General features: G+C 49.8%; 95 protein-coding genes and 1 other RNA gene (2 of these 96 running past the window's edge). 84 read left to right on the top strand and 12 right to left on the bottom strand.

Annotation, left to right across the window (positions count from 1 at the left end):
- The 18 genes from NE473_RS06435 to arfA (NE473_RS06350) form a co-directional block, all read left to right on the top strand.
- Positions 1-300, top strand: the end of a protein-coding gene (locus tag NE473_RS06435) for a tyrosine-type recombinase/integrase (RefSeq protein ID WP_055649809.1). Its footprint begins 591 nt before the window's first position; the window shows 300 of its 891 coding nt (coding positions 592-891); its start codon lies beyond the left edge, outside the window; its stop codon occupies positions 298-300.
- A 278-nt stretch (positions 301-578) separates the two neighbouring features.
- Positions 579-1370, top strand: a complete 792-nt coding sequence (locus tag NE473_RS06430; protein ID WP_055649808.1) for a transglutaminase-like domain-containing protein — start codon at positions 579-581, stop codon at positions 1368-1370.
- On the top strand, positions 1367-2047 hold the full coding sequence (locus tag NE473_RS06425) for a 3D domain-containing protein (RefSeq protein WP_242866100.1): 681 nt from the start codon (positions 1367-1369) through the stop codon (positions 2045-2047). Before NE473_RS06430 ends, NE473_RS06425 begins: the two co-directional genes overlap by 4 nt.
- 52 nt (positions 2048-2099) lie before the next feature.
- On the top strand, positions 2100-3740 hold the full coding sequence (locus tag NE473_RS06420; protein ID WP_055649807.1) for a PspC-like choline-binding domain-containing protein: 1641 nt from the start codon (positions 2100-2102) through the stop codon (positions 3738-3740).
- A 14-nt stretch (positions 3741-3754) separates the two neighbouring features.
- Positions 3755-10054, top strand: a complete 6300-nt coding sequence (locus NE473_RS06415) for an N-acetylmuramoyl-L-alanine amidase family protein (RefSeq protein ID WP_341465597.1) — start codon at positions 3755-3757, stop codon at positions 10052-10054.
- Positions 10055-10064: 10 nt separating this feature from the next.
- Positions 10065-14489 (top strand): InlB B-repeat-containing protein, encoded by a 4425-nt coding sequence (locus NE473_RS06410; protein WP_256265186.1) that lies wholly within the window; start codon positions 10065-10067, stop codon positions 14487-14489.
- Between the two features lie 152 nt (positions 14490-14641).
- Complete coding sequence (locus NE473_RS06405) at positions 14642-15211, top strand: hypothetical protein (protein ID WP_055649806.1); 570 nt, start codon at positions 14642-14644, stop codon at positions 15209-15211.
- Positions 15208-15375 (top strand): hypothetical protein, encoded by a 168-nt coding sequence (locus tag NE473_RS06400; RefSeq protein WP_006774604.1) that lies wholly within the window; start codon positions 15208-15210, stop codon positions 15373-15375. Before NE473_RS06405 ends, NE473_RS06400 begins: the two co-directional genes overlap by 4 nt.
- A gap of 82 nt (positions 15376-15457) precedes the next feature.
- Entirely contained in the window at positions 15458-16111 is a 654-nt protein-coding gene (locus tag NE473_RS06395; protein WP_055649805.1) for an ATP-binding protein, read from the top strand.
- A 4-nt stretch (positions 16112-16115) separates the two neighbouring features.
- The gene (locus tag NE473_RS06390) at positions 16116-16448 is read left to right on the top strand and encodes a helix-turn-helix domain-containing protein (protein WP_055649804.1); all 333 of its coding nucleotides are present in this window, start codon (positions 16116-16118) and stop codon (positions 16446-16448) included.
- Positions 16449-16695: 247 nt separating this feature from the next.
- Complete coding sequence (locus NE473_RS06385) at positions 16696-18447, top strand: sensor histidine kinase (RefSeq protein WP_055649803.1); 1752 nt, start codon at positions 16696-16698, stop codon at positions 18445-18447.
- A gap of 1 nt (position 18448) precedes the next feature.
- The gene (locus NE473_RS06380) at positions 18449-20152 is read left to right on the top strand and encodes a response regulator transcription factor (RefSeq protein WP_055649802.1); all 1704 of its coding nucleotides are present in this window, start codon (positions 18449-18451) and stop codon (positions 20150-20152) included.
- Positions 20153-20299: 147 nt separating this feature from the next.
- Positions 20300-22027, top strand: coding sequence for an extracellular solute-binding protein (locus NE473_RS06375; protein WP_022031272.1), 1728 nt, complete (start codon positions 20300-20302; stop codon positions 22025-22027).
- A gap of 76 nt (positions 22028-22103) precedes the next feature.
- The gene (locus tag NE473_RS06370) at positions 22104-23003 is read left to right on the top strand and encodes an ABC transporter permease (protein ID WP_022031271.1); all 900 of its coding nucleotides are present in this window, start codon (positions 22104-22106) and stop codon (positions 23001-23003) included.
- A 14-nt stretch (positions 23004-23017) separates the two neighbouring features.
- Positions 23018-23896 (top strand): carbohydrate ABC transporter permease, encoded by an 879-nt coding sequence (locus NE473_RS06365; RefSeq protein ID WP_022031270.1) that lies wholly within the window; start codon positions 23018-23020, stop codon positions 23894-23896.
- Positions 23893-25314, top strand: a complete 1422-nt coding sequence (locus NE473_RS06360) for a family 43 glycosylhydrolase (protein WP_055649801.1) — start codon at positions 23893-23895, stop codon at positions 25312-25314. The genes NE473_RS06365 and NE473_RS06360 overlap by 4 nt, the downstream gene beginning before the upstream one ends.
- Complete coding sequence (locus tag NE473_RS06355; RefSeq protein WP_055649800.1) at positions 25311-26840, top strand: glycoside hydrolase family 43 protein; 1530 nt, start codon at positions 25311-25313, stop codon at positions 26838-26840. Before NE473_RS06360 ends, NE473_RS06355 begins: the two co-directional genes overlap by 4 nt.
- A gap of 11 nt (positions 26841-26851) precedes the next feature.
- Complete coding sequence (gene arfA, locus NE473_RS06350; protein ID WP_055649799.1) at positions 26852-28357, top strand: arabinosylfuranosidase ArfA; 1506 nt, start codon at positions 26852-26854, stop codon at positions 28355-28357.
- 114 nt (positions 28358-28471) lie between these two features.
- Here the strand turns inward: arfA (NE473_RS06350) and NE473_RS06345 are convergent, their stop codons facing one another.
- A complete protein-coding gene (locus NE473_RS06345; RefSeq protein WP_055649798.1) occupies positions 28472-29056 on the bottom strand; it encodes a DUF305 domain-containing protein in 585 nt (194 codons plus the stop codon).
- Between the two features lie 221 nt (positions 29057-29277).
- Here NE473_RS06345 and NE473_RS06340 point away from each other — a divergent pair, with 221 nt between their 5' ends.
- The gene (locus tag NE473_RS06340; protein ID WP_055649797.1) at positions 29278-29589 is read left to right on the top strand and encodes a hypothetical protein; all 312 of its coding nucleotides are present in this window, start codon (positions 29278-29280) and stop codon (positions 29587-29589) included.
- An 88-nt stretch (positions 29590-29677) separates the two neighbouring features.
- On the opposite strand, the gene NE473_RS06335 is transcribed toward NE473_RS06340, so the two are convergent.
- Both NE473_RS06335 and NE473_RS06330 read right to left on the bottom strand, forming a co-directional pair.
- On the bottom strand, positions 29678-30421 hold the full coding sequence (locus NE473_RS06335) for an ABC transporter permease (protein ID WP_055649796.1): 744 nt from the start codon (positions 30419-30421) through the stop codon (positions 29678-29680).
- Positions 30414-31142, bottom strand: coding sequence for an ABC transporter ATP-binding protein (locus NE473_RS06330; protein ID WP_155560761.1), 729 nt, complete (start codon positions 31140-31142; stop codon positions 30414-30416). The genes NE473_RS06335 and NE473_RS06330 overlap by 8 nt, the downstream gene beginning before the upstream one ends.
- A gap of 145 nt (positions 31143-31287) precedes the next feature.
- Between NE473_RS06330 and NE473_RS06325 the strand changes: the two genes are divergently transcribed.
- Positions 31288-31740, top strand: a complete 453-nt coding sequence (locus NE473_RS06325; RefSeq protein WP_055649794.1) for a YaiI/YqxD family protein — start codon at positions 31288-31290, stop codon at positions 31738-31740.
- Positions 31741-31786: 46 nt separating this feature from the next.
- On the opposite strand, the gene NE473_RS06320 is transcribed toward NE473_RS06325, so the two are convergent.
- Positions 31787-32668, bottom strand: coding sequence for a DMT family transporter (locus NE473_RS06320; RefSeq protein WP_055649793.1), 882 nt, complete (start codon positions 32666-32668; stop codon positions 31787-31789).
- 115 nt (positions 32669-32783) lie between these two features.
- On the opposite strand from NE473_RS06320, the gene NE473_RS06315 reads away from it, so the two are divergent.
- Positions 32784-33470, top strand: coding sequence for a Crp/Fnr family transcriptional regulator (locus NE473_RS06315; RefSeq protein ID WP_055649792.1), 687 nt, complete (start codon positions 32784-32786; stop codon positions 33468-33470).
- Positions 33471-33536: 66 nt separating this feature from the next.
- Here the strand turns inward: NE473_RS06315 and NE473_RS06310 are convergent, their stop codons facing one another.
- Positions 33537-35051: a GntR family transcriptional regulator gene (locus NE473_RS06310; RefSeq protein ID WP_055649791.1), complete on the bottom strand. Its 1515-nt coding sequence runs from the start codon at positions 35049-35051 to the stop codon at positions 33537-33539.
- Between the two features lie 118 nt (positions 35052-35169).
- Between NE473_RS06310 and NE473_RS06305 the strand changes: the two genes are divergently transcribed.
- The 14 genes from NE473_RS06305 to NE473_RS06240 all read left to right on the top strand — a co-directional run bounded on the left by NE473_RS06305 (position 35170) and on the right by NE473_RS06240 (position 51274).
- Positions 35170-35325, top strand: a complete 156-nt coding sequence (locus NE473_RS06305; RefSeq protein ID WP_155521579.1) for a hypothetical protein — start codon at positions 35170-35172, stop codon at positions 35323-35325.
- Positions 35294-37720, top strand: coding sequence for a PAS domain-containing hybrid sensor histidine kinase/response regulator (locus NE473_RS06300; protein ID WP_055649790.1), 2427 nt, complete (start codon positions 35294-35296; stop codon positions 37718-37720). The genes NE473_RS06305 and NE473_RS06300 overlap by 32 nt, the downstream gene beginning before the upstream one ends.
- Positions 37721-37845: 125 nt before the next feature.
- The gene (locus NE473_RS06295; protein WP_055649789.1) at positions 37846-39570 is read left to right on the top strand and encodes a two-component system response regulator; all 1725 of its coding nucleotides are present in this window, start codon (positions 37846-37848) and stop codon (positions 39568-39570) included.
- A gap of 44 nt (positions 39571-39614) precedes the next feature.
- Entirely contained in the window at positions 39615-39893 is a 279-nt protein-coding gene (locus tag NE473_RS06290) for a type II toxin-antitoxin system HicB family antitoxin (protein WP_022031391.1), read from the top strand.
- 198 nt (positions 39894-40091) lie between these two features.
- Entirely contained in the window at positions 40092-41300 is a 1209-nt protein-coding gene (locus tag NE473_RS06285) for a COG1470 family protein (protein WP_055649788.1), read from the top strand.
- Positions 41301-41336: 36 nt separating this feature from the next.
- Positions 41337-42374 carry an ABC transporter ATP-binding protein gene (locus tag NE473_RS06280; protein WP_022031389.1) on the top strand — a complete coding sequence of 346 codons (1038 nt, stop codon included), beginning with the start codon at positions 41337-41339 and terminating at the stop codon, positions 42372-42374.
- Positions 42301-43341, top strand: a complete 1041-nt coding sequence (locus NE473_RS06275) for an ABC transporter permease (RefSeq protein ID WP_055649787.1) — start codon at positions 42301-42303, stop codon at positions 43339-43341. Before NE473_RS06280 ends, NE473_RS06275 begins: the two co-directional genes overlap by 74 nt.
- Before the next feature lie 129 nt (positions 43342-43470).
- Complete coding sequence (locus NE473_RS06270) at positions 43471-44157, top strand: response regulator transcription factor (protein WP_256265185.1); 687 nt, start codon at positions 43471-43473, stop codon at positions 44155-44157.
- Positions 44154-45413: a sensor histidine kinase gene (locus tag NE473_RS06265; RefSeq protein ID WP_006774626.1), complete on the top strand. Its 1260-nt coding sequence runs from the start codon at positions 44154-44156 to the stop codon at positions 45411-45413. Before NE473_RS06270 ends, NE473_RS06265 begins: the two co-directional genes overlap by 4 nt.
- Before the next feature lie 201 nt (positions 45414-45614).
- Positions 45615-47261 carry an ABC transporter substrate-binding protein gene (locus NE473_RS06260; RefSeq protein ID WP_242866099.1) on the top strand — a complete coding sequence of 549 codons (1647 nt, stop codon included), beginning with the start codon at positions 45615-45617 and terminating at the stop codon, positions 47259-47261.
- Positions 47262-47268: 7 nt separating this feature from the next.
- Positions 47269-48228: an ABC transporter permease gene (locus NE473_RS06255; protein ID WP_256265184.1), complete on the top strand. Its 960-nt coding sequence runs from the start codon at positions 47269-47271 to the stop codon at positions 48226-48228.
- Positions 48225-49028 (top strand): ABC transporter permease, encoded by an 804-nt coding sequence (locus NE473_RS06250; RefSeq protein ID WP_022031384.1) that lies wholly within the window; start codon positions 48225-48227, stop codon positions 49026-49028. The genes NE473_RS06255 and NE473_RS06250 overlap by 4 nt, the downstream gene beginning before the upstream one ends.
- A gap of 62 nt (positions 49029-49090) precedes the next feature.
- Complete coding sequence (locus NE473_RS06245; RefSeq protein ID WP_055649784.1) at positions 49091-50734, top strand: ABC transporter ATP-binding protein; 1644 nt, start codon at positions 49091-49093, stop codon at positions 50732-50734.
- Positions 50735-51274: an FmdE family protein gene (locus NE473_RS06240; protein WP_055649783.1), complete on the top strand. Its 540-nt coding sequence runs from the start codon at positions 50735-50737 to the stop codon at positions 51272-51274.
- Between the two features lie 68 nt (positions 51275-51342).
- Here the strand turns inward: NE473_RS06240 and NE473_RS06235 are convergent, their stop codons facing one another.
- Entirely contained in the window at positions 51343-52185 is an 843-nt protein-coding gene (locus tag NE473_RS06235; RefSeq protein ID WP_055649782.1) for a DegV family protein, read from the bottom strand.
- A gap of 319 nt (positions 52186-52504) precedes the next feature.
- Between NE473_RS06235 and NE473_RS06230 the strand changes: the two genes are divergently transcribed.
- The gene (locus NE473_RS06230) at positions 52505-53623 is read left to right on the top strand and encodes a zinc ribbon domain-containing protein (protein ID WP_242866098.1); all 1119 of its coding nucleotides are present in this window, start codon (positions 52505-52507) and stop codon (positions 53621-53623) included.
- A 33-nt stretch (positions 53624-53656) separates the two neighbouring features.
- Here the strand turns inward: NE473_RS06230 and NE473_RS06225 are convergent, their stop codons facing one another.
- Positions 53657-54454, bottom strand: a complete 798-nt coding sequence (locus NE473_RS06225) for an AraC family transcriptional regulator (protein WP_055649781.1) — start codon at positions 54452-54454, stop codon at positions 53657-53659.
- A gap of 187 nt (positions 54455-54641) precedes the next feature.
- Between NE473_RS06225 and arfA (NE473_RS06220) the strand changes: the two genes are divergently transcribed.
- The 8 genes from arfA (NE473_RS06220) (at position 54642) to NE473_RS06185 (ending at position 65590) form a co-directional block, all read left to right on the top strand.
- Complete coding sequence (gene arfA, locus NE473_RS06220; RefSeq protein WP_055649780.1) at positions 54642-56150, top strand: arabinosylfuranosidase ArfA; 1509 nt, start codon at positions 54642-54644, stop codon at positions 56148-56150.
- Positions 56151-56389: 239 nt separating this feature from the next.
- Positions 56390-57421, top strand: a complete 1032-nt coding sequence (locus tag NE473_RS06215) for a LacI family DNA-binding transcriptional regulator (protein ID WP_055649779.1) — start codon at positions 56390-56392, stop codon at positions 57419-57421.
- 114 nt (positions 57422-57535) lie between these two features.
- Positions 57536-59050, top strand: coding sequence for a sulfatase (locus tag NE473_RS06210; protein ID WP_055649778.1), 1515 nt, complete (start codon positions 57536-57538; stop codon positions 59048-59050).
- Positions 59047-60528, top strand: a complete 1482-nt coding sequence (locus NE473_RS06205; RefSeq protein ID WP_055649777.1) for a sulfatase family protein — start codon at positions 59047-59049, stop codon at positions 60526-60528. Before NE473_RS06210 ends, NE473_RS06205 begins: the two co-directional genes overlap by 4 nt.
- A gap of 88 nt (positions 60529-60616) precedes the next feature.
- Complete coding sequence (locus NE473_RS06200; protein WP_055649776.1) at positions 60617-61969, top strand: MFS transporter; 1353 nt, start codon at positions 60617-60619, stop codon at positions 61967-61969.
- A 5-nt stretch (positions 61970-61974) separates the two neighbouring features.
- A complete protein-coding gene (locus NE473_RS06195) occupies positions 61975-62778 on the top strand; it encodes a glycoside hydrolase family 3 N-terminal domain-containing protein (protein WP_242866097.1) in 804 nt (267 codons plus the stop codon).
- 54 nt (positions 62779-62832) lie between these two features.
- Positions 62833-64314 carry a glycoside hydrolase family 3 C-terminal domain-containing protein gene (locus NE473_RS06190; protein ID WP_242866104.1) on the top strand — a complete coding sequence of 494 codons (1482 nt, stop codon included), beginning with the start codon at positions 62833-62835 and terminating at the stop codon, positions 64312-64314.
- 151 nt (positions 64315-64465) lie between these two features.
- On the top strand, positions 64466-65590 hold the full coding sequence (locus NE473_RS06185; RefSeq protein WP_055649775.1) for an anaerobic sulfatase maturase: 1125 nt from the start codon (positions 64466-64468) through the stop codon (positions 65588-65590).
- A gap of 20 nt (positions 65591-65610) precedes the next feature.
- Here NE473_RS06185 and NE473_RS06180 read toward each other — a convergent pair whose 3' ends face one another.
- The gene (locus NE473_RS06180; RefSeq protein WP_055649774.1) at positions 65611-66408 is read right to left on the bottom strand and encodes a hypothetical protein; all 798 of its coding nucleotides are present in this window, start codon (positions 66406-66408) and stop codon (positions 65611-65613) included.
- 138 nt (positions 66409-66546) lie between these two features.
- Here NE473_RS06180 and NE473_RS06175 point away from each other — a divergent pair, with 138 nt between their 5' ends.
- The 8 genes from NE473_RS06175 (at position 66547) to NE473_RS06140 (ending at position 76191) form a co-directional block, all read left to right on the top strand.
- Positions 66547-67656, top strand: coding sequence for a hypothetical protein (locus tag NE473_RS06175; protein WP_081034840.1), 1110 nt, complete (start codon positions 66547-66549; stop codon positions 67654-67656).
- On the top strand, positions 67653-68324 hold the full coding sequence (locus NE473_RS06170; protein WP_055649772.1) for a response regulator transcription factor: 672 nt from the start codon (positions 67653-67655) through the stop codon (positions 68322-68324). The genes NE473_RS06175 and NE473_RS06170 overlap by 4 nt, the downstream gene beginning before the upstream one ends.
- The gene (locus NE473_RS06165; protein WP_055649771.1) at positions 68321-69769 is read left to right on the top strand and encodes a sensor histidine kinase; all 1449 of its coding nucleotides are present in this window, start codon (positions 68321-68323) and stop codon (positions 69767-69769) included. The genes NE473_RS06170 and NE473_RS06165 overlap by 4 nt, the downstream gene beginning before the upstream one ends.
- On the top strand, positions 69766-70596 hold the full coding sequence (locus NE473_RS06160) for a hypothetical protein (protein WP_055649770.1): 831 nt from the start codon (positions 69766-69768) through the stop codon (positions 70594-70596). Before NE473_RS06165 ends, NE473_RS06160 begins: the two co-directional genes overlap by 4 nt.
- A 201-nt stretch (positions 70597-70797) precedes the next feature.
- Positions 70798-72234 (top strand): N-acetylmuramoyl-L-alanine amidase, encoded by a 1437-nt coding sequence (locus tag NE473_RS06155; protein ID WP_055649769.1) that lies wholly within the window; start codon positions 70798-70800, stop codon positions 72232-72234.
- A gap of 131 nt (positions 72235-72365) precedes the next feature.
- On the top strand, positions 72366-73745 hold the full coding sequence (locus NE473_RS06150) for an MATE family efflux transporter (protein WP_055649836.1): 1380 nt from the start codon (positions 72366-72368) through the stop codon (positions 73743-73745).
- Positions 73720-74712: a tRNA dihydrouridine synthase gene (locus NE473_RS06145; RefSeq protein WP_055649768.1), complete on the top strand. Its 993-nt coding sequence runs from the start codon at positions 73720-73722 to the stop codon at positions 74710-74712. Before NE473_RS06150 ends, NE473_RS06145 begins: the two co-directional genes overlap by 26 nt.
- 87 nt (positions 74713-74799) lie before the next feature.
- The gene (locus NE473_RS06140; RefSeq protein WP_081034845.1) at positions 74800-76191 is read left to right on the top strand and encodes a lipase family alpha/beta hydrolase; all 1392 of its coding nucleotides are present in this window, start codon (positions 74800-74802) and stop codon (positions 76189-76191) included.
- Positions 76192-76267: 76 nt separating this feature from the next.
- On the opposite strand, the gene ssrA is transcribed toward NE473_RS06140, so the two are convergent.
- Positions 76268-76610, bottom strand: a transfer-messenger RNA (tmRNA) gene (ssrA, locus tag NE473_RS06135).
- Between the two features lie 155 nt (positions 76611-76765).
- Here ssrA and NE473_RS06130 point away from each other — a divergent pair.
- The 4 genes from NE473_RS06130 to NE473_RS06115 are packed head-to-tail and all read left to right on the top strand — an operon-like array spanning position 76766 to position 78452.
- Positions 76766-77146, top strand: coding sequence for a hypothetical protein (locus NE473_RS06130; RefSeq protein ID WP_022031363.1), 381 nt, complete (start codon positions 76766-76768; stop codon positions 77144-77146).
- Between the two features lie 57 nt (positions 77147-77203).
- Positions 77204-77422, top strand: coding sequence for a YdbC family protein (locus NE473_RS06125; protein ID WP_022031362.1), 219 nt, complete (start codon positions 77204-77206; stop codon positions 77420-77422).
- A 56-nt stretch (positions 77423-77478) separates the two neighbouring features.
- Positions 77479-77883 (top strand): ACT domain-containing protein, encoded by a 405-nt coding sequence (locus tag NE473_RS06120; RefSeq protein ID WP_006777456.1) that lies wholly within the window; start codon positions 77479-77481, stop codon positions 77881-77883.
- A gap of 20 nt (positions 77884-77903) precedes the next feature.
- Positions 77904-78452: a GNAT family N-acetyltransferase gene (locus NE473_RS06115; protein WP_055649767.1), complete on the top strand. Its 549-nt coding sequence runs from the start codon at positions 77904-77906 to the stop codon at positions 78450-78452.
- Between the two features lie 17 nt (positions 78453-78469).
- Here the strand turns inward: NE473_RS06115 and NE473_RS06110 are convergent, their stop codons facing one another.
- Positions 78470-78616: a DUF6019 family protein gene (locus NE473_RS06110; RefSeq protein ID WP_006777454.1), complete on the bottom strand. Its 147-nt coding sequence runs from the start codon at positions 78614-78616 to the stop codon at positions 78470-78472.
- Positions 78617-78918: 302 nt separating this feature from the next.
- On the opposite strand from NE473_RS06110, the gene NE473_RS06105 reads away from it, so the two are divergent.
- The 25 genes from NE473_RS06105 (at position 78919) to NE473_RS05985 (ending at position 107499) form a co-directional block, all read left to right on the top strand.
- Positions 78919-79065 carry a hypothetical protein gene (locus NE473_RS06105; RefSeq protein WP_006777452.1) on the top strand — a complete coding sequence of 49 codons (147 nt, stop codon included), beginning with the start codon at positions 78919-78921 and terminating at the stop codon, positions 79063-79065.
- Between the two features lie 203 nt (positions 79066-79268).
- A complete protein-coding gene (locus tag NE473_RS06100; RefSeq protein WP_055649766.1) occupies positions 79269-79772 on the top strand; it encodes a MarR family winged helix-turn-helix transcriptional regulator in 504 nt (167 codons plus the stop codon).
- 1 nt (position 79773) lies between these two features.
- Positions 79774-81513 carry an ABC transporter ATP-binding protein gene (locus tag NE473_RS06095; RefSeq protein WP_055649765.1) on the top strand — a complete coding sequence of 580 codons (1740 nt, stop codon included), beginning with the start codon at positions 79774-79776 and terminating at the stop codon, positions 81511-81513.
- The gene (locus NE473_RS06090) at positions 81513-83387 is read left to right on the top strand and encodes an ABC transporter ATP-binding protein (RefSeq protein WP_055649764.1); all 1875 of its coding nucleotides are present in this window, start codon (positions 81513-81515) and stop codon (positions 83385-83387) included. Before NE473_RS06095 ends, NE473_RS06090 begins: the two co-directional genes overlap by 1 nt.
- A 278-nt stretch (positions 83388-83665) precedes the next feature.
- Entirely contained in the window at positions 83666-83992 is a 327-nt protein-coding gene (locus NE473_RS06085) for a PadR family transcriptional regulator (protein WP_055649763.1), read from the top strand.
- Entirely contained in the window at positions 83979-84569 is a 591-nt protein-coding gene (locus tag NE473_RS06080; protein ID WP_022031356.1) for a DUF1700 domain-containing protein, read from the top strand. The genes NE473_RS06085 and NE473_RS06080 overlap by 14 nt, the downstream gene beginning before the upstream one ends.
- A complete protein-coding gene (locus NE473_RS06075) occupies positions 84566-85639 on the top strand; it encodes a DUF4097 family beta strand repeat-containing protein (RefSeq protein WP_055649762.1) in 1074 nt (357 codons plus the stop codon). The genes NE473_RS06080 and NE473_RS06075 overlap by 4 nt, the downstream gene beginning before the upstream one ends.
- Positions 85640-85833: 194 nt before the next feature.
- Entirely contained in the window at positions 85834-86595 is a 762-nt protein-coding gene (locus NE473_RS06070; protein WP_055649834.1) for a copper homeostasis protein CutC, read from the top strand.
- 426 nt (positions 86596-87021) lie between these two features.
- Positions 87022-88344, top strand: coding sequence for an electron transport complex subunit RsxC (rsxC, locus tag NE473_RS06065; protein ID WP_022031353.1), 1323 nt, complete (start codon positions 87022-87024; stop codon positions 88342-88344).
- An 11-nt stretch (positions 88345-88355) separates the two neighbouring features.
- Complete coding sequence (locus NE473_RS06060; RefSeq protein WP_022031352.1) at positions 88356-89279, top strand: RnfABCDGE type electron transport complex subunit D; 924 nt, start codon at positions 88356-88358, stop codon at positions 89277-89279.
- Between the two features lies 1 nt (position 89280).
- Positions 89281-89901 carry an RnfABCDGE type electron transport complex subunit G gene (locus tag NE473_RS06055; protein ID WP_006775795.1) on the top strand — a complete coding sequence of 207 codons (621 nt, stop codon included), beginning with the start codon at positions 89281-89283 and terminating at the stop codon, positions 89899-89901.
- An 11-nt stretch (positions 89902-89912) separates the two neighbouring features.
- The gene (rsxE, locus tag NE473_RS06050) at positions 89913-90704 is read left to right on the top strand and encodes an electron transport complex subunit RsxE (RefSeq protein WP_006775794.1); all 792 of its coding nucleotides are present in this window, start codon (positions 89913-89915) and stop codon (positions 90702-90704) included.
- 12 nt (positions 90705-90716) lie between these two features.
- Entirely contained in the window at positions 90717-91292 is a 576-nt protein-coding gene (rsxA, locus tag NE473_RS06045; protein ID WP_006775793.1) for an electron transport complex subunit RsxA, read from the top strand.
- 15 nt (positions 91293-91307) lie between these two features.
- Entirely contained in the window at positions 91308-92096 is a 789-nt protein-coding gene (locus tag NE473_RS06040; protein WP_006775792.1) for an RnfABCDGE type electron transport complex subunit B, read from the top strand.
- Between the two features lie 330 nt (positions 92097-92426).
- Positions 92427-93950 (top strand): serine hydrolase, encoded by a 1524-nt coding sequence (locus tag NE473_RS06035; protein WP_055649761.1) that lies wholly within the window; start codon positions 92427-92429, stop codon positions 93948-93950.
- Positions 93951-94368: 418 nt separating this feature from the next.
- Positions 94369-95610: an ABC transporter substrate-binding protein gene (locus tag NE473_RS06030; RefSeq protein ID WP_022031350.1), complete on the top strand. Its 1242-nt coding sequence runs from the start codon at positions 94369-94371 to the stop codon at positions 95608-95610.
- Positions 95611-95670: 60 nt separating this feature from the next.
- Entirely contained in the window at positions 95671-96591 is a 921-nt protein-coding gene (locus NE473_RS06025; RefSeq protein WP_055649760.1) for a carbohydrate ABC transporter permease, read from the top strand.
- Positions 96592-96593: 2 nt separating this feature from the next.
- Positions 96594-97415, top strand: coding sequence for a carbohydrate ABC transporter permease (locus tag NE473_RS06020; protein WP_022031349.1), 822 nt, complete (start codon positions 96594-96596; stop codon positions 97413-97415).
- A 12-nt stretch (positions 97416-97427) separates the two neighbouring features.
- Positions 97428-100427, top strand: a complete 3000-nt coding sequence (locus tag NE473_RS06015; protein WP_055649759.1) for a glycoside hydrolase family 2 TIM barrel-domain containing protein — start codon at positions 97428-97430, stop codon at positions 100425-100427.
- 79 nt (positions 100428-100506) lie between these two features.
- Positions 100507-102795, top strand: coding sequence for a glycoside hydrolase family 65 protein (locus tag NE473_RS06010; RefSeq protein WP_242866103.1), 2289 nt, complete (start codon positions 100507-100509; stop codon positions 102793-102795).
- Entirely contained in the window at positions 102792-103697 is a 906-nt protein-coding gene (locus NE473_RS06005) for a DMT family transporter (RefSeq protein WP_055649757.1), read from the top strand. Before NE473_RS06010 ends, NE473_RS06005 begins: the two co-directional genes overlap by 4 nt.
- On the top strand, positions 103694-104347 hold the full coding sequence (gene pgmB, locus NE473_RS06000) for a beta-phosphoglucomutase (protein WP_055649756.1): 654 nt from the start codon (positions 103694-103696) through the stop codon (positions 104345-104347). Before NE473_RS06005 ends, pgmB begins: the two co-directional genes overlap by 4 nt.
- Positions 104348-104452: 105 nt before the next feature.
- Positions 104453-105448 carry a LacI family DNA-binding transcriptional regulator gene (locus tag NE473_RS05995; RefSeq protein ID WP_022031344.1) on the top strand — a complete coding sequence of 332 codons (996 nt, stop codon included), beginning with the start codon at positions 104453-104455 and terminating at the stop codon, positions 105446-105448.
- Between the two features lie 42 nt (positions 105449-105490).
- The gene (locus tag NE473_RS05990; RefSeq protein WP_022031343.1) at positions 105491-106534 is read left to right on the top strand and encodes a M20/M25/M40 family metallo-hydrolase; all 1044 of its coding nucleotides are present in this window, start codon (positions 105491-105493) and stop codon (positions 106532-106534) included.
- Entirely contained in the window at positions 106522-107499 is a 978-nt protein-coding gene (locus NE473_RS05985; protein WP_055649755.1) for a phosphotransferase family protein, read from the top strand. Before NE473_RS05990 ends, NE473_RS05985 begins: the two co-directional genes overlap by 13 nt.
- A 485-nt stretch (positions 107500-107984) precedes the next feature.
- Here the strand turns inward: NE473_RS05985 and uxaC are convergent, their stop codons facing one another.
- Both uxaC and NE473_RS05975 read right to left on the bottom strand, forming a co-directional pair.
- Complete coding sequence (gene uxaC / locus NE473_RS05980; RefSeq protein ID WP_022031341.1) at positions 107985-109388, bottom strand: glucuronate isomerase; 1404 nt, start codon at positions 109386-109388, stop codon at positions 107985-107987.
- 32 nt (positions 109389-109420) lie between these two features.
- Entirely contained in the window at positions 109421-110422 is a 1002-nt protein-coding gene (locus NE473_RS05975) for a LacI family DNA-binding transcriptional regulator (protein ID WP_055649754.1), read from the bottom strand.
- 187 nt (positions 110423-110609) lie between these two features.
- On the opposite strand from NE473_RS05975, the gene NE473_RS05970 reads away from it, so the two are divergent.
- The 3 genes from NE473_RS05970 to NE473_RS05960 form a co-directional block, all read left to right on the top strand.
- The gene (locus NE473_RS05970; RefSeq protein WP_055649753.1) at positions 110610-112142 is read left to right on the top strand and encodes a response regulator transcription factor; all 1533 of its coding nucleotides are present in this window, start codon (positions 110610-110612) and stop codon (positions 112140-112142) included.
- On the top strand, positions 112139-113905 hold the full coding sequence (locus NE473_RS05965; RefSeq protein WP_256265183.1) for a cache domain-containing sensor histidine kinase: 1767 nt from the start codon (positions 112139-112141) through the stop codon (positions 113903-113905). The genes NE473_RS05970 and NE473_RS05965 overlap by 4 nt, the downstream gene beginning before the upstream one ends.
- Before the next feature lie 132 nt (positions 113906-114037).
- A protein-coding gene (locus tag NE473_RS05960; RefSeq protein ID WP_006776741.1) for an extracellular solute-binding protein crosses the window boundary here: on the top strand, positions 114038-115343 show its 5' portion. The gene runs 32 nt beyond the window's last position; the window shows 1306 of its 1338 coding nt (coding positions 1-1306); the start codon lies at positions 114038-114040; its stop codon lies beyond the right edge, outside the window.

Below are 115343 nucleotides of genomic sequence, written 5' to 3'. Positions count from 1 at the left end.
TTTATCACACGAAGAGGAAATGCATTGGACCGCAGTAATATCTGGAGAGAGATGAAGGCCTTAAGCATGGCGGCGGGAGTGGAGAGTGACAAGATATTTCCTCATAATCTGCGGCATTTATTCGCAAGGACATATTATGAGATTGAAAAGGACTTATCAAAACTTGCGGATATTCTGGGACACAGCGACGTGAATACGACAAGAATTTACACAAAAGAAAGTGGGACGAGACACAGACAGCAGCTGGAAAAACTGGGATTACTGGTCACATCCTACAACCGAATATCTCTTTTGTTGTAAGCAGAAATTGAATTAAATACAGATTAATTTTATTATACTACATAAAAGTTTTTAAATCTACATGTTTTTTCCTTTTTTTCTATTTTTCGACGCGAAAAGCAGACCGAACGGAGGAGTGGTCGGTCTGCTTAATCGTCATGCATTTTTTTTCGTGCATATCTGGCAGTTTCTGCCGTCAATTCACTTTTAAATGCATTATTTTTCTTTCAAACGGCTTATTTTCCCCTGCTTTTACAACAAAAGAGATATTCGGTTGTAAACGAATGTGAGGGTAAATCATGAAAGAAATCTATGAATCGTGTCTGACAGTACTTCTTTCCATATGCCTGGCATTTACGTGGAATTTACCGGCCTTTGGCGCGGGGGCTGACACACAGATCAGAGAGCCCTGCATGGATCGGGATGAAATAGAAAAGTATGCGGAGGAAATGACCGGCAGGATTCCTGAATATGAGATCTGTGGCGAAGAACTGATCAGGCTTCTGGCTGACGATGTAAGGCCGGGTGAAATGAGAAATACAGGTATTATCTTTGATACCGCGGATGAAGCGGTATCCTTTGGCCGCTATTTTTACCGCTATGTTTATCTCGGAAAAGAAAGAATCCAACTGGCAGCGGGAAAGACCGGAGAGCGTTCCTGCGTCTATGTACAATGTGATAATCCAGTTAAAGCCGCTAAGCAGCACAGGCAGGTGGAAGCCAGGCTTTGGGAGACTGCGGCAGCCGCCGCTGAGATGGAAGAGCAGGAGAAGGCCCTGTTCTTTTATGAGTGGGTCTACGACCATGTGGAATATGACACGGAGCTCCGGAACAAAACGGTTTACGATGCCGTGATGGAAGGCAGTTCCGTATGCTGGGGTTACGTCTCTGCTTATCTGACCTTGTGCAGAATGTCAGGCTTAAACTGCGAACCGGTCTACAGCGGAGATCATGCGTGGAACCGGGTATGGATTGAGGGGAGGTGGAACTATTGCGATATTACATGGGACAAAGGCCAGGGGGAGCGCCGGCGGAAGCTGATGTCAGAGGAAGAGATGGAGGCAGATCCGGCGCACAGAAGAACCGGGTGAGAAGGCGGAAAAATGGAAGAAAGGAATCTTTGTCCGGCTGCCATCGGATGACGGAATTCCGGAGGGCCGAAAAAAGAAGACGGATTCGGAGAAAATGGATCCGGTTTTTGACGGCTGCCTGCTTCGTAACGGTTGTGGTGACAGGCGTTTATTCCTTCGTCTCGGAGGGAGCCTCCGGCCAGAATTACATTCAGACGCCGCCGCTTACAGGGATACTGGAGAGCGCAGAGGCACCGGGAGAGAGAAATGAGACGGAGAGAGGACCTGGGGTGTCTGTGAAGGAAGAACCGGAAGAAAGCGCAGCGGGGGGAAACACCGGGCCGGCAGCCGGTCGGGAAGAGAACGGTGAAGAAAAAAATGATGCAGAAGCAGCTGAACCGGAAGAAAGCGAATATCTCGGAGAGTTTGAGGTGACCGGCTATTGCGGATGTGATATTTGCTGTGGAACAAAAGAGGTAAAGCTGACGAAGATGGAGACGGTTCCAAAACCGGATTATACCGTTGCAGCTGATCCGGAAGTGATTCCGCTGGGAAGCAGTATTGTGATTGAGGGTGCCGTCTACCACGTGGAGGATGTCGGACAGGCGATCAAAGGAAAGAGTGTAGATATCTTTTTCGCTTCCCACGAGGAAGCAAAGAACTTTGGACGGCAGAAGCTGTCCGTATACCTAAAATAATCCCTGCAAAGGGTTTCTATAGATAATTAAATGAAATTGGAAGGATAACGGGATGAGAAAAAGGAAATTTACGGTTACAGCCGCCATGTTTGCATTATCGGCCATACTCCTGTCGGAAATCCAGATGCAACCCGCTTATGCAGTTGAGGGCTGGACCAATGACAGCGGAGAATGGATGTATCTGGATAAGAGCGATCAGCCGGTGACTGACGGCTGGAAACAATCAAAGGATTCGTGGTTTTATCTGGATTCAAATGGAAAGATGGTAAGAGACAGTTTCATTGAGTTGGGAAATGGGCTGTACTATGCAGATAAGGATGGCAGACGTGCAGAATCTGCCTGGATCTGGTCGGATGGAAGAGAAGAAGATGGCTATGAAGATGGCTGGTATTACTTTGGAGCGAACGGAAAAGCATATCGGAGAACCGGTGGCTTTAAGAAAGTGATTCATGGAAATACATATGTTTTTGACGAAAAAGGGAAAATGCTGACCGGCTGGATTGATGAAGAAGGCCGGGCGCTGACGGAAGATGATAATCCGCTGGTGGATGGTCTCTATTATGCCGGTGAGAATGGCGCGCTGTTAAGCGGCGTCTGGATGGACTATGGATCCGTAACGCTGGGCGGAGCGGATGATCTCGAGAGCAGTCTTACGGGAAAAAATTACAGTGAATATAAGGAATTGTGGCTTTATTTCGATGATAACTTTAAAAAACTGAAAAGCAGCGGAGACAAGATTAAGGAGAAGACGATCGGTGACAATACCTACGGGTTTGACGAGTATGGAATTATGCTGCCGTGGTGGAGCACGGTGGCCAGTGTCAGTAACGCGGACCGAAGCAATCCTACGAGCTCAGAGTCTGCAAAATATTTTGCGGGCTACAACGGCGGGAAGCTTTTGAAAAACACATGGTTCTGGATGTGTCCGTCTGAAAATCTGGACGAACAGGATTACAATGACGGCGAATACAGCTGGTGGTATTCGGATCAGAATGGAGAGGTATACAGAAACCGGATCAGAAAGGTCCATGATAAGTATTATGCATTCGACGGATTGGGAAGAATGCGTACCGGTTTTGTGTTGTTTGACGGGAAGGACACCTTTGTGGCTCAGTACGATATAGACGACTGGTCATCAGATGACTTTAAGAATGGTGATCTGTACGGCCTGGAAAAAGCGGACTTATATCTGTTTGATCCGGATGAACTCAATGACGGCTCTATGCAGACCGGCGGAGAAATAAAGGTGGAACTGGAAGACGGAGTTCATACCTTTGGTTTCGGAAGCAACGGAATTGCCTACGGCAACCGGAACAAACTCAGGAAAACAAAGAATTCCTTCTATATTAATGGACTTAAACTGGAAGCGGATCAGGAATACGGTTACGGCGTTGTGAAAGAGGATGAGGATACCTACCGTGTGGTTGATACAAGAGGAAAAATCCTGACAGGAGACAGAAAAGTCATAAAGGATAAGGAGGGCGGCTGGCTGATCTTCTTAAACAGCCGGTTTGCGGCAAGAGTAGAGGATGCGGATAAGCCCAGATGGTATAACGGGGAGGAAGGACCAGGATTTTACCACTACGACAGACGCGGCGGAGAAGACAAATACTCCGGCGGATTGATCGTTAATTACGATTCAGAACCGCTTCTGGATTATCTGGCGGATGAGCAGAGATTAAATTTTGAATAGAGAGAGGTTGGAACATGGATGGATCACGAAATGGCGTTTCTTTCATGGAAAGCATGAGAGCGGGCCGGATAATAAAGAAAGGCATCGCGTGCCTGCTGGCCTTCGTACTGGCCTTTTTGCCGCCGGTGCCGGGGCTGACCATGTCTGCCATGGCCGCCGGAACCGAGCTTCAGCCGGCACAGGGAATGAAGGATAATGGAGGCGGACTGACAACCGCCTATAAATGGAATAAAGGTACGACAGGAAAATTTGACATCGAGGGTATCGAGGACGCTTCGCTCATTGGAGCAGAGAACCCCTATACGGGAGATCGTTTAAAAGCAGTTATAACGACATACGCCCATCAGGGATATGAGACGGTAGTGCAGAAGCAGGGCGGTGCCGGAGGAAGAAAGAATGTTGCAATTTCGGTCAACGGCGGTATACAGACATTTGACGATCTTGGAATCGAAGTGCAGATGAAGGTATATCCCAGCCTGGACCAGAAATGGATCCTGGTTGATTATATTGTGTATAACAAAAAAAATGAGGATAACCCGATTCAGATTGCCAGCGGAACTGATGTGCAGGTCGGAGGAAGAAGCGGAGCCGGAGCCGGCGATCCGGCCGATGCGTCGACACTGACGGCAAATGCCCGTGGGTTTCATATGGTGAATGAACAGACGCAGCAAACCTTTGACTGCATCTATAACGATGACAGCCTGGGACTGACGGAACCTACCACAAAATGGGTCGGAAGATATAACGAGAGGCAGAATTACTATTTTACGGATAATCCTCACAGCGTTGCCAATGTGGATTCCGGTCTTACCTATTCCTGGACGATTCCGCTGCGGCCATATGAGACGGCGGTCAGAAGGGTGGCTTTCGGAGCAAAGGGACCCTCCTATTACGTTTCCTCTGCCCATGGAAACGACGGGAATGTCGGCGCCTACGATACGCCTCTCAAGACGCTCGGCGCGGCAATCTCAAAAATTGGAAACAATGTCGGCTATATCTATATACAGGATTACAATGAACTGACGTCGACCATTACCGTTCCATCCGGAGCTAATATTACATTTATGAGCTCGGATTACAGCCGGGAGGGAACTCCGATTGACGATATTATTACAATCCGCAGAAACTCAGGACTGGTATCAGGTCCCATGTTCAGCACCAACGGAGGAACCATGCGTTTCAGCAATCTCGTGCTGGATGGAAACCGGACAGGCGCTGCGGGAAATACGTCCCCCATTCTTTCGGCGGACAGGGGAACGGTCGGTATCATGAGCGGAGCCACTCTGCAGAATAATCAGGTGAATGCGGCCGGTATGGGAAGTGCCATCCAGATTTCGGGAAGCGCGGACCTGGAGATGAACTACGGGACAATTACGGGTAATACGGCAGTTGACAGAGGTGCGGTCAATTTCGACAGCACGGGTAAATTTACGATACAAAACCGTATCTCAATAGAAGGAAATACATTAAGCAGCGGTGAAAAGGCAAATGTATATTTGTCCGAAGGAAAGTATATGACGGTGGTGGGGGACTTAGATACCTCGGCAATCGGCGTCACGACTGCCCGGTTACCGGAGGCATCGGCCGGGGGCGCCTCTACACAGGCCGCACAGGAAGTAAACGTAGCGGTACCGCTTGGCAGGAGTGCAGTCGATATATCGCCAAGCCCATTTGTGGATAATTTCTTTGCTGACCGTGCAGGAAGCGAAGGGACCGGATTATATGTCACTTCGGGTACGGCGGGGCTTTCAGGAGCCGGTGAAAGCCATGACAGGAATACGGTTTTAAAGAAAAATGGATATCAGATCACATTTTTCATCAAGGATGCAGACACCGGAGGAAGCATTACGGGAGCGCCGGCGATTCAGGCGAAAACCTACGGCTCCGGGGAAGCTGTCAGTCTGGCTGCTCCGCCTGAAGTGACAGGCTATGAGGCGGCAGGCGTAACGATTGAACAGGGAACGTCAAACCTGCTTCATGCACAGCTTAATCCGGGAAATGATTATGGAACAGTGACGGGAATCATGCCGAATCAGGATGTAACCATTGATTATGAATACAGAAAAGTAAATTCAAGCATTCGTTTTGAAGCAAACGGCGGAACTCCGCAGCCTCCTTCCCTGACAGGGACGGCTGGCAGCAATGTAAATGCCATGATGCCCAGAGTAAGCCGCTATGGCTATGTATTCCGGGGCTGGAGTTCAGTGAATGACTGGAACAATCCGAGTATCATTGCCGGTCTTCCCAGTGTATTCCCGGAAACACCGGTTACCTACTATGCAGTTTTTGAACCGGATCCCAATGTGAAATTTAACTATACGGTGGAGTATTCCAACCGGAACGGGGACATCGTATTCCAGTCTGATACAGAGGAAAATGCTTACAGCGTGGAAACGCCAATCACAGCCCAGAAGAAAGAGATTCACGGTTATGCCTGGAGTCTGGAGGATTCAGGAACCACGCCGGCAGAATACAATTACAGCGGTACCGCTGTGCCGGTTGGTCAGTTTAACGGTACCACCGGAGCCTTTGCGGGAACCATGCCTGGTCAGGACGCTACGGTACGCTACCGTTACCAGGTGGATTACGGCAATACTGCGGCACAGTCCCAGCTCACAGTCCGCCATGAAACTGCCGGAGGAACCACCGTATCAGAAGCCCAGACGAGCAGCCACTATCCGGAAGAAACGGTTACAGCCCGGCCGGTGACGAGATATGGTTATGAGTGCGTGGATGTGCGCATCGATACGGGGGATACGGCGGACGACAGCGACGGCCATCTGGTAAGCGCCCTTACGGGAAGCTTTGACGCAGACAGGATCTTCCATGGTATGATGCCGAATCAGCCGGTAACCCTGACCTATCTTTATGAACCGACGGAAGAAGGATATCCGTTAACCGTGGAATATGTGGACGGCGTAACGACGGACAGCAGTCTTAAGAATATCAGAGAACCTCTCGTCCATTTTCATCAGGCAGAGGAAGGCGTTGGATTAGCATGTTCACAGAGCGAAGTGGTATACCGGGTACCTTACGGCTACAGTCTGGCTTCAAAATCCATCGCTCCATCCACACCATTGATTACCTGGAGCGGCAATGATTTTACGGGGACGATGCCGAATGACAGCGAGACTGTTACTTACCGCCACGACCGGAACCCGGATCTGTGGTCGTATATCACTTACCGGGCGGGAGCCCATGGAAGCCTGACGGCGGAAGGGGTATCGTCTGATGTAGAGGACCGCGGGGACGGCAGCTACCGTACCAGTGTCCTGATCGATGACGGAAGTGATCAGGGGGCTGAGTTCGGATATACCCTGGGAACGATGACGGAGAAGCGTCTGGTGCCTGGAACCAGGGCGGATCAATACTATCGCTTTGGCGGCTGGTTCACAGATACCAACAACAATGGAATTATGGATGATGGGGAGACGCTTCTGGAAGAGGGAAGCCGGTTTACCGGAGAGAATGTGCTGACGGCATACTTCGAGGAAGACCCGGAGAAATGGGTGGACATCCATTTTGAAGCGGGCGCCCACGGAAGCATCAATGATGGCGAGGCGCAGACCCTTCATACAATGTACGACAGAAAATGGAGTGAAATTACAGCAAGTCTGCCGCAGTACACCGCGGAGGTGAATTACTTAACCGACAGATGGTATGCGGGAGACGTTCCTGTGACCGGTGATATGAATCTCGTAAACGGACAGACGTATACGATTCGATTCCGCCCGGATCCGGGAGTGTTCGGAACGGAGGTGACCCAGCCGGAGACTCTGGCCGGTTTAAACAGCCAGGGAAAGGGCAGAATCACCGTATTTAACACAACGCCGGGATATCAGTATCTCCTGACAGATCCGTCCGGAAAAATCCTGGAGATCATCCGGGGGAATGAACTGACGGGACGAGTGGTGTTTGACAATCTGTATCCGGGAGCGGACTACCAGGTGTATGAAGCGACGGGAGATGTCCATGTGGAAATTGGAAGCCAGACGGATTCACTGGCCGGTCAGATCAGCGATCCGGCTCAGGTGCTGACGCCGGTTCTGGAGACGAACTACCAGATCCTTTACGATGAGGAAGAAACGGGTAAGACGATTCTCGTTATTAAACCGGCGGATCCGGATTCAGAATACGCGGTTCTGGACAGCAGCGGCCATGTGGTGGATATTCCGGCCGCCGGCAACGGAGGATTTAAGAAGCCGTCCGGAAGCCCGGCATCCCTTACCTTTGCGGGACTTGATTATAACCGTGAGTATACGGTGGTGGCCCGGCCGCTGGGTAAGACGGACGTCACGGCGGAAAGCCTGGCTGAAAAGGGAAGCGTGATTACGACTGATCCGGGCGCAGAGCTGGAACTGCCTAACTACATTGTAGAGACACAAAACGGCGAGATCACTATGGTGGGCGAAACGTCCGTAGGGGCGCAGAGATATGAGGAAGCCCATAAGGGAGACCGGGTGAAGATCACGGCAGATGAAGTGAACGGCGCCGGGGAACCATTCTCCCACTGGGAGACGACGATCGGCACGGCCGGAGAACTGGGTGATAAGACGGCGAGAAGAGAAGCCAGCTTTATCATGCCGGATAATAATGTGGTGCTGACGGCTGTCTATGAGAGGCCGAAGGCTTCACCGAGCAATGCGGCGGTCGTGGATGAAGTGAGGGGAGGAAGCCGGAAGGAAACCGCTCTGGACCCGAATGAAATTCCGCGTCTGGAAGCAGAACTGACAACAGAAGCAGACCGGGAGCTGTTAGATGTGAACCACGCCGATGTGACGTATAAAGTGGTGTACCGGAAGAATGCAGTGAAAGCGTCAGAGTCCAACGCCATAAAGGCTTCGGGATACTATGAGACGGAACATGAAGCCGCTTATAAGGGAGCCTGGGGACTGGATGTATTGATTGAAAGATATGTAAACGGAAGAAAAGTAGCAGGAGCAGCAGAACCGGAGGCGGCTTTCCGGACCTATATTCAAATGGGAAAAGACGATGTGGACATGCTGGATTATCAGCTGTATGAGATCACGGAAAATCCCGGAACCGGAGAGATGGAGGCTGCACTGGTAACACTGGAATACGATCCGGAGGAAACGGGAGGCTTATATGCATTTACGGCGCAGGCCGGAAGCCGCTACGTGATGGTATACAACCGTGCGTACCGCGTGTACTTTATCAATCAGGTGGCGCTGCCGGTCGAGTACCGATACCGTTATTACTTTAAGGTACGCCGCGATGAAGCGCCGAATGACGAATATTATGCCGATGAATACGGACAGGTGGAAGAACAGCTCGACTACTTTGTAAACCCGGATGGGGCAGAGTTCAGCTATGAGGGCTGGAGCAGAAGCCAGGACAGCTTTAAGGAGTTTGATCCATCGGAACCGGTCAGAAGAAAGACATACCTATACGCCTTTTATAAAGACAATGTGCGGGAAGTGGATGATGCCCGGCAGAAGCTGGAGGAAGCGATCCGGGAAGCGATCCGTATCAGTGACGACCATTTCCTGAAGCTGGAGGAAAGCGGAATTCTGAAGGAAGCCGTAGAGGAGGCTCTGGAGGTGCTGGACCGTGAGAATCCGAAAGCAACGGCAGGCCAGCTTACAGCCGCACTGGATAAGCTGAAAGAGAAGACGGACCCATATGAGAAGATCCTTGATGACCGCTATAACCATTACGATGATATCCAGGATAATGGAAATAAGGGCGGAAATAAAGGCGGCGGCGGAAGCGGAAGCGGAACGAGACAAAACCCGTACAACACGAAGCTGCCGGAGAGCTACGTGGTAGGAACGAATGGAAACTGGGTTGAAGTAAGCGCCCCGGAAGGACAGGAACGCCAGATGGCTTTTGTGTTAACCGGAGGAATGAGGCTCAGCGGAATGTGGGCCTGGATCAAGTATCCGGCAGACGGCAGCACCAGTATATCAGACCGTACCGGCTGGTACCATTTTAACGATAAAGGAATCATGGAAACAGGATGGATCCGCGATGAAAGCGGAGACTGGTATTACTGCAGAACGGAGAAAGAAGGAAACTTCGGGAAGATGCAGACCGGCTGGCACCATGACGCCGCAGACGGAAACTGGTATTATCTGATTCCGAGCAGCGGAGTGATGGCGACCGGATGGAGAAAAATCGGAGAAAAGTGGTATTACTTCGAGACGGCCGGAGCAGGCGTATACGTCTATGATTTTGCAAAGGAGAGATGGAACTATGGCGGAGGAACTGGAAAACCGCTGGGCTCCATGTATAAAAATGAAATGACACCGGACGGCTGGCTGGTCGGTGACGACGGTGCATGGATACAGTAGGAGGAACTCGATGAGAAAAAAGTTTAACATAAAGTCAAAGCTGGCAGGTGCGCTGGCGGCAGTCATGGTATTTTCCATGACTGCCCCGGGAATCCCGGTGTATGCGGTGAATCACGGAGATCAGTCTGTCATTGAGTTTGATCCGCAGGCCGGGCCTGATTTATCCCATTCCAGCTACAGCACCATGCCGAGACGGGATACCGGGGTGTCTTATGCCACAGGGCAGGCCGGATTTCCTTTGATATCTTCCAACGATTTTTCCGGAATTCCGACAGAGAATTTCGGGTCCGGGGAGAGACCGAAGATTCCGGAATTTCAGGTTGACTGGCCCGGATATACGTTTGACGGATGGTACAACGAGGCAGGCAATAAAATTGAAACGCTGCCCTATGCATTTCCCTATTCAGCGGTGAGTTCGTACAAGGCCGTGTGGAAAGGGAATGCGACGACGCCGTTCCGGTTTACGGTTATGCACTACAGAGATTTAAATACAGACAGAGACGGGAACAACGACGGCACTGATGCGGGGGCCTGGCCGCCGGAAGGCGCATCGGATCTCTGGAAATTTTATGAATCCGGGGACTGGACGAGGGAGGTAATGGCGAATACGCCGATATCTGCGACGTACCGGAGGGACATCCCGGGATACCGGTTAAAATCAGTCCTGATAAAAAATAACAGAGTGCGCCGATATGATGAACCCAGCGGACAGGGAAGGCTGGATGGCGGCGCGGACATCAATACAACGACAAAAGCGGTCCGCGGGAACATGCCAAACGATGATTTAACAGTGGCTTACCGCTACGAGCCGGATCCGACCAAAAAGTTTGCGGTATACGTGGAGTACGTAGATTCCAACGGAGCACAGATCAGGACTCCGGATACGTATACATTTTCAGCAGAGACAGAGATCGATATCGTACCGGCGCAGATCAATGCGTACAGCCTGCAGAGCGGAGCACTGAAGGCAGGGTTCGAGGGAACCGACGATCTGGAGGGGCAGGGGATATATTCTGCTGCTTCAGCCGGATGCAGCTTTGATGAAGCGATGCATTACAGGGGAAAAATGCCGAATCAGCCGGTTACTGTTCAATATAAATATAACATTGATCCGAACTTTCATACCGTACTCCAGGTGAAACGGATCGATAACCACGGCAATCCCATGGAGGATGATGAGATACGGGAAATTACGCCGGCCGATCCGGTCATCATCGATGTGGAGCAGAAGACGGGATATGATTATCCGCCGAATATTCACTGGGATGAACATTTTACCGGAACTCAGAGCAGTTTCAATCCCGATGATGGAACGCTGACCTTAAGCAGCGACATGCAGGGCGGTACCGTGACCATAACATACAATGAGAATCTCTCGGATGAATCTTACTGGTCTAAAATTGAGTATTACAATGGAACCAATGGAACAATTTCCGGAGACACATCACCAAAATTTAAAAAGCACGGAACATATACGATTGATGAACTGACAGCCGGTGTGAATCTGTCTCCGTCCTCCCATTATCTGTTTGACGGCTGGTACAGAGCCAATGCTAACGGAAGCGATAAGACGGGAGATCGGCTGGAGGGAAGCCTTTCCGTTTCACAGAACATAAAACTGTTTGCCAATTTTGAAGAGAATCCCAACGAATGGTTTGACTTAACGTTTGGGGCAGGTGCCCACGGCTCCCTGTCGGGAGTGACTTCCATTCACACGGGAAAAGGAACGCCATGGACGGATTTAAATCTGCCACAGACTGTTCCGGATCCATATTATATCTTTGCCGGCTGGTTTGACGAGAGCGGAAACCGTGTTCAGGAGAGCCAGGTGATTCTGGCCAGTCAGCACTATACGGCCAGGTTTGTGCCCGCCAGCTTAGAGGACGACGGGATTCTGGCAATGCCGGATGCGCGAGGCGCAGTGGCCGGAGACGGAAGCGGGAAAGTCACAGTATCCGGTGCAAATGAGGAACGCCGGTATGCCCTGACAGATGGAGAACACAGAATATTGCAGATTAAAACCGGAGCACAGTTGCAAAACAGTGATTTTACCGGACTGTATCCCTGCACCCTGTACTATGTATATGAACTGTCCATGAGCGTAGAGCCAGCTGTGGGAACAATTCTTCCGGAGCATACGGATGCATCAGATTACGGACCACCTTCCCAGGTGACGGTACCGGCGCTTGGAAGCAATTATCAGGTCGGCCGGGATACGGCGGAGGGCCGGCTGCGGCTTACGATTAATCCTGCGGCTTACGATACTTACTATGCGATTATGGACATTGACGGGAATACGCTTTTCGTACCGGGCTCTGATGCAGATGGCTGGGTTTTAGCCGAAAGCACACGAAACGAAGCGGTACTGGGAGATTTGGAACCCAATCAGTTATACATCGTCGTTGCAAAGCATGCCGGGGAGATGGGAACGCCTGCTGACAGACAGACCATGGGAACCCAGGTATCGGTGATCTATGCCGGACAGGAGGAAAAATATTACACGATATCCCTGACGAACGGCGGATATATTGATGAGATTATCAGAAACGGCAGTGTGATTGAGACGGAAGAACATGCGGTGTCGGCGATCGTAAAGAAAGGCGATACAGTAAAAATCAATGCGGAGATCACCGGTTATAACGGGCAGGCATTCAAGCAGTGGAATCCTCTGATTGGAAATCCTGAGATATTTGTGACAAGGCGTAACCAGACGATTACCATGCCGGGACAAAACGTCGTACTGCAGGCTGTCTACGAGATGCCTTCGACGGCGACACCGGGAAATGCCACCGTGGACTATGCCCCGAGAGACGGAAAAAATGCTCTGGATCTATCAGAAAACTATTTTGAGACTCTGATTCAGACTCTGACCGATAATACGGAGGACCGTGAAGCGATGACAGCCGGAATCGATGTGGAGTATACCGTTAAATTTAACAGGCGTGCGCCGAAGGCGTCGGAGTCCAATGCAGTGAAAGCAGAGATGTGGGAAGATTCTGAGTCTGTTAAGATCCCGTGGGCGTTGAGTTCTGCATTGACCAGAAAGGTGGGCGGAACGAATAAAGGGCTTCCGGAAGATGGAAATCTTGCACCTGGTATCAGAGTGTACAGCGAGATAGATGAGAGCATGCTTGGATATCTGGATTACAGGCTCTGGAAAGTGGAAAGTCCGGAGGGGACTCCGGTCTGCACCGAGATCCCGATGACCCCGGATCCAAACGGTGACGGCGCGGACTTTACCGGAACCATAGCTTTTGACGCCCATGTGGGGGAAACCTATTTACTGACCTATTTGAAAGCCCATGAGATAACAGTAGTTGATACGAAAAGGGCTGCCGTACACCGGCTGAAAGTGAAGTCCCAGACGTCATTGGAAGAGACGGAGGCTTTTGGAAATCTGAATATCTTCGAAGATTATACCGATCCGGTCACCGGAATCGTCTATGAGTACGGAGGCCTTGGAAAGACAGAGTCCGCGTCCTCTGAATACGATATTACCACACCGGTTACGAAGGCGGCGACACTGTATGTACTTTATCGGGCTGCGGATGATTCCGAGTGGCAGGCTGCGCGGCAGAAGCTGATGGAGCAGATTGCCATCGCCCAGACTCTGATGAACAACAGTTCAGTAAGTGAAGAGAACAGGCAGTTACTAAGCAGTGCAGTGGTTTCGGCGCAGGAGGTAGTCAACAGGACTTACCGTCCGGCAATAGAAGAACTTCTGCAGGAGTACGAGACGTTAAAAGCTTTGGTGGATTCCATAAGTTCAGGCGGTCCGGTGGATCCGGACGACCCAAATAATCCCAATAACCCGGACGACCCGAATAATCCCAATAACCCGGACGACCCGGAGAATCCGAACAACCCGGAGAATCCGAATCATCCCGGCGGAGGAAGCGGAGGCGGATCAGGTTCCGGCAGCCGTGGACGGAGTCTGGGTTCCGGCTATACATTTAACCGCTACAGGACGTATTATGTGGGAACAGACGGATACTGGGAGCAAACGGGAATGAATGGCGGTCAGTGGGCCTTTGTTCTTTCCAGCGGCCAGCGATTAAAAAACCAGTGGGCGAATGTAAAATACAATGATTTGCAGCAGCTGTATACGTATCATTTCAATGCGGAAGGCATCATGGATACCGGCTGGTATCAGGATGCGGAAGGCGAGTGGTACTATTTGAATTCCCAACAGGGAAGAGATGAGGGCTGTCTTCGCATTGGCTGGTACTTCGATGAAAAAGACGCGAAATGGTACTATCTCAATCAGTTTACCGGAGGCATGCTGGTTGGCTGGCAGAATGTGGGAGACAACTGGTATTACCTAAGCCCGGTGAAAGCGGCGGGGCATCCTCTGGGCTCGCTCTACACGGGAGAACTCACGCCGGATGGGTATCCGGTAGATGAAAACGGCAGCTGGATCAGAGAAACGCCATAATCATCAGCCTTCTTCATCTGGCAGAACTGCGGGAACACCGACAAGGAGTTAGTGAAACGGGTTCCCGCTTTTCTGTCTCATAAAGAAACCAGCGCTGCATAAAAGGGCAAAAAAGGCGGCTGTACCGGAAAGTATGAAAAAGGCGGAAGGATATGATTGGAGAGAATGAGACAGAAGAGTATTCTGATGAAATCATGACAAAGAAACGGGAAATGGAGCAGCAGATGCAGGCCATGGCCGTGACCGACTGGGCGGGTATTATGATGGTCTGTATCCACGGACAGGTGGAGAACAGAATCTATGGGGCAATCGTAAACCGGTGTCTTGAGGAACCGGTCTCCTTTTGTGGACTGGACCAGCTGGTACTGAAAATGGATGAGATCTGCGAACTTGCAGGATCTCCCATGTTATCAATGGATCCCCGCTTTTTACAGGAAAAACGGAAGGCGGATTATTTGGGGATCGGAAAGAAGCGAAAAAAGGGCAGACAAAAAACAGCGGGCTGGCAGAATATGTTTGATATTTTAAAACAGCAGGCGGCGTTAAGCAGAGAGGTCTTCGAAGTCCAGATTCTGTTTCGCAGCAATGCCACGATGCAGGGACGGCTTCGATGCTCCCTTTCCGGTAAAAAGTATGTCAGCTTTCGAAGCGCGCTGGAATTACTGAGAATGCTGAAGGAAGAGGAACTGGAATTTTGCGGAAAGAGAGGAAAAACCATATGATGATCTGCACCGGCTGTAAGCTGAAAAATAAGCGCGGAGACAGTATCTGTGAGATCTGCGGAGCTTTGAAGAAAGTGCGTGAACTGGAACAGTTTCAGGAAGAATGGAGGATGCGGCTTCAGGCAGAGGATGGCCAAAAAACAGCTGTAAGAGGCCTCGTATGAAATAATCAGATCAAAGAATCCGGAAGACAGACGAGTTGCAGGCATTAACTGGATATCGCGTCGGAAGGAGAAGGGGACAACGATGAATGAGTATGAAACGATTATAGAGGGAATGCGTTTTGGCGTCAGCAAGCATATGATGGACAGGCATTTTACCGTCCTTTGGGCCAATAAATACGCATATGAGCTGACCGGAAATACAAGAGATGGTTTTCGTTCCAGATACCATAACCGGGTAGATGAGTACTACAGCGAAGACAGCGGGACATTCGCCTATGTAACGAAAAGGATAGAAGACGCCTATCGGAATCGGAAAGAGTGTTATTCATTTGAGTGTCCCATGAGACCAAATCGCGGAAAAGTTGCCTGGATCCGCATGAACGGCCGTTTTACCGGCGAGGTATACCAGGGAAGCCCGGTCATGTGGAATGTTTTTTATGATATAACGGATAGTCACAGAGAACAAGAGGAACTAAAAGTGAAATCAGAATTACTTGACAGTGAGATAGAAAAGGCAGAGCAGATGATACAGTGGACGACGGGATTCTTAGCGGAATTAAACAGTGAGATTCGTACTATGGCAAATATCATAGCAGGTATGGCTGACGTGGCGGAAGCCTGTATAGACGATCCAGCGAAATGTGAAGAATGCCTGGAAAAAATTGTTCAGGCCACCCGCAGGCTGCGGACAAAGGTCGGGAACGCCAGGCGTATGTTCAGGCAGGAGGCCGGTTGAATTCATGAAATATAATCGAACAGAAGCAGCCCTTCGAATCAGGAAGCGGAGAAAGGCGCTCGGTCTGACGAGCGCAGAGGTAGCAGAAAAAATTGGGAGGGCAGATCACTATTACGGTGATATCGAGCGGGGGACCTGCGGGATGTCAATAGATACCCTTGTGGAACTGACAAGAACCCTGGAACTCTCCGCCGATTACATTCTTTTTGGAGCAGAAAATGAAAACGGGAATTCCAATGCTGCCAAGGCATACCGCATCTTAAGAAAGTATGATGAGCAGAGGCAGGAACATGCGGTGGAATTGATGAAATACTATCTGAATCTGGAAGAAAGATAGGGTGGATCAGACACATAAGAATCATTCTTGTAACACAAAAACGGCACATGCATTTTATGGTGTGCTGTTTTTGCGTGCATTTTATAAGGAATATTATGTAACTTTAAAGGAGAAAAAGTTGTACTGCAAAAATAATAAAAATTAATGATCCGATTGTTAAAACAAATTGGAGCTGATATGATACAATAAATATAAAATAATAGAACTGTTTTAGGTAAAGCAAATGAAACGTATCACAGGGGGGAATATGCATTCATTCGTTCAAAAGCTGAATATCAGCCTTTTTAAGAAAATAATTACCATCTTTTTAATTGTTCTTGCGCCAATTTTTATACTGGGGATTTACATACGAAACTGGGGTGCCGATACGGTGCGCGATGAGCTCTCAAAGTCGTCAACAGCCCAGATTGAATTCTACTTAAACCAGCTTGAAGAGGAGATTGAGCGGCTTAAGATCCTGCAGTACACCTGCTTAAACGATGAGCATCTGGGACGACTTGCGGTACAGTACAGCATTATGAGTCCTTATGAGATTGTCAGTGACATGAGACAGCTTCAGTCGCGCCTGACCGCGATAGAATACAGCAGCAGCTATGTAAAGAATGTCAGCGCCCATATTTTTTCGATCGATAAAACGGTATCTTCTGAAAACGGCGTCGACGGAGTAGACTCTGAAGTATATGAGCGGATTTCTGCAGCTGCCGGGCTGAAAGGCGCACAGATCATCCGGTATGAAGGCGGACTGTATCTGACTACCGTCTACCCGTTAGACCAATCAGGACAGAACAGCAATTATGTGATAGAAGTAGAACTGAATCAGGACGTATTCCGGGAAGATTTAGAACAGTTTAATATCTATCCTGACAGCGGATCATTTTTAATCGACTTGACGAATTGGAATGAGATTTCGGCAGTGAGTACGGGAAAACTTTTGCAGCCCAATGATATCCTGGACAAGTTCAGTATCGCGGATAAAAGCGGGACGAATCTGGGCAGAATTGGGGATTACCGGTATTGCTCTGTTTATGCCAAATCGGATTACTTAGGCATGCTGCTGCTTCGTTATCTTCCGGAAAACATGGTATTTATGCCGATGCAGATTTTTACCAGCTGGATATGGATCTTTATTATTGTGTCAATCCTGGTGATTCTTATTTTTTCACTGTTCATGCACCGCTACATCAATAAACCCATTAAAAATCTGGTCGAAGTTTTTCGGCAGGTGGAACATGGGAATTTACAGACCAGTTTAAATCCGGATACCGTTAAATCGTCCGAATTTGCTTATCTTTATACCCGGTTTAACAAAATGGTTGACAGCCTGAATCAGCTGATTGATCAGGCATATAAGCAGAAAATTTTAACGCAGCGTGCGGAGTTAAAACAGCTTCAGGCGCAGATCAAACCTCATTTTCTTTATAACAGCTTCTTCATTATCAACACGATGGCACAGCTGGGGGATGAGAATCTGATCGAGTTTACAAATCATTTGGGAGAATATTACCGTTATCTTACCAGAAATACTGCGGATATCATCCCTCTTTGTGAAGAAGTGGAGCATGCCCGTACCTATACCAGAATTCAGACCATGCGTTTTTCAAAAAACCTGGAAGTTGACTTCAGTCCATGCCCGGAAGCGTTTGAACAGTATCCGGTTCCGCGGCTGATCATTCAGCCTTTAATTGAGAATGCCTTTGAGCATGCAGTTGATAAGAGAATGAAGGACAGAAAGATAGCGGTCTCGTTCCTGGTATGTCAGGAAAGGCTGCATATTATGGTTGAGGACAACGGCAAAAATTTAACGGACGAGATGCTCTTAAAACTGCAAAAAGATCTGATGGTACAGTCTGATGACATAGAAGTGACGGCACTGCTTAATATTAACAGACGTTTGAAACTGCAGTATGATGACGCCAGCGGGGTGCTGCTTAAGCGCAGTTCTCTTGGAGGGCTTTGCGCAGAACTGGTGTTGGGAGTTTCCATAACAAGAAGGGGGTAACATGTATCGGCTTTTAATTGCAGATGATGAGGAAATCATAGTCAATGGTTTATACGATATTTTTTCGAATCTTGACAGCGTGGAGCTGGATGTTTATAAAGCGTATTCGGGAGAGGAGGCGATCGGCTGGCTGAGCCGTACAAGGATTGATATCGCTTTGACTGATATTCATATGCCGGAAATCGATGGTCTCCGGCTGCTTGATGAAATTAAGAAGCGCTGGCCATGGTGCCGTGTAATATTTCTTACGGGACACAGTGAATTTAACTATGCATATCAGGCAATTCAATACAGCAATGTGAGATATATTTTAAAGACAGAGGGATATGACAAGATCATAAGGACTGTTGAGAGTGTGGCCCGGGAACTGGACGATGAAAATCAGACAAATGAGATGATACAGAATGCAAAGGACCAGATCGATCTGGCACGGGATCTGTTTTGCCAGAAATATTTTTTTGCACTGCTTAACAATGACAGTTCTTTGAAAATGAATGCGGAAGAATTCGAAAGGCTTTTTATCCATTTGGATGCAGATGAGCCTGTTATGCTGGTTCTGGGGGAAATCCTGACATTGCCGAAATCAGTTGATTTCTGGGAGAAAAATCAGATTATGTATTCCATTAAGCAGCTGCTGGTCAGATATTTTTCCATGCATGTCAACAGTCTGGCAGTTCCACTGGGAGATGACAAAATCGCTGTTTTCGTACAGACACGAAAAGCGGCTGGCTGTACGGACCAGGACGACAGGAGTATGAGCGTATTCTTAAAAGGAACGCTGGAGATGGTCCAGTCTGCCTGCCGGGAAAAACTGAATACCCCGGTTAATTTTGTGTTGGCCGAAAAATCATGTAAGTGGGGAGAGATTGCCGAAAAATACGTAGCTCTCATGGAATTGGCCAGCCGCCATATCAGCCATGATATGGAAGCAATCCTTGACGAGAGAGACTACAGGAAGCAGATACAGGCATTTGTTCCTGCCGTCAAAGTGCAGCCGGACAGTGCTTCCGCCCTTTTACAGGGGCTGCTGTACCGCAAAGATTTGAGTGATCTGTATCACTGTGTCGAGACGGGTGAGGAGGAGGCTTACTTTGATCTCCTGGGAACGTGGCTCGATCCGCTCAGTAAAATACGGGATAAAAACGACGCAATTGCACTGGAGGCGTACCAGACCATCATAACCTTTTTCCTCTCCTGTATGAACCGTTCCCGGCTGGTACCGAGATTTTCCGCGTTTTGCAATTTAAACAGGCTGCATGACAGTGAAAATTATACCACCTGGGAGGAGGCGGCCAGGCATTTGACAGAGCTGTCCCATATGCTTTTTGATATGCAGAAGGAGGAACAGTGCAAAAGAACGAATGAAATTATAGACTTTGTACAGCAGTATATCGAAAGTCACCTGTCAGAGGATTTATCTCTGACCAGCTTATCAGAAAAAACGTATTTGAATCCATCGTATCTTTCCAGGCTTTATCATCAGACAACCGGCCATAAGCTTTCCGGTTTTATCGAAAGTTCCCGCATAAAAAAAGCAAAGGAACTGCTGGAAAATCCTTATGAAAAGATCTATGAAATTGCAAAGAAGGTGGGATACGATACCGCTGCATCTTTTACGCGTCTTTTTAAAAAGGCAGAGGGGATCTCGCCTTTAGAATACCGGGATTCTTTTCAGTCTGCCCAAAGGCAGGAAAGTCAAAAATAGGAAAAGGATGTAAAAATATGTGAACCTTCGGAGAAAACCTTGTAAAAATGTGTAAAAGAAATCAAAAGATGATTGTAGATTATGACTAAAAATACGGTTATAATAATAGTACAAATTGGTAATAAATTATAAAACAAGGAGGGCTATATGAGAAAACGTATTTTTAGTATTGGCATATCTGCTGTTATGATCGGCAGTTTGCTGCTGACCGCCTGCGGTGGGAAAAGTTCAGGGGGATCGTCATCTTCGGCAGGCGAAACAGGTGAAGCCGGTACGGCTGCTGTGGGAGAGAGTACTGCCGCGGAGGCTGGAGATCCGTTTGGAAAATACGATCCGCCAGTTAAAATGACATTTGCACGTACGGTAGATAATGATTTAAATGACAATATCCTGCCGAAAACTCCGGGCGAGACGATTGACAAGAACAGGTGGCTGGATTTGTATTCAGAGGAATTAGGAATTGATATCAGTTACGCATGGACTGTGAGGGGTGGTCTCAACGATGACGCCTATACACAGAAGTTAAATGTTACGATTGCTTCCGGTGATCTGCCGGATGTTCTGATTGTGAACCGTACACAATTGAAACAGCTGGCAGAATCAGACATGATTGCAGATATGACGGATTTTTACGATACCTATGCCAGCGATCTGACAAGGGAGGTATATGATTCAGAAGGACCTGGAATCCTTCAGTCGGCAACCTTTGACGGTCGTTTAATGGCTGTGCCTTACGCAGATGCTTCGGTAGAGAGCACCCATTATTTATGGCTTCGCCAGGACTGGCTGGATAAGCTGAATTTAGAACCGCCAAAGACGATGCAGGATTTACTCAATATTGCAGAGGCCTTTGCCAAACAGGATCCTGACGGGAACGGCGTGGATGATACGTATTCGCTGGCCATTACAAAAAGTCTTTACAGCGGCGCCATGGGTGTAGAAGGATTTTTTGCAGGATACCATTCCTATCCCAATATGTGGGTAAAGACGGATGACGGAAAACTTGCCTGGGGCAGCGTGCTGCCGGAAACAAAGGATGCTTTAAAGGCTCTGGCAGATATGTATGCTGCAGGGGAGATCGATCCGGAGTTTGGAATCAAGGACGGCGCAAAGGTTGCGGAGATGATCGCAGCAGGAAAGCTGGGGATTGATTTTGGTGAACAGTGGAATCCGATGTATCCGTTGATCAGCAACTATCAGAATGATCCGGAGGCAGACTGGGTTGGCTATCCGATTGTATCTGCAGATGACACACTGCCGAAGGTTCCCCAGAAGTTCCGTACCCAGTGGTACTATGCGGTACGGAAGGATTATCCCAATCCGGAAGCTGTCGTCAAATTAGTGAACATGCACCTTGAAAAAAACTGGGGTGAGGATAATGACTTTAATCATTACTATATGCCGGTAGAAAATGGGGCGGTAGGTGTATGGAAGTTTTCACCGGTTGCACCGGCTCCGACGAATAAGAACCTTGAGGCGTTCAATGAGATCGAAAAAGCCCGTAAGCTTGGTGATATGAGTATCTTAGAGGGCGAACCCGCTGTAATTCAGAGTAATCTGGAGGCATGGGAGGCCGGAGATACCACTCAGTGGGGCTGGGATAAGATTTATGGAAAAAATGGAGTTTTCCATGCACTGAACAGTTATATCGAGAATGACCAGATAATGAGAGAAGAATTTGTTGGCGCGCCTACACCGACTATGGTGGAGAAACAGGCATCTTTAAAGACCATGGAGCTGGAGATGTTTGTCAGAATCATTATGGGAGACGCTTCGATCGATGAGTTCGATAAGTTCGTTGAAAACTGGAATGCCCTTGGCGGAGCTGAAATGACAGAAGAGGTTAACGAATGGTATCAGTCCGTTAAAAAATAGGAATGGGGTTGCGAGAGGAAAGGTTTCATAAAAACTTTTCCTCTCATTTTTTAAACAGGAAAGAGAGGAACCTTTTATGAAGCGCAGAAGAATGCGGGAACTGCCATTACACCTGATGATTTTACCAAGTGTGATCATGCTGATTTGCTTCAGCTATTTGCCAATGGGAGGAATTGTGATTGCCTTCCAGAAGTTTATTCCGGCCAAAGGCCTGTTCGGTGATCAGAAATGGATTGGATTTGAGAATTTCAGTTATTTGTTTAAACTGCCGAACTTTACCAGTGTACTCTGGAATACACTGTTTATCGCCGTTATGAAGATCATTTTCGGGCTTGTGATTCCGATCGTAGTTGCCATACTCATCAATGAAGTAAAACACAGTTCATTAAAAAAAGGAATTCAGACGGCCATTTACCTGCCTCATTTTCTGTCCTGGGTGGTTCTGGGAGGTATCTTTATCGATATCCTTGCACCGGGAGACGGACTGGTGAATCAGGTGATCAAAGCCCTGGGAGGCGAGCCGATCTTCTTTCTGGGAGATAATAAATGGTTTCCGTTTACATTAATCGTGACTGAGACTTGGAAATCCTTTGGATATGGGACGATTGTCTACCTGGCGGCCATTACCGGCATCGATTTGAGCTTATATGAGGCAGCCCAGGTTGATGGTGCAAACCGCTGGAAGCAGATTTGGCACATTACTCTTCCCGGCATGCGGATGGTAATTGTATTGTTAATGGTATTAAGCCTGGGAAACGTGCTCAATGCCGGATTTGACCAGGTGTTTAACATGTACAGTCCGCCTGTGTATGCAAGCGGAGACATTATTGATACATTTGTGTACCGGATCGGCATGCTGGAGGCGCAGTTTGGAGTTGCGACGGCAGTGGGCCTGTTTAAATCCGTTATTTCACTGACACTGATTTCAGTTTCTTACTGGTTTGCCTATAAGTTTGCAGACTATCAGTTATTTTAGGAAGGGAGCAGTATATGAAAACTCGTAAAAAATTCAAATGGTTTCCGGTATTGAATACGGTCTTTCTGCTCATGCTGGCGCTGATCTGCGTGATTCCGCTGATTCATGTGGCCGCCGTTTCATTCAGTTCCAGCGCGGCGGCCTCGGCGGGAAGTGTTTCGCTGTGGCCTAAGGAATTTACTTTAAATTCTTACTCCTTTGTGGCAAAGCGTCCCGCTTTCTGGCGTTCCATGAAGGTCTCGGTGGTACGAATTATCATGGGCGGAGGCTTAAGTATATTGCTGACGATTACGGCTGCTTATCCGTTGTCTCAGCCAAAGGGAAGCTTCCGGTTCAGAACGGTTTACGCGTGGTTCTTTTTTATCACAATGATTTTTAATGCAGGGTTGATTCCCTGGTATATGGTGATCCGGCAATTTGGTCTTCTGGACAGCATCTGGGCTTTGATTCTTCCCAGCGCCGTTCCTGTATTCAGCGTAATTCTCCTGCTCAATTTCTTCCGGGAGGTTCCAAGAGAACTTGCGGAAGCGGCCTTTATCGATGGGGCGGGCCATTGGCGGACCCTGTGGACGATTTACGTGCCGCTGTCGAAGCCGGCGCTTGCCACACTCTTACTGTTCTCTCTGGTAGCGAACTGGAACAGCTGGTTTGACGGACTGATTCTGATGAATAATCCGGATAACTATCCATTGCAGACCTACATACAGACCATTGCGGTTCAGCGATCCTTCAGTATGATGACGAGAGAAGAGATTCAGCAGATGGCGACAATATCAGACAGAACCCTGCGGTCGGCACAGATATTTTTAGGTTCCCTGCCGATTGTTATGGTATATCCGTTCCTTCAGAAATATTTCGTGAAAGGTATCGTGTTGGGAGGAGTTAAGGGATGAGAGGAAAACAGGCATTTAACCCGTATCTGCCATCATGGGAATATATCCCGGATGGGGAACCGCATGTGTTTGAAGGCCGCGTATATGTGTACGGCTCACATGACCGTTTCAATGGCTTTGCATACTGTTTAAATGATTATGTTTGTTATTCGGCGCCGGTCGGTGATTTGAGCGACTGGAGGTATGAGGGTGTGATCTATAAAAAGACGGATGACCCTGTCAATCAGGAGGGCAGCATGTGCCTTTATGCACCGGACGTGGTTAAGGGGGCTGACGGCAGATATTATCTGTATTATGTTCTGGATAAGGTTCCTTTTGTATCGGTAGCCGTCAGTGAAAGCCCTGCCGGGAAATACCGGTTTTACGGCTATGTGCATGATTCGGAGGGGAGACGTCTGGGGGAACGGGAGAATGACCAGCCGCAGTTCGATCCGGCCGTGCTGATGGAGGGAGACAACGTCTATCTGTATACGGGATTTTGCGGTCCGGGAGACCGGACCCGGAAAGGAGCCATGGCAACGGTCCTGGGTCCGGATATGGTGACAGTGACAGCGGAGCCTGTGATTGTGGTACCGGGAAATTGCTACGGTGCAGGGACAGGATTTGAAGGGCATGAGTTTTTTGAAGGACCATCCATCAGAAAGTGTAAAGATACGTATTATTTCGTCTACTCATCGAGTCAGATGCATGAATTGTGCTATGCGGTAAGCCGGTACCCGGTAAAAGGCTTTACTTACGGCGGTGTCCTTGTAAGCAACTGCGATGATAACATTTCAGACGGAAAGCCGGCTGGTCTGCACACATATGTTCCCGGTAATAATCATGGCGGTATGGTGGAAGTTCAGGGGCAATGGTATATTTTTTATCACAGGCATACCAATGGAACCAATTTCAGCCGCCAGGGCTGTGCCGAACCGATTCAGATCCTGGAGGACGGCTCCATTTTACAGGCCGAAATGACCTCATGCGGTTTAAACGGAGGCCCCTTGGCCGGAAAAGGGGAGTACCCGGCTTACATTGCATGTAACCTTTTTTCTAAAACGATGGATAATGTCCATTTACTCCACCATGCAGGCTGGATCGATGGAAAGTATGCCAGGATTACACAGGATGGCCGGGATGGGGATAAAGAGCCGGGGTATATCGCGAATATGCAGGATTCCACGATAGCCGGATATAAATATTTTGACTGCAAAGGCATTACCAGGATATCTCTCAAAACAAGAGGCTATGGAAACGGCTGTTTTGAAGTAAAAACCGCATGGGATGGTGAGACTTTGGGAAGGATCCCGGTTGGATATTCCAATGTATGGGTGGTCAGTTCTGCCGCGATTGAGATTCCGGATGGAATCCATGCGCTGTATTACGAATTTAAGGGAGAGGGAGGCGCCAGCCTGGCCTCATTCACTCTGGAATGACGGGGGCGCGTATCTGGTGGACCGATCTGCCTGATCCTGATGTAATCCGGGTAGATGATACGTATTATATGTCAAGTACGACCATGCATTTTACACCTGGCTGTCCGATTATGAGATCAAAGGACCTGGTTCACTGGGAAATCATTACTTATGTGTATGATATTCTGGAAAATTGTGATGAGATGACTTTGCAGAATGGAAAGCATGACTATGGACGGGGATCATGGGCCAGCTGCATCAGATATAACGGCAATACGTACTACGCTGTATTTACAGCATACAATGCAGATAAAACATACATTTTTCAAACAGAGAGTATAGAAAACGGTCAGTGGAAGAGGTACATACTGCCAGGCATTTATCACGACATGTCCCTTCTTTTCGATGACGATGGTAAGGTTTACATGGTATATGGAAGCGGTGTGATCCGGGTGACAGAATTAACGGAGGATGCCCGTGCAGTAAAGCCCGGCGGTCTGAACAGGGTAATAATTCCTGAAACAGACGCGGGCGGGAGGGGCGGCCTGCCCGCCGAGGGCGCCCATATCTATAAGAGAAATGGAATGTATTATATTTTTCTTATTTCCTGGCCTCCCGCGCCCCTGCACTCAGGCAGAAGGATTGAACTGTGTTACCGTTCGGACAGAATTGACGGAGTGTATGAGGGCAGAGTTGTTCTGGACAGTGATATGGGATTTCATAATATGGGAGTCGCACAGGGCGGAATCTTTGAGACTGCCGGGGGTGAGTGGTACTCTCTGCTGTTCCAGGACCACGGTTCCACAGGCAGGATTCCGGTGCTTGTTCCGGTTACATGGGAAGATGGCTGGCCGGTATTTGGCGACGGTGGAAAACTTCCGGATATGGGTACGGAGGGAGTTGAGACCGGAGGGACCGATGTGGTTAAATCCGATGATTTTGACAGCCGTGCGCTGGCAGTTCAGTGGCAGTGGAACCACAATTGTGATAACCGGTACTGGTCGCTTCATGAAAGACCGGGCTGGCTTAAGCTGACGAATGGTACGATCTGCCGTAATCTGTCGGATGCGCGTAATACGCTGACGCAGCGGACCTTCGGTCCTGTCTGTTCCGGCAGGGTTCTGCTGGATGTATCTGAGATGCAGGATGGTGATTTTGCAGGTCTTGGCGCTTTTCAGGATCAATACGGCTATGTCGGTGTAGAGATTGTGGCTGGCTCGGCAAGGGTGATTATGAACAGAGCGCAGCCGGAACCATTTGAGCCTGCCAATATGTGCTATGAGACCGGAAAACCGGAGGTAACAGCAGAAAGCATACCGTTCGTGCAGCGGACGGTACATCTGCGTATTGATTTTGATTTTCGTGATATGGCGGATACTGCTGATTTTTATTACAGTCTCGATGGCAATAGATGGAACAGGATTGGGTGCAGGCTGAAACTGTCATACAGGCTGACTCATTTTGTGGGCTACCGCTTTGCGCTGTTCAGCTTTGCTACAAAAAAGACCGGAGGATCCGCATATTTTGATTATTTTAAGGTAACCTGAGAGGAGAGAACATGAAAAAAGCAGAAATTATAATCGATAAATACTTTTTGACTGGCGATGTGGATAAAAGAATATACGGTTCTTTTATTGAACAGCTGGGGCGGGCGGTCTATGGAGGAATCTATCAGGAAGGGAACAGTAATTCTGATGAGCAGGGATTCCGCAAAGATACCCTGAAACTGGTAAAGGAGCTTGGAGTTCCGATCGTGCGCTATCCGGGAGGAAACTTTGTCTCTGGTTTTCACTGGGAGGACAGCGTGGGTCCAAAAGCACAGCGCCCGGCAAGGACGGAGCTGGCCTGGAAGGTAATTGAAACGAATGAATTTGGGTTAAATGAGTTTGCAGACTGGTCCCGAAAGGCCGGAAGTGATGTTATGATGGCGGTTAATCTTGGCACAAGAGGTCCGGAGGATGCGAAGAATCTGCTGGAGTACTGTAATTTTGAGGGCGGTACGTATTACAGTGATCTTCGAAGAACTCACGGCTATGAGAAGCCGCATCAAATCAAGGTTTGGTGTCTTGGGAATGAGATGGATGGAACGTGGCAGATGGGTCATAAAACCGCAGGAGAGTATGGCCGGATCGCCTCAGAGACCGCACGGCTGATGAAGTGGCTGGATCCGGATATCGAGACCGTGGCCTGCGGCAGTTCCGGCCTGGCGATGCCGACGTTTGGCGAATGGGAATACCGGGTACTGGATGAGTGCTATCATGAAGTGGATTATCTTTCCCTGCACCAGTATTTTGGAAATCGCAGTGATAATACGGCCGATTTTCTTGCGGGATCGAAAGGAATGGATGATTTTATCTCAGGAGTCATATCACTCTGTGACGCGGTTAAGGCGAAAAAGCACGCAAAGAAAAGCATCCACTTATCCTTTGATGAGTGGAACGTATGGTATCACAGCAACGAACAGGATAAAAAGATCAGGCCATGGGAAAAGGCGCCCCACCAGCTTGAGGATGTATATAATTTTGAGGATGCACTTTTAGTGGGAAGTATGCTGATTACTCTTTTAAGGCATGCGGACAGAGTGAAAATTGCCTGCATGGCCCAGCTGGTTAACGTAATCGCTCCCATCATGACATCAGATACCGGAGCATGGCGTCAGACGATCTTTTATCCATATATGCATGCCAGTGCTTATGGAAGAGGAACGGTTCTGCAGACTCAGATTAAGGCGCCCGTCTATGAGAGTCAGAGCTATGGAGCCGTATCGATCCTGGACAGTGTGTGTATCTGGGATCAGCAGGCGGAAGCACTTACAATTTTTGCGGTGAATAAGGATTTGACGGAAGACGCAGAAGTTACATGTGACCTTCGCCAGTTTGAAGGATACCGGGTGAAAGAGCATCTGGTTCTGACCCATGACGATCTGAAGGCGGAGAATACGGAAGCTGCGCCGGATACCGTCAAACCGTCGTGTTCACAGGCTTCCAGGCTGGATCATGGTAAACTTACAATGGTATTTGGCAGACATAGCTGGAATGTGGTACGTCTGGAAAAAGAAAGATGAAATTTAGATTAGTGGTAATGATACATTAGATTGAAAGCGGAGAAGAAATTCTTTCCCCGCTTTCGGCCTTTTTATTGCTTAAGCGTAGGCCGCCATGCTGTGCCTGCAGAACTGTCAGCACGGTCTGTGACAGTTCTCTATAGTCTTAAGCAGACACTCCATTTCCCGGATCCCATTTTGCTGCGATACAAGGATTGACTGGATAACCGGCTTCAGCTCCTGGCAGACCGGAAACTGAAGTGCGTTCCGGGACATCTGGATGGCGCCTCTGTGATGAGGGATCATTTCACGAATAAAATCTGCATTGATATCATTGGTGGAGCATGCATTTCTCATATCGTCAAACATGGTCTGTGTGATCTGCCTGCAGTGACAAAGGAAAAACTCGATTTTCTGCTGCTGATTGCAGAACATCTGACAGCGGCTCCGGATGGCTTCCATGGTTTCGATGCTTTTTGTCTGTTCTTTAATGATCGATAATGCGATTTCCTGAAGCGGTATCAGCGTGGTGTACTGCAGAATGTTGCAGGACATCTCGATCGCTGCCTTGTGGTGCGGAATCATCTGAACAATATAATTACAGGAGATGCTGTTAGTCAGTTTGGCACCGTTCATCTGCTGTACCATTTGATCCAGTATGTTGTGAAAGCAGGTTAAGTATTTGTCTGTTACGATACTCATCGGTTCTTGTTTTGTCATTCTTTACGCCTCCAATTCTATATAGGGTATGCAGAGGGGGAGGCGGATGATATCGAATCGGTTGCATTTTAGAGAACTTATCCTCCGTAAATTGCCAGTACTGATTGTAAACGGCTTCATAATTGTGTAGAATATTCATATACAGGAATCGGTGTTTCCGTTTTCCTGAAAGGCAGTGAAACACGCAGGAGCAGGATGAAGGCATACAAAAAGGAGGGGCTATGTGGAATTATACAAAATGTACGGCAAAAGACAGAATTGAAAAGTTAAACAGGCTGACAGAGATCTTTCACGAGGAATCGGACTGTCTGGATTATCTGTCAGAAGTACAAAGCTGTATCAACAGCATTCAGACATCGCTGGTATTGCTGCAGGACGTGGATGCCAATATCATGATCGAGATGGACTATGTTCCGGTTAATAACTATTCGTTTCATGTGGTTTGTATCGAAGAAAACGGTATAAAAACAGCGGGGCGGTCATGTAAAAATATCGAACAGGCGGCTCGGCAGTTTCTGGCGAATATCAAATGAAAGCTGACTTGCCATATCCGTCTTCCGGCGGCTCCTGATCGTAACATCAGGAGCCGCCGGTAAAGATAAGAGGCTGTAACTGCACTTCCTATTCCCATTGAAAGAAGCGGATAGATAGTCCGCCGCAGACGACGGCAATCACCGCCATGATAATGAGCGAGGCCATTCCGTTCTCTGCAGGAAGTCCCAGGGATGTGGCTTTTAACAGTTTAATGCCCTGGGTCAGAGGCAGTACATCCGCGACTTTCTGCAGGGCCGTGGGCATAACCTCATATGGCAGTGTGGCGCCGGAAAAGATCAGCATCGGGAAATAGAGTAAGCTGGCGAGAACACTTGCAATTTTAATATTTGGTGATACGCCGCCTACCAGCATTCCAATACTGAACATGGAGATCATAACGAGGAAAAACGCTCCGATAAACGGCAAAAAGGCTCCTTTCAGACTCATGCCAAACAACAGGGTAGAGACCAGATAGATCAGTACCAGCGCGATCAGGGAATAAATCATGTAAATGGCCACCTGGACCGACAGCAGAAGGAGGGGACTGGAAGGCGTGATTTTGAAGCGTTTCAGTATTTTCTTCTGACGGTAGTCGGAGATCACCAGAGGCAGGCCCATGACGCCGCCTGCACAGACCGCAATTGTGGATACCGCGCCGAAGGACTGTTCCAGAAACGTATAGTCCGCGCCGTCAAATGCCGGTTTCCCACCGTAGATGATTCCCAGCAGTATGACAACAACCACGGGCATGCAGACGGCAAAGATGATCATATCCATTCCGCGGAAGGAGAGCTTCAGTTCGGTTTTCAGCATTGTAAAAAATTTATTCATCTCCGTCAGCCTCCTCTCCCGTAAACCACAGATACGCCTCTTCCAGCGTTTTACCGGGACTTAAGGTGACTGCCTCAGCGGCTGTACCGCAGAATGCAAATTCGCCGTTCTTTAATATGCCGATTCTGTCACAGAGTTCCTCCACTTCATCCATGAAGTGTGAGGTTAAGAAGATCGTGAGCCCTCTGCTTTTTAACTCCTGAAGGCTTTTCCACACACTCCGCCTTGCTTTTGTGTCAAGACCGGTGGTCAGTTCGTCTAAAAATACTACCTGCGGGTCTGGTATTAATGCCAGTACTATAAAAAGCCTCTGTTTCTGGCCGCCGGACAGTTCACTGACGAAATTCGTTTCCTTTTCCCGAAGGCCGAACTGCTGCAGCAGTTTTCTGTAATCGGCGGGGGCGGCGTAGAGACAGGCTGTCTCTTCACACAGCTCGTCCACGCGGATTTTATCCGGATAGTTGGCTTCCTGAAACTGTACGCCAACCTGCTGGAATAATTTTCTGCGGTCCTTTTGCGGACTCATTCCCAGAATCGAAATGCTGCCTCCATCGGCCTTTTTTGTACCAAGCATACACTCGATTGCCGTACTCTTCCCCGCGCCGTTTGCGCCGAGAAGGCCAAAAACTTCGCCTCTCGATACGGTTAAATCGAGATTTCTGATCACATGCAGTGTGCTGTAGGACTTTGTAAGACCGGATACCTGAATCGTTGTTTGCATCTTCTTTTCTCCTCTCATTGTTGTGAGAAAAGAATAACACACAGATAAAGACTGGTGGGTAAGTGGAGGGTTTAAAAATTATTTAGCACATTCAAATAAGAAATCTGCCGGCGATGTGTAAGAAAACTGCCAGAGAGAGGACAGAATGAAAATATTAGTAGATGCGGACGCATGTCCGGTAGTGAAACTGGTGGAACAGACAGCGGAGCGGTATCAGATTCCGGTAGTGCTCCTGTGTGATACCAGCCATGTTCTCCAGTCTTCCTACAGTGAGATAAAAATCATAGGAGCAGGCACGGATGCCGTGGATTTTGCACTGGTGAATCAGTGCGCAAAAGGTGATATTGTGGTAACTCAGGATTACGGCGTAGCGGCTATGATTCTGGGGAAGGGGGCGTACGGAATCCATCAAAGCGGAAAAAGGTATACCAATGAGAATATCGACCAGATGCTGATGGAACGTCATATGGCGAAGAAGATCCGTATGGGAAAAGGCAGGCACCATCTGAAGGGGCCGGCAAAGAGAACGGAAGAAGACGATGAACGTTTTAAAGAGTCTCTCTGCCGGCTGATTGAAGAGGTGACGCACGGCGGCTGAGCAGGCAGCCGGGAATTGGTACTCAGCTGCTGCGCGGGTTCTTTTTTTAAACTGCAGTCACCTGTTCCAGGATCATATTGACGGCAATTCCGGCCGCGATGATGATCCCGCCCCAGAGGGATGTGCCGGTATGATAGCTGCCGGCTGCACTATCCAGCAGGATTCCTGTAAACACCTGGCCGACAAAGACGAGCAGAGTCAGCTGAAAGCCGGGGATTTTCGGAACCGTGATATTTAACAGCATGACCACTATGACGCCGAGGGCGCCGCCCAGATAGATCCAGAGGCGGAAACTGCCTCCTGCGGAAGCAGTCACCGGCGTGCCGCTTATTGCGGCTGCGGCTAAGGCCAGGCCAACCGTAATCGGAAGCCCTGTCAGATGATTCACCAGCGATCCCTGCAGTGCACCGGTTTTTTCAGCCAGACGGGCGTTGGCTGTCCGGGACAGAACCATGGAGATGCCGGAGGCAAAGGAGATGGCGGCTCCCAGTGCGGCCGTTGTGACCGTGGTATCGAGCATCACGAAGATACCGAACACCGATAGACTCAGTCCGATCAATGCATACCGCGGAAGCGGCCTTTTTTCCATGCCGAATAATCCGGAACTGTCTATCACCAGAGATGTAACCGTCTGTCCCAGCAGTCCCAGTGCGATCACACTTGTGATGCTGATGCAGGTGAAGGCCAGATTTTGAAATACTGTTGTAAATACTCCGATTGCACCGCCGAGATAAATCCACCTGGGCCGGTGGGTCCAGACCGGTTTTCTGTTTTTCTGAAAGGCACAGAGCAGCAGTGCAAACAGGGAGCCGACCGCGTGGATAATGGCAGCAGCCGTGAACGCACTGTACTGCACGGACAGATTACCATTTACCGATATCATGACGGACAGAATAATACCATTGATCAGCGCTAAAAGTTGATACATGACAGTTCACCTCCTGATAAAAGGATACCAGAAGGAACGGGACCCTATGTAGGACATTTGTCACAGTGTTTTCCGCTTTTGCTGTCAAAAAAACGACCATAACCAGTGAAGTGAGGTGACCAAGTTGAAAAGACTCCCATTAAAAAAAGAACATACAGCCTGCCTTGCAGAATACGGTCTGCAGAATGTTCCCATAAGTGCCTGCTGCTGCCTTCGATTTGCGGCAGGAGAGGATGTCCTTCGTGAAGGACATCCCATCGGATGGATTGCTATTGTCGTTGAAGGAAATGCAAAGGTGTGCCGCACTGCGCCGAACGGCAAGAGCCTGATACTCTGCTACAATATTTCACACGGTTTGATCGGTGAGATCGAACTGATGACAAGGCAGGTGAACGCCACATCTTCCGTGAAGGCGGTTACGGAGCTTGAATGCGTCGCGGTTTCTTACCAGAATTGCCTGGCAGAACTGAAAACGAATCTTGTTTTTTTAAATAAGCTGGGAACGGAACTGGCGGAGAAGCTGACTGCCAGTTCGGACAATTTCACCTCGACCGCGTTATGCACCGGTGAACAGCGGCTTTGTGCCTATGTGATTCAGAATTCTCACCGCGGCCTCTTTTGCGATACGCTGACGGATGTCTCCTGCTCGGTGGGGATGAGCTACCGCCATATGTTCCGGCTGCTGGGAAAGCTCTGTGAAGAAGGGATACTGGAAAAGAGGGAGAGCGGATACTGCATTGTGGATCAGGAGGAACTGGCGAGGCGTTCACGTACGGCCGCGGAGCTGTATCAGAGAGTTTAAATAAAACGAGATCTTTTCTGCCGCAGGCAAAACAGATCTCGTTTTATTCGTATACAGAAGTTGGCGTCAGCTCTCAGGTGAGCTCCCACGGTTCTCCGGTCTGCATTCCAGGGCTTCCGTGTCGGTTATAAACAGCCGGATCGAAGGAGAGATACGCAGCTCTTCCGGCGGAATACCATGTCCGATTAAGTATTGTCTGGCAGCAGGAAACTGTTTGAAAAGCAGCTCCTTTACATCAGCGGCACACTGGTCATAATCATGTTCTTTTAAATGCCTGACCATGGCTTCCGTAAAATGCATGATGACGCAGTCTAAGTCCGTTAAATTTCCGGAAGAGGCTTTTAAGGGATAACCCCAAAGGAAAAGGGAGTAGATCGTCTTATAAATTTCGCGTACACCGGTCAGATGGCTGTACTGACTGACAAAGATCAGATAATACCAGACAGAGAGCTCGCCTTGCCTTGTATTCAGGCACTCTTCCAGGAGTCCGGTCAGTTCTTCGATCCTGTCCTGGCTTAAGGAGGACAGAAAAGAACGTGTCACCCCGTCGCAGGAATAGATCAGAATCTCAAAGGACTGGACAAAGAAGGAGAGGTTACGGCGGATGGCGGGACTTTCAAAATCCGGGGGCTCGCAGGGGGTTCCCAAAGGGAAAATACGCGTCCCTTTTCCGTTTAAGGTACGGCAGACACCGGCCTGATTCAGGATTCTGATGGTTCGGCGCAGGGTGCTGACAGACGCTCCGTATAGCTGGGCCATCTTCTCATAAGACGGCAGAAACTGCATTTCCCGGTACTCCCCCATGTAAATGTCGTTGAGAATCCGAGAGGCGAGATGATAGCAGATCTGGGGCCGGCTGCGGTAGACGCGCCAGACAAAGGGGATCTGCGGCGGCCTGGGCCGGGAGCGTAAGATTGGTTCCAGGTTTTGCATAATTACACGGACGTCACTTCTCTGGTATTCCAGAAGCGTATTCTGGATGAGTTCCCAGTTCCCTTCAGACAGCAGTTTTCGCAGGTTCTTTAACCGCTGACGAACCAGAGCGGTATCGAAATGGATCGGGTGTGGCTCCATTCTGGCAAAGGGAAACCCCTGAAAGAGGGTAGTCTCCCAGAAGAGATTCAGCGCCAGTGGATTCTCCATTTTCTGCAGTACACGGCAGTAGAAATGGATCAGATCGTCGGCCTCCGCCCTCTCCTCCAGACGTGAAAGAACGTCAAGATCCTCCTCGTCCAGGCGCTTCAGTCCCTCTACCAGCAGTGGGATAAAAATGAGTTCAGAAGAGGCATAGAGATCGAAATACGTATCCCACCGTTCGGAAAAATAGTTCAGGATGTAGTCCGCTGCCTCCTGTCTGGTCTGCCTGAATATGACGGTGGTGGCCATGCCGTTGTGCATGGAGATGTAGCCTTCCGTGCGCAGACGCCGGAGGGAGACCTTCACTGTCTGCGCAGACACATTGAACTCACGGCAAAGGATATCGATGGAAGGAAGCGTATCCCCATATTTGTAATACCTGGAGTGGAAGCGTACAAGAAAGTATTCGTATATTAAATTTGAGTATTGACTATCATTGACCAACCGTTTGGTACCTCCGTTTTCACAGCTGTGTTTTTCTTTATTTTATCATTGCAGAGGCGATAATTCCATATGTCCGTTGAGTTTTTTTATATTTTATGGTAATATGAAAGGAGCTTTTATGAACAAGGTTGCCGGCCGGATGATTGCCAGGAAGACGATCTGGATGAAAGAAGAATCCCAATGGGATTATTTCCGCAGAAGAACAGAGGGACAATCAGAGAGAGTTAGGGAGGAATCTGGTGATGACAGAACAGGAAAGAGCGTATGCTGCTGAGTGCAGCAGCCGGGAGACTGTGACGGCCGACTACGAGTACCATACGCTGATGAATCTGCTGAAGGTCAGTGTGAGCAAGCATCTTCTGGATGAAAGCTTTACGCTGGTGTGGGCCAATGAGTTTTATTACGATCTGATTGGGTGGTCAAAAGATGAATATGAAGCGAATTTTCATAACCGCCCTGACCTGTATTACCAAAATGACCAGCAGCTGTGGGCGGAACTGGCAGGGACCGTCATGGCGGCACTGGAGGCACATGAGAGCGGGTATCAGCTGGTTACGCAGATGCGAAAGAAAAACGGCGATTTTGTATGGGTACATTTAACGACCCAGTTTGCCGATGAATACATAAACGGATATCAGGTTGCATATTCGGTAATGACCAATATAGACAAACTGGTAAAGATGCAGAAGGAACAGTCTGTGACTTACGAAAGCCTGCCGGGCTTCGTTGCAAAATACCGTATTGATGCGGATATGAACCTGACGCTTCTTTTTGCCAATTCCCGTTTCGTGGAGTATTTTGGCGAAGGAGATGAAGATAATCCCCTGTATCTGCGAAACATAGAGGATAACAGGGAGATTATTTTGAGATACAGGGAGGAGATTTTAAAAGGGGCCCCCGTTCATTTTGTGATATCCGTAAAATCCCGGGATGGCCAGAATATGTGGCTTCAGGTTAATGCCACCTGTATTGAGTGGCAGAACGGCTGTCCGGTCTATCTGGCAATTTTTATTGATATCACCGATGTCACTCAACTGCGGGAAATGCAGAGGAAGCTGACGGAACAGACGGAGGCGCTGAAGGATGCACTGGCAGTCGCAGAACATGCGAATCAGGCAAAGACGGATTTCCTGTCCCGTATGAGCCATGAGATCCGCACGCCCATGAATGCGATATTGGGCATGACGACCATTGCGGCTGCTTATATTGACGATCAGAGGCGGGTGGAGGACTGTCTGGAAAAGATCGGCTATTCCTCCAAGCATTTGATGGCCCTGATTAACGATGTGCTGGATATGTCGAAAATCTCCGAGGGCAAGGTCAGGATTGCTCATGAGGTCTTCGATCTTGAAACGGTGGTAGAGTCAATTTCTTCCATCATTTATCCACAGGCTGCTGCCAGGGGACTGACCTTCCAGGTGCCGCTGATCGATTTATCCAATACGGTTATGATTGGAGATTCCTTAAGACTGAACCAGATTCTGCTGAATCTGCTGTCCAATGCGTTGAAGTTTACGCCTGCCGGAGGTACGGTACGGCTTGAGATCCGCCAGCTCCAGAGGAAGGAAGAGCGAATCCGTCTTCGCTTTACCGTCCTCGATACCGGGATTGGAATGAGCGATGCATTCCTGGAACGCCTGTTTGATCCGTTCGAGCAGGAGGATAACCGTGTTGCGCAGAACTCCGGTGGTACCGGCCTCGGTATGCCGATTACGAAAAATCTGGTTACTCTGATGGGCGGCACCATCACCGTGAAAAGCGAAGTGGGAAAAGGAACCGTGTTTACGATAGAACTGGATTTTGACACACCTTTGGATAAAGACAGGGTGAACCCGCAGAAAACACATGAGCTGGAGTCGCTTAAGGTGCTGATCACGGATGATGACCGGGACAGCTGCATCCATGCGTCACTGCTGCTGAAGAAAATGGGAATTCTGTCAGACTGGGTACTGACCGGACAGGAGTGCGTGGACCGGATTCGTCAATCCCATCAAAACGGCACGGACTATGACGTGTGCCTGGTGGATTTAAAGATGCCGGATATGGACGGAGTTGAGGTGGCACGCAGAGTGAGGGAAGAGGTGGGCCCGGAGACGACCATCATCATTATTACCGCCTATGACTGGACGAATATTGAAACGAACGCGCGGAAAGCGGGCGTGGATATGTTTCTCACAAAGCCTGTTTTTGCCTCCACGCTATACAACGCCCTTCTCTCCGTAACCGGGATCGACAGGGTGGTCCGTGCGCCGGCGGAGAAGAAGATGCGCCCGGAACTGGCCGGCCGTCATGTACTGCTGGCGGAGGATAACGAATTAAACCGTGAGATTGCGGTGGAACTGCTGCAGATGGCGGGGGTTACGGTTGACTGGGCGGCGAACGGCAGGATCGCTCTCGATAAATTTCTGTCCGGAGGGGACTCCTATGATTTGATTCTGATGGATGTTCAGATGCCGGTAATGGACGGATACCAGGCAACGGCTGCGATCCGTAAATCCGCGCACGGGAGAGCACAGACAATACCGATTATCGCCATGACGGCAGACGCGTTTCACGAGGATATTGTGAAGGCAGAGGCGGCAGGGATGAACGGCCACCTGTCGAAGCCGATTGATCCGGATCTGCTTTATGAAAAGGTAGCGGAATATATAAGCAGTGATCATGCTTAGGAGCTGTTTCGCCGGACCAGCACAAAAGTCTGGCGTGTTGGAACAGATTACTTGTACAGGGTACACTCTTTTGTTATAATAGAAGGAACTGCCTATGGCTACCAGAAGAAAAGAGGAAATAAGATATGCCTGCAAAGCGAACAATTCTGATTGTGGAAGATAATGAAATCAACCGTATGATGCTGAGTGAACTGCTTTCATCAGAATACATGGTTCTGGAGGCGGAAAACGGCCAACAGGCGCTTGATGTCCTGGAGCGAAAAAAGGATGAGATTTCTGTAATACTGCTGGATATTACGATGCCTGTCATGGACGGATATACGTTTCTTTCGATTGCCAAAAAGGATCCGTCACTGGCCTCCATTCCTGTGATTGTCACGACTCAGAGCGACAGTGAGGCGGACGAGGTGGCGGCATTATCCCATGGAGCCACTGATTACGTGGCTAAACCGTATAAACCGCAGATTATCCTGCACAGGGTGGCGAGTATCATCCACTTGAGGGAGACGGCGGCCATGATTAACCAGTTCCAGTATGACCGGCTGACCGGTCTTTACAGCAAGGAATTTTTTTATCAGCGGGTAAGGGAGACTCTCCGTCAGAATTCGGGACAGAACTATTATCTCATTTGTTCGGATATCGTAAACTTCAAGCTGATTAACGATGTATTCGGCGTGGCCGCCGGAGACCGGCTGTTATGCGGAATCGCAGACATGTACCGGAGGTATGTGGGAGAAGGAGGGATCTGCGGCCATCTGGATGCAGACCGGTTTGCCTGTCTGCTGGAATTTGACGATGTATTTACGGAACAGATGTTTATCAGCGCCAATGAAGAGATCAACCGTCTGCAGAACGCCAAGAATGTCGCAGTAAAATGGGGCATCTATTCCGTCGGCAATCAGAACGTGACTGTGGAGCAGATGTGTGACCGGGCCCTTCTGGCGGCCCGCAGCATTAAGGAACAGTATGGAGTCTATTATGCCGCCTACGATGATAAGCTGCGTGATGAACTGCTGCGGCAGCAGGCCATTATAGACAGTATGGAAACGGCTCTGAAAGAAGGCCAGTTTTTGGTCTATCTCCAGCCGAAATACAGAATATGGGATGAAACCCTGGCGGGAGCCGAAGCGCTGGTGCGCTGGAAGCATCCGGAATGGGGATTCCAGTCGCCTGCGGAATTTATCCCGTTATTTGAAAAGAATGGATTTATCACAAAACTCGATCAGTTTGTCTGGGATAAAACCTGTTTTTATTTAAGAAAATGGGATGAGGAAGGTTATCCGCCCATCCCGGTCTCCGTTAATGTATCACGCGCAGATATCTACCATGCAGATATCGCGGATATTATGATGCGTACAGTCAGTAAATACGGCCTGACGCCTTCCCGGCTCCATCTGGAGATCACGGAAAGCGCCTACACGGAGGATCCGGGTCAGATCATTGAGACGGTGAGACATCTGCGGGAGCTGGGCTTTGTGATCGAAATGGATGATTTTGGAAGCGGTTATTCCTCTCTGAATATGCTGAATCAGATGCCGATCGATATTCTGAAGCTGGATATGCAGTTTGTCCAGAGTGAGACTGCGAAGCCCATGGATCAGGGGATTCTGCAGCTTATCATGGAACTGGCCCGCCGTATGCACTTAAGTGTGGTGGCAGAGGGAGTGGAGACAAAAACACAGCTGGATCGTCTGAGTGAAACCGGATGTGAGTATGTACAGGGATATTATTTCGCCAGACCGATGCCTGAGGGAGAGTTTGAAACGCTGATGAGAGATCAGGCGGTAAAGGTTCCGGTGGGAATCTCCGGCAGGGCTTCTGATAAAAATCTGTACAAAGGGGCAGAATAAGTATATAATGATAATGCTTATCACAAACGCTGGAGGAATCAATTATGACATTTACTTACCCTGCTGTTTTTACGCCCCATAAAGATGACAAAGGATATCATGTGGAATTTCCGGACTTACAGTGCTGCGAGGCCGATGGACCGGATCTGGAAGACGCGGTGGAGCATGCGAGAGAGGCAGCGTATAACTGGCTCTATCTGGAGGTGGAAGAGGGAACGTATGAATTTCCCAATCAGACTCACCCGGAGGACATAAAGCTGGAAGAGGGAGCCTTCCTCAAATATATTATGGTCACTATAAAGCTCCTGCCCGATAACGATTAAAGTGATACGATTTGCCCGGGAAAGTACCGGACAGTTTATAAAACAGATGGCAGCCGAACGTTAGTTCTGATAACGGACGGCTGCCATCTGTTTGTTTCACAGGATGTTCAAACTTATTAAAGGTTCATTAAAGGTTTCTCCGGTATGATCTTCTTAAGAATAATACGGATGCCGATGAAGCATCAAAAGGAGGATATTATGGAGGAAGCAATAGTAACCAGACCAATCGAAAAAAGGAGAATATGGGCATTTCTGGCAGCGTTCATGGCGGCAGTGCTGCTGCTGTTTCTGAATGTACCTGCCGCGTATGCAGCCGAGGGACTGAAGCTGAGCACGGATTATCCCGGTATATCCGTAAAGCCGGGAGACAATTTAAATATCCCTGTTAAACTGGATAATGATACCGGCGCCAGCTTAGATGCGAACGTGAAAGTATCCGCCATGCCCGACGGCTGGGAGGGATATCTCCAGGGCGGAAATTATCAGGTAAGCCGGATCCATGTAAAGAACGGCGGGGACGGAGCGTCCATGACGCTTCATGTAACGGTGCCGAAGGAACTGACAGAGGGGACTTACACCGTGGAAGTTGGAGCATCCACAGAGAGCGGTCTCTCAGATACACTGTCCATCTCTTTCCTTGTCAATGAGATGAAGGCGGGAAAAGGAAGCTTTACGTCAGAGTATCCGCAGCAGGAAGGGACTGCCGGTACTAATTTCAGCTTCAGCACCACACTGATTAACAATGGACTGAAGAGCCAGTCCTACAGCCTTTCTTCCAATGCACCGGCAGGGTGGAATGTGAGCTTCATACCAACGGGAGAGACCACAAAGGTAGCAGCGATCGAGGTGGAATCCAGCACCAGCAAGGGAATGACCGTGTCCGTAACGCCGCCGGAAGGAGTACCGGCAGGTGAGTATGACATTTCCTGCAGCGCGGTTTCCGCGGAGGAGACGCTCAGCACGGATTTAAAGGTGGTAATCACCGGCAGCTACGGCCTGAAAGTGGGAACGCCGGATGGGCGTCTGAGCTTTGATGCCTATGCGGGAAAAGAATCGGATGTAACCTTAAACGTGACGAATACAGGAAATGTGGATTTGCAGGACGTATCCTTAAACTCTTCCCTGCCATCCGGCTGGACTGTAACCTATAATCTGGAAAATAACGTGATCCCGTCCATTCCGGCCGGCTCTACCACCGAGGTCATCGCCCACGTAAAGCCGGGCTCAGAGGCCATCACCGGTGATTACGTGAATACATTTACAGCAAAATGTGAACAGACGCAGTCCAGTGCAGATTTCCGTGTGTCCGTGAAGACCAGCACCATCTGGGGAATTCTGGCGGTAGTGATTATCCTGTGCACAGCAGGAGGTCTGGGCTACGTATTCCGTAAATACGGCAGAAGATAGCTGAAATGGCTGTAATGCCGGAAAGGGGTCATTGTTATGGACATTGCTGAACATTATGAAGATGAAATGATAATACGGACAGACCACCTGACCAAGATCTACGGGGAAAAGAAGGCGGTCAGCGATCTGTCCCTGGAGATCCGAAAGGGCGAGATCTTTGGCCTTCTGGGGCCCAATGGAGCCGGAAAGACCACCACGACTCTGATGCTTCTGGGACTGACGGAACCTACGGCCGGAAGCGCCTGGATCGATGGGAAAGACTGTACGAGACAGGCTATCGAGGTAAAACGGATGGTGGGATATCTGCCTGATAATGTAGGCTTTTATTCCGATATGACCGGCCGGGAGAATCTGCGGTTTACCGGGCAGCTCAACGGGCTGCCTGGAAAAGTCATCGAGGAGCGGATCGACGATCTGCTTCAAAAGGTGGGAATGACAGAGGCGGCGGATCAGAAGACGGGGACGTATTCCCGGGGGATGAAGCAGCGTCTGGGTATTGCAGATGTACTGATGAAGGATCCTAAAGTGGTGATTATGGATGAACCGACTCTGGGGATCGATCCGGAAGGGATGAGAGAGCTCATGTTCCTGATCCGGAGTCTGGCAGAGGAAGACGGCAGGACGATTCTCATCTCGTCCCACCAGCTCTACCAGATTCAGCAGGTTTGCGACCGCGTGGGACTGTTTGTGGAAGGTCAGCTGATAGCCTGCGGAAGAATCGAGGATCTGGCCAGTCAGATGCGGCGGGAAGGCCGCTATGTGCTGGAGGCCGGGGCAGTACCCGACGACAAAGGGTTTAAAGAGCTTTTGGAGCACCTTGGAAATGTGGAAGAGATCGAACGAAGCGGAGACTTTTACGTAATCTATTCCAGTTCGGATTTAAGCCGTGAGTTAAACCGGAAGGCACTGGAAGGCGGTTACAGCCTGTGCCATTTAAGACAGCGGGGAAATGATCTGGATGAAATCTACCGCACATATTTCGAGAAAGGGGAGAAGAGCAATGGCAGTCTCAATCAAAGGAAAAACAAAGGCTTCCTTACTTTCGGCAGAGAACAGCGCCAGGGAGAGGCATGACGGCACAGGCGGGAGCCTGCGTACGGGAATGAGCGGTATGGGAGCCCTATACCACAAGGAAATGTCAGACCACATTCACAGCAAGCGGTTCCTGATCGTGCTGCTCTTAATCCTTTTAACCAGCTGTGCCAGCATTTACGGAGCTCTCTCCAGTCTCACCCCGGAGCAGGCGGCAGACTCCGGATATATCTTTTTGAAACTGTTTACCTTAAGCGGGAACTCAATCCCCTCTTTTACCTCATTTATTGCTCTTCTGGGGCCGTTTGTGGGGCTGGCGCTGGGCTTTGACGCCATTAACAGTGAACGTTCGGAAGGAACCTTAAACCGTCTTGTGGCCCAGCCTGTTTACCGGGATGCGGTCATTAACGGCAAATTTCTGGCCGGAGCGGCCATAATCTTTCTGATGGTCTTCTCCATGGGGCTGATCGCCGGAGCGGCAGGACTGCTGGCGACAGGGATTCCGCCTTCCGGTGAGGAACTGGGACGGGTAATCGTTCTGCTGTTCTTTACGTCGGTGTATATCTGCTTCTGGCTTGCACTGTCCATCCTCTTTTCCGTTCTGTGCCGCCATGCGGCCACGTCGGCTATGGTAGTGATCGCACTGTGGATATTCTTTGCACTGTTTATGACGCTGGTGGTAAGCATGGCAGCCAATGTGCTTTACCCTGTGGGACAGACGGCCACCGCATCACGGATTCTGGACAATTACAACTGCCAGATGAGTTTGAACCGGCTTTCCCCGTATTACTTATACAGCGAGGCGGTATCGACCATTATGAATCCCCAGGTGCGCTCCACCAACATCATTCTTCCGCAGCAGCTATCGGGCGCCATCAACGGATACCTCTCCCTGGGGCAGAGTATGCTGCTGGTATGGCCGCATCTGACCGGGCTTCTGGCCTTGACTGCGGTAGTGTTTGCCATCTCCTATATCAGCTTTATGAGAAAGGAAATACGGGGGCGGTAGGGCGGCAAGGCGCTGTTTTTCGTATCTGTTTTGTGAATTATCTGTTAAATCCACCGGTGTTCTCTTGCTTTCTCGATTGAATTGAGAGAGAATACAGGTGGATTTTATCGTTTTAAGGAGATGAAGACAATGCGTGTCCTGATTGTGGAAGACAACATGCGGCTGGCGGAATCCATCCGCGACATCTTAAAACACTGGTACGACTGTGATATCTGCGGGGATGGGAATATGGGGTATTTTCTGCTTACGGATGGCGGCTATGACGCGGCTGTCCTGGATCTGATGCTGCCGGGAATGGACGGGATCACACTGCTCAAAAAGGCCAGAAAAAGCGGCTGTTTTGTTCCGGTGCTGATTCTTACCGCAAGAAGCGAGACGGAGGACCGGATCCTGGGGTTAGAGAGCGGAGCCGATTACTATCTGACCAAGCCCTTTGACATGCAGGAGCTTCTGGCTGTGATGAAGACCATCTTAAGGCGCCGGGGCGAGATGATTCCGGAATGCTTGAATCTGGGAAATATCTCGCTGAACCAGGCGGACTATACGCTGAAGGGACCGGAAAAAAGCATCCGCCTGGGGAAAAAGGAATACGACATACTACGGATTCTGCTGGTGAACCGCGACATGGTGGTCTCCAAGGAGACGCTTCTGTCGAAGGTCTGGGGCAGCGACGGCGAGGCCGTTGATAACAATGGGGAGATCTACATATCGTTTCTGAGAAAAAAACTGGAGTTTTTAAAGGCGGACGTGGTAATCGTGACGATCCGCAGGCTGGGATACCGGATCACGGAGAAGAACGGAGGAGGACTGGAATGAAGGAGATAAGCAGGCTGCGGCTGAAATTTATCTGCTATAACATGCTGATTGTAACGGCGGTGATCGGAATTACCTTCTGCGCGGCTGCGTTTATTATGGAAAAACGGGTCGGCGCCCAGGGCAGGCAGGCGCTTGCAAAGGTCGTGTCGCAGGAGGAGCATCCTTTGATTTTCACTACCATTTCACCGGCTCAGATTCCGTATTTCTCCGTTATAGTGGGGGAGGATGGCATGGTAACTCCCTGGGAAGGCGGTTACGAATCGTTTCCCGGACAGGATTTTCTGGAGCAGATGGCATGGTTAAGTATGGCCGGTGAGGAGGACATGGGAATCTTAGAGGGGTATCATCTCCGGTATCTCCGTGTCAGCCGCCCAACCGGATATATGATTGCGTTTGCAGATACCTCGTATGAGGATTCGCTGCGGAGCGGAGTTATGAAGTATGGTGGTCTGGCCTGTGCCGGGATCTGGCTTGGGTTTCTGGTTCTCTCTTATTTCTTTTCCCGGTGGGCGGTTAAGCCGGTAGAAGAATCCATACGTATGCAGAAACAGTTTGTGGCCGATGCCTCCCATGAACTGAAGACGCCTCTCACCGTAATCACGGCAAACACCGAACTGCTTTCTGAACAGTACACAGGCATATCCGCGGAGGCGGATAAATGGCTGGAGCACATCATGCAGGAGTGCAGGGAGATGCGTTCTCTGGTGGAAAGCCTGCTTATGCTGGCAAAGAATGATGCGCTGACGCAGAAAAAGGGCACATTTTCTGTCTTCAGCTTAAGCGACCTGGTGATGGAAAAGGTGCTGACCTTTGAGCCTGTTTTCTACCAGGAGGAAAAGCAGCTGGAGTACCAGCTGGATGAGGAGGTGCAGATGCTGGGAGACCCGGAACAGATGGGACAGCTGATCAAGGCCCTGCTGGACAATGCGGTGAAATACTCTCTTCCCAAAGGAAAGACAGTGGTTAAACTGGAGACAGCGGGCAGAAGGCGGATCAGACTCTGGGTGAACAGCCAGGGAGAAGCCATACCGGAAGATAAACGTTCCCTGATTTTTCGCCGTTTCTACAGGGGAGACAGCGCCAGAAGCAGCTGCAGCGGCTACGGGCTGGGGCTTGCCATTGCTGCGGAGACAGCGGGAAAGCACAGAGGCAGGATTGGGATGGAGTATCGGGATGGGATGAATTGTTTCTATGTGAGACTCAACTGTCACAAATCATGCAAACGATTGGGTAAAAATATTGGAAAATTTGATTAAATTATGATACACTGTCTATAACGTCATCATGAAGATGAAGCTTAATACCATGAAGGATATTGCACCGCTTTGCAGGTGCTTTCTTTCGTGGCTTTTTTTATTTCGGGTGATATGGCCGGGGACCGGAAGCCTCTCCATAATCGCCGCAGTAAAGACAGCTGGGAAGGATATCAATACAGGAAAGATAAGATGGAGGAAGCAATGAGATTAAGAAAATCAGCATATTTTATGTTAGGGGTCATGGCGGCCGTATTCCTGGCCACCGGATGCGGGAGTCAGGAAAAGTCGGCGGCGGAAGCAGTTCAGACAACAGAATCAGCGAAAAACGCGGAACAGACCGGCGAGGAAGGAAACGGAGCTGCAAAAGACAGAACGGAACAGGGCCATCTGGTGGAAACACTTAAGCTGGCGGGAGGGACAGACTGGGGCGTTCCCAGTCCATATTTGAATGCCTCCCGCGGACCGGGGAGCGCTAAGATGAACCTTGTGTTTGCAAGCCTGATTGATGAAGATGAAACAGGGGATATTCCATGGCTGGCACAATCCTGGGAAATAAACGGCAGTGATTATACCTTTACCCTGTTTCCGGAGACGAAATTTCACGACGGAACACCTTTGACAACAGAAGATGTCGCCTTTACCATAGATTATTTCAGGGAACACCCGCCGGTATCCAACCCGCTGGGAGCCGGGGACAGTTTCCTGATCGATCACTATACCGTTATGGATGACCGCACAATTACGATTTCGGTGAAGGAATCGGCAGCAGACACACTGTCCAGTATAGGCTCGTTTGTAATAATACCAAAACATGTGTGGGAGAAGGTGGAGGATCCGAACACGTATACGGGAGACGGATATTTAACGGGGAGCGGAGCATACCGGTGCACAGCCTATGACGGGGCATCCGGCAGCTATGAGTTTACGGCGTTCGACGATTTTAGGGGCGGAAAACCGGCAGCCGACCGTGTGCTGTTTGTTCCGGTCAGCGATGCCCTTCTGGCATTTGAAAATCATGAGATTGACATTACCGGCATGCCGGCCGATTTGAAGGATAAATACTTAAGCGATTCCGGAATCGGAGTGGTGGAAAAGGCCAATGACATGGGGTATAAGCTCCTGATTAATTTTGAAAAATGCCCCGGTTTTCTCGATCTGGACCAGAGAAAAGCGGTGTATGCGGCCCTTGACCGCCAGGCGGTTGTGGATAAGGTGTTCAGAGGAGCAGGAAGCGTAGGAAGCGCAGGGTACGTACCCCAGGGAAGTCTGTACTTCAATGACCGTTGTGTGACCTATCCATACGATCCGGAAAAAGCAAAGGCCGCACTGGAGAGTAAACAATACGAGGTGACGCTTCTGGCAGCGGACAGCGGTTCGGATGTGGATATAGCAGAGCTTTTAAAACAGGATCTGGAGGCAGCCGGAATGAAAGTAACGGTTACGGCCTTTGATTCTGCAACCCGTGATGAGAAGGTAAACGCGGGGAATTATGAATTTGCACTGGTAGGCAATGGCGGCTGGGGGAATAATCCTCCGAAGTATATGCGGACCATCTTTTCCGATCTTTCAAAGAATAAAGGCGGTAACCCTCACAGCATGGGGCCGATTGGTTACAGTAACAGTGAGATAACGAAGCTGGCAGAGGAACAGATGAAGGAGGTGGACTTTGAGGCCCGTAAACAGATGTTTAAAGATCTGGAATATCTGGTCAGCGAGGAGATTCCGCTGATCGTCATAGCGAATCAGTCTTCCTACTCCATGTACCGCAGGGATTATTACGATGGCTGGATGAAGACGTATGCATATCAGCAGACGGAGCAGAACCGCCTGTCTTTTATGGAGAGATAAAAAATTTATGAAAAGACGAGTCCTGTGCATGATTGGCACCTTTCTGGTCATTTACCTGTTTAATTTTTTTCTGCCGCGGATGATGCCGGGAGATCCGCTTTTGTATTCCTCGACGGTCTCGGGAGAAGATATGGATCTGGAGTATTCGAAAGAACAGCTTGACCAGATGAGGGCCTATTACGGCCTGGACCAGCCGGTTTTTACGCAGCTGGTCCAGACTGTGAAGAAAAATCTTAAGGGAGATCTCGGGCTGAGTATCCATTACAAGAAGCCGGTAGCCGCCGTTCTTAGGGAACGTCTGCCGTGGAGTCTTTCTGTCATGGGAGCGGCGTTAATCCTGAGTCTGGCAGCCGGTACGTTCCTGGCGCTGCTGGGGATGCAGAAGAAATGGATTGATCGAACGGTTTTTAAGATTCTGTCCGCTCTTACGGAGATACCTGCCTATTTAATTGGTCTGCTGCTTCTGTTTCTGGCAGCAGCAAAGATTTCGTGGCTGCCGTTATCGGGCGGAGCTGCTGCCTTTGCCAGATATGAGACAAGTGGAGAAAGAGCGTGGGATCTCATTTCTCATGGCCTTTTGCCGGTGCTGTCCCTCGTTATCGCGCTGTTTCCCGGATTTTACTTTACGGCCAGGGCCAGCTTCCTGGAAGTGATGGCGAAACCATATCTGCTGAATGCAAGAGCAAAAGGGCTGAAAGCGGGAAGAATCCGATGGAGCTATATATTCAGAAACGGTATGACGCCGATCGTGGTACGCTTTTTTTTGAATGTCGGAACTGCAGTAGGGGGTACGCTGCTGGTTGAAAACGTATTTGCCTACCCGGGGCTGGTGATGCGGGAAGCAGTTCGGTACAGGGACTATATGATGATCCAGGGCTTTTTTCTGATGTCGACGGTCCTGGTGCTTACCAGCCTGTTTCTGGCAGACGTACTGAACGCGGAAATCGACCGGGAGGAACTGAAATGAAACGAATCAAAAGATATCTGTTTCTCTTATTCCTGCTGGCAGCCGTCTGCCTGTATGGTCTGACGCTGTATCCCCACAGTCCGGTTAAGTCTTCAGGAACCTCCTTAGAGGCTCCTTCGGCTGTTCATTTTCTGGGAACGGATAACCTGGGAATCGATATTTTTGCCCAGCTGGCAAAAGGATTCTATTTAAGCATGATGACCGGGGTGACGGCGGCTGTCTGTTCCTTTGCCGCAGGCGGAGTGCTCGGTGTATGTGCAGGATACTGCGGGAGAAGGACAGATGCGGTTATCTCATTTTTTACTAACGTATTTCTGTCTGTTCCACAGCTGCCGGTTATGATCGTGATCGGAGCCTTCTGGGGACAGAGCACCTGGAACATCATCCTGATCGTATCGGCATTCTCCTGGGCTTCTATTGCAAAGCAGGTACGTGCAAAGGTGATGTCTGTCAGGAACAGGAACTATGTGGTGCTGGCCAGGAGTTATGGAGCCGGTCCCTGGTATATTGTGAGAAAGCATATGCTGGGCGAGATATTTCCGCTGCTGTTAGTCAATGCGGTTGCGGTTACCGGCAGGACGATTATTCAGGAATCTTCCCTGGCGTATCTCGGCCTGTCCGATCCGCTTGCAAAGTCCTGGGGGCTGATGATACAGAATGCTTCTTCCTTTACGGGCATCTATTTTACCGATTACTGGAAATGGTGGCTGATTCCGCCGGTGGCAATGCTGGTATTTACGATTTTCTGCTTAAGGCTTTTGGCTCAGGCTCTGGAGGAGTGGCTGCTGCGTGACAGATAAGCAGACGGGAGAACAGGAAAGAGGGAAGCAGAGTAAAACGATATAGGAAAAAAGAGGTAACTATGAAAGAGATTCTGAAGGTGTGTGACCTGACTGTGAAATATCCCGGCTTTACACTGGAACCCTGCTCCTTTTCCATGGAACAGGGGGAGATTCTGGCCGTGGCCGGAGAGTCGGGAAGCGGCAAGACTACGCTGGCCAGGGCATTATCCCGCCTGCTGGATGAGGAAGCGGCAGTGAGGGGTGAGGTTGTCATGGCCGGCAGTTCCCTGTACGAAATGAAAGAGAAGGACGTTCGCCTGGTACGAATGGAGACCTTTTCTATTGTCTTTCAAAATTCAGGGGAATGGCTGAACCCTGCCATGAAGATGAAGGAACAGCTGCGGGAAACTCTGATCAGAAAATACCCGGTCAGAGAGCACCGGGATCGCATGAAGGCGCTGATGGAGATGACGGGGCTGGAGGAGGAAGACCTGGAACGCTATCCGGATCAGCTTTCTGGAGGGATGGCACAGAAATTTTTGCTGGCCAATGCCATGGCACTGGCACCTGCCCTGGTGATTTTAGACGAGCCTACCAGTTCTTTGGATGCGGATTCCAGAAAATCATTTATAGAACTGATCCGCAGGATCCGCGATGAATATGGGACTGCATTTCTGCTCATTACCCATGACCTGCGTTTGGCGAAGGATTTAAGCAGCAGGATTCTCATCCTGTATGGAGGCATGATAGTGGAAGCGGGAACGACGGAGCAGATTTTGGGACACCCGAAACATCCGTATACACAGGGACTTTTGAGGGCTTCCATGGATCTTAATCTCTTGAAGGATATCTGGGGAATCAGGCCGTCGGAAGAAGACGGTCAGGGCGGCTGTCCGTTTTTCGGAAGATGCAGCCAGAAACTGGATATCTGCCGGACGAAACGTCCGCTTCTCACACCGCATGGCGGGGGAAGGCAGGTGGCCTGCAACCGGGGTGGAATTGTCACTTTGATGGAGGCACGGCACATTGGGAAATGGTATGGAAAGCAGGAAGTAATCAGGGATGTCAGTCTGGAGATAGAACACGGGGAGTTTATTTCCCTGGTAGGGAAATCTGGGGTGGGGAAGACCACACTTACCAGAATTCTTGGCGGATACACGGATGAGTTTATGGGGACGGTACTGTTTAACGGTGAAACAGCGGATTATCAATCGCTCCATAAAAGCAGACATGGGGTGCAGATGATATTTCAGGACAGCAATCAATCGGTGAATCCGTCCATGACTGTTCGGGAAGCGGTAAGCGAGCCGCTTCTGCTGTCAGGCGGGGAGAATGCAGATATAGGGAAGGATCGGATCAGACAGGCGCTTCAGGATGTGGGGCTGCCGTTCACAGAGTGTTTCCTGGATACAAGAGTGAAGAAACTGTCCGGGGGGCAGAAGCAGAGGGTATGTATCGCCAGAGCACTGACGATGGAACCGGCGTTAATGATTGCAGATGAGCCGACTTCCATGCTGGATCCGTCGAGTAAGGCCAATGTGCTGCGCTTTCTGAAGGGGCTTCAGAACAGCAGAGGATTCAGCATTCTGATGGTCACTCATGATTTAACCTGTGCGGCGAAGGTTTCAGACCGTATTTATCTGTTGAAGAATGGCAGGCTGCAGCCATTCACACCTTTCGTGAACCGGATTGAATGCAGTATTTATCAAATGGAGGAATTTTAAATGAGATCAGAAGAAAAGAAAGCATTATGGGAGCAGTGTGTGGAATTTCACGGACATGTGTGCGGCGGTCTGACAATCGGTTACAAAGCCTCATTGTACGCCATGGAGCTTTTAAGATTGAAGTTTTCGCAGGACGAAGAAGTGGTCTGTATAGCTGAAAATGATGCCTGTGGTGTGGATGCTGTTCAGGTTGTCCTGGGCTGCAGCGTTGGGAAGGGAAATCTGTTGTTCCATATAAGGGGGAAACAGGCCTTTTCCTTTTTTAACCGAAAGACGGGGAAATCCGTGCGGCTGGTGTTAAAAGACCGTCCGGCCTTTGCGTCGAAGGAAGAGTCTTTCGCGTATCTGCAGGAGAGAGAACCGGAAGAACTGTTTGATGTAAAACCGACTGTCTGCCGAATCCCGGAACGAGCACGCCTGTTCCGCTCCTTTCCCTGTGACTGCTGTGGTGAGATGACTGCGGAACACATGATGCGGCTACAGGATGGGAAGAAACTCTGCCTGGACTGCTGGAAGGAGTACGACAGGTTCCGGGTATAAAGCAGAGTGGGGGAGGTGCAGCTGAGCGTCCTGACACCTCCCTGAATGACATCTTTCGTATCTGCCGCCTACAGCTTCAGGGCACCGATTCCGACCAGCCCTGGTCCCGTGTGCACCGCAAGTGAAGCGGTTATGGCCTTTTCCATTACCAGTGTTCCGTGAGGAATACCGGCGATTAACTTGGGGCGCAGTTCTTCCGCCGCCTCTTTGCCGTCGCCGTTTAAGAGGGCCGTAAGGCAGGGAGCGTCACCTGCGAATGCCTTCACTTCCGCGAGAAGTCTGGAAAGCCCCTGCCTCGAACCGCGGATTTTGGCAACGGTGTAGTAAACGCCTTCTTCATTGCAGGAGATAATCGGCTTTAGGTTCAGCATACTCCCCACTACTGAGGTGACCAGTCCGATGCGGCCGCCTTTTCTTAAATAGGTCAGTGTATCCATATAATAGAATATCTTACATTCCTTTACTTTCCCGGGCAGGACCTCTGTCAGCTGGTCAAAGTCCATACCTTCTTCCATCTTCATGGCAGCCCAGAGAGCCAGAATTCCAGCGCCGAAAGAGACACTTTTGGTATCCAGTACAAAAGAGGTCAGTTCATGCTCCTCTGCCAGAACGTGATTGACTGTATTATACGTGCCGCTCAATCCGCTGGATATCGTAAATGCGAGTACATGGGTGTATCCCTCCGATTTGATTTCCTCCGCCATATTTTTCACATCCTGAGGACTGGGGGTCGAGGTTGTAGGGATTTCCCTGGGGAATCTCTGGTAAATTGTCTCGGGGAAGATATCGACTCCGTCAACATAATCCTTCTCAGGGTAAATGATGTGCAGGGGCATAACTTTCATATGATATTTTTGAATCAGCTCGTCGGATACGTCACAGCCGGAATCAATCAGGATAGCAGTCTTCATATTAAAACCTCCATATGTAGTAATCGAAACTATATAATCCAGTATCTCATAAGAAGGCCGTGGTGTCAATCTATTCTTTCTGTTTTTAATCAATTTTCCCGCTGCGTGAATTGTTACATAATAATTCTCAAATTTGCAAGAGAAACTTAATAGTTCCCTCTCGGTGATTATAGTATACTTAATTATCATGGAAGAGTACGAAAGGATTGATGGTATGATTTGCCCGAAATGTGGACATGAAACATCAGGAAATTACTGCAGCAGCTGTGGAGCACCGCTAAAGAACGGTTATATGGCAGAGTCGGCTGAAGAATATGAAATGAGAAAGAGACTGGCGGAGGAGCTGGCGGAGTTAGAGGATGAGGCTGACCGGCAGTCCGGTGATGCCCGTTCCGGTTTTATCAGCCGGTTAAAAACTCAGACCAGGCGAACTCCTGCAGATACGGAAGCAGCTGACAGCGACAGCTGCCGGCCGCAGAGCCGAATGGCGGAAAGACCGAAACCAAAAGAGAAGGCTGCAAAGCCTAAAAAGTCAAGAGAAGGCACGGAAGGGCGAAAGGCAGAAGCAAAGGCGCAAGCAAAGGCAGAGACGAAGGCAGAGATAAAAGCAGAAACAAAAGAACAGAAAAAAAGGGAAGCCCGGATGAAAAAGCTGGAGGCTGAGGTGGAGCGCCTGCGCAGCAGCGGTGGGAGTAACAGCCTGGAACGCGGCAGCCAGAAGAGCGGCAGTCAGAAGAGCGGCAGCCAGAAGAACAGCAACGGCGGCCAGAAGCACGGCATCCAGGAAAACATACGGCCGTCTTCCCGTGGCATGGCAGCTGGCAGAATGCCGAACGTGGGAGAGTGGGAATGGGATAGTGACGGCGGGCCAGGCATTCCTGATGTTGAATCGCGGATAACCGAAAAGGCAGATCCGGACGGCGCGGGTCTTGGAGAGATGATGGTAAAAAGCGTAGTGACAGCTGCTGTCATGATGGCGAGAGTGATGCAGCTGGTTTCATTTTTCCTGATGGCGGGCATGGTATTCATTATGGCAAAGTCCTTCTGGGAGCATGGCCAGGCGTTAGGAGATATCCGCTTGATGGCAGCGGAAGCCAATTACGGAATGGCGCTCTATGTCGGTTTTGCCGGGATTACCCTGTTTATGGGACTGATCTGGTGCCTCTGGATTCCGTCTAAAAAGGGAGCCGGTGGCGGCGTGCGCATGAAGAAATACGATACGGGAAGAGGCTTTCTGCCGTTCCTTCTCTGCATGGCGGCAGTGGCAGCAGCGTCAGTGATCCTGCCGCGGATTCCGGCCGGGGAGGAGGCATGGAAGGGGCTGGCGGCTGGGGCGGCGGCAGCCTTGGAAGCGGTGAATGCCCATCGCGGCACTCTTTTTCTCAGCAGTACCGCCGGAGCCGTTCTCTCTCTCGTGAGAAAGATGCTGCGGGTCTGAAGCCTTCTGCCGCACTTCTCTGAAAGATAAAAATTAGGATGAACAATGTTCCTTCCACCTGCGGGCGTACTCCTTGGGAGAACACCCGCATTCTTTTTTAAAATACCGGGAAAAGTGGGTAATGTCAGAAAAACCGCATTGCCGTGCCGCCAGGTTAATTGGAAGCGCCTCATTCGTGAGCAGATTTTTCGCTTTTTCCAGGCGGACAGAGAGAAGGTCTGCATGAGGGGTACTCTGGAAAAATCTCTGGTAACAGGCGAAAAACTGGCTCTTCTCAAGATTTGCTCTGCGGCATAAATCCTCGGTGGTCCAGGGCTTTTCATAGCTGCGCAGCATATCAAGCCGGAGACTTAAAAAAATCTCATACAGTTCCCGGTTTTCTGTCATGTCAGTATTCGCTCCGGCCATGGCCCGCGCGATGGCTATCAGCATCTCATTTAATAGAAAATACTCTTTCTCCTCTGCAAAAGGACGTGAGGCAATCCGTTCCTCTTGAATCTTTCTGATATACTCGTCAATTTCATCGGGATTTCCAGGGTAAAAAATGGTGTTTAACGGAATACGAAAGTACTCGGCCAACGGGGCGGAGCAGGAAAAATGGATATAACTGTTCCGGAACTTTTGAACAGCCTCATAGTGCTGCATGGTCTGAGGTGTATACAGGATGCAGGCATTTTCACGGGTCAGGTTCAGCTCCTGATTTAAGTAGAATTTCATCGGAGTTTTCAGCAGCAGGAATAAGTAATCTCCACTGCCTCCTGGACGGTATATCCGGTCTTTCGGCGGATTTTGCCGATTGTATTCACAGAAATGTATTTCGAAATTAAGCATGAATGCGCCTCCCTGCTCTGATTTTTCTTCTGTTACCCAACTTTCTTGACAGTAATTTCCATGTTAATACCAGTATAAGCTTAATCGGAGAAAAAATCAAATGCTTCGGAGAAAAGTCAATGGCTTTTTTTCGGGAACCTGCTAAGATATGAGTATCAGGATACAGTGAAAAAAGGAGAATAACAGAATGAAAAAAGCAGAGATTATCATTGATAAGTATTTTCTGACAGGCAGCGTTGATAAAAGAATATTTGGTTCTTTCATTGAGCATCTGGGGCGTGCCGTCTATGGCGGTATCTACCAGGAGGGCCTTGCGTGTTCCGACGAACAGGGGTTCAGAAAAGATACTCTGGAACTGGTCAAGGAACTTCAGGTGCCGATTGTGCGCTATCCGGGCGGCAATTTCGTATCGGGCTTTCACTGGGAGGACAGTGTGGGGCCAAAGGCACAAAGACCTGCAAGAACAGATCTGGCCTGGAGAGTGATTGAGACCAATCAGTTCGGACTGAATGAATTTGCGGACTGGTCCGGGAAGGCCGGCAGCAAGATGATGATGGCGGTCAACTTGGGAACGAGGGGCCCGGAGGATGCCAAAAACCTGCTGGAATACTGTAATTTCGAAGGAGGCACCTATTACAGTGACTTAAGAAAATCACACGGCTATGCCAAACCCCATGACATCAAGCTGTGGTGCCTGGGCAATGAGATGGATGGAACGTGGCAGATGGGCCATAAGACAGCGGGAGAGTACGGCCGGATCGCTTCAGAGACATCCCGCATGATGAAATGGCTGGACCCGGAGATCGAGACTGTGGCCTGCGGCAGCTCCAGTCTGACCATGCCGACATTCGGAGAATGGGAGTACCAGGTTTTAAACGAGTGTTACGATGAGGTGGACTATTTATCCCTGCATCAGTATTACGGAAACCGCAGCGGTGATACGGCGGATTTTCTCGCTTCCTCCAAAGGGATGGATGACTTCATTTCCGGAGTCGTATCGATCTGTGACGCAGTGAAGGCAAAAAAACACGCCGGAAAAAATATCAATTTGTCCTTTGACGAGTGGAATGTATGGTATCACAGCAACGAACAGGACAAGGAGATTCAGGCGTGGACCCAGGCGCCTCATCAGCTGGAGGATGTCTATAACTTTGAAGATGCGCTTTTAGTGGGAAGCATGCTGATCACCATGCTGAGACATGCGGACAGAGTAAAGATTGCATGCCTGGCCCAGCTGGTTAATGTCATCGCACCCATCATGACGTCTGATACCGGCGCATGGCGTCAGACCATCTTTTATCCCTACATGCACGCCAGTGTTTACGGGAAAGGCACCGTTTTGACGACTCAGATCAAGGCGCCGGTGTATGACAGCCGTACCTATGGCACCGTATCCACCTTAGACTGTGTATGCATCTGGGATGAGGAGGCGGAGGCCGTTACAATGTTTGCTGTAAACAAGGATCTGGAGGACGATGCGGAAGTCTCCTGTGATTTGCGCCAGTTTGAAGGGTATCAGGTGAAGGAGCATATCGTGCTTACCCATGATGATATGAAAGCCGTTAATACGGAGGAGGCACCGGATACTGTAAGCCCTGTGCGTTCAGAGGCTTCCAGAATGGAGAACGGCGTCTTTACCACTGTATTTGGCAGGCACAGCTGGAACGTAGTGCGTCTGGTGAAAAATCAGTTATAGATCCGCAGAGAGAAGAGAATCCCACTTGTGGGATTCTTTGCTGTTCTCTGGATACGGAAACAGGGGGACAGTGCTGAAGAAAGACAAAGAGAAGATATGTAAAAAATGCACAAATAAAATCTTGTTTTTTGTATGAAACGCATATTGTTTGCATAATCACTTTTTGTTATTATAAATCCAGAAAGTTTGAAAACGCTTTCAAGAACAGAATGCAAAGAACGGCACCATCGAGGTATAACATGACAGCATCGATTTATGACGTAGCAAAGCGGGCAGGAGTTTCTATCTCCACCGTTTCCAGAATACTGAATAACAGCGCCAATGTAAGTGAGAAGAAGGTCCGGGCTGTAAAAGAGGCGATGGAATATTATCAATATGAGCCGAATCAGTTCGGAAGAGGTCTGGTAAAGCAGAGGTCTAATATCATTGGGGTTTATTTTCCGTTCCATTCAGGGTCGGTGTTTGAATCCTCCTATAATCTGGAGCTGTTAAAAGGAATTGAACGGGTTCTCACAAGACATAATTACAGTATGGTATTGATCAGTGAGTCGGAGGAATATTCCAACCGGGTTAAGGGGACTCCCCGTTTCCTGGAGTATGTGAGGCAGAGAAGAATTGACGGCCTGCTTCTGAGCGGACTGAACAGCAAATCAATGGAGGAAGAGGCGTTTCAGCAGATTCTGGAGGAAGAGTATCCGGTGGTGTATATCGGTAAAAGATTTCATAAGAAGGGGATTAATGTATATGCCCAGTATGAGAGCTACAGACACCAGATGATTAAAACTCTGTATGCATACGGACACCGGAAGATCATCCTCTACTTTTACAGCAGCCACCAGAACTATCTGTCCGCTATCGTCAACAGGGCAAAAGATGAGATGGAAGATCTGGAACTGGCAGCAATCATTCTTCCGCATATGACAGATATCAGACAGGAGCTGACAGCGGATATGAGAAAGTATGTGGCAGGAGGCGGCTATACGGCCATCTGTTCTCCGGGGATTGAGACGACCCAGATCATTTTAAGTGTGTGCGGGGAACTGCGGTTGTCTGTGCCGGAGACCGTGTCCATCCTGTCCGTCGAACATAAGAATGGCGAAGGGCGGCAGATGTTTCCGCAGATTTCAGCATTCTATGTGCCGGCAAAGGATATGGGAAGCGGGGCGGCGGAGCTTTTGCTGGACATGATAGAAGACCGCTCTCCAGATGAAATGTCCAGAGAATATGAGACCAGATTTTTTGACAGAGAATCAATAAGGCAGCTTTCATAAGCAGCCTTTTGACCGCTCTTTTTTGAAAACGTTTTCTGAAAGCGTTTTCAAATAGTTGCAAAAAGAGTGCAGATATAGAAAACAGATGCAGAAAAATAAGACAGGAGGAGTTGCATGAAAGCAATTATGGTTATGTATGATTCCCTGAGACGCGATTTACTGGAATCATACGGTTGTGACTGGACGAAGACGCCGAATTTCAAAAGACTGGCGAAATTAAGTGTCCAATTTGAGAATTGCTATGTGGGAAGCATGCCATGTATGCCGGCGAGAAGGGAGCTGCATACGGGCAGAATTAACTTTTTCCACAGGAGCTGGGGGCCGATGGAGCCGTTTGACGACTCGATGCCGGAACTGTTAAAAAATGGAGGCGTCTACACCCATCTGGTCAGCGACCATCAGCACTACTGGGAGGATGGAGGCTGTACCTATCACAACCGGTATTCGTCATGGGAGATTTCCAGGGGGCAGGAAGGCGATCTCTGGAAAGCAGATTTAGCGTACCAGTATGACCGCAGCACTGTGTTTAAAAACAAGGAGGTCATGATGAGTTACCCTCCTTACAGACGGATGATGGCCCAGGATGCTGTCAACCGCAGCTATATGGAGGCCGAAGAAACGACATCCCAGGCAGTCACATTTCAACAGGGGCTGGAGTTCATCGAGAAGAACCATGAGGCGGATCACTGGTTCCTCCAGATCGAGACCTTCGATCCCCACGAACCGTTCTATTCTCTGAAGGAGGACAAGGCACTCTATCCCCATACATTTCTGGGAGATGCGGCGGCGGAGGCCGACTGGCCGCCTTACGCGCCGACAGCAGAGGATGAAAATACAATCCAGCATGTCCGTTACGAATATGCGGCGCTGCTCTCCAAGTGCGACCGCTATCTCGGAAAGGTGCTGGATATGATGGATCAGTACCATCTATGGGACGATACCATGCTCATTGTCAACACAGATCATGGATTCCTGTTGGGAGAACACGGCTGGTGGGGGAAGACCAGCATGCCAATCTATGAAGAGATTGCTCACACTCCGCTCTATATCTACGATCCGCGCCGAAGAGAATGCGCCGGGGTCAGGAGACGTGCAATCGTTCAGACTATCGACTTAGCGCCAACGCTCCTGGACTTTTTCGGTATGGAGATTCCGAAGGACATGGAAGGAAAGCCGCTTACCGGCGTGATGGATTCGGATGAAGCGATTCGGAAATATGCGGTGTTCGGATACCATGGAAGCCAGGTGGATGTGACAGACGGCCGTTATGTGTATATGCACGCGGCAGAGCATCCTGAGATTCCTGCTTATGAATACACGCTGATGCCCACTCACATGAGGTGCATGTTCCAGCCTGAGGAACTGGCGGGAATGGAACTGGCGGAGCCGTTTTCCTTTACAAAGGGCTGTAAAGTCATGAAGATTCAGAGTAAGGATCACATGGGGGATACGACGTCATTCGGCTCTCTGCTCTTTGATTTAAAAGAGGATCCTGGCCAGGAGCATTCCCTTGAGGATGAGACGGTGCGCGAACAGATGAAGGCGTATATCCGTGAATACATGGAGAAAAACGACGCCCCGGAGGAGCTCTTTCGCCGTCTGGGGTTTGATGGAAAGAGGCCAGTATGAAAAAACGTCCGAACATTGTAATCATCAATCCCGATCAGATGCGGGCGGATTCCATGTCCCATCTGGGCAATCCGGCGGCGGTTACGCCGAATCTGGATGAACTGGCAAAGGACGGAGTATCCTTCGCTCACGCCTTCTGTCAGAATCCGGTGTGTACCCCCTCACGGTGCAGCTTTATGAGCGGCTGGTATCCCCATGTGGCCGGGCACCGCACCATGAACCACATGATGCATGAGCACGAGCCGGTACTTTTAAAACGTCTTAAGAATCACGGTTACCATGTCTGGATGAACCAGCGAAATGACTTGCTGCCCGCACAGGATCCGGAGTATTATAAAAGCTACTGCGATACTTATTTTACAATCGGAAAAGACCGGAGGCCGGATGAACTTCCGAAGGATTCATTCCGGGGGGAGCGGGGAGAAAAGAACTTTTATTCCTTCTACCGGGGAAAGCTGCCGGAGCACAGGGATTTAGATCAGATCTGGACGGAGGGCGCAGCTGAATTTATCCGGGGCTATGAGGAAGAGCGGCCTTTTTGCATCTTTCTTCCGCTGATGCTTCCACACCCGACGTATCAGGTCAGCGAGCCGTATTTCAGCCGCATTGACCGGAGGAAGCTGCCGGAACGGATTTTGCCGCCGGAAGGATATTCGGGAAAATCCAGAATGCAGAGGGAACTGGCGGCCCTGCAGAACATGAGGGACTGGAGTGAGGCAGAATACGATGAACTGCGGGCTGTTTATTTAGGGATGTGCAGCCGGGTGGATGATCTTACCGGCCAGGTTGTCAGGGCGCTGAAGGAAAAAGGTATCTACGACGACACCGCCGTCTTCTTTTTCAGCGATCACGGAGATTATACCGGGGATTACGGTCTGGTAGAAAAGGTTCAGAACTGTTTTGAGGACTGTCTGACCAATGTCCCGTTTCTTGTGAAGCTGCCTGCAGATATGCAGAAACGCCATGGAATCAGTCAGGAAATGACGGAACTGGTCGATTTCTATGCAACCGCGGAGGCGGTGGCAGAGCTGCCGGCTGAACATACACAGTTCGGAAGATCGCTGATCCCTTACATGGAGCAGCGGGAAGAGGCGCTCCGCCAGGCGGTATTCTGTGAGGGCGGTTTCAGAAAAGGAGAAGACCACTGCAAGGAGACCGGAGGCCAGGCAGTACCGGATCCCGACGGTCAGTATTATCCAAGGCAGTTTTTACAGGCCTCTGATGAGATGTATAATGGAAAAGCCACGATGTGCCGGACAAGGGATTATAAATATGTCAGAAGACTCTATGAAGAGGACGAATTCTACGATCTGATTCTGGATCCGAAGGAGACTGAAAACCGTATCAGATGTCCTGAGTATGCGTCTGTGATCATGGAAATGAAAGAGAAGCTTCTGGAATTTTATCAGGATACATGTGATGTGGTTCCATTTCAAAAGGATGCCAGAATGGAAAAAGAGTTTACACGCTGGCTGTGAGCAGTGCGAAAAAGCCGGTACTGGTGCACAGCGAAGTTATGGTTGATAAAGCGAATGAAAACAATCATATATAAAGGAGAAGAAACGTATGGAAACGAAGTATGCAAAGGCAAAGTTTTTGGATGTTTTCAAATATTCATTTGGGGGACTGGGGTCAAACCTCGCATTTTTTCTTGTCATGTCTTATCTCACATTTTTTTATACCGATATATTCGGAATCAGTTCCATGGTAGTATCCGGACTGATGCTGATATCCCGATTCATTGACGCATTTACCGATCCGGTTATGGGGATGCTGGGAGACCACACCCGCTCGAAAATGGGAAAATACAGGCCGTGGATTATCTGGGGAGCTCCTGTCCTCGGGTTCCTCATCTTCCTTCTTTTTACAGCACCGGACTTATCACCAAATATGAAGGTGGTCTATGTCTACGTTGTGTATATCGCCTATTCACTGGCCTCAACCGTAGTTAATATCCCTTATCATTCCCTGACACCGGTGATGTCCCAGGATCCGTATCAGAGAACCGTCATCGTTTCCTGGAAGCAGGGCATGGGAACCGTATCCCAGTTTATCATCACCATCATGGCGCTTCCGCTGGTGGAGGCCTTTGGCGGCGGAAAACAGGGCTGGGCTGTCTATGGCGCATTAATCGGTATTTTAACGACTGCCGCATTCTGGATCTGCGCATGGGGCGGAAAGAAGTACGATGTCTGCGATATGGACAAAGAGCGTGTTCCAATGAACATGGCAAAGGATTTGAAACTGCTGATAAAAAACAAACCCATGCTGATGCTTATGATCGCCTTCGGAACCGATGTTCTGGCGAACGCCACCTACAGTGCCGTAAATATGTATTACTTTAAATATGTGTTAAATAGAGTAGACTTAGTTCCCAAGGTTGCCTCCGCCATCCTGTTTGCAGGAATCATTCTCCTTCCGCTGCTTCCGGCGTTATCCAGGTTATTTGGAAAAAAACGGCTGTACTGGTTTGGAAGCCTGTTCTCCATTATCCCGCTGGTGGTGATGTGGCTGAAGCCTACGGCGCCGGTAACGATCCTTATGAGTATGATGGCTGTATTTGGATTCATTTCCCGTATTCCGAGCAATCTGGGGTGGGCGATGCTTCCGGAGTGTTCTGACTACGGCGAGTGGAAATTCGGGCAGAGAGCAGACGGACTGATGTCCTCCTCCCTGACATTTATCAATAAATTCGGGATGGCGATCGGCGGATTTATCGCCAGCTTTTTACTGGGACTGGTTGGTTTTGTGGCAAACCAGGAACAGACTCCGCAGGTGTTAAATATGATTGTGTTCCTGCGCTTCGGAATGCCGGTGCTCGGCTATATAGCCTCCCTGATTTCTATGGCATTCTATGAGATTACCAATGAAAAATATGCAGAGATCCGGACGGAACTGGATGAGAGAGGGGAAGGTTGAAAGCGATGACAGATAAGATAAAAGATCTGGTAACAGCCATGACACTGGAAGAAAAGGCACTTCTGTGTTCCGGAAAGAATTTCTGGCAGATGGAAGGGATCGAACGACTGGGAATCCCTTCTGTCATGGTAACCGATGGTCCTCACGGCCTGCGTAAGCAGGCCGGTGAGGCAGATCATCTGGGGCTGAATCAGAGCGTGAAAGCCACCTGCTTTCCGCCTGCGGTCACCTCAGCCAGCAGCTGGGATAAAGCTGCTCTGTATGATATGGGTCAGGCGATCGGAGAGGAGTGCGTTCAGGAGGAGGTTGCGGTCGTCTTAGGCCCCGGTACCAACATCAAACGGTCTCCGCTCTGCGGCCGTAATTTTGAATACTTCAGCGAAGACCCGTATCTGGCCGGCGAGATGGCGGCGGCCTGGATCAGCGGCGTACAAAGTAAGGGAATCGGAACGTCGCTCAAACATTTTGCGGCTAATAATCAGGAAAAGGCCAGGCTTGTCAGCAATTCGGTGGTGGATGAGCGGGCACTGAGAGAAATCTATCTTGCCCCGTTTGAAAAGGCGGTAAAACAGGCGCAGCCATGGACGGTGATGTGTTCTTACAACCGGATTAACGGTGTGTATTCCTGTGAGAATGAATGGTTGCTGACAGAGGTTCTTCGGAATGAGTGGGGCTTTCAGGGGCTGGTCATGACCGACTGGGGCGCCATGAATGACAGAGTGAAAGCCTTAAAAGCCGGGCTTGAGCTTGAAATGCCCGGACCGGATCCTTATAATGACAAGAAAATTGTTGATGCAGTGAGAAACTGAGAACTGGATGAAGCGGTATTAGACCGCGCGGCAGAGCGTCTCCTCACTGTGATTATGAGGGCAGGGGAAGTCCATAAAAAAGAATATGATGCGGCGGCGCACCATAATCTTGCCCGGCGAATTGCAGCAGAATCTGTGGTGCTGCTTAAAAATGACGGAATGCTCCCGCTGAAAAAAGAGAATTCCTATGCAGTGATCGGTGCATTTGCTGAAACACCGAGATATCAGGGGGCCGGCAGTTCCAGGATTCATCCGCATCAGATCGACTGCGTGCTGGATTCTCTCCGGGAATCAGGAATAGCATTTGAATACGCTCCGGGGTATGAACTGGAACAGGATACAATCAATCCGGTACTGCTTGAAGAAGCTGCTGCCTGTGCGAAAGGGCGGGACGGCGTCCTTGTGTTTGCCGGACTGCCGGATTCCTATGAGAGCGAAGGGTTCGACCGGACTCATTTAAATCTGCCAAAGTCCCATACGGCCTTGATTGAGGCGGTAACAGCGGTAAATCCCCATGTGACCGTCGTTCTCCTCTGTGGTTCCGCCATTTTAATGCCGTGGAGAGACCGGGTGGAAAGTATTCTGCTCACATACCTGGGCGGGGAAGCTGCGGGAAGCGCCTGCGCGGATGTGCTGACAGGAACAGTGAATCCTTCCGGCCGTCTGGCAGAGACATTCCCGCTCTCACTGGAAGATACTCCGTGCTGCGAAAACTTCGCGGGAGAGGGGAAGGATGTGGAATACCGGGAAAGCATACTGGTCGGCTACCGGTATTACGACTGGGCTGAAAAACCGGTAGCTTTTCCCTTTGGTTATGGACTGTCATATACGTCATTTTCTTATGACAGCATGGAGATTGTGTGGGATGAAAAGGAGGAGAAAGGCGAAGCCAGGATTACTGTTACCAACACAGGAGAAACCTCCGGCAGTGAAGTCGTCCAGCTCTATATTGGGAAAGCACAGTCAGGGGTGATGCGTGCCGTCAGGGAGCTGAAAGGCTTTCAAAAAGTGTTCTTAGAGCCTGGAGAATTAAGGGAGGTGGTAATTGGGCTGGACAGGAGAAGCTTTTCCTGCTACGATGCGAACCGCTCCTGCTGGACGGTTGAAGCGGGCACCTATCAGATCTATGCGGCGTCCTCCAGCCGCGATTTAAAACTAAAAAAGGATCTGATGCTTCCGGGAAAGGAACTTTCCCATATCCCTGGATATGATGCTGCCGAAACAGTTAAGGACGGCCATTTCGCAGCAGACAGAAAACAGTTTAAACGCCTGTTTCCGGATGAACTGCCCTTAACACCGGATGACGGCCGGATTACCTTAAATACAATCGTAAAAGAAATCATGGCCAGTGAAAAAGGAAAAGCTCTTCTGGGCGGCCTTGTTGAGGGATATTCGGGCCGGTACTCAGGGGATGACGACGTCAGCCGGATGATGCTGGCAATGCTTCAGGACATGCCGCTGCGAAGCCTGGCGATGTTTGGAGCGGTGGAGATGGAGACGCTGGAAGAGATGGTCAGGGAGATTGGAAGGCCATAGAGGGGACTCGCCCCCTGTCCCTGTTCCATGGATTCTGCCGTGCGATTATTTACTCTTGTACTTACCGCAGGAAACCATTATAATATTTATCAGTATGTTTATGATCAATGGACGCCGGCATGAGTGCCGGCACGAAAGAGGGAGGGTGCTTATGCCGCCAATCAGTGTACTGATTAAACCATCGTCAGGAAATTGCAACCTGCGGTGTGAATACTGTTTTTATTATGATACGATGTCCAAACGGGAACAGGGTGCTTACGGGTTTATGTCGGTCCAGACGTTAGAGGATGTGATCCGACAGGTGCTGGCCTATTCGGAGGGAAGCTGTACCATTGCGTATCAGGGAGGCGAACCGACGCTCAGCGGGCTTCCGTTTTTTGAGAAATCAATCGAATTCCAGGAAAAATACAACGTCAATCATGTGAAGATATTTAATGCAATTCAGACCAACGGTTCACTTCTGGATAAGCAGTGGGCGGAGTTCTTTGTGAGGAATCATTTCCTTGTGGGCGTATCCTTGGACGGGGGGCCGAAACAGCACGACTATTACCGGAAAACTCCGGCAGGAAAAGGAAGCTTTACCCGCATCATGGAGAATATTGAAATGCTTAAGAAGACCGGAGTAGACTTCAACATACTTTCCGTGGTACATGCAAAGACTGCGCCTCATATTAAAAAGACGTATGAATTTTACCGGAAAAACCAGCTGGATTATCTCCAGTTTATCGCCTGCCTTGATCCGCTTATGGAAGAGCCGGGCGGCCGCGATTATTCGCTGACGCCGGAAGCGTACGGTACTTTTTTGATCGATTTATTTGAACTGTGGTTTCGTGATTTGAAGGAAGGAAAACAGCCGTATATCCGGCAGTTTGAGAACTATATTGCGATTCTTTTGGGGCAGATGCCGGAATCCTGCGACATGCGGGGAATCTGTGGGATGCAGTATGTGGTAGAGGCGGATGGAAGCGTATATCCATGCGATTTCTACGTTTTGGACGAGTACCGGCTGGGAAATTTCCGGACGGACACAGTGGAAATGATCGACAGGAAGCGGGAAGAGATTCAGTTTATCGAGAGCTCCCTGCAGAAAGAGGAGGCGTGTGCAGAATGCAGATATGCGTCGCTCTGCCGCGGCGGCTGCCGGAGAACCAGACAGGAAGAGCACGGGCATCATCAGTATTTCTGTCAGTCGTATAAGATGTTCTTCGATGCCTGCCTGCCTGGCCTTGTGGAGATCGCAGAGAGGATTGGACGCGGAGGGAGAATGCTTCAGTAAGACTCCTGTTCTGCTTTCTGTTATTCCTGACGGGAGGCATACTGAGGATTTGCCTCCCGCACCATGCCGCGGAAGGTATGGTGAAGCTCTTCAAATGCGGCAGTGACACGGGCAGGAATATCGACGTGGGCAATATAATTTTTGCCCAATGGACCATACCCATCCGTCCGGTCAGAAAGCCGCGGGATTTCACCCAGGAGCAGCGTGAGATAGCGGTCGATATCCCACATACCGGGAATATCATTCTCATAAACGAGTTTCCCGTCCCTGATTACGACGTGTGCCTGGTATACTGCATAATTGATGATGATGACATCATCAGGCACGTACTTGCGCAGACCGGCTTCCATGCGGTGCTGCATGGCTGCATCCTGAGCCAGGATGATGGAGCGGAAGGAAATCTGATGCTCCTTAAGGAGCTTAAGGAGACAGGTAATGTTGTTGCCGCAGTTCGTGGAACAGCATTCCAGATAATCAGCCTCCAGTCCGTAGCGTGCCTTCAAATATGCAGCAAAGACCATGGCCTCGGGAAGCCCCTCCGTCTCTATCTCCGGGCATTCCTGGTGAACCTTTGCCCGCAGAGTTGCTGTGGTATGGCCGGCTCCTCCCACAATGACATAGTTTTTTGCTGCATGCTGCCGGATCGCCCGGGCCAGCACATCGCCGCCGCACAGGATGCTGCCGCCGAACAGCACCATGACATCCGCCTGGTCAATTCCGTATATTCTTCTTAATTCTTCCTTCGTCAGTTCGTCAACGTCTCTTTTTCCGCAAAAATCCCCCAGAATATTGATGCATTCAGCGATTCGTCTGTTCATAGGTATCCTCCGTTTTTGACTATTCTACATTTTTTGACGGCAAAAGTCAAAAAAGGCTGAAATATTTTCGCCTGCATGCTATACTTACGTTACTGTTTGAACCTTGCCGATACCGTATGAATCTTAAAGAAAAGTCAGGTGATTCCATTGAAATACAGAAGCTTTTATGCCCGCGCGGCGGCAGGCCTCCTGTGTCTGTCCGTGCTTTTTTCGCCCTGGTATGGTCGTTTTACCGTCCACGCGGCGGAGGAGCAGGACATACTCAGCGCCTGCCGTGCATATCAGAAGCGCTTAAGCAGCGTAAAGAAAGAAGCAGATATTGCCGCATATGGTTTTGATATCATAGAAAATCAGGTATTCTCCATGACTGTCAAAGCGTTTGGCGACGTTTCCATGATTCCGGCCATGGACCGGACGTATCACCGCCTCGTTCTGTTTTTTACCGATGGAGACGGAAACACGGTTTACAGTACGGACCAGCTGGAGACAAACAATCAGGTCAGAGGAGAACTCCGGCAGCTGAATCAGGGGATTTCAGCCGTCTCCTTTCAGGATTTAGACGGGGATGATAAGATGGATATCCTTCTGATTACGTCCTGTGAAAAGAACGATTCCGCCGCAGGCAAGGCATATAAGGTAGGGGATGTGCTGTTTCAGAATGAACACGGTTTTTACCGCGACTGGCGCCTTTCCGACAAGATTAACCGGTTTGGAATGAACAAAAGCATCCGGTTTATCGAGTCTTTTCTGATGGACGGGTATTCAACGGAATTTCTGTATACGGCATCGACTCTGGATGAATTAAAAGAACATGGATTTGCGGTGGCAGAAGAGCTAAGTTCCTGGAGAACGTTTGAGAAGCTGGGCAGTCTTCTGGTGGTTCCCGGTACATACCGGATGGCGGAATATACCGTGTTTATGGTTTACCTCGTCAACGAGCAGGGCTACATTGTATGGAGCTTTCAGCCCATGGGCGATTACGAAAATTTATATGCACTAAAAGGCGTCGCCTGCAGAGACATCGACGGCGACGGTATGAAGGATCTGGCGGTTCTGGCGCGTTACAGCTACGAGGGAAAAGATGGCGAGATGGTTCTGGAAAATGATTACTCCATCTATTACCAGAAGACCGGCGGATTCTATCCGGATACAGAATTGAGAAAACAGTATCAGAGTAAAGACGACAGCACGATGGAGGAACTGGTGGAAACGGCCAGGGCCTATTGGGGGTGGAGACAGGAATCATGATAAAAATACTGATAGTGGACGACGAGAAACCGATTTGCGATCTGATCGATTTAAACCTGTCGGAGGCGGGATATCACTGCATATCCGTTCAGGATGGGGCAGAGGCGGTCGAAATCATTGAACATGAAAGATTCGACCTTATTTTACTGGACATTATGCTGCCTGGAATAGACGGCTTTGATATTATGGAATACATTCGTCCCATGGAAATTCCCGTTATATTTATTACGGCGAAATATGAGGTGAGAGACCGGGTGAAGGGCCTTAAGCTGGGAGCGGATGATTATCTGGTGAAGCCCTTTGATGTGGTGGAACTGGTAGCGAGGGTGGAGGCGGTTCTCCGCAGATATAATAAGACGGAACGGCGTCTGTCCGCAGGCGATGTGGTGGTTGATGTGGAGGCGCGGACCGTTAAGAAGGCGGGGAGACCGGTGGAACTGACCAACAAGGAGTTTTTGCTTCTCGTCCTTTTTCTGCGGAACAGGAATGTGGCGCTGTTTCGGGAGACGCTGTACGAGAAGGTGTGGGAAGGGGAGTATTCCGGCGACAGCCGAACGCTGGATTTGCATGTCCAGCGGCTGCGGAAAAAGCTTAACTGGGAAAACGGCGAATATCCACGGCTGGTGGCCGTATATAAGGTAGGCTACCGGCTTGAGGTAGGACGATGAAATTTTCACTGAAACTGCTTTTATGGACGATGATTGTCATGGCGGCCGCGTTTGGCTTCAGCGGGTTCTATTTCGTCAATTACGTGTTTGAACGCGCCCTGGACCGGGAAGCCGGCCAGGCTCTCGATGAGAGCAGCATTTTAAAGTTTGCCTTTGAGACGGCAGCTCTCAATGTTCCGGCCAAATATGACGTGCTTTTAGAGGATACGACACGGCAGATAGCCTCCAACTTAGAGGCGGGCGGACAGGGTACGGGGCGGATGCTTCGGATTTCCGACGATCAGAAACAGGTGCTGTACGCGGCTGAAGGCTTTGCAGCCGATGACGGGCTTCTTCTCGCGCTGCATGAAAATACGAAGACTTACCGGGTAATCCGGCTGGATGACAGGTATTATATTCAGACGGCTGCCGCAGTGGAGGCGCTGGATAAGAAGCTTTTTTTAGAGACGATGAGAGACGTCACAGAGGTGTTTCGCGACCGGGCCACGGGCTTCGTGGTTTACCGGAGGGTAACGGTCGTGATTCTGCTTCTGGGAACCGTACTCATGCATCTTATATCCTCCTGGCTGACAAGACCGATCCGGCTGCTGACACGGGCTACGAAGCGTATGGCGGCGGGCGATTACGATTACCGGGCCAGACTCGTAAGCGGCGATGAGCTTGGACAGCTGACAGAGGACTTTAACCGCATGGCGAATGCTCTGGAAGATACTATTATCAAACTGGAAGAGGAGATCCGTGCGAGGGAGGATTTCGTGGGAGCATTTGCCCATGAGCTGAAGACTCCTCTTACCGCGATCATTGGCTACGCGGATATGCTGCGGTCTCACCGGCTGGATGAGGAAAAAAGCTTTATGTGTGCCAATTACATTTACACGGAAGGGCGGAGACTGGAGACGATGTCACTGCGCCTGTTAGACATTATTGTGACAAAGCGCCAGGAGATCGATTTCCAGATGGTCTCGGCAGAATCACTGTTTTTCTACCTGTACGACATGTATGCGGCGAAGAAAAATATGGATTTTCATTTTACATACGATGAAGGGCTGATCCGGTGTGACGCCAGCCTGATCAAGTCTGTGCTCATCAATCTTTTAGATAACGCCTGCAAGGCGTCGGAGCCCGGCAGTCCTGTCGATGTGGACGGATATGCCCTTTCGGAGGGCTACCGTTTCTCCGTGAAGGACCACGGAGTCGGGATTCCGGAGGAAGAGCTTCACAAGATAACGAAGGCTTTTTACATGGTAGATAAATCGCGCTCCAGAAGCAGAAATGGAGCCGGTCTGGGGCTGGCCCTCTGCGAGGAGATCCTGCTTCTGCATCACAGCAGGCTGGAAATTGAGAGCGAGACGGGGAAAGGCTCCTGCTTCAGTTTTGTCATACCGTGGGAAGACGGCGGTTCTGCCGTCAGGCGCAGTAAGGAAGAGGGGGGCGGTGAGACGTGAAAAAGACAACTTTAAATTTCCTTCTTCTGCTGTTTGCTGTCACGGTTATGGTTCTGGCCATCTGGGGTCCGGAAGCCATATCCGGATACCGCGACAAATCGGTATTAAATGAGATCCACGTAAAAGAGGCGGAGGGAGAAGGAGAGGGCTACCGTTACTCTTTAAGCCGCAGCGATAAGCTGTATATACTTGCGGAAGCCTTAAACAGCCAGACGCTTCCGGAGAGCAGGCAGTATACCGCAGAGAGGCAGGAGGCCCCCGGGGAAACCTACGGGGGAACCGCGGGGACATATGCGTTTATTGTCAATCACAGAGGTCCGTCCGACCGTGAGATAAAAGAGGAGGAGCTCTTTGAGGCTGTAAATGAGGGGCTGGATACGTTAAAGAAGCTGGGAATTCTGCCCGAATCCGTAAGAGATGCAAACGCTGCCGCCTATGACGCCGTCCTTTATTCCGCGATCGATGTGCTGGAGCCCAGGAATAATGTAGCCGTGTGGAAGGTCAGCCTTTCCAATATCCAGAAAAATAACGACAGGGGAAACCGCCTGATTGATGCTTATATCGACGCGGATGATGGTAAGCTTTATGAGTTTTACGTCAGGACGGAACGTACCTGGGAGGACATGGATCCGGACGGGATTGCGGAGAAATGGAGCGGTTACCTGGGGCTTTTGGCCCCTCTTCCCTATGAGGGAAACAATCCTCTGATGGAAATGACTCCGTATTTCAAAAAGTATAAGCTTACCGGAGCGGGAAAAGGAGATACGACCGCCACGGTCGGCTATTACGACGGTATTCAGGAATTATTTGTAAAAATATCGAGATGATGCAACTTTGATGCAAAAATGATGATCTTTTGATGCAGCTCCCGTGTAATCTGGAATCAAGGAACATTGAGACGGATGACACAGGAGCTTTTGTGCAGCAGCCGGGAAGGCAGCGGGCGAAATGGGAATACTGGTGCGAAGCGGTACTGGCTGCACAAAAATCCTCCGGACATGTTTTTTGAGTGAAGGGGGAACCGGGCGATGAGATACGAGCGAAAAAACCGTTATAAGAAGAACGGGAAGAAAACGGGAAGAAGATGGCTGGAGGATTTTGCAGCGGCAGCGGCAGGAGGAATTGCGGCTGTGTTTTTATTTACGGCCATGGAGACAATGGGGAGTTTTTCCGGCACTGATGCGGCGGAGAATCAGCTGCCATCCGTGATCCTGGCAATGGCAAAGAACCAGCTGGCGGCTGGAAACCAGACTGTATCCGGGAAAAAAACGGTTTCTGCTTCGCAGGACCTGTCATTTCAGGCTGCCGAAACGGATCCGGATCATCCCCTGATTATGATAGACCCAGGCCACGGAGGGACGGATGAGGGCAGTTACGCGGGAGGGATACTGGAGAAAGACATCAATCTGGAAATTGCGAAGAAGCTGCGGGAATGTTTGGAGGAAGCGGGATACCGGGTTCTTATGACCCGCGGCTCCGATACGTATCTGACGAAGGAGCAGCGGGCGGAGGCGGCAAACGTAAGCGGGGCGGAGGCGTTTGTGAGCATCCATCAGAATACGTATGAAGATGGAGAACCGTCAGGAATCGAGACATGGTATGACGGGACAGATCAATCCCGCGACAGCAGGCGGCTGGCTCAGCTGATCCATGGAGAAGCCGTGAAGCGAACAGGCGCCAGAGAGAGGCAACTGCGGGGAGACGCCGGCTTTGTGGTGACGGGATGGACGAAAATGCCCGCGTGTCTGATCGAGACGGGATTCCTGTCCAGCCCGGAGGAAGCCGAAAAACTTTCCCAGCCGGAATACCAGGAGAAGCTGGCGGAAGGGATTGCCGGGGGAATCGACGCCTTTTTCCATCCAAAAACCATGTATCTAACCTTTGATGACGGCCCATCCGCTGAGAATACCGCCGCAGTCCTGGATGTGCTGAAGGACCGGAATATAAAGGCTACATTTTTTGTGGTAGGTGAAAATGTGAAGAAAAATCCGGAGGTGGCAAGACGGATTGTGGCGGAAGGCCATACCATCGGGATTCACTGCTACAGCCATGATTACAAACAGCTGTACGAGAGTACGGCAAGCTATCTGGAAGACTTTAACGAGGCCTATAAAACGGTGCTTGAAGTCACCGGGGTAAGAGTTAAGCTTTTCCGTTTCCCGGGCGGGAGCATTAACGCCTACAATAAAGCAGTCTGTCAGGATATTATAAAAGAAATGACGGACAGAGGCTTTATTTATTTCGACTGGAATGCCAGCCTGGAGGATGCGCTTAAGAGATCGGAGCCGGAAGAGCTGATTGCAAATGCGCGGGAGACGGCGCTGGGAAGAAAGCATGTGGTCATGCTGGCCCATGACATTGTCCGCAGCACAGCCCTGTGCCTGGGAGATTTAATCGATCAGTTTCCGGAATATCAGATGGAGCCGCTGACTCCGGAGGTAAAGCCCATACAGTTTCAGCCCTGATCTCTACTGGTGCAGTTTACTCCCGGACTCCTGCCGGTTCAGATTGCACTTTTTGCTTTGACAGGTTATAATCATTCTGGAAATATAAGGGATTGATCAAAGGAAAAAAAGAGAATCGGGAGAAAAATGGAATGGCCAAAATTAGGACAATGACGGAGGGGCATCCGCTGAAGCTTATTTTCGCGTTTTCACTGCCTCTGATGTTTGGCAATGTATTTCAGCAGTTTTACACGGTGGTGGACACGATGGTGGTCGGCCAGGCGCTGGGAGTCGGAGCGCTGGCAGCGCTCGGCGCCGCGGACTGGCTAAACTGGATGGTATTGGGGATGATTCAGGGCATTTCCCAGGGGTTTGCCATATTGATGGCTTTTGAGTTCGGAGCGGGAGATTATAAAAAACTACGGCAGGTTATCGCCCATTCAGCGGTTCTGGCCTGTATCGGATCGCTGGCCATGCTTTTGCTCATGCAGGCGGCGGCGCGGCCGGTTATGCTGCTGTTACATACGCCCGATGAAATTATCGGGCAGAGTCTTTTGTATTTAAGGATCATGTTCTGGGGAATTCCTGTCGTCATGGCATACAATGTGCTGGCCTCCATACTTCGCGCCATGGGAGACGGGAAAACGCCGCTTCACGCCATGGTTGTGGCCTCTGTGGTCAATATCGGCCTGGATCTGCTGTTTGTGCTCGTATTTCACTGGGGAATCGGCGGGGCGGCCGCAGCCACACTGATCGCGCAGGCCTGCTCCAGCTTATACTGTCTGAAGAGTCTGCTGAAGGTACAGATTCTTTCTTTTAAAAAGACGGATTTTCATCTGGAACCGTATCTCTGCAGAAAACTGATGGTATTGGGACTTCCCATGGCATTTCAGAACGGAATCATTGCGGTAGGCGGAATGATTGTGCAGTCGGTGGTCAATGGATTCGGAGTCCTTTTCATTGCAGGATTTACGGCGACCAACAAGCTGTACGGACTTCTGGAAATAGCCGCAACCTCCTACGGCTATGCCATGACGACCTATGTGGGCCAGAATCTGGGCGCCGGGAAGATTAAGAGAATCAGGCAGGGGATGAAATCAGGCCTTCTTTTAGCCATGCTCACCTCAGCGGTGATCGCGGCTGTCATGCTGGTCTTCGGGCAGGCGATTCTTGGCTGTTTCATTACGGGAACGCCGGAAGAGGCTGCCAAAACCATGGAAATCGCCTACCATTATCTGGCGATCATGAGCGTCTGCCTCCCCATCCTCTATCTGCTTCACGTGGTCCGTTCTTCCATTCAGGGTATGGGGGATACGGTTCTGCCCATGCTGTCCGGAGTAGTGGAATTTCTGATGAGAACGGGAGCCGCACTGCTCCTTCCTGTTGCCATGGGCCAGGAAGGGATCTTTTATGCGGAAATTTTGGCCTGGCTCGGCGCGGATGTGGTGCTGATCGTCAGTTATTTTGTGAAAATAAAAGGATTGAAAGGAGGAGGAGAGTCTGGTGATGGAAGCGAAGAAAGAATATCATAAGGAACCATGCTGCTGTTTTGCACCAATGGAGGGGATCACAGGCTATGTCTACCGGAACGCCCATCACGCGCTGTTTCCTCATGTGGATCTGTATGTCACTCCATTTCTGCAGCCCAATCAGAATCACCGTTTCTCTTCCAGGGAGCGGAACGATATTCTTCCGGAACACAACAAGGGAATTACCCTGATTCCGCAGATTCTCACAAACCGTGCGGAGGATTTCATCTGGATGGCGGGCGAGCTCGAGGCGCTGGGGTATGACGAGGTGAATTTGAATCTGGGCTGTCCCTCCGGAACCGTCGTTTCCAAATACAAAGGAGCCGGTTTCCTGGCGAAAAAGGAAGAACTGGATGCGTTCCTCGACGAGGTATGTTCGGGAATCAGAATCCGCCTCTCCGTAAAAACGAGACTGGGAATGGCATCGCCGGATGAATTTGAAGAACTGCTCGAGATCTATAATAAGTACCCTTTAAAAGAACTGATCATTCATCCCCGGGTGCGAAGCGATTTTTATAAGAATACGCCTGACCGCGCAGCGTTTTGCAGGGCTGTGAAAGCCAGCAAAAACGAAGTGTGGTACAATGGAGATATCTTTACTGCCGGGGACTGGAAGGAGTTCCGCGCCGGTGTTCCGGAAGTGGACTGCATCATGATGGGCCGGGGGCTGCTCGCCAATCCCGGTCTGGCCGGTGAGATAAAGGGGCTGGGGGGTCCGGACAAAGAACAGATCAGGGAATTTCACGACATGGTTTATCAGGGGTACCGGGAGACGATTTCCGGTGACAGGAATGTCCTGTTTAAAATGAAGGAATTCTGGTTTTACCTGCTGTTTCTGTTTCCGGATTCGGAAAAATACGGAAAGAAAATCCGCAAGGCGGAACGTGCGGCGGAGTATGAAGCGGCTGTCGCCGCGCTGTTTCGGGATCTGGATATCAAAGAGGGACGCGGATACGGAGGCGAACGCTAGCGTGTGTCTGAACGTGCTTTCGGGCAGCCTGTGAACACGGTGAATGGATTGGATAGAAAACGAAAGAAAAGGGAGGGCGGGAAACTCGTGAAGGCGAAAAAAGTGTTAAAGAGGCTGTACCTGGGAGTGATGATCGCGGCGGTATCGAATCTTCCTCTGCTGGTTTACGGCATGTTTACCGGACGTCTCCTGGAAGAAACGGTTCCGGCACAGCCTGCTGCGGCCGTAATGGGGGCCATCCTCTTAAGCATTTGCTGGTTATACTTTAATATAAGGCCGTACCGCGACAGAAACCACGCCGGCCTGCGTCTGGTCATCATGCGCGGCGGCCGTACTCTGGGCTTTGCTGCGATTTACGGCATCGCGGTTCAGTGTCTGGTTATTATGATCCTCTATCCGCGTCTGCTTCACGGCAATGCAGATGCGGCCGGGTGGCCGGCGGGAATTCTGATCGGCAATACGGTATTTGCCGCCGCGGCTCTTCTGGTTCTTCTCTGGAATGGAATTCTGAGGATGTATCTTACCTCGGCGCGTCTCCGTGTGAGGATGCGGGTTTTAATGCTGTTGGCCATGTGGATTCCGGTTGTCAATCTGGCGGTTCTTATCCACGCCATGCGCCTGGTGCGGGCAGAGTACGATTATGCCTGTTATAAAGAAGCGGTCAGATCGACCCGTGCGGAATCAGATCTGTGCCGGACGAAGTATCCGCTCATCATGGTACACGGTATCGGTTTCCGCGATCTTCATTACTTTAACTATTGGGGAAGAATTCCGCGTGAACTGGTGCGATATGGGGCGTCTGTCTACTATGGCAATCAGGAGGCCCTGGGAACCATTGCCTGTAATGCAGAGGACATTCGAAAGAAAATTCTGGAGGTGGTGGAGGAGACCGGCTGTGAAAAGGTCAATATTATCGCACACTCCAAGGGGGGACTGGATGCGCGCTACGCTATCAGTAAACTGGGGATGGCGCCTTACACGGCGTCGCTCACGACAGTCAGCACGCCGCATCACGGCTGCCGGTTCGTCGATTACGCCATCCGCCTTCCGGAAGGTCTCTACCGTCTGGTCGCCAGATGTTTCGACCGGACGTTTTCCAGATTTGGGGATAAAAATCCGGATTTTTATACGGCGACTCATCAGTTTTCCATAGCGTCCAGCAGGGCGTTTAACGAGTCGGTTTCCGATGTACCCGGCGTCTTCTACCAGAGCTATGCCTCGAAGATGCGCGACTGTTTCAGCGATCCGCTGCTGTGGATTCCTTACTGTCTCATAAAGCCTCTGGAAGGCGATAATGACGGTCTTGTAAGCACGGAATCCGCCCGTTGGGGAGAGTTCCGCACCGTGTTTGCCAGCAGCGGTCACCGCGGAATCTCCCACGGGGATATGATCGATTTAAAACGGGAAGATTATAAAGGCTTCGATGTGGTGGAGTGCTACGTCCAGATCGTTTCAGAACTGGCTGGAAAAGGATTCTAGTAGCAGGCTTCCGTGAGACCCACCGAAAGACACAAAAACAGCTCTCCAACCGGAGAGCTGTTTTATATGAAAAGCTGAGTGGAGTAGACGGGATTTGAACCCGTGTCCAAAAACCAATTCCCTGTTCTTCTACTATCATAGTCAGTTGTTTTACATTCCCTCTGTCACCCGAAAACTGACACCCTGGTGAGTTCAGTAGCTTCATCATACGCCCATATGCTCAAAGCTTTGCATAAGTCGTTTCTCACATCGTCGATGCCGGATTCTTAAGGTGTGAGTGCCCTAAGGCCGACAAGCAGCATTAAGCTGCCAGTGCTAATTCGTTATTGTTAGCGTTTATATTTAAGTTTGCCATTTAACGCATCGCATGCGGATAGCTTCACCAGCTGCATGGCCCCTGTCGAAACCAGTACTACCCCGGACTGGTGCCTCTTTTGAGGTATCCTTATACTAGCACGAAACAGGAATGGTGTCAAGGGCTAAGCTGTTACAATTGACAGATTATGAAAAGACTGATATTCTGAATGTACACGGCCTTAAACTCAGGACTATGGATCAGCATATGGAGGCGATTATGATTAAATTAATGGGAATTACCATAGAAAGCAGGGAGGAGCAGAGAAAGCGGGAAGAGGAAGCGCTGTATCGCTATTTCCGTTACGGTGCAAAGCACAGAAACAAGGTGGGAAGACTGCTGGAAGAGCTGATTCCGGGCGAGAAGCGGGAACATCTGCTTCTGTATTATCTGCAGATCAAGGATGCCATGGAGGCGTGCGGGTCGCAGGATTTCGATGAAGCAGTAACACGTATGCCCTCCAAATCCCGGATTATAACCGTCAATAAAACGGTTCATCAGTACTATAAAGCGGTCATGGAGGCAGATGCCGGCATGGACGAGGATCTGGTGCTTCCGTCGGCGGATGAAATACGTAAGAGCGTGGAGCAGAGCTTCTGAAAGGCCAGAGGGCTGGCCGTATGGCCGCATTCATAAAAGAAGAAAGAGGAGCAGAGGATGGCAGATATTAAATATGATATTGTAAAAGAGCTTGGCGTGCTGTCCGAGAACGCCAAAGGCTGGAGAAAAGAAGTGAATTTAATCAGCTGGAACGGCGGGGTCCCCAAGTATGATATCCGTGACTGGGCGCCGGAACACGAAAAGATGGGAAAGGGAACGACTCTGTCCGAGGAGGAGATTAAAAAACTGAAAGAGATTCTGGGTGAAATCCTGTAAAGTGACAGAGATACCCTGGACGGCAAGGCAAAGCAAACAATCAGGAGGATAAGAAAATGCTGAAGCAATTATCGATTTACGCAGAAAACAGAAAGGGAACATTTAAGCATGTCACCGGAATCCTTGAGGAGGAAAACATTAATATCCTTGGTTCTGTAACCAATGACAGCGCAGAGTACGGCATTATCCGTATGGTTGTATCCGCTCCGGACAAGGCGGTGGCGGCACTGGAAAAAGCGGACTATTTGTGCAAGCTTACCGATGTGGTAGGGGTCGAGATGGCGGATGAAGTAGGAAATCTTCATCATCTGTTAATGGCTCTCTCAGAGAGCAATATCAATGTGGATTACGTTTACTTATCGTTTAACCGCGATTCCAATAAACCGATCCTGATTTTCCATGCGGATGATATCCGGGCGGTTGAGGCGTGTCTGGCGGCAAAAGGGTTTACCGTTGTTTAGCAAAAATACGAGGGATGTGTATGAGAGCAGAGGAAGAAATCATAGATCTTGGCGGACCGCAGCTTCTTCTTAGAAATGCAGAAGAGGAAGATGCTGAAATGTTGTTGGATTTCTTAAAGACGACATGCGGTGAAACCAGATATTTAGTAAAAGAACCGGAAGAGATCGATTTAACGCTGGAGGACGAGCGGACCTTTATACGTAATCAGAATGAGTCAGATCAGAATATCATGCTTCTCGGATTTATAGATGGGGAGTACGCCGGTAATTGTTCCCTGATGGGGATGGGAGCTGCCAGATTTAAGCATCGCGCCAGCCTTGGAATCGCATTGTATCAAAAGTATACCGACCGCGGCATCGGAAAGGCCATGATCGGGAAACTCATTGAAATTGCGAGAGAGCATAACCTGGAGCAGATCGAGCTGGAAGTCGTAGCTGATAATCAGAGAGCGGTATCCCTCTACAGGAAGATGGGATTTGAAATTTTTGGAACCTTACCAAACAATATGAAGTATCAGGATGGTACTTATGCAGATGCATATTGGATGATGAAGTCTATCAGGCGTTAGATAAACAGCGTTATTTACTACGGCTGGTCCTTGTGAATCTCCTTATAGGCTTCTAAAATACCATTTTTAACGGCCATTTTCACTAAGAAATATCCCAGGATAAAAAAGACAACAGGTACAGCTATAATAACTATGATGTAGATAATCCAAAATAAACTGTTCATCCATGCAGCCCTCCTTTTCGATAACAATATAGTTCACAGCATCATTGTAGAGGAATGCTCAAAGAAAAACAAGTATCAAAAGTATTACGATTTATAAAAATATAAAGCCTGCAATGAGAAACAGGATCACGTTTGCAATGAAAGAATATTTAAAAGACTTCCCGTGATTACTTTCAGCGTTTTATTAAGATAGTCAACAGGCCAAATAAAAAGATGGGGCTGCCAGGATCCGCCGAAAAAAGTGGTCATAACAGGCACATTTCCTGCATAAACTATAACAGAATGATAAGGGAGGAAAAACCATGACGATTTATCCTGTTTGTACAAGCCTGATGAGATACCGTTTGTTTGTAAACTGTATGGAGCGCTACTATCGCTATAAAATGAAGCGGCCCTGCTTCCTCATAATGCAGAACAGCAGGTGGACCGTGGTTACGCTGGACATGTGACAGCGGCTTTACAATCTCTACATAATATATAGAAATGACAAAGAGGGGCCGGGGGGCCTCTTTTTTCTTTTTACAGTTCACAAAATTTTCATAATTATCCTATTGTATTCTTTATAGAGTAAGAGTATAATACCTAATTATTAATTAGCTAACTATCACATAACTAATTATTTACCATATGATGAAGAAAGGGGTGGAAAACAATGAAATCTTGTGGCAGCGGACCGTGTCATGACAGCGAGTGGCTGAAATCTCCGGCACATCGCGTGCTGACGCAGTATATCAGGATTATGAAGCTTCACCGGAGTATTCTGGAGCAGCGGCTGAATAAGACAGGGGTCTACAGAAGTCAGCATCAGATTCTGACAGCAATGGCGGAGCATCCGAACACGTCTCAGAAGGAGCTGGCGGAGTATTTAAACGTCACTGCGGCAACGGTCGCGGTGTCGGTGAAAAAACTGGAGAAGGGCGGTTATATCACGAGGATCGTGGATCAGGAGGATAACCGCTATAATAAGCTCTGCCTGACGGAAGAAGGACGCGATGTGGTGGAACACAGCCGCCAGTTCTTTAAAAACGTGGAAAACCAGATGTTTCTCGGCTTTACAGAGGAAGAGTTTCAGATCATGGAAGGGTATCTGGAGCGCGTTTATGCGAATTTGTCCGACATAACGGCAAAAACAATGACAAAAAGGGAGGATTCATAACGTGAAGCGATACTGGAAATATATAAAGCCCTATTGGGGCGCATTTCTGCTGGCACCGCTTTTGATGCTGACAGAAGTATTTGGTGAGATCATGCTTCCCAAGCTGATGTCACTGATTATCAACAATGGCGTGGCGAACAGAGATACCAGCTATATCATCGCCGTAGGCGGCGTGATGGTGGTTACGGCCTTCGTTATGGCTGCTGGCGGAATTGGAGCGGCCTATTTCTCATCGAAGGCATCCATCTGTTTCAGCTCCGATTTAAGAAAAGATGTATTTGACAAGGTACAGCAGTTTTCATTTAAGAACATCGATGATTTCAGCAGCGGTTCTCTTGTGACCAGACTGACCAACGATATTCAGCAGATCCAGAATGTGCTGATGATGAGTCTTCGTCTGATGTTCCGCGCACCGGGCATGCTGATCGGCGGTCTGATTATGGCGTACTTAATGAACAGTCGCCTTGTGACGATTCTGCTGGTTGTGATTCCGCTGCTCCTGCTTGCCATCGCTGTCATCTTAAGAACCGCATTCCCCCGGTTTGAGGTAATGCAGAAGAAGATTGACCGGTTAAACTCAGGAGTTCAGGAAGCGCTTACCAATGTACGGGTTATCAAGTCTTTCGTTCGGGAAGATTATGAGGAGGAAAAATTCCGCCGTACCAACGAAGACTTAAAGGAAGGCAGCCTGCGGGCCATGAAGATCGTAATCGCCACCATGCCTGTCATGATGCTGGCCATGAATGTTACGACGCTGGCCGTCGTGTGGTACGGCGGAAACTTAATCATCGGCGGTTCCATGCCGGTAGGCGATTTGACCGCGTTTACCACCTATATTGTCCAGATTCTGATGTCCTTAATGATGGTATCCATGGTATTTTTGCAGGCATCCCGTGCCATGGCGTCGTTAAAGCGTGTGAGAGAGGTCCTGGATACGGAGATTGATCTGACGGATGAGCACGCGGCAAGAAAAGACGCCGTAGTCACAGAGGGACGGATCGAGTTTAGAGATGTCTGTTTCCAGTATGCGAAGGACACCGACGAGCTGGTGCTGGATCATATTAATTTTACTGCCAATCCGGGAGAGACCATCGGTATCATCGGTTCCACGGGAAGCGGAAAGACCTCACTCGTTCAGCTGATCCCCAGGCTCTATGACGCGGACAGCGGCCAGGTGCTGGTGGATGGCATCGATGTCCGGGATTATTCAATCCGGAATTTGAGAGAGGGCGTCGGCATGGTACTTCAGAAAAATGTCCTGTTCTCCGGCACGATTGCTGAAAACCTGCAGTGGGGCAATGAGGATGCGACCATGGAGGAGATCCGTGCAGTTGCCGAGAGCGCCCAGGCGGATGGATTCGTCACCTCTTTTCAGGATGGATATGAGATGGACTTGGGCCAGGGCGGCGTCAACGTTTCCGGAGGCCAGAAGCAGAGGCTCTGTATCGCTCGGGCCCTGTTAAAGAAACCGAAGATCCTGATTCTGGATGACAGCACATCAGCAGTGGATACGGCTACGGAGGCAAAGATCCGCGAGTGCTTCCAGACTACCTTAAAAGAAACGACAAAGTTTATTATCGCCCAGAGAATCGGTTCCGTGGAGAGTGCGGATAAGATTATCGTTCTGGATGAAGGTATGATTGTGGGAATGGGAACCCACGAAGAACTGATTAAGACCTGCGAAGCTTACCAGGAAATTTACTATTCACAGAGAGACCGGGAGAAGGAGGCGAGCGCATAATGGACAATCAGAAACGGGTAGAGAGTTTAAAACGGCGCTACGGCAGGAATGTAGCCCCGGCAAAGCGCCGCGGTCCCATGGGCGGCCCGGGACACGGCAGACAGCACGGGAAGGGCGGTATGCCGAAAAACAGCAAAGAGACCATCAGACGCCTGCTGTCCTACTTAAATGGCTACAGGCTTCACATGGGTCTGGCATTTTTCTGTGTCATTGTCAATACAGTGGCAACCCTGGCCGGTTCCTATATGCTGAGGCCGATTATCAATAAATATATCGCTCCCATGGACGGAAGCCGGGGAAGCATTTCCGGCCTGGCCGGTTCGCTGGTCTTTATGGCGGCCATCTATCTGATCGGCGTTGCAGCCAACTATGCGCAGTCGAGAGTCATGCTGACCGTAGCCCAGAACGCGCTGCAGAAGATCAGAGATGAGCTTTTTACGAAGATGCAGAAGCTGCCGGTACGTTTTTACGATACGAATAATAATGGTGACCTGATGAGCCGATTTACAAACGACGTGGATACCGTAGGGCAGATGCTGAGCAGCACCCTGGTACAGTTGTTTTCCGGCGCCTTAAGCATCATCGGTACGCTGGCGCTGATGATTTATACCAATATCTGGCTGACGCTGGTAACCGTATTTATGATTCCGCTGATGATGAAGGCAGGCGGTTATGTGGCGGGCAAGAGCCAGAAGTATTTCTCCGCACAGCAGACCTCCCTCGGTGCCGTCAACGGTTATATCGAGGAGACGATCAGCGGACAGAAGGTAGTAAAAGTCTTCTGCCACGAGGACATAGCGGAAGAAGAGTTTGAAATTTTAAATGAGGACCTGCGGGACAACATGATCAAGGCACAGTTCTTCGGCGGCATGATGGGGCCGGTCATGAGTAATTTAAGCCAGTTAAACTATACGCTGACAGCAGCAATCGGCGGTCTGCTCTGTGTTTTAAGAGGATTTGACGTCGGCGGACTCACCGTATTTTTAAACTTTTCCAGGCAGTTCTCCAGGCCGATCAACGAGATCTCCATGCAGATCAGCAACGTATTCTCGGCTCTGGCCGGTGCGGAGCGTGTGTTTGCGGTTATGGACGAGGAGCCGGAGCCGGTGGATGACGGCGATGCGGCGGTGCTGGATCCGATGAAGGGGTATGTGGAACTGAAGAACGTCACTTTCGGCTACAATCCGGATAAGACGATTCTTAAGGACATCAGCCTCTATGCGAAGCCGGGCCAGAAGATCGCCTTTGTAGGCTCCACGGGAGCAGGTAAGACGACGATTACCAATCTGTTAAACCGGTTCTACGATATTCAGAGCGGTTCCATTACCATCGACGGCGTCAATATCTGTCACATCAGCCGCGATAATCTGCGTCACAATATCGCCATGGTTCTTCAGGATACCCATCTGTTTACGGGGACGGTTATGGAGAATATCCGGTACGGCAGGCTGGACGCCACCGACGAGGAGGTAATCCAGGCGGCTAAGACGGCTTCGGCATACTCCTTTATCATGCGTCTGCCGCACGGCTTCGATACCGTGCTGGAAGGCGACGGAGCGAATTTAAGCCAGGGTCAGAGACAGCTTTTAAATATAGCCAGAGCGGCTATTTCCAAGGCTCCGATTCTGATTTTGGATGAAGCGACCAGCTCCGTTGACACCCGCACAGAGAAGCACATCGAGCACGGCATGGACCGTCTGATGGCGGACAGAACCACATTTGTCATTGCCCACCGGCTTTCTACCGTGCGCAACGCCAACGCAATCATGGTGCTGGAGAACGGAGAGATCATCGAGCGGGGCGATCATGAGGATCTGCTGGCTCAGAAGGGACGGTATTACGAACTCTATACCGGCTTAAAGGAACTGGATTAACGGCCTTGGACACAGCACGGCGCATAAATAAATACAGATGAATCAGACAGGAAGCAGACGGACGCGAAGCCGGTATACGGCAGCGTCCCGTCTGCTTTTTTTGCGGCGGAGGCAGCCGGTGTCCCTTCAAAGCTTTAGAATTACTTAAGAAAAAGCATAGTTTATTATTAGATATATACGTTGACAATATATATTATATGAAATATAATATAGGAAAATGAAATATATACGCCGGATCTTACAGAAGGATCAGAGGTGAGGAGAGGAGGCGGGATGAGATGGTGTATCAGTTGACACCGGCGCTGCTGGATGCCATGGTACTGGCGATTGCGGAGGGCGAAGATGCATACGGCTATATGATTGCCCAGCGGCTTAAGAACATCGCGAGCCAGAAGGAGTCCTCCCTGTACCCGGTTTTGAAGCGGCTTTTGGAGGCCGGGCTGCTGGAGACATACGATCAGGAGTACCAGGGAAGAAACAGGAGATACTACAGGATTACAGAGGAAGGCAGAAGACGGCTTGCGTTCTACAGGAAAGAGTGGGACGAGTTTAAAGCTGCAGCGGATGAAATTCTCGTCGGAGGTGAACAGGATGAACAGGAATGAGTATATGAAGGAGCTGGAGCAGGCGCTGAAGCGTCTTCCGAAGGCGGAACGGGAGGAGGCTCTTTCCTATTATAACGAATATTTTGATGACGCGGGACCGGAACGGGAAGCGGAAGTGATGGAAGAACTGGGAGATGCAAAAGGGATTGCAGCTCAGATCGTAAAGGAAGTTGCACTGAAGCGCCTGGCGGAGCCGAAACCGGAGAAGGCTGCCAGGAAAGGCTTATCCACACTCTGGATCGTTCTTCTGGCACTGTGCGCCGCACCGATTGGCCTGCCGCTTTTGCTGGCTGTCGTCATCTTTGGTCTGGCTATGGTTATTATGGTTTTTTCCATATTTGCGGCCCTTCTTATCTGCGGAGTGGTTTTTGTGGCTGTTGGAATCGTGAGCGCTGTGGCGGGAATCTATTTCCTTCCAGCCCAGATGGCCAGCGGAATCTTTATTCTGGGCACGGCCTTGGGAGAATCCGGAGTGGGACTGCTTTTGATCTGTGCCGGCTGCGCAAGCTGTAAGTATATTTACCGGGGCATGGCCGGATTTACAAAAAGACTGCTGACAAGGGGGGATAAGTCATGAATAAAGTAATGCGCGGTACGCTGGCGGCAGCGGGTATCTGTATCGTGGCCGGGCTGGGACTGTCGCTGGCCGGATTCGTCATGGGCGGGGAACCGGGCTTCTGGATCGGCCGCAGCGGGCTCTATACCAACCGGGAGGTGAGAACTAAGAATGCCGGGAAGCTGGTAGAGCTGGAGAAAACGGAGCTTGATCCGTTCACCTCCATGGACGTCAGGGCAGACTATGGCAGCATTACCGTAAAACCCTCCGGAGATGATTCCTGTTATCTGGAATACAGCCTGTATGTAAGAGATAAGGACCCTGTATACACGGTGAAGAACGGAATCCTGACCTTTACCTGCATTCCTGATGCAAATTCCAGTGAGACATGGGGATCAGCCGGCTTTTTCGTGGTAAATACAGCAGACGTACATGAGAGTGGAAGTCTGACGATCTACGTGCCGGAGAACACCCCCATGAATACAGTCAAACTTTATACCAGTAACAGCGACGTCGTCTATGCCGGACCGGATGCCGGGACCTTGGATCTCACATCCAAATACGGCAGCATCAGGCTAAACGGCGTGAAGGCCGAGTCAGCGTTTCTCACCGCTTCAGATGGAGTGATCCGCTGCTCGGACGGGACCTTTACATCACTCGATATCATTAACAAATACGGAGACACCAGCCTGGAGAGAATCAATTCTGACCGGTTGGATATAGAGGCATCCGACAGCCGGATTACCATGATGGACCTTGTATCAAAAAATATTTCCGTGGTTAACAATTACGGAAGTATCAAAAGCAGCGCGGTCGCGGCGGATTCCCTAAGCGTAGAGCAGTCTGACGGCACCTGCGATATCAAGATGGCAGACATTAAAAACGGTACCTTTATAAATAAGTACGGAGACATCAAACTGGAACTGACAGGCACGGAGACAGAGTATAATTACGATCTGACAATGAAGTACGGCAATATCCGGCTCAACGGCAGAAGCCTGGAGGGCGAAGACTTAAGAGAACATAATGGAGCAGAAAAAAATATCATTATGACGGCAAATGACGGATCCATGCGGATTACGACGAAGTAGCCGATCAGGCACAGGAAAAAGAGGCGGAGCGTATCTGCCTCTTTTTCCTGCGTCAGGAACTGCCGTAAAAATTGACAGGGCATTTTCAACCTGATATACTGTCTCTGTGTGGCGTACACGAACCGGAGGAGAGGCGCAGGCTGGGAAAATGCGCACTCTTTCCGGCAGAAGCCAATGGAGAAAGGAAGGAAAGCATGGGACAAATTACGGTGGAAATCTGCTGCGGGAGTTATTTTGACGCGCTGGAGGCGGCAGCCGGCGGCGCGGAGAGAATCGAATTAAACAGCGCGCTGGCGCTGGGAGGGCTGACCCCTTCCATGGCCGAGCTTCTGCTGGTAAAACGGGAAACACCCTTAAAGGTAATCGCCATGGCGAGACCGCGGGGCGCCGGTTTCTGTTATGGCGTGTCTGATTTTAAACAGATGTTTTTTGACTGTCAGATGATGATGGGACACGGGGCGGACGGAATTGCATTTGGGTGCCTGAAGGCGGACGGAACCATCGATTTATCTCAGACGGAGCTGATGGTGAAGGCCATTAAGGACAAAGGCGGAGAAGCCGTATTCCATCGGGCCTTCGACTGTGTGAAGGATCCGTTTCAGGCGGCGGAGCAGCTGATTTCGCTGGGGGTTGACCGGATTCTGACCAGCGGACTGAAAAGTAAGGCCCCCGATGGCTGGAGACTGCTAAAGGAACTGCAGGAACGGTTTGGGGAGCGAATCGAGATACTGGCCGGCAGCGGCATCCATGCAGGCAATGCGGGAGAACTGGCGGAAAAAACGGGCGTCCGGCAGCTTCACAGTTCCTGTAAGGACTGGATCGCCGATCCAACCACGGTGGGGGAGGATGTGTCGTATTCCTATGCGGATTCTGACCATGCATCGTGTTTTGAGGTGGTAGCCCGGGACAAGGTGGCAGAACTGCTCGCGGCAGTCAGGAAGCTGGATATTTATTAAATTTTCTAATATATAACTGCCTCGATGACCTTAAAAAATATTTGGTTTCTTTCGTCCTTTCTGAAAGAAAATTGGAGAAATGAATAAAAATTTCACAATAGTAACCGGCAGAGCAGAACGGATTTGTCGAATAAAAAGGGAAACGGCGGCACTGCGGCAGAAATATTTTAAGATGATTGTATTTATATAAATACATAACATAACCTGGGTTAATAAGTTTTGTCATAAAATTAACAGGGATTGGAGACAAATCTACCCTGCATTTATCTGATAAATGGAAGAATTTCCATAAAGAACACAGTATACAATGTGTAAGTTTCAATTGTTTCGATTCCTGAATTATGTTATACTGTACAAGATGGCAAAATTGAGGTTGCGATATTTTGCCGGGAGAGATTAAGAATGTATAGAAAGAGGGTTAGTTAGATGGGTTTGGCTACATTTAAAGGCGGCATCCACCCTTACGAGGGGAAGGAACTGTCGGAGAGTAAACCAGTATCGGTACTGCAGCCAAAAGGCGAGATGGTTTTCCCGCTGTCCCAGCATATTGGCGCGCCGGCGAAGCCACTTGTGGCGAAGGGCGACCATGTATTAGTTGGACAGAAGATCGGTGAGCCGGGTGGATTTATATCGGCTTGTGTCATCAGTTCCGTTTCCGGAACGGTGAAGGCTCTGGAACCGAGAATGGTTGCAAACGGCGCCATGGTGCCTTCCATCATTGTAGAGAATGATGGCAAATATGAGACGGTGGAGGGCTTCGGCAGGGACCGTGATCCGAAGACTTTATCCAAGGAAGAGATCCGTAATATTGTAAAAGAGGCAGGCATCGTTGGTCTGGGAGGAGCAGGTTTCCCGACCCATGTTAAGCTGACGCCAAAGGATGAGTCCGCGATTGACACGATCATCGTAAACGGCGCGGAGTGTGAACCGTATTTGACTTCGGATTACCGCATGATGCTGGAAGAACCGGAAAGCATTGTCAAGGGATTAAACGTCATCCTTTCGCTGTTCGACAACGCCAAAGGGGTCATCGGTATTGAGAACAACAAACCGGAGGCTATCAAAAAGATGACGGAGCTGGTCAAGGATGAACCGAGAATTACGGTATGTCCGCTCCTCACCAAGTACCCGCAGGGCGGTGAGCGTTCCCTGATCTATGCGGTTACAGGCAGAAAGATCAATTCCTCCATGCTTCCGGCTGACGCCGGCTGTATCGTGGACAACGTGGATACGGTTATTTCCATTTATAATGCGGTCTGCAAGACAACCCCTCTGATCCGCAGGATCATTACCGTGACGGGAGATGCGATTGCCAGCCCGCAGAACTACAGTGTGCGGGTTGGAACCAGCTACAAAGAGCTCTTAGAGGCTTCCGGCGGCTTTAAGACAGAACCGGAAAAAGTGATTTCCGGCGGCCCTATGATGGGACAGGCGCTGTTTAACCTGGAGATCCCGGTGACGAAGACCTCATCCGCACTTACAGCTATGACAAAGGATGAGGTGGCAGTTCATGCTCCTTCCGCCTGTATCCGCTGCGGAAGATGCGTAAGTGTCTGTCCGAGCCATGTGGTTCCCCAGATGATGATGGACGCGGCGGAACGTTCCGATATCGAGCGTTTTACCGCATTGAATGGTATGGAATGCTGCGAATGCGGCTGCTGTACGTATGTGTGTCCTGCAAAGAGGCCTTTAACCCAGGCCTTTAAGGAAATGCGTAAAGTGGTTGCGGCAAGCAGAAAGAAAGCGTAGGAGGGTGAAGAATGAGTAAATTATTAAACGTATCATCATCACCTCATGTCAGGGACCAGGTAACAACAAGTAATATCATGCTGGATGTTGCGATTGCCATGATTCCTGCGACTGCGTATGGTGTATATCAGTTCGGAATAAAAGCGGCACTTGTGATTCTTGCAACAGTACTCTCCTGTGTGCTCAGCGAATACGTGTATGAGACACTCATGGGAAAACCGGTAACGATCAGCGACGGAAGCGCCCTGGTAACGGGTATGATCCTGGCGCTCAACATGCCGCCAGGCATCCCGCTGTGGATTCCGGTACTGGGCGGTATCTTCGCTATTATTGTTGTAAAGCAGTTATACGGCGGCCTTGGCCAGAACTTCATGAACCCGGCTCTGGCGGCCAGATGTTTCTTACTTATTGCATTTGCGGGCAAGATGACTACCTTCACATACAATGATGTGGTAGTAAGCCCCACACCGCTCGCAGCCTTAAAGGCAGGCCAGGCAGTGGATATTCCGGCCATGTTCATCGGTAAAATACCGGGAACCATCGGCGAGGTATCCGTGATCGCCCTGCTGATCGGCGCAGCTTACTTATTAATCAAGAAGGTCATTACCATCCGGATTCCGGCGGCCTACTTAATCACCTTTGCTGTCTTCGTGTTTATTTTCGGACAGCAGGATTTCACATATGTTCTCGCTCACTTATGCGGCGGCGGTATCATTTTCGGTGCGTTCTTTATGGCTACCGATTATGTGACCAGCCCGATTACACCGAAGGGACAGATCCTGTTCGGTATTCTCTTAGGTGTGCTGACCGGACTTTTCCGTTTGTTTGGAGGATCCGCAGAGGGCGTTTCCTATGCGATTATCATCAGCAATATTCTGGTGCCGCTGATTGAGAAGATTACCCTTCCAAAGGCGTTTGGAAAGGAGGGCAAGTAAGATGAAAAAAGGCGGATTCATGAAAGACGCATGGATTTTATTTGCAATTACCCTGATTTCCGGTCTGCTTCTCGGCGCTGTGTATCAGATCACCAAGGTGCCGATTCAGATGGCTGAGGCAAAGGAAAGCCTTCATAAATATCAGATGGCCTATCCGGATGCGACAGATTTCCTGTTTGACCAGGCGATTCAGGATCAGGTAGTGCTTTCAAAGGAGACTTTGAAGGAACAGAAGCCTGAGTACGGCAATGTGGAGGTGACCGTGGCATTAAAGGCGGTAGACGCTTCCGGCAATGTGATCGGCCATATTATAACGGCTTCTTCTGACGACAGCTACGGCGGTACCGTCAAGGTTTCTGTCGGTATTACAAACGAAGGAAAGATTACCGGCGTGGAGCTGCTGGAGATCAGCGATACACCGGGTCTTGGCATGAAGGCGACAGAGCCTGCATTCAAGGATCAGTACAAAGATAAGACAGTTGAAGAATTTACTGTGACGAAGACGGGCAGCACTTCCGATTCCGAGATCAACGCGATCAGCGGTGCGACCATCACTTCAAACGCAGTGACTCATGCAGTAGATGCGGCTCTTTACTTCGCAGCTAACTGCATACCGCAATAGGAGGTGGGATCATGAATAAATGTACAGAACGTTTATATAACGGCATCGTAAAAGAGAACCCTACCTTCGTCCTGATGCTGGGCATGTGTCCGACGCTGGCCGTAACGACTTCGGCCGTCAACGGACTGGGTATGGGACTTTCCACAACCGTGGTTTTGATGTTTTCCAATATGCTCATCGCGGCGCTTCGCAAGATTATTCCCGACCGTGTCAGGATTCCTGCATACATCGTCATCGTGGCAACCCTTGTTACCATTGTGCAGCTGCTTTTACAGGCCTACGTGCCAAGCTTAAATGCGGCTTTGGGTATCTATATTCCGTTAATCGTGGTAAACTGTATCATCCTTGGCCGTGCGGAGTCGTACGCCTCCAAGAATCCGGTGATGGCATCTACCTTCGACGGAATCGGCATGGGTCTTGGATTTACCGTCGCCTTAACCTGTATCGGTCTCGTGCGTGAGATCCTGGGAGCGGGTGCATTCTTCGGACATGTGATTATTCCGGAGGATTTCCATATTTCCATCTTTATTCTGGCTCCGGGCGCGTTCTTCGTGCTGGCTGTCTTAACAGCGCTCCAGAATAAGTTCAAGGCTCCATCGGCCACCAACGGTTCCGTTCCCCAGTCCAGACTGGCGTGCGGCGGCGACTGTATGAACTGTTCCGGCTCTTCCTGTATGTCCAACCATGAGATTCTGGAGACAAGAAAGAGACAGGCAGAGGAGGATGCCCTGGCATCGAAGAAAGCCGATCTGGCTAAGAAGGAAGCGGAATTAAAGGCCGCTACCTCGAAAAAAGAAGAATAGGAGGATGGATAGATGAAAGAATTGTTTTTAATCGCGGTAGGCTCAGCACTCGTGAATAACGTAGTCTTAAGCCAGTTCCTCGGTTTATGTCCATTCCTTGGCGTTTCCAAGAACGTAAAAACTTCTGCAGGCATGGGCGCAGCCGTTATTTTCGTAATTACCATCGCATCGTTTGTAACAAGCGTGATTTACAAGGGGATTCTGGTCAGCTTAAACCTGGAATTCTTACAGACTATTGTGTTTATCCTGGTCATCGCCGCACTCGTACAGTTTGTGGAGATGTTCTTAAAGAAGTCCATGCCGCCGCTCTATGAGGCGCTGGGCGTGTATCTGCCCCTGATTACGACCAACTGTGCCGTACTCGGTGTGGCATTAACCAACGTACAGAAGTCTTACAGCATTTTAGAGAGCGTGATCAACGGCGTCGGTACTTCCGTTGGATTTACCATCGCCATCGTAATGCTGGCCGGTGTGCGCGAGAAAATTGAGCATAACGATGTTCCGTATTCCTTCCAGGGATCACCGATCGTGCTCATCACCGCGGGACTGATGGCAATCGCGTTTTTCGGATTTTCCGGATTAATTTAGGGGGAGGAGACGAAAATGATAACAGGTATTATCATAGCGGCAGCCGTAGTAGGGATCCTCGGTATTCTGATTGGTGTCTTCTTAGGTGTGGCCAGCGAAAAATTTAAAGTAGAAACAGATGAAAAAGAGATTCTCGTGCGCAATGAGCTGCCGGGCAATAACTGCGGCGGCTGCGGATATGCGGGCTGTGACGCTCTGGCTAAGGCAATCGCCGCCGGTGAAGCGGCCGTGGATGCCTGTCCGGTAGGCGGAGCAGCGGCAGCGGGAAGAATCGGCGCCATCATGGGTGTGGACGGCGGAAACGCAGTGAAGAAAGTGGCTTTTGTAAAGTGTAAAGGTACCTGCGATAAGACGAAGGTTCAGTACAACTATTACGGTATGGACGACTGCAGGAAGATCACAGTCGTACCGGGCGCCGGAGAGAAAGCCTGCGTCTACGGCTGTATGGGATATGGCTCCTGTGTGAAGGCCTGCGCCTTCGACGCCATTCACGTGGTTGACGGTGTGGCTGTTGTCGATAAGGAGAAATGTGTGGCCTGCGGCAAATGTGTGGCCTCCTGTCCGAACCATTTGATCGAGCTCGTGCCGTATACGGCGGAGCACCTCGTTCAGTGCAGCTCCCATGACAAGGGCAAAGATGTAAAGGCAAAATGTGAATCAGGCTGTATCGCCTGTACCTTATGCACGAAGCAGTGTGAGTTCGATGCCATCCACATGGATAATAATGTGGCGGTAATCGACTATGAGAAGTGTACCAACTGCGGGAAGTGCGCGGCGAAATGTCCGGTTAAGGTTATTGTTTAACAAATATTAGCAAGGATTCTCCCATCCTCTAAGGTGGTGAGCGTGGATTGAAACAATTTGATTCTGTATTTATAAAAACAGTGCGGACTGCTGTACTGTGGAGAAGCGGAGTGCCGGAGACGGTGCTCCGCTTTTTACCGTTTTAGAAAAAATATCAAAAGCTTCTTGACAAATATAACTGTAACGAGTACTATTACAGTATAAACTGTAATTAAAAAAGTAACAGTAACCAGATCACGCAGTTTTTAAAGACGAGTAACCGCCAAAACTACATCAACGGCAGGAAGCACAGCCGCTACAGTGGTACCCGGCTTGGAAAAGGAGCATTGAATGAACACGAGAGAACACACAGAGAGGAAGATGAGAGGCAGCGCGGATGTATCGTATCTTGGAGAAACCGTGGATGAGATGGTATGGGAATTTATGAAGGAACAGGAGATTCCGGGTCTGACCCTGGCGATCGTTCAGGCGCCCTATATTCCGCGGGTGGTGGGATACGGCTTTTCGGATGCCGGGCAGAAACGTCTTGCCTCTGTAAATACCCTGTGGCCGGCAGGCCCTGTTTCCCAGGGGTATGCGGCTGTGGCGATTATGCAGCTTTATGAGGCGGGAAGCGTGGAGTTAGATGTACCAGCCTCTGACTATGTGGAGGGACTTCCGGAACACTGGAAGAATATTACCGTCCGCCAGTTGATTCACCATGCCTCGGGACTGGCAGATTACAGGAATCAGGAAGGCTTCAGTCTCTTAAGAGAGTGGACATTTGAGGAACTGAAAGCTCTGATGGCCGATCTTCCCCTCCGGTTTGAGCCGGGAACAGAGGTGGAACAGAGTGCTGCAAACTTCCTTCTTCTAACAGAGGTCGTTGAAAAGGTAAGCGGAATGACGTATCAGGAATTTGTGAAGAAAAACCAGTTTGAGCTGCTGGGCCTGAAACATACCTCATTTTCTGACGGCCTGGCGGACTTCCGCCAGGAGGACTTATCACTGAGCGAATACGTACACCAGATATTCAAGACAGACGGCCGGTATATTGACCCGGCAGAGACTGCAGTCAGTTACGGGAGTGACGGAAGCGTATATCCGCAGCTGCATTCCTCTGCGCTCCGCGGTTTTGGTGATGTGTGGGCGTCGGCACAGGATATCTCCTTCTGGGATATCGGCCTTGCGGGCGGCATTCTGATCAAAAAGCCGGAGAACCGGGCGGTGCTTTATGCTCCGTGGACGCTTCCGGATGGCCGTACCGTTTGGGGCAGTGCCGGATGGCAGTTTTACCATCACAGAGGACTGATGGATATCAAGGGTTCTGTGCCGGGCTTCTCCTCATTTCTAAGCCGATTTACCCATCCGGAGGAACTGGTCTGTGTCACCCTTCTGGCAAATAAAGAGGGAGTGGATTTTACGAATCTGGGAAGAAAGATCGCCGGTGCGTTTGGCGATCTGCTGTCCACGAACTACGATGACAACCGGCTCTTTTTGATGGAAGGACAATTTTCGGCAGACGAGACGGCGGAGCGTCTTGAGAAGCAGCTGAAAACTCTGGACATTCCGGTATTTGCAAAGTTTGACCATGCGAAGAACGCGGCAGAGGCAGGGCTGGAACTGAGACCCACGACAGTGCTGGTATTCGGCGCGCCGAAGGTGGGGACCGGACTCATGCAGGCGGATCAGAGCATCGCACTGGAACTCCCTCTTAAGATTGCGGTTTGGGAGGATGAGGCCGGAAGTACCTGGCTGGCCTTTCCGAAGATGAAACAGGTGGCGGGGGAATATGGGCTGGAGAATCATCCCGTTGTGGGAAATATGCAGAAACTCCTGGAGAAACTTGTTAAACAGGCAGCAAATCTATATTAACGATTATGTAAAAACAGGTATGATGATTGATTGAAAGATGTCATATGGAAGATAAGGAGAAACAGAGAAAAACAGAGTGAAATAGAAGGGGCAGTCCTGAATAGAAGTTCAGGGCTGCCCTTTGCTTTCCGGTTCACCAGGTCTCTTTCAGAATGGTAATTTCCTGCAGCCGGGTAGCGCGGTAAAAAAATAAAATCAGGAAAGTAAAATAGTAAAATTTTACTTTGAAAAAAGCATAAAAGGTTTCGAAAAGGTGTTGGTAGTTAAAAAATAGTCATTTTTATTATAAAATATGCACAAAAAACAATTGCTAAAATCGTGCATAATATTGAAAATGTGATTTTTACTTAGTAAAATATTGAATATTTTACTAGAATGTGCTACGATGTATTTACCAAATGTTAAGGAGGAAAAATATATGAAAAAGAAAATTGCGGTGATTGCGGCTCTTTCTTTAGTGGCTGTGACGGTACTCAGCGGATGCGGATCGAAGGCCGACAGCCAGGCAAACGGCGGCAAGGTAAAGATTCGTTTTGCATCGTGGGACAATGCGGAAGATCTGGATAAACAGCAGGCACTGGTGGATCAGTTTAATGCCAGCCATGACGATATCGAGGTTGCACTGGAAGCTTACGGAAGCGAGTACGATACAAAGATCAGCGCCGGCATGGGATCGGGAGATACGCCGGACGTGCTCTACATGTGGGATTACCCGTCCTATTACGAGGGCCTGGAACCGCTGGATTCCTACATAGAAAAAGAGGGGGCGGACTATAAGAACAACTTCTATGATGCTCTGTGGCCATATAACTCCAAGGGAGATTCGGTCTACGGCATTCCGGTAGGTTTTACCACACACGCGCTGTTTTATAATAAGGACATCTTTGCACAGGCAGGAGTTGCTGAGCCGACCAATGACTGGACGTGGGATGACTTAATGGCGGCTGCAAAGACAATTACCGAGAAGGTAGACGGCGTGAAGGGCTTCTCCTTCCAGATGAAGCCGGATCCCTACGATTATGAGATGTACTTATGGAGCAACGGAACTGCTTTTGTGGATCAGGACGGAAATCTGGATGGAAACTTAAATTCGGAGAAAGCGATCGAGGCAGTCTCCATGTTCCAGAACATGGAGAAGGACGGATACGCCATCGCCACGGAGAAGAATGGTACAGACGAGTTCCGAAGCAGCCAGACGGCAATGTATATCTACGGAGCATGGTCGATTGCCTCTTTCGATGAAGACGGTTTAAATTATGGGATCGTCGATATCCCGGCATTTGCAGGCGCAGGACATGATTCCGTCAGTATCTTAAGCTCTTCAGGCGTTTCGATCTCCAAAGATTCCAAGCACAAAGATGCTGCATGGGAGTTCGTAAAGTACTGGACAGGCGAGGAGATGAACAAGGCCAGAATCGGATATGAACTTCCGGCTCTCAAGTCTGTCGTAGAGTCTGAGAAAATCCTGGAAGATCCGGCCAACGCTCCATTCTACTCCATGCTGGAGCAGAGCAGCGGTTACACGCCTGCCAGCTTTATTGTGGACAACTGGTCTGAACTGAAAGATACTCTGGACTTAACCTTTGAACGCGTTTATAACCCGAGTACCATGGAAGATCCGGCTGTCGTACTGAATGAGGCGGTATCCGAGATGCAGTAAACTGCAGGTATTCCCCGCGCCGGGCAGTCCCTCCGCGGGGAACTGAAATGGAGGTAAAATATGGAAAAGAAAAAATTCCCTGGAAAGGTAACTCCCTATCTCTTTATTCTGCCATGGATCATCGGGTTCATCGTCTTTACGGCGGGCCCTTTAATCCTGTCGCTGGTAATGAGCTTTTTTGACTGGCCGATCACATCCACCCCGACATTCCGGGGACTGGGGAACTATGTGGAGATGTTTACAAAAGATAAACAGTTTTACAAATCCCTGGTCATCACATTAAAATATGCCGCAATCTTCGTACCCCTTAACATGATAATTGCCCTGTTTCTGGCCATGCTGATCACGCAGCCGGTGAAGGGGGTTAAAATTTACAGAACGATCTTTTATATCCCGGCGGTTGTATCCGGCGTTGCCATCTCCATCATCTGGGGCTGGATCTTAAACGGAAACTACGGAGTGCTGAACTATCTGCTCTCTCTGCTGGGAATCGAGGGCCCCAACTGGCTGGTCGATCCTTCCTGGGCGCTTCTGGCCGTTATTCTGGCGAGTGCGTTTGGCGTAGGAACCATGATGCTGATTTTCTATACGGATATCAAGAGTATTCCCATCGATCTATACGAGGCGGCTTCCTTAGACGGCGCCAGTCCGGCGAGACAGTTCTTTTCCATCACACTGCCGATTATCACGCCAACCATTCTGTTTAACCTGATCACGTCGTTAATCAGCGCGTTCCAGCAGCTGACCCTCGTGATGCTGCTCACAAACGGAGGACCGTTGAAATCTACGTATTTCTATGGGATGTTTACCTACAATAATGCGTTTAAGCACCATAAGCTGGGATATGCAAGCGCCAACGCATGGGTGATGTTTGTCATTATCCTGTTTTTAACCGCCCTTGTATTCAAGTCCTCATCTGCATGGGTATTCTATGAGACCGAGGCCAGGAATTCGAAAAAAAACAGGAAAGGCAGGAAGTAACTATGAGTATGTCGAAGAAATCAAAGATCATTATCTACGTGCTTTTGACTCTGATGGCGCTGTATTTCCTGTCGCCGTTCATCTACATGCTGTTTACCACATTTAAGACGGAAGCGGAGGCCATCGCTTACCCTCCCAGACTGTTCCCGAAAAAATGGCTGGTGGATAACTACTTAAATGCATGGAAGGCACAGCCGTTCGGGCGGTATCTCTGGAACTCCATTCTGGTAACGGTTGGAACCACGGCAGGACAGATTTTATCCTGTTCTCTGGTGGCCTACGGATTTGCAAGATATCAGTTTAAAGGAAAAAACGTTCTGTTTATGATTCTGCTTTCCACGATGATGATTCCGTGGGATGTAACGATGATTCCGCAGTACATGGAATTTAAGATTTTTGGCTGGATCAACACGCTGAAGCCGCTGATTATCCCGGCCTGGTTCGGTTCCGCCTACTATATTTTCTTAATGAGGCAGTTCCTGATGGGAGTGCCGAAGGACTTTGAGGAGGCGGCCAGGATCGACGGCGCCAACGCATTTCAGATTTACTGGCGGATTTTCATGCCGATTATGAAGCCGCAGTTAATCTTAGTCGGCGTTCTGAACATGATTACCGTGTGGAATGACTACCTTGGACCGCTCATTTTCTTACAGGACAGGAGTAAATTTACCCTGGCTCTCGGGCTGGCATCCTTTAAGGGCGTTCACAGCACGCAGATTATTCCGATGCTCTGTATTACAGTCATCATGATTCTGCCTCCGATTATCGTATTCCTCTTTGCGCAGAAGCATATCGTGGAGGGAACAAGCGGAGCGATTAAATAAAAGGAGACAACTATGGAAAGACGTAAAAAGAAACGGTGGGAAGATGAGAGAATGACCGGGATCGGAAGACGCAGGGCAAGAACCTCTTTCTACCGGGATTCTGCCAGACATGTGAGCTTAAACGGCGACTGGAAATTTCTGTATCTGGAGGCTCCGGAATTGTCACCGGCCGGATTTTTTGAACCGGGAAGCGGAGAGGGCTGGGATACCATCGACGTCCCTTCCGTATGGCAGATGCGCGGATACGATCATATGCACTATACGGATGTCCTGTACTTATTTCCGGTCAACCCTCCCTATGTACCGTCGAAAAATCCTACAGGCATCTATAAAAAAAGCTTTTTCCTGGACGATGCATGGCTTCAGGAAAACACGATTCTCAAATTCCACGGGGTGGACAGCGCCTGCGATATCTGGGTAAACGGCGTCCATGCCGGTTACAGCAAGGTAAGCCGTCTGCCTGCGGAGTTTGATATCACCTCTCTGGTGAAGCAGGGGGAAAACGATGTTACAGTCCGTGTATACAAATGGTCGGACGGAACGTATCTGGAGGACCAGGATATGTGGTGGTTTTCCGGAATTTACAGGGACGTCGAGCTGATTAACGAGCCGAAGGCGGCTGTTTTAGACTGCCGCGTGACGGCCGGGCTGGACGCTGCCTGCGAATGCGGCCATGCGGTCATCGATTTAGAGGTGAAGGGAGACGGAAAGGGGACATGGAGCCTGCTTGACGGAGAACGTCTGATGGCAGAGGGAGAGTTTGCCTCCTGCAAAGATCAGAGGGAAATAAGAATCACGGCCGAAGCCGGAACGGTACGGCCGTGGACTGCGGAGACTCCGTACCTCTACCATGTTAAAATTACGTTTGAAGGCCATGAGATCACAGTCCGGACCGGCTTCCGTACCATAGAGATCAGAGACGGGAATTTTACGGTCAATGGAACCGCCATCCTTTTAAATGGAGTCAACCACCACGACTACAGTCCGACCGAAGGCCGCGTCGTCACTTACGATCAGATGAAGGCCGATGTCGTGCTGATGAAGCAGCACAATATCAACGCCCTGCGCTGCTCCCATTATCCGGCGGCCGACTGCCTGTATGATTTGTGCGATGAATACGGCCTCTACGTCATCGATGAGGCGGATTTAGAATGCCACGGGTTCGAGTGGGTGGAAAACTATACATGGATCTCCGACGATCCTGCGTGGGAAACCGCGTACGTGGACCGTGCCGTCCGCATGGTAAAGCGGGATTTTAACCATCCCTCCATCATCATGTGGTCTCTTGGCAATGAATCTGCATTCGGCTGTAATTTCGTAAAGAGTGCAGAGGCCGTGCGGTCCCTCGATCCGTCCAGGCTGATTCACTACGAGGGCGATTTTGAGGCGGAAGCGGCGGACGTTTACTCCACCATGTACACCTGGCTGGAAAAGCTGGAGGAGATCGGCCGCGGAGAGAAGGGGAATCATAAACCTCACGTCATGTGTGAATACGGCCATTCGATGGGGAATGGAGCGGGCTGTCTAAAAGCGTACCAGGATGTGTTCCGGAAATACAAGCGCCTGCAGGGCGGTTTTATCTGGGAATGGTACGACCACGGATTCTTCACGAAGGACGAAGAGGGACACGAATATTACCGGTACGGCGGCAGCTATGGGGATTTCCCCAACAACGGGAATTTCTGTATCGACGGTCTTCTGATGCCGGACCGTACCCCTTCGCCGGCACTTGCCGAGTACCGGCAGGTGATTGCCCCTGTGGAAATCCTGAAAAAGACGGGGAGCGGCCGGGAGATTGCTCTGAAAAACTGGTATGATTTTAAGGACCTGTCTCATCTTTGTGTGAAATGGTGGATTTCCTGTGATGAGACCGTTCAGGAAGAGGGGATGATCGAAGAATTGAAGGCCGGGCCGGGAGAGGTCTGCTGCCTGGAAATTCCATATCAGCCTTTTATGCCGGAACGCAACACAGATTACTATTTAAATATATCGGTGTGCCTGAAGGAATGTGCAGCCTACGCCCCAAAGGGACATGAGATATCCAGGGGGCAGTTTCTGTTAAAGGAACATTTAGAGACCGCCGTACTCCACGAAGCAGGCAGACGCCTTGCGGCAGAAGACGACGGAATCTTTTATACGGTAAAGGGCGAATCTTCAGAGGTTGTATTCCATAAGATCTATGGCCGGCTGGAACGCTTTACGGTGGACGGAAAGACGTACGTGACGGCGGGGCCGGAGGTTACGGTTTACCGGGCCACGATCGACAATGATATGTATAAGAAGGATGACTGGCTGAACAAGTATTTTATCCAGCTTCCGGATGAACAAACGGAGTATTTCCGGACAGAAGAACACGGGGACCGCATCGATGTGATGATCGGTACGTATTTTGGCTGCTTAAACCAGTCGTGGGGGTTCTTATGTGACTATCACTATACGGTGTATGGGGACGGCTCTGTGACCTGCCGCCTGGAAGGAAAGCAGATTCAGCGAGGAAAGGCGGAACCGGGATTTTTACCCCGCATTGGAATTCAGATGAAGGCGGCAAAGGAACTTCAGAACGCCGCATGGTACGGCCTGGGATTCCAGGAGAATTACGCGGACAGCAGGGAAGCCGCATGGATGGGAGTCTACCGCTCCGATGTGGACGGGATGTCTGTTAATTACGTGTTTCCGCAGGAAAACGGCCACCGGGAGGAGGTCTTATGGTACTCGCTGGGCGACGGGGAGCACAGCCTTCTGGTGACGGCAGAGCGGCCTCTGGGACTGAATATCCATAATTACACAGAGGAGAGTCTGGAAGAAGCAAAGTATCCGTGGCAGATTAAAAAGGCGGATGACGTAATCATTCATATGGACTATCTCCATTCCGGCCTGGGAAGCAACAGCTGCGGCCAGGAGCAGGAGGAGGCATATAAAGTCAGACGCCAGGATTTTGCGCTGAGTTTCACCATACGGGTGATCGGTGCAGGAGAAGATGTGGCGCAGGCGAAAATAAAATATCTGGATTAAAGGAAGGAAGCGTGGAAAAGACGTGATAAGAGAGCGATTTTCAGAACACATAAGGAATTACTTGAGCGATGACTCGTGGATGATCCTTCAGGATCACTACGATCCGGAGGAAAATTTAAAATACGAAAGCCTTTTCTGCCTTTCCAACGGATATCTGGGGACGAGGGGCGCCTATGAGGAGCGGACGGCAAAGAGCATTCCCTGTACCTATATCAACGGCGTTTTTGATCAGTCAGAGACCTTTATGAGAGAACTGGCCAACTTACCGGACTGGCTGGGCATAAAGCTCTATGTGGAGAAAGAGCTGATTGGCATTGAGACGTGCAGAGTCCTGGAATATTCCAGGGCTCTGGACATGAAGCATTCGCTGCTTGCAAAACGGTTTGTCCTGGAAGATAAGAAGGGGAGAAGAACCGAGGTGGAAGGAATCCGGATGGTGAGCCGGTCCAACGTTCACCGCATGGGAATCCGTCTCTTTGTGACGCCGCTAAACTACAGCGGGATCATCGAGGTGGAAAACATCATTGACGGCTCCGTCATAAACTTCTGCGACGCCCCGCGTTTTAAAGTGAAGCACACCAGGCTGCTGGAAAACCGCACGCTTACCGATACGGGAGCTTACGTGGAGGTGACTACGAGGGACAGAAAGCTCTGCGTGGGAACCGGGAGCTTTATGGAGGCTTACTCCGAGGGGAGAGCCGTGATGAAGAACCGAAGCTTCGGCGCGTTTGGAGAGACTGCTGTGGAGTTTCAGGATTTTGACGCGGAGGAGGGAAAGACGGTGGAGGTAGTAAAATACGCCTCTGTCTATACGGAACGCGAGGTCCCGGATTATGAACTCCACTGCCGGGTGAGAGACGAGATCGCAGATTTTCTGGCCGACGGCTTCGAGACGGAGATGAACCGCCACATGGAGGTGTACGCCCGCATGTGGGACGACGCCAATATTGAGATTCAGGGCGATTTTGAACTGGACCGAGCCGTCCGCTTTACGATTTTCCATCTGATGAGCACGGGCAGCGAACACGATGACAGGGTCAACGTGGGGGCGAAGCTCTTAAGCGGTGAGGAATACGGAGGCCACGCGTTTTGGGATACGGAGCTGTTCATGCTGCCGTTTTTCGCCTGCGTGTTCCCGGATACGGCCAGAAATCTGGAAAACTACCGGTATCACCTTCTGGATGCGGCAAGAGCCAATGCGGCGAAGAATGGATACCGCGGCGCCCAGTACCCATGGGAATCGGCAGATGACGGTACGGAGCAGTGCCCGGACTGGACTATAGAGCCGGATGGAACCTGCTACCGCTGCTATGTGGCGGTTTACGAGCATCACGTGACTGCTGCGGTGGCCTATGGGATCTACAACTATGTGAAGATAACCGGAGACCGGAACTTCCTTCGGGAAAAGGGCGCCGAAATCCTGATCGAAACGGCCCGTTTCTGGGCCAGCCGGTGCGAATACAACCGGGAGCTGGACCGCTGCGAAATCCGCCGTGTCACGGGGCCGGACGAGTGGCATGAACCGGTGGACAACAATCTGTATACCAACTATCTGGCAAGATGGAACTTAGGCTATGTCCTGGAGCTTTTAAAGAAATGGGAGAAAGACGAAGCGGAAGTCTGTGATGAACTGAAGAGCCGCTTAAAGATAGGGGACAAAGAACTGGAATACTGGTCTCTGGTAAGGGAGAAAATGTATCTTCCAAAGGGAACGGAAAATGGTCTTCTGGAGCAGTTTGAGGGATATTTTAATCTGAAAGATGTGACGATTGAGGCCTGTGATGAGAATGACTGGCCCATCCGGCCGGAGATTTTAAAGACCGTGCCAAAGGATCAGACCCAGATTATCAAGCAGGCGGATGTGGTGATGCTTCTCCACCTTCTCGGAGAAGAATTCGACGAGGAGACGAAGCGGAAGAACTATGCCTATTACGAAAAAAGGACGCTTCACGGTTCCTCTTTGAGCCCCAGCATCTATTCTGTCATGGGGCTCCATGTGGGTGATGAGTCGAAGGCATACCGTTATTTAAAGCGGGCGGCGTTCATCGATTTAACCGACTTGCAGAAAAATACAAGAGAAGGAATCCATGCGGCCAACGCCGGCGGTGTGTGGCAGACTGTGGTGTTCGGTTTCGCAGGCGTATCACTGGAAGAAGACGGCGTCATCGATATCCGTCCCCATATGCCGAAGGAGTGGAAAGGGCTTTCCTTCAAACTTCACCACAGAGGCTCCAGGCTGGAAATCGCCGTATCACCGGACAACCGCGTAACGGTAACGGTGCTGGAGGGCGGCCCGGTGACAGTCCGAATGAACGGGAAGGTGGTGATCCTGGAAGGACAAAAAACTGTGGCAGGAGGACTGTCATGAAGAAATATCTGGCTATATTCGGACTGATCCTTGTGACGGTAATCTGGGGCGGCGGCTTTGTTGCCAGTGACATGGCGCTGGATAGCCTGACCCCGTTCCAGATCATGACCTTCCGGTTCTTTCTGGGAACCGTAATCCTGGGCGGAATTTCTCTGCCGGGTATGAAACAAATTAAAAAAGAAGAGATCCGGGCCGGATTTTTCATGGGGTGTGCGTTGTTTGCCGGATTTGCGCTGCAGATCGTGGGACTTCAGTACACGACACCGTCCAAAAACGCGTTCTTAACGGCTACGAATGTAGTGATGGTGCCGTTTATCGCCTTCCTGGTCTATAAGAAGACGGTGGGACTCAATGGAATCCTTGGAGCTGTCATGGCCATTGTGGGAGTGGGAATCCTGTCTCTGAGCGGGAATTTCTCCCTGGGCGCCGGTGATGCGCTGACGCTGGCAGGCGCTGTGGGATTTGCACTTCAGATTTTTTTGACCGGCGAGTTTGCGCCGAAATACCGGGTTCGGGTTTTGAACACGGTTCAGATGGCGACGGCGTTTCTTCTGTCCGCTGTGTTCCTGGCAGTGCAGGGGCAGCTGACTGTGCATGCTACTTCCACAGGCTGGCTCAGTGTGTTATACTTGGGGGTAGTGAGTACCGCATTCACCTATCTTCTGCAGACGAACTGCCAGAAGTATGTGGATGAGACGAAAGCGGCTATCATTCTTTCCATGGAGTCCGTCTTCGGCACCCTGTTTTCCGTCATCCTTCTGCACGAGCATGTGACAATCCGGATGATCGGCGGCTGTGTGCTGATTCTGGCGGCTGTAATCTTATCCAATTACTCCGGAGAGAAGAGAAAAGAGCAGGAAACAACAGAACCAAAGAAAGAGAAAGCAGGGGTGGAATTATGAAATACCGCGGAATCATCTTCGATCTGGATGGCGTGATCTGCCATACGGACAAATACCACTATCAGGCATGGAAACAGGTGGCGGATAAGCTGGGGATCTGCTTTGATGAGACCATCAACAACCGGCTGCGCGGAGTCAGCCGCAGGGAAAGCTTCGAGATTATACTCGAAAAGTATGACGGCACTATGAGCGAAGAGGAAAAGGAACGATACACAACAGAAAAGAATGAAATTTACAAAGAGCTGCTTAAAAATATGTCACCGGCGGATTTGGCTCCGGAGGTGAAGGCGACCATGGATGAGCTGAGAAAGAGGGGGTTAAAGCTGGCTATCGGTTCCTCCAGCAAAAATGCCGGCTTTATCCTGGGACAGCTGGGACTTGGGGACTACTTTGACGCCGTTTCAGACGGGAATCAGATTACCCGCTCCAAACCGGATCCGGAGGTCTTTCTGCTGGCTGCAAAGCTGATCGGTGAGAAACCGGAAGACTGTCTGGTGGTAGAGGATGCCAGGGCCGGTCTTGCGGCGGCCAAAGCAGGAGGTATGACAGGAGCCGGTATCGGCGATGCGGCAGACTGCGAACTGGCAGGCTATCATTTGAGAACGTTTCAGGATCTTTTGACGGCAACCCATTTATCGGCTTGCAATTGATAAGACATCATAGGTATGTTATACTTGTATCACGGCAGGAAAAAGAAAGACGCAGGCCTGCCGTGATATTTGTTTATATCTGGGGAATAAGAGGTTGACGAGTGTATGGCTACGATTAAAGACATTGCGGAGAAGGCCGGTGTCTCCATTGCTACGGTTTCCAGGGTTTTAAATTACGATGAGACGCTGAACGTGCAGGATGAGACGCGGAAACGAATTTTTGAGGTTGCAGAGCAGCTTGATTATCAGGTAAAGGATAAAAAAAAGAGGAAGAGGAAGCTGAAGATAGGTGTTCTCTATTCCTATTCCCTGGAAGAGGAGCTGGACGATACGTACTATCTTTCTGTCCGCGTGGCGATAGAAAAGAAGCTGGCGGAGGAAGGATATAAGAAGTATCGGATTAACAGCAGTGATACGAGAGAAGACCTGGCTGCTCTGGAGGGAATTATCTGCCTGGGGACATTCAGCCAGTCCATGATGGAGCGGATCGAATCCTTCCGGAAGCCGACGGTTTTTGCCGACGCGGTTCCGGATACGGAGAAATTTGACTCTGTCATTCATGATATAGAGAGATCCGTATTAAAGGTGATGAAGTATCTGATGAATCAGGGGCATAAAAAGATCGCGTTTATCGGAGGATACGAGACGGATTCGGATGGCGCTGAGGTGGTGGACAACCGGACTTATGCTTATCAGCGCTTCATGAAGCAGGAGGGCCTGTTCCATGAGGAATACGTTAAGATTGGAGGGTATACTCCAAAGTATGGCTATCAGATGATGAAGGAGCTGCTGGAGCTGCCGGACCGGCCGACAGCCGTATTCGTGGCAAACGATTCTCTTGCGATCGGCTGTTACAAGGCTGTCAATGAAAAAGGGCTTGCCATACCCGAAGATATCAGTGTGGTGGGATATAACGATATACCGGCCGCCAAGTATTTAGTGCCGCCGCTTACCACGGTCCATCTCTATATGGATTTTATGGGAGAGCAGGCGGTGTCAATGCTGGCAGAGCGGATTTTAACAGGCAGAGAGATCGCGATTCAGACGCTGATCCCGGCGAAGCTGGTGATCAGGGAAAGTGTAAGAAAACTAAACGGTTAAGGGCGCATTTGCTTTTGGTTTAAAAGAAAGGACTTGATAAATATGACAGACGAAAGGTTTTTAGAGGAGCTCCTGGAAGCGGTAACCGTGTCCGGGTTTGAGGAAGAGGGCCAGGCGGTTGTCCGAAAGTACATGGAGCCGCTGGCCGATGAACTGCGAACGGATGAAATCGGGGACACGGTATGCGTCCTGAACCCGGAGAGCCGTCTTAAAATTCTGATGACAGCCCATCTGGATGAGATCGGGCTCATGGTAACCGCAGTGAATGAACAGGGAAGGCTGCTGGTTATCGACCGCGGAGGCATCATTCCGGCTACCTATCCGGGCCACCGGGTAAAGGTTATGACAGAGCAGGGGCCTGTTTTCGGCGTTGTGGAATCGTACCGTGATTTATTCAAAAAAGAAGGCGGGTTAAAAACTTCGGACTTTCTTGTCGATATTGGTGTTGATTCGAAGGAAGAGGCGTGCAGGCTGGTGAATACCGGTGCTCCGGTTATCCTGGACACGGGAATGCAGAAGATTGCAGGAGGCCGTTTTGTAAGCCGGGCGCTGGATGACAGACTTGGGGTATATATTATCATGGAGGCATTCAAAAAGGCAGGAAAGCGAGGCTGTACAAGCGGCGTCTATAGCGCTGCTACAGTGGGTGAGGAGACGACGAAAAACGGCGCCTGCTGGACGGCAGCCAGAGTGAAGCCTGATCTGGCTGTCGTGGTGGACGTGACGTATACCAGCGACTGTTTGGGTATGAATGCGGCGGACTCCGGTGAGGTGAGGCTGGGGGGAGGCCCGGTACTCTGTAACAGTCCCATTGTCTCCAAACGATTAAACCGCATGATGCGGGAATGTGCTTCCGGGATTGGTATTGAGGTACAGACGGAGGCAGCCAGCAGACTGAGTTATACGGATGCGGATAAGATTCATTTTGCCGGAGAGGGAATCCCGGTGGTGCTGGTATCGATTCCGCTGCGCTATATGCATCATCCGGCAGAGATGGCGGATGAGAAGGATGTGGAAGGCTGTATCGATCTGATTGCGGAATTTCTGGTGAAATATGAGGAGATGTGTGCAGCGTGGAGAGTCTGACAAAGAACCGGCAGAGCAGGGAGACTGTTCAAAAGATAGCAGAAAAGTTTTTCCCGGATGACCGGATGGCGGAATATGAGGAGCTGACGGAAGGGTATTTCAATGTAGCCTATGAGATTACGCTGCTGAGCGGCAGGAGCGTGATTCTGAAGGTGGCTCCTTCCGATGAAGTTCCGGTAATGTCTTATGAGAAAAATATTATGTTTGCCGAGACGGAGTCCATGAAAATGGCGGCGGCGAACCCGGATATTCCGGTCCCGCTGGTTTATGGGTATGATGACAGCCGGTCAATCTGCCCTTCCCCGTATTTCCTTATGGAAAAACTGAGGGGGAACAGCCTGTATTCTATCCGTGAGAACCTGCCGGAAGAAAATATAAATGCCATTAAAAAAGAGACAGGGGAAGTAAACCGGCGGATCAATGAGATCATCTGTCCGCGTTTTGGCCTTCCTGGTCAGCAGGAGTGCCAGGGAGAGGAGTGGTTCCCGGTATTCCGGCGGATGATGGAAATGGGAATCGGGGATGCAGAGGCACGGGCGGTGGATCTGAAGGTATCCGCCGGAGAAATTCTGGAATGCCTTGAAAAAGACCGAAGATTCTTTGAAGAGGTGAAAACCCCTTGTCTGGTACACTGGGATATCTGGGCAGGCAATATCTTTACGGATGGCATATGTGTGACGGGAATCATCGACTGGGAACGGAGCCTGTGGGGCGATCCGCTGCTGGAGGTTGGCTTCCGGACCTTTGATGTGGATATCTGCTTCCGAAAAGGATACGGCAAAGAGCGTCTGACAGAGTCTGAGGAGCGCAGGGCTCTGTGGTACGACGTTTATATGGCTGTATTACAGGCTCTGGAGTGTGAATACAGGAATTATGATACAATGGAGATGTACGAGCGCGGAGTCAGACTTCTGGGGGAGCAGATGAAACGGATGAGGCTCTTGCAGGGGCAGCAGGACCGATAAGCAGTGGATTATCCGGCCCGTCTGAAGGGCTGTCGTTCACCTGAGAGCCTGCAGGTACGATTGTTATATCGATATCGTATCCGATGGTATTAAGAATCTCCTTGGCTTTCATTAATCTTAAGCTGTCCTTTTCAGAGGCTATTAATCTGCTGAAGTTAGCAGGAGAAACTCCAAGTTTGCCCGCTATATATTTTTGTTTCATTTCTTACCATGATTAAATTAAGTCTCGAAAACGAGATAAGGCCGCAGATTAAGTTGATTCTCGAAAATTTTGTTCCTGCGGCGAATCGGTTTGAGGCCGCAGGTGATAGTATACGGGAGATGAAAGCTGACATAGACTTATTAAAAATGGTAGTTGCCGATCATAGTATTAAACTCCAGGGTATTTCATGAGTCTGCCAGAAGTTGTTTTCGGAATAAAAAGTGCTGCTGCACCCGAATGTCCCGTTCTGGATGCGGCAGCACTTTTGAATTAGAATTACAGATTACACTTCAAAACCAAAGTACTTCACGGTATTGTAATAGGAAATCCCTTCAATAATCTCTTTCAGCGCCTTCTGATCATCCGGATACTCTCCGTTATCTACCCAGCCGCCTACAAGCTCACAGAGAATTCTTCTGAAATACTCATGTCTCGTGTAAGATAAGAAGCTTCTGGAGTCGGTCAGCATACCGATGAAGTTGCCGAGGCAGCCTAAGTTTGCCAGGGAAGTCATCTGCTCAGTCATGCCTGTCTTGTGATCGTTGAACCACCAGGCGGAACCCTGCTGGATCTTACCCGGGTATTTGCTCTGGAAGCAGCCAATGATGGTACCGATGGAGGCGTTATCATTAGGATTCAGGGAATAGATGATCGTCTTCGGAATCTCGTCTGTGGCACTGAGCGCGTTTAAGAAATCAGCCATCTGTGCTGATGGTGCGTAGTTATTAATGCAGTCAAAGCCGGTATCCGGTCCCAGGTTGGCATACATCATCGCATTGTTGTCGCGCTTGCAGCCATAGTGCAGCTGCATCACCCAGCCCATGCGGTTATATTCTTTTGCCACGAAGAGCATGAATGCGGTTTTATACTTTAATTCATCCTCGCGGGAGACCGGTTCGCCGGCCAGACCCTTTGCGAAGATGGTATCCAGTTCGACCTCATCTGCCGGAACGTACATAACGTATTCAAGAGCGTGATCGGATACGCTGCATCCCTGGGAAGCGAAGAACTCCATGCGGTTCTTAAGCGCCAGCTTTAGGGAAGCAAAATCAGTAATCTCGATGCCGGCTGCTTTCGCCAGCTTTGCCATGTAAGCGGCAAAATCTGCTTTTTCAATGTTCATGGCCTTGTCCGGCCGCCATGCCGGGAGTACCTTTACTTCAAAGGAATCATCCGCAGCCAGCTTCTGATGCCATTCCAGTGTATCGGCAGGATCATCCGTGGTACAGATTAAGGTTACTTTAGACTGACGGATCAAATTACGGACGCTCATGGAATCCTGGCTGAGTTTTTCATTACATAAGTTCCAGACTTCCTCTGCGGTGTCGCCGTTTAAATATCCTGTAAATCCAAAATATCTCTGAAGCTCTAAATGACTCCAGTGGTACAGCGGATTGCCGATCAGCTTCGGCAGAGTCTCCGCCCATTTCTGGAATTTCTCCCTGTCTGTAGCATCGCCGGTAATATATTTTTCGTCTACGCCGTTGGAACGCATCTGACGCCATTTATAATGGTCGCCGCCCAGCCATACCTGAGTGATGTTGTCGAATTTGCGGTCTTCGTAGATTTCCTGCGGATTGATGTGGCAGTGATAATCCACGATAGGCATCTTCTCCGCATAGTTGTGGAAGAGGTTTAAAGCCGCATCCGTAGACAGTAAAAAATCCTTGTCCATAAACTGTTTCATTTGAAAATCCTCCTTAAATATAGATATATAGATTAAAAATTAGTAGTACCGCGTTTGATAAGTTCTGCGGAGATCGTGGTTTTCACCGGAACGTTTCCGCCTTCTAAGACCTTCATGAGGGTAGTGACGGTAGTAGTACAGAGCGATTCCACCTTATTATCTACAGTCGTCAGCTCCGGATCGGTACAGCGTGCCAGGATAGAGTTATTATACCCGATGATATTCATTTCTTCCGGAATTTTGATCCCGGCCCTGCATGCGTATTTGACTGCCCCCACTGCCATGACGTCTTCCGCAGCGAAGACGGCGTCGAATTTGATCCCGGCTGCGGCGAGAGATTGTAAAAGCTCTTCCGTACCGTCCAAATCCTTAGGACATATACGTATCAGATCGTCGCGGATGATCAGACCGGCTGCTGCACAGGCATCGTGATAACCGGCCAGCTTCTGTAAATTGCTGTAGGAACTGCCTGCGTACAGATAAAGGACCGATGTATGGCCGGATTGAATCAGTCTGGTGACCGATTCATAAACCGCGGTCCGGTCGTCACACACAGTGCTGTAAATCTGTTTTCCTTCCAGACAGCCATTCACCAGCATAACAGGAAGCTCTTTTGAGGCCTCCAGGAGATACGCGTTATCCTTCTGCTTTGCCTCCACGTAATGGGAGCCGGCCAGGATAACAGCATCCACCCGCTTGGAGAGAAGCAGTTCTAAATATTTCTTTTTCGTCTCCGGTAAGTAACCGCTGCAGCAGAGGAGGGAATCGTATCCGTTTCGGCGCAGTTCCTGTTCCAGATAGTAGATGGCACCAGCCAGCCAGGGGTCGGAAGAATCTGCACACATGATGCCGATGGTGCGCATGGTACCCAGCCCCAGGCTTCTGGCAAATACATTAGGTGTGTAGCCCAGCTCCTCCATGACGGCCAGAACCCGGTTCCGCGTTTTCTCACTGACATTGGGATTTCCGTTAATGACGCGGGAAACGGTGGCGATGGAAACGTTCGCCCGTTCCGATACATCGTAGATATTCAAAACATCACCTCCCGAGAAAATGTAAGTATTTACATATTGCTTTTATTATACAATCAACTGATAAATAATACAATCCCCAGATTATAATTTTAACAAATTCTGTACAAGAACCGTGGTTGTTTGTAAATGCTTACAGGAGTTATACTAGTACAGAAGGATTATTTCCGCAGACAGCAGATGTTTGACTATGGGAAAGTACAGGGAGGAATACGGTAACATGGGATACGAGGGTGATAAATGTAAAATTCTGATCGTGGAAGACGAACTTCTGGTCAGAAAGGCGCTTCGCTATATTATCGAACAGGAGGGTGATGAGTTCGAGATTATTGGTGAAGTGACCAACGGGGAGGAGGCGCTGGATTTTCTGGAACAGAGCCTGCCTCATATGATGATCTGCGACATCATGATGCCGCGGATGAACGGGTTAGAGCTGCTGCACACCGTGAATTTAAAGTATCCGGAGGTGTCCACGATCATACTGAGCGGATACCAGGATTTTGAATACGTCAAAAGTGCTTTTAAGTACGGAGTGTTCGATTATATCCTGAAACCGGAGCTGGAATCCGATTATCTGCTTAAGGCGCTCCGCCACATAGGCAGAAAGAAGGGGGTTATCCACGCCAAAGATCCCGGAAAAGCCGGTAAAGAGGAGGAGAGCCGGGAAACGAGTGACGCCTATGCCTCCTACTATCTGATTGCCATTCAGCCGGGAAAGATTCTGCAGGGAGCAACCAACAAACAGGAGCTTACGATCGGCCATATGGAAGAACTGATGAAAGAGGCATTTGGACGGTTTTATCTTGACAGCTTCATGCTGAAAAAAAGCCAGGTATATATCTATACAATTGGCTGCTTTTATCCGGAAATGTTTGAGGAAAAGCTGCATAAGATGATGGCCGACGGTATTGATTATCTGCGCAATATTGAGATGATTATCAGCCCGCCCTACGGAAAGGGAGACTCGCTGGAGGCGGAGGCGCAAAAACTATCGGAGCTGTTTTCCTACCGCTTTTTCGACAGCCGGAAAGACTATCTCGATCTGCGGGAAACCGGGCTGCCGCAGCTTCCGGCTCTGGATCAGAAAACCGTGTGCGATCTGGTACGTCAGCAGAAAGCAGGAACTGCAGGAGCGGTTCTGGTGAATTACTTAAACTCTCTGCGGGGCATGGCGGTCGGAGAGGTGTCCGTGAAGAAGCTGATGGAAAGCACGCTCTACAATACGATTTTCGAGCTGAATGAGAATGAATTCTGTCCTCCCCAGCTGGAGGAGAGAAAGCTGTCCTTTCTGACCTCCATTGGCACCACAGACAGCCTGGATGGACTCATTGATGCCATTACCGCGATTTATCAGGAGATAGAGCAGATCACAGAGGAGGCGAGGGGAAATGGTCTTTACTTAAGAATTACAGAGTATCTGTACCTCCATTACAGTGAACCGGTGACACTGAAGACGCTGGCTGCAGATTTCAATATGAATTACTCGTACCTTTCCTCTTATTTTTCTTCCCACATGGGGCAGGGGATCAATGAATTTCTCAACTCGATCCGGGTGGAAAAGGCGAAAGAGCTGCTTTCATCCTCAGAACTTTCTCTGTCAGAGATCGCGCAGGAGATTGGGTATACGGATCAGAGTTATTTTGGAAAGGTCTTTAAGAAGCAGACCGGATATTCTCCGCATACATACCGGAACCGGGCGAAAAGACGGGGGGAAACGCTATGAAGAGTCAGATACGGTGGGGAACCTTCTTTAAACTGTCTCTGGTAGTGGTAAGCAGCATTGTTCTGACGAATGTCTGCACGATGGCCAGTTCGGACTGGATTACGAAAAATCTCTTTATCCAGTCCTCCACCTTTTTAAATGCAAAGCTGATGGATAATATCAAGAAAAACGTAGAGGAAAACAATAACTCTTACTTAACGCTGCTAAGGCTGTTGGAGACAGACCCGGCCTTAAAGAATTATTTTCTTGCTGCCGACGCCTGCGGCACGGAAAAATTCATCAAGACGTATGATATCCTGAAGGTCTATTACGATTCTGTGCCTTCCGGCACAGCTGAGAATCTGGTCGCGGTCAGCAACCAGGGCAGTGCGTTCTCGTTTACAGGGGAACGCATCTCTGTGCCGGTGGAGGCAATAGAGGAGATGCCCTGCTCCGCGAAGATCAGCGAAACAGGCAGACGGCTTCAGTATACGTATCAAAGCCATGGGATTACCGCCGATTTTCAGGACAGGAAATGTGTAATTGCAGCGAGAAGGCTGTTTCTGCCGTCTTCCAGTGAAAGCTTTGCCACGGCCTATATTACGATTCCGGAGGAGTTCTATCAGATGTTCAGCGAGGCTGTTCCGGAGGGCAGCCGCATGGTGATTCTCTCTTCCGACGGACAGATCGTATCAGGCAACGGGAAAGACAGCCTGGGGCGTGAGGAGCCGAAGCTGCTCTCGTTCGTTCAGTCAATGAGGGAGAATGGGGAGACCTACCGGACTGTAAAGGGGAACCATAAACCGGAGATTGTCATATCGGGTTACATCCCGGAGCTGGATATGTACATGGTCAATACGGTGGAGGAAGCAGCCCTTTTGAGGTCTTACGCAGGAGTCAGGCGCAATATCCTGTTTGCAGGTTTTCTGATCACAGGGACGGCCATTGCTGTGGTTTTCCTTATTATGCGCCGCATTGTGTCGCCTCTCAACTTCTTTATTCAGCAGTTGGATACGTTCAAAAACCGCAGATTCGAAAAAGTGAGTCCTGTAAAGGGAAATTCAGAGGTAAGGCAGATGGCGGATGTCTATAACCGGATGGTGGATGAGATTGACAGCTATGTCCGGCAGCTGATAGAGGAACAGGAGCGGGGGCGGCGGCTGGAGATTGAGGCGCTGCAGATGCAGATCAACCCGCATTTTATGTATAATACACTGGCTTCCATCAAATATCTTACGTGGGAGAACAATACAGAGAAGGCCTCGGATACGATTAATGCGCTGATTGCCATTTTAAAGAAAACGATCGGAAACATGGAGGAGGAGATCACGCTGCGGGAGGAAATCGATCTGGTCCGGCAGTATGTGTTTATCAATCAGGTGCGGTACGGCGACAGCATCGAGGTGGAGTATTTTCTGGCGGAGGAAGAGATGGAATGCATGGTGCCCAAGCTGATTCTGCAGCCATTTATTGAGAATGCCTTTTTTCACGCGTTCCAGAATAAGAAAGAGGGGAAAATCCGGATTTTTACGAAAAAGCAGCGTGATGACTTAATCTGCGAAATCATAGATGAAGGAGACGGAATGTCACAGGAGGAGACTGCGGATTTATTAAACAGTGACAGGCGGCGTCACCTGACGGGAATCGGAATTCCCAATGTCCACGAGCGGCTGCGTCTGATCTACGGGGAGGAATACGGCGTCACCATTCACAGCGTGATCGGGACCGGTACTTCGGTCAGCCTCCGGCTGCCGTATCACCTGAAAAAAGTACCAAAATTATAAAAAAGTACTTTTTTTCTCCCGCCTTCGTATTGATTTAATCACATGATGCTGTAATATGCCAAATAAAATGCGATATTTTTGTGAGATATAACGATAAAATAAAGGCATCATATAGAAAAGGAGAAGACAGAGATGAAAAAAATGTATTTGTTTGCAGCTGCGGTTGCGCTGGCTGCGGGCCTGACCGCTTGTGGGAGCAAGGCACCGGCTGATAACACGGGGACTCAGACAGGGGAGACGGCGAAACAGGAGGCGGCCGGTACCTCCACAGGGGATAAAAAGACTGTGACCTTCTGGGCATGGGATAAAGAATTTAATATTGCTGCCCTGGAGATGGCGAAGGAGATCTACGAGGCGGACCATCCGGATGTGGAGATTAACATTGTGGAAGTCGGCCAGAATGATGTAGTCCAGAAGCTGAATACGGGATTGGGATCCGGATCCCTAAAAGGTCTTCCGAACGCGGTGCCCATCGAGGATTACCGGATTCAGTCATTCTTAAAATCTTATCCGGGAGCGTTTATGGATTTAACCTCCGAGATCAACTATGATAATTTTGCCGCATACAAAAAAGGACCGATGACGCTGGATGGAAAATCCTACGGTATTCCGTGGGACAACGGAGCCGCTGTTCTTTATTACCGCAAGGATATGATTGAGCAGGCGGGGTATACGGAGGAAGACATGCAGGATTTGACCTGGTCTCAGTTCATCGAGATGGGCAAAAAGATCAAAGAGGCCACAGGGAAAAAGATGATTTCCATGGATCCCAGCGATATCGAATTAATGAAGCTGACCATGCAGTCTGCCGGAACCTGGTTTACGAAAGAGGACGGAACGACTCCGAACATGGAGAACAATGCCGCGCTTAAGGAGTGTCTGCAAATCATTAAGACCATCACGGACGAAGATCTGGTCAGAACGTACAGCGGATGGGCCGGTCTCCTGGAAGGCGTGAATAAGGGTGAAGTGGCGTTTCAGATGAAAGGCTGCTGGTTTACTCCTTCTATTATGAAAGGGGAAGGACAGGACGGTTTATGGAGAGTTGCAAAAATCCCGAGACTGGACAGCACGCCGGGGGCTACCAACGCTTCCAACTTAGGCGGCGGCAGCTGGTACATTTTAAACGGCGTGGAAAATTCTGATATTGCCCTGGATTTCTTAAAATCGACCTTCGGAGAAAACAAAGAGCTATATAACCGGCTGCTGGACGAGAAGGGAATCGTGGGAACGTACTTACCGTCTCAGGAGAGCGATGTATATAATAAAGAAATTCCGTTCTTCGGCAACCAGAAGATATATCAGGAGATTGCCTCCATTACAAAAGAGATTCCGAATGTAAATTATGGCACGTATACGTACGCATTCCAGGATATTGTGATGGCTGAAATCCAGAAGATCCTGCAGGGAGAGGACATTGACGCCGCCATGAAGAGTA

The organism is Hungatella sp. SL.1.14 (assembly GCF_024460495.1).
Classification (GTDB): domain Bacteria; phylum Bacillota; class Clostridia; order Lachnospirales; family Lachnospiraceae; genus Hungatella; species Hungatella hathewayi.
Note: the sequence above shows the minus strand (reverse complement) of the source record. Positions and strands in the feature narration are given on the sequence as shown.

Excerpts from the sequence above, each read along its gene's own strand:
- NE473_RS06330 (WP_155560761.1), bottom strand. The coding sequence starts at position 31,142 with ATGCAAACAACGATTCAGGTATCCGGTCTTACAAAGTCCTACAGCACA.
- NE473_RS06120 (WP_006777456.1), top strand. The coding sequence starts at position 77,479 with ATGCTGAAGCAATTATCGATTTACGCAGAAAACAGAAAGGGAACATTT.
- NE473_RS06100 (WP_055649766.1), top strand. The coding sequence starts at position 79,269 with ATGAAATCTTGTGGCAGCGGACCGTGTCATGACAGCGAGTGGCTGAAA.
- rsxE (WP_006775794.1), top strand. The coding sequence starts at position 89,913 with ATGAATAAATGTACAGAACGTTTATATAACGGCATCGTAAAAGAGAAC.
- pgmB (WP_055649756.1), top strand. The coding sequence starts at position 103,694 with ATGAAATACCGCGGAATCATCTTCGATCTGGATGGCGTGATCTGCCAT.
- NE473_RS06395 (WP_055649805.1), top strand. The coding sequence starts at position 15,458 with ATGAATGAGTATGAAACGATTATAGAGGGAATGCGTTTTGGCGTCAGC.
- NE473_RS06030 (WP_022031350.1), top strand. The coding sequence starts at position 94,369 with ATGAAAAAGAAAATTGCGGTGATTGCGGCTCTTTCTTTAGTGGCTGTG.
- NE473_RS06345 (WP_055649798.1), bottom strand. The coding sequence starts at position 29,056 with ATGACAAAACAAGAACCGATGAGTATCGTAACAGACAAATACTTAACC.
- NE473_RS06280 (WP_022031389.1), top strand. The coding sequence starts at position 41,337 with ATGGACATTGCTGAACATTATGAAGATGAAATGATAATACGGACAGAC.
- NE473_RS06185 (WP_055649775.1), top strand. The coding sequence starts at position 64,466 with ATGCCGCCAATCAGTGTACTGATTAAACCATCGTCAGGAAATTGCAAC.
- NE473_RS06300 (WP_055649790.1), top strand. The coding sequence starts at position 35,294 with ATGACAGAACAGGAAAGAGCGTATGCTGCTGAGTGCAGCAGCCGGGAG.
- NE473_RS06150 (WP_055649836.1), top strand. The coding sequence starts at position 72,366 with ATGGCCAAAATTAGGACAATGACGGAGGGGCATCCGCTGAAGCTTATT.
- NE473_RS06415 (WP_341465597.1), top strand. The coding sequence starts at position 3,755 with ATGGATGGATCACGAAATGGCGTTTCTTTCATGGAAAGCATGAGAGCG.
- NE473_RS06340 (WP_055649797.1), top strand. The coding sequence starts at position 29,278 with ATGTGGAATTATACAAAATGTACGGCAAAAGACAGAATTGAAAAGTTA.
- arfA (WP_055649780.1), top strand. The coding sequence starts at position 54,642 with ATGAAAAAAGCAGAGATTATCATTGATAAGTATTTTCTGACAGGCAGC.
- NE473_RS06190 (WP_242866104.1), top strand. The coding sequence starts at position 62,833 with ATGAGGGCAGGGGAAGTCCATAAAAAAGAATATGATGCGGCGGCGCAC.
- NE473_RS06125 (WP_022031362.1), top strand. The coding sequence starts at position 77,204 with ATGGCAGATATTAAATATGATATTGTAAAAGAGCTTGGCGTGCTGTCC.
- NE473_RS06090 (WP_055649764.1), top strand. The coding sequence starts at position 81,513 with ATGGACAATCAGAAACGGGTAGAGAGTTTAAAACGGCGCTACGGCAGG.
- NE473_RS06335 (WP_055649796.1), bottom strand. The coding sequence starts at position 30,421 with ATGAATAAATTTTTTACAATGCTGAAAACCGAACTGAAGCTCTCCTTC.
- NE473_RS06285 (WP_055649788.1), top strand. The coding sequence starts at position 40,092 with ATGGAGGAAGCAATAGTAACCAGACCAATCGAAAAAAGGAGAATATGG.
- NE473_RS05990 (WP_022031343.1), top strand. The coding sequence starts at position 105,491 with ATGACAGACGAAAGGTTTTTAGAGGAGCTCCTGGAAGCGGTAACCGTG.
- NE473_RS06205 (WP_055649777.1), top strand. The coding sequence starts at position 59,047 with ATGAAAAAACGTCCGAACATTGTAATCATCAATCCCGATCAGATGCGG.
- NE473_RS06170 (WP_055649772.1), top strand. The coding sequence starts at position 67,653 with ATGATAAAAATACTGATAGTGGACGACGAGAAACCGATTTGCGATCTG.
- NE473_RS05965 (WP_256265183.1), top strand. The coding sequence starts at position 112,139 with ATGAAGAGTCAGATACGGTGGGGAACCTTCTTTAAACTGTCTCTGGTA.
- NE473_RS06235 (WP_055649782.1), bottom strand. The coding sequence starts at position 52,185 with ATGAAGACTGCTATCCTGATTGATTCCGGCTGTGACGTATCCGACGAG.
- NE473_RS06130 (WP_022031363.1), top strand. The coding sequence starts at position 76,766 with ATGATTAAATTAATGGGAATTACCATAGAAAGCAGGGAGGAGCAGAGA.
- rsxA (WP_006775793.1), top strand. The coding sequence starts at position 90,717 with ATGAAAGAATTGTTTTTAATCGCGGTAGGCTCAGCACTCGTGAATAAC.
- NE473_RS06015 (WP_055649759.1), top strand. The coding sequence starts at position 97,428 with ATGGAAAGACGTAAAAAGAAACGGTGGGAAGATGAGAGAATGACCGGG.
- NE473_RS06290 (WP_022031391.1), top strand. The coding sequence starts at position 39,615 with ATGACATTTACTTACCCTGCTGTTTTTACGCCCCATAAAGATGACAAA.
- NE473_RS06025 (WP_055649760.1), top strand. The coding sequence starts at position 95,671 with ATGGAAAAGAAAAAATTCCCTGGAAAGGTAACTCCCTATCTCTTTATT.
- NE473_RS06085 (WP_055649763.1), top strand. The coding sequence starts at position 83,666 with ATGGTGTATCAGTTGACACCGGCGCTGCTGGATGCCATGGTACTGGCG.
- NE473_RS06060 (WP_022031352.1), top strand. The coding sequence starts at position 88,356 with ATGAGTAAATTATTAAACGTATCATCATCACCTCATGTCAGGGACCAG.
- NE473_RS06255 (WP_256265184.1), top strand. The coding sequence starts at position 47,269 with ATGAAAAGACGAGTCCTGTGCATGATTGGCACCTTTCTGGTCATTTAC.
- NE473_RS06380 (WP_055649802.1), top strand. The coding sequence starts at position 18,449 with ATGTATCGGCTTTTAATTGCAGATGATGAGGAAATCATAGTCAATGGT.
- NE473_RS06305 (WP_155521579.1), top strand. The coding sequence starts at position 35,170 with ATGAACAAGGTTGCCGGCCGGATGATTGCCAGGAAGACGATCTGGATG.
- NE473_RS06385 (WP_055649803.1), top strand. The coding sequence starts at position 16,696 with ATGCATTCATTCGTTCAAAAGCTGAATATCAGCCTTTTTAAGAAAATA.
- NE473_RS06410 (WP_256265186.1), top strand. The coding sequence starts at position 10,065 with ATGAGAAAAAAGTTTAACATAAAGTCAAAGCTGGCAGGTGCGCTGGCG.
- NE473_RS06240 (WP_055649783.1), top strand. The coding sequence starts at position 50,735 with ATGAGATCAGAAGAAAAGAAAGCATTATGGGAGCAGTGTGTGGAATTT.
- NE473_RS06105 (WP_006777452.1), top strand. The coding sequence starts at position 78,919 with ATGACGATTTATCCTGTTTGTACAAGCCTGATGAGATACCGTTTGTTT.
- NE473_RS06225 (WP_055649781.1), bottom strand. The coding sequence starts at position 54,454 with ATGCTTAATTTCGAAATACATTTCTGTGAATACAATCGGCAAAATCCG.
- NE473_RS06275 (WP_055649787.1), top strand. The coding sequence starts at position 42,301 with ATGGCAGTCTCAATCAAAGGAAAAACAAAGGCTTCCTTACTTTCGGCA.
- NE473_RS06230 (WP_242866098.1), top strand. The coding sequence starts at position 52,505 with ATGAGAAAGAGACTGGCGGAGGAGCTGGCGGAGTTAGAGGATGAGGCT.
- NE473_RS06325 (WP_055649794.1), top strand. The coding sequence starts at position 31,288 with ATGAAAATATTAGTAGATGCGGACGCATGTCCGGTAGTGAAACTGGTG.
- NE473_RS06260 (WP_242866099.1), top strand. The coding sequence starts at position 45,615 with ATGAGATTAAGAAAATCAGCATATTTTATGTTAGGGGTCATGGCGGCC.
- NE473_RS06405 (WP_055649806.1), top strand. The coding sequence starts at position 14,642 with ATGATTGGAGAGAATGAGACAGAAGAGTATTCTGATGAAATCATGACA.
- NE473_RS06245 (WP_055649784.1), top strand. The coding sequence starts at position 49,091 with ATGAAAGAGATTCTGAAGGTGTGTGACCTGACTGTGAAATATCCCGGC.
- NE473_RS06430 (WP_055649808.1), top strand. The coding sequence starts at position 579 with ATGAAAGAAATCTATGAATCGTGTCTGACAGTACTTCTTTCCATATGC.
- uxaC (WP_022031341.1), bottom strand. The coding sequence starts at position 109,388 with ATGAAACAGTTTATGGACAAGGATTTTTTACTGTCTACGGATGCGGCT.
- NE473_RS06195 (WP_242866097.1), top strand. The coding sequence starts at position 61,975 with ATGACAGATAAGATAAAAGATCTGGTAACAGCCATGACACTGGAAGAA.
- NE473_RS06070 (WP_055649834.1), top strand. The coding sequence starts at position 85,834 with ATGGGACAAATTACGGTGGAAATCTGCTGCGGGAGTTATTTTGACGCG.
- NE473_RS06005 (WP_055649757.1), top strand. The coding sequence starts at position 102,792 with ATGAAGAAATATCTGGCTATATTCGGACTGATCCTTGTGACGGTAATC.
- NE473_RS06400 (WP_006774604.1), top strand. The coding sequence starts at position 15,208 with ATGATGATCTGCACCGGCTGTAAGCTGAAAAATAAGCGCGGAGACAGT.
- NE473_RS06375 (WP_022031272.1), top strand. The coding sequence starts at position 20,300 with ATGAGAAAACGTATTTTTAGTATTGGCATATCTGCTGTTATGATCGGC.
- NE473_RS06145 (WP_055649768.1), top strand. The coding sequence starts at position 73,720 with ATGGAAGCGAAGAAAGAATATCATAAGGAACCATGCTGCTGTTTTGCA.
- NE473_RS06420 (WP_055649807.1), top strand. The coding sequence starts at position 2,100 with ATGAGAAAAAGGAAATTTACGGTTACAGCCGCCATGTTTGCATTATCG.
- NE473_RS06055 (WP_006775795.1), top strand. The coding sequence starts at position 89,281 with ATGAAAAAAGGCGGATTCATGAAAGACGCATGGATTTTATTTGCAATT.
- NE473_RS05995 (WP_022031344.1), top strand. The coding sequence starts at position 104,453 with ATGGCTACGATTAAAGACATTGCGGAGAAGGCCGGTGTCTCCATTGCT.
- NE473_RS06215 (WP_055649779.1), top strand. The coding sequence starts at position 56,390 with ATGACAGCATCGATTTATGACGTAGCAAAGCGGGCAGGAGTTTCTATC.
- NE473_RS06210 (WP_055649778.1), top strand. The coding sequence starts at position 57,536 with ATGAAAGCAATTATGGTTATGTATGATTCCCTGAGACGCGATTTACTG.
- NE473_RS06265 (WP_006774626.1), top strand. The coding sequence starts at position 44,154 with ATGAAGGAGATAAGCAGGCTGCGGCTGAAATTTATCTGCTATAACATG.
- NE473_RS06075 (WP_055649762.1), top strand. The coding sequence starts at position 84,566 with ATGAATAAAGTAATGCGCGGTACGCTGGCGGCAGCGGGTATCTGTATC.
- NE473_RS06110 (WP_006777454.1), bottom strand. The coding sequence starts at position 78,616 with ATGAACAGTTTATTTTGGATTATCTACATCATAGTTATTATAGCTGTA.
- NE473_RS06320 (WP_055649793.1), bottom strand. The coding sequence starts at position 32,668 with ATGTATCAACTTTTAGCGCTGATCAATGGTATTATTCTGTCCGTCATG.
- NE473_RS06270 (WP_256265185.1), top strand. The coding sequence starts at position 43,471 with ATGCGTGTCCTGATTGTGGAAGACAACATGCGGCTGGCGGAATCCATC.
- NE473_RS06370 (WP_022031271.1), top strand. The coding sequence starts at position 22,104 with ATGAAGCGCAGAAGAATGCGGGAACTGCCATTACACCTGATGATTTTA.
- NE473_RS06295 (WP_055649789.1), top strand. The coding sequence starts at position 37,846 with ATGCCTGCAAAGCGAACAATTCTGATTGTGGAAGATAATGAAATCAAC.
- NE473_RS06155 (WP_055649769.1), top strand. The coding sequence starts at position 70,798 with ATGAGATACGAGCGAAAAAACCGTTATAAGAAGAACGGGAAGAAAACG.
- NE473_RS06250 (WP_022031384.1), top strand. The coding sequence starts at position 48,225 with ATGAAACGAATCAAAAGATATCTGTTTCTCTTATTCCTGCTGGCAGCC.
- NE473_RS06020 (WP_022031349.1), top strand. The coding sequence starts at position 96,594 with ATGAGTATGTCGAAGAAATCAAAGATCATTATCTACGTGCTTTTGACT.
- NE473_RS06080 (WP_022031356.1), top strand. The coding sequence starts at position 83,979 with ATGAACAGGAATGAGTATATGAAGGAGCTGGAGCAGGCGCTGAAGCGT.
- rsxC (WP_022031353.1), top strand. The coding sequence starts at position 87,022 with ATGGGTTTGGCTACATTTAAAGGCGGCATCCACCCTTACGAGGGGAAG.
- NE473_RS06165 (WP_055649771.1), top strand. The coding sequence starts at position 68,321 with ATGAAATTTTCACTGAAACTGCTTTTATGGACGATGATTGTCATGGCG.
- NE473_RS05970 (WP_055649753.1), top strand. The coding sequence starts at position 110,610 with ATGGGAAAGTACAGGGAGGAATACGGTAACATGGGATACGAGGGTGAT.
- NE473_RS06040 (WP_006775792.1), top strand. The coding sequence starts at position 91,308 with ATGATAACAGGTATTATCATAGCGGCAGCCGTAGTAGGGATCCTCGGT.
- arfA (WP_055649799.1), top strand. The coding sequence starts at position 26,852 with ATGAAAAAAGCAGAAATTATAATCGATAAATACTTTTTGACTGGCGAT.
- NE473_RS06115 (WP_055649767.1), top strand. The coding sequence starts at position 77,904 with ATGAGAGCAGAGGAAGAAATCATAGATCTTGGCGGACCGCAGCTTCTT.
- NE473_RS06360 (WP_055649801.1), top strand. The coding sequence starts at position 23,893 with ATGAGAGGAAAACAGGCATTTAACCCGTATCTGCCATCATGGGAATAT.
- NE473_RS06355 (WP_055649800.1), top strand. The coding sequence starts at position 25,311 with ATGACGGGGGCGCGTATCTGGTGGACCGATCTGCCTGATCCTGATGTA.
- NE473_RS06010 (WP_242866103.1), top strand. The coding sequence starts at position 100,507 with ATGATCCTTCAGGATCACTACGATCCGGAGGAAAATTTAAAATACGAA.
- NE473_RS06035 (WP_055649761.1), top strand. The coding sequence starts at position 92,427 with ATGAACACGAGAGAACACACAGAGAGGAAGATGAGAGGCAGCGCGGAT.
- NE473_RS06200 (WP_055649776.1), top strand. The coding sequence starts at position 60,617 with ATGGAAACGAAGTATGCAAAGGCAAAGTTTTTGGATGTTTTCAAATAT.
- NE473_RS06365 (WP_022031270.1), top strand. The coding sequence starts at position 23,018 with ATGAAAACTCGTAAAAAATTCAAATGGTTTCCGGTATTGAATACGGTC.
- NE473_RS06390 (WP_055649804.1), top strand. The coding sequence starts at position 16,116 with ATGAAATATAATCGAACAGAAGCAGCCCTTCGAATCAGGAAGCGGAGA.
- NE473_RS06180 (WP_055649774.1), bottom strand. The coding sequence starts at position 66,408 with ATGAACAGACGAATCGCTGAATGCATCAATATTCTGGGGGATTTTTGC.